The organism is Pontibacter sp. E15-1 (assembly GCF_022601975.1).
Lineage (GTDB): Bacteria > Bacteroidota > Bacteroidia > Cytophagales > Hymenobacteraceae > Pontibacter.
In genome coordinates, this window is the sequence record NZ_JAKVIR010000011.1 from 1 (window position 1) to 115,343 (window position 115,343).

General features: G+C 50.6%; 89 protein-coding genes, 1 tRNA gene, 1 other RNA gene and 3 pseudogenes (1 of these 94 running past the window's edge). 38 read left to right on the top strand and 56 right to left on the bottom strand.

Annotation, left to right across the window (positions count from 1 at the left end; all coding sequences use genetic code 11):
• Positions 1-74: 74 nt before the first annotated feature.
• The 6 genes from dnaN to MKJ04_RS09005 form a co-directional block, all read right to left on the bottom strand.
• Entirely contained in the window at positions 75-1,199 is a 1,125-nt protein-coding gene (dnaN, locus tag MKJ04_RS08980; protein ID WP_241641271.1) for a DNA polymerase III subunit beta, read from the bottom strand.
• 107 nt (positions 1,200-1,306) lie between these two features.
• Positions 1,307-3,007: a gliding motility-associated ABC transporter substrate-binding protein GldG gene (gene gldG, locus MKJ04_RS08985; RefSeq protein WP_241641273.1), complete on the bottom strand. Its 1,701-nt coding sequence runs from the start codon at positions 3,005-3,007 to the stop codon at positions 1,307-1,309.
• Complete coding sequence (gene gldF, locus MKJ04_RS08990; protein ID WP_241641274.1) at positions 3,001-3,729, bottom strand: gliding motility-associated ABC transporter permease subunit GldF; 729 nt, start codon at positions 3,727-3,729, stop codon at positions 3,001-3,003. The genes gldG and gldF overlap by 7 nt, the downstream gene beginning before the upstream one ends.
• 107 nt (positions 3,730-3,836) lie before the next feature.
• Positions 3,837-4,748, bottom strand: coding sequence for a gliding motility-associated ABC transporter ATP-binding subunit GldA (gldA, locus tag MKJ04_RS08995; protein ID WP_241641276.1), 912 nt, complete (start codon positions 4,746-4,748; stop codon positions 3,837-3,839).
• A 173-nt stretch (positions 4,749-4,921) separates the two neighbouring features.
• Positions 4,922-5,626 carry an SDR family oxidoreductase gene (locus tag MKJ04_RS09000; RefSeq protein ID WP_241641277.1) on the bottom strand — a complete coding sequence of 235 codons (705 nt, stop codon included), beginning with the start codon at positions 5,624-5,626 and terminating at the stop codon, positions 4,922-4,924.
• A 76-nt stretch (positions 5,627-5,702) separates the two neighbouring features.
• The gene (locus MKJ04_RS09005; protein WP_241641279.1) at positions 5,703-6,410 is read right to left on the bottom strand and encodes an SDR family oxidoreductase; all 708 of its coding nucleotides are present in this window, start codon (positions 6,408-6,410) and stop codon (positions 5,703-5,705) included.
• 112 nt (positions 6,411-6,522) lie between these two features.
• Here MKJ04_RS09005 and MKJ04_RS09010 point away from each other — a divergent pair, with 112 nt between their 5' ends.
• Positions 6,523-7,254: an MlaE family ABC transporter permease gene (locus MKJ04_RS09010; RefSeq protein ID WP_241641280.1), complete on the top strand. Its 732-nt coding sequence runs from the start codon at positions 6,523-6,525 to the stop codon at positions 7,252-7,254.
• 16 nt (positions 7,255-7,270) lie between these two features.
• Positions 7,271-8,071, top strand: a complete 801-nt coding sequence (locus tag MKJ04_RS09015; RefSeq protein WP_241641281.1) for an ABC transporter ATP-binding protein — start codon at positions 7,271-7,273, stop codon at positions 8,069-8,071.
• Between the two features lie 93 nt (positions 8,072-8,164).
• Here MKJ04_RS09015 and MKJ04_RS09020 read toward each other — a convergent pair whose 3' ends face one another.
• The 4 genes from MKJ04_RS09020 to MKJ04_RS09035 form a co-directional block, all read right to left on the bottom strand.
• Entirely contained in the window at positions 8,165-9,469 is a 1,305-nt protein-coding gene (locus tag MKJ04_RS09020; protein WP_241641283.1) for a NupC/NupG family nucleoside CNT transporter, read from the bottom strand.
• 104 nt (positions 9,470-9,573) lie between these two features.
• Complete coding sequence (locus MKJ04_RS09025; RefSeq protein WP_241641284.1) at positions 9,574-10,176, bottom strand: bifunctional nuclease family protein; 603 nt, start codon at positions 10,174-10,176, stop codon at positions 9,574-9,576.
• 13 nt (positions 10,177-10,189) lie between these two features.
• Positions 10,190-11,164 (bottom strand): electron transfer flavoprotein subunit alpha/FixB family protein, encoded by a 975-nt coding sequence (locus MKJ04_RS09030; protein ID WP_241641285.1) that lies wholly within the window; start codon positions 11,162-11,164, stop codon positions 10,190-10,192.
• 2 nt (positions 11,165-11,166) lie between these two features.
• Positions 11,167-11,907 carry an electron transfer flavoprotein subunit beta/FixA family protein gene (locus MKJ04_RS09035; RefSeq protein WP_241641286.1) on the bottom strand — a complete coding sequence of 247 codons (741 nt, stop codon included), beginning with the start codon at positions 11,905-11,907 and terminating at the stop codon, positions 11,167-11,169.
• 67 nt (positions 11,908-11,974) lie between these two features.
• Here MKJ04_RS09035 and MKJ04_RS09040 point away from each other — a divergent pair, with 67 nt between their 5' ends.
• Positions 11,975-12,307 carry a tetratricopeptide repeat protein gene (locus tag MKJ04_RS09040; RefSeq protein ID WP_241641287.1) on the top strand — a complete coding sequence of 111 codons (333 nt, stop codon included), beginning with the start codon at positions 11,975-11,977 and terminating at the stop codon, positions 12,305-12,307.
• Positions 12,308-12,649: 342 nt separating this feature from the next.
• Here MKJ04_RS09040 and MKJ04_RS09045 read toward each other — a convergent pair whose 3' ends face one another.
• Entirely contained in the window at positions 12,650-12,946 is a 297-nt protein-coding gene (locus tag MKJ04_RS09045) for an antibiotic biosynthesis monooxygenase family protein (protein ID WP_241641288.1), read from the bottom strand.
• A 335-nt stretch (positions 12,947-13,281) separates the two neighbouring features.
• On the opposite strand from MKJ04_RS09045, the gene MKJ04_RS09050 reads away from it, so the two are divergent.
• The 5 genes from MKJ04_RS09050 to rnpB all read left to right on the top strand — a co-directional run bounded on the left by MKJ04_RS09050 (position 13,282) and on the right by rnpB (position 18,204).
• The gene (locus tag MKJ04_RS09050) at positions 13,282-14,001 is read left to right on the top strand and encodes an SDR family NAD(P)-dependent oxidoreductase (protein ID WP_241641289.1); all 720 of its coding nucleotides are present in this window, start codon (positions 13,282-13,284) and stop codon (positions 13,999-14,001) included.
• A 176-nt stretch (positions 14,002-14,177) separates the two neighbouring features.
• Positions 14,178-15,476 (top strand): cryptochrome/photolyase family protein, encoded by a 1,299-nt coding sequence (locus MKJ04_RS09055; protein ID WP_241641290.1) that lies wholly within the window; start codon positions 14,178-14,180, stop codon positions 15,474-15,476.
• A gap of 141 nt (positions 15,477-15,617) precedes the next feature.
• Positions 15,618-16,529: a DUF2279 domain-containing protein gene (locus MKJ04_RS09060; protein ID WP_241641291.1), complete on the top strand. Its 912-nt coding sequence runs from the start codon at positions 15,618-15,620 to the stop codon at positions 16,527-16,529.
• A 165-nt stretch (positions 16,530-16,694) separates the two neighbouring features.
• Positions 16,695-17,648, top strand: coding sequence for a Smr/MutS family protein (locus tag MKJ04_RS09065; RefSeq protein ID WP_241641292.1), 954 nt, complete (start codon positions 16,695-16,697; stop codon positions 17,646-17,648).
• 110 nt (positions 17,649-17,758) lie between these two features.
• An RNA gene (rnpB, locus tag MKJ04_RS09070) (RNase P RNA component class A) lies at positions 17,759-18,204 on the top strand.
• 109 nt (positions 18,205-18,313) lie between these two features.
• Here the strand turns inward: rnpB and MKJ04_RS09075 are convergent.
• A complete protein-coding gene (locus tag MKJ04_RS09075) occupies positions 18,314-18,610 on the bottom strand; it encodes a hypothetical protein (protein WP_241641293.1) in 297 nt (98 codons plus the stop codon).
• A gap of 290 nt (positions 18,611-18,900) precedes the next feature.
• Between MKJ04_RS09075 and MKJ04_RS09080 the strand changes: the two genes are divergently transcribed.
• Positions 18,901-19,893: a hypothetical protein gene (locus tag MKJ04_RS09080; RefSeq protein ID WP_241641294.1), complete on the top strand. Its 993-nt coding sequence runs from the start codon at positions 18,901-18,903 to the stop codon at positions 19,891-19,893.
• A gap of 66 nt (positions 19,894-19,959) precedes the next feature.
• Here the strand turns inward: MKJ04_RS09080 and MKJ04_RS09085 are convergent, their stop codons facing one another.
• The 3 genes from MKJ04_RS09085 to MKJ04_RS09095 form a co-directional block, all read right to left on the bottom strand.
• Positions 19,960-20,670 carry an SIMPL domain-containing protein gene (locus MKJ04_RS09085; protein WP_241641295.1) on the bottom strand — a complete coding sequence of 237 codons (711 nt, stop codon included), beginning with the start codon at positions 20,668-20,670 and terminating at the stop codon, positions 19,960-19,962.
• A 162-nt stretch (positions 20,671-20,832) separates the two neighbouring features.
• The gene (locus tag MKJ04_RS09090; RefSeq protein WP_241641297.1) at positions 20,833-21,171 is read right to left on the bottom strand and encodes a hypothetical protein; all 339 of its coding nucleotides are present in this window, start codon (positions 21,169-21,171) and stop codon (positions 20,833-20,835) included.
• Positions 21,172-21,236: 65 nt separating this feature from the next.
• Positions 21,237-21,515 carry a hypothetical protein gene (locus tag MKJ04_RS09095; RefSeq protein WP_241641298.1) on the bottom strand — a complete coding sequence of 93 codons (279 nt, stop codon included), beginning with the start codon at positions 21,513-21,515 and terminating at the stop codon, positions 21,237-21,239.
• Positions 21,516-21,729: 214 nt separating this feature from the next.
• Here MKJ04_RS09095 and MKJ04_RS09100 point away from each other — a divergent pair.
• Together MKJ04_RS09100 and MKJ04_RS09105 are read left to right on the top strand one after the other, a co-directional pair.
• Positions 21,730-21,801: transfer RNA gene (locus MKJ04_RS09100), tRNA-Glu, on the top strand.
• 472 nt (positions 21,802-22,273) lie between these two features.
• Positions 22,274-24,703, top strand: coding sequence for a hypothetical protein (locus MKJ04_RS09105; protein ID WP_241641299.1), 2,430 nt, complete (start codon positions 22,274-22,276; stop codon positions 24,701-24,703).
• Between the two features lie 88 nt (positions 24,704-24,791).
• On the opposite strand, the gene MKJ04_RS09110 is transcribed toward MKJ04_RS09105, so the two are convergent.
• The 5 genes from MKJ04_RS09110 to MKJ04_RS09130 are packed head-to-tail and all read right to left on the bottom strand — an operon-like array spanning position 24,792 to position 33,714.
• Complete coding sequence (locus MKJ04_RS09110; RefSeq protein ID WP_241641301.1) at positions 24,792-25,961, bottom strand: hypothetical protein; 1,170 nt, start codon at positions 25,959-25,961, stop codon at positions 24,792-24,794.
• Between the two features lie 39 nt (positions 25,962-26,000).
• Positions 26,001-28,352 carry a sensor histidine kinase gene (locus MKJ04_RS09115; RefSeq protein ID WP_241641302.1) on the bottom strand — a complete coding sequence of 784 codons (2,352 nt, stop codon included), beginning with the start codon at positions 28,350-28,352 and terminating at the stop codon, positions 26,001-26,003.
• Positions 28,353-28,396: 44 nt separating this feature from the next.
• Positions 28,397-29,614, bottom strand: a complete 1,218-nt coding sequence (locus tag MKJ04_RS09120) for a phosphoadenosine phosphosulfate reductase family protein (protein WP_241641303.1) — start codon at positions 29,612-29,614, stop codon at positions 28,397-28,399.
• Positions 29,607-32,840, bottom strand: a complete 3,234-nt coding sequence (locus tag MKJ04_RS09125; protein ID WP_241641304.1) for a hypothetical protein — start codon at positions 32,838-32,840, stop codon at positions 29,607-29,609. The genes MKJ04_RS09120 and MKJ04_RS09125 overlap by 8 nt, the downstream gene beginning before the upstream one ends.
• The gene (locus tag MKJ04_RS09130; RefSeq protein ID WP_241641305.1) at positions 32,830-33,714 is read right to left on the bottom strand and encodes a DUF4007 family protein; all 885 of its coding nucleotides are present in this window, start codon (positions 33,712-33,714) and stop codon (positions 32,830-32,832) included. The genes MKJ04_RS09125 and MKJ04_RS09130 overlap by 11 nt, the downstream gene beginning before the upstream one ends.
• A 367-nt stretch (positions 33,715-34,081) precedes the next feature.
• Here MKJ04_RS09130 and MKJ04_RS09135 point away from each other — a divergent pair.
• Positions 34,082-34,656 (top strand): annotated as a pseudogene (locus MKJ04_RS09135) (transposase); the annotation flags it as partial.
• 269 nt (positions 34,657-34,925) lie between these two features.
• On the opposite strand, the gene MKJ04_RS09140 reads toward MKJ04_RS09135, so the two are convergent.
• On the bottom strand, positions 34,926-35,144 hold the full coding sequence (locus MKJ04_RS09140) for a hypothetical protein (RefSeq protein WP_241641306.1): 219 nt from the start codon (positions 35,142-35,144) through the stop codon (positions 34,926-34,928).
• A 413-nt stretch (positions 35,145-35,557) separates the two neighbouring features.
• Here MKJ04_RS09140 and MKJ04_RS09145 point away from each other — a divergent pair, with 413 nt between their 5' ends.
• Entirely contained in the window at positions 35,558-36,793 is a 1,236-nt protein-coding gene (locus MKJ04_RS09145; RefSeq protein WP_241641307.1) for a multidrug effflux MFS transporter, read from the top strand.
• 265 nt (positions 36,794-37,058) lie between these two features.
• Here the strand turns inward: MKJ04_RS09145 and MKJ04_RS22945 are convergent.
• Together MKJ04_RS22945 and MKJ04_RS09165 are read right to left on the bottom strand one after the other, a co-directional pair.
• Positions 37,059-38,244, bottom strand: a pseudogene (locus tag MKJ04_RS22945) (IS3 family transposase); the annotation flags it as partial.
• 266 nt (positions 38,245-38,510) lie between these two features.
• Positions 38,511-39,631, bottom strand: a protein-coding gene (locus MKJ04_RS09165) for an IS3 family transposase (protein ID WP_410896817.1) whose coding sequence is annotated in 2 segments (ribosomal slippage) — positions 38,511-39,379 and positions 39,379-39,631 — 1,122 coding nt in all. Because the reading frame shifts where the segments join, the coding sequence is not laid out codon by codon here.
• Between the two features lie 1,115 nt (positions 39,632-40,746).
• On the opposite strand from MKJ04_RS09165, the gene MKJ04_RS09170 reads away from it, so the two are divergent.
• A complete protein-coding gene (locus MKJ04_RS09170; RefSeq protein WP_241641309.1) occupies positions 40,747-42,813 on the top strand; it encodes a HAMP domain-containing sensor histidine kinase in 2,067 nt (688 codons plus the stop codon).
• A gap of 261 nt (positions 42,814-43,074) precedes the next feature.
• Here MKJ04_RS09170 and MKJ04_RS09175 read toward each other — a convergent pair whose 3' ends face one another.
• A complete protein-coding gene (locus tag MKJ04_RS09175; RefSeq protein WP_241641310.1) occupies positions 43,075-44,106 on the bottom strand; it encodes a LacI family DNA-binding transcriptional regulator in 1,032 nt (343 codons plus the stop codon).
• Between the two features lie 173 nt (positions 44,107-44,279).
• Between MKJ04_RS09175 and MKJ04_RS09180 the strand changes: the two genes are divergently transcribed.
• From MKJ04_RS09180 to MKJ04_RS09195, 4 genes are all read left to right on the top strand, one after another.
• A complete protein-coding gene (locus MKJ04_RS09180; RefSeq protein WP_241641311.1) occupies positions 44,280-45,740 on the top strand; it encodes a mannitol dehydrogenase family protein in 1,461 nt (486 codons plus the stop codon).
• Between the two features lie 13 nt (positions 45,741-45,753).
• Complete coding sequence (locus tag MKJ04_RS09185) at positions 45,754-47,130, top strand: hypothetical protein (RefSeq protein WP_241641312.1); 1,377 nt, start codon at positions 45,754-45,756, stop codon at positions 47,128-47,130.
• A 44-nt stretch (positions 47,131-47,174) separates the two neighbouring features.
• Complete coding sequence (locus MKJ04_RS09190) at positions 47,175-47,909, top strand: hypothetical protein (RefSeq protein WP_241641313.1); 735 nt, start codon at positions 47,175-47,177, stop codon at positions 47,907-47,909.
• 138 nt (positions 47,910-48,047) lie between these two features.
• Positions 48,048-48,944 (top strand): carbohydrate kinase family protein, encoded by an 897-nt coding sequence (locus tag MKJ04_RS09195; RefSeq protein ID WP_262918068.1) that lies wholly within the window; start codon positions 48,048-48,050, stop codon positions 48,942-48,944.
• A 465-nt stretch (positions 48,945-49,409) separates the two neighbouring features.
• Here the strand turns inward: MKJ04_RS09195 and MKJ04_RS09200 are convergent, their stop codons facing one another.
• The 7 genes from MKJ04_RS09200 to proC all read right to left on the bottom strand — a co-directional run bounded on the left by MKJ04_RS09200 (position 49,410) and on the right by proC (position 59,334).
• Positions 49,410-50,009: a hypothetical protein gene (locus tag MKJ04_RS09200; protein WP_241641315.1), complete on the bottom strand. Its 600-nt coding sequence runs from the start codon at positions 50,007-50,009 to the stop codon at positions 49,410-49,412.
• Between the two features lie 497 nt (positions 50,010-50,506).
• Positions 50,507-53,638 (bottom strand): transglycosylase domain-containing protein, encoded by a 3,132-nt coding sequence (locus MKJ04_RS09205; protein ID WP_241641316.1) that lies wholly within the window; start codon positions 53,636-53,638, stop codon positions 50,507-50,509.
• A gap of 869 nt (positions 53,639-54,507) precedes the next feature.
• Positions 54,508-54,963 (bottom strand): YybH family protein, encoded by a 456-nt coding sequence (locus MKJ04_RS09210; protein WP_241641317.1) that lies wholly within the window; start codon positions 54,961-54,963, stop codon positions 54,508-54,510.
• Between the two features lie 96 nt (positions 54,964-55,059).
• The gene (locus tag MKJ04_RS09215) at positions 55,060-55,593 is read right to left on the bottom strand and encodes a glycine zipper domain-containing protein (protein ID WP_241641318.1); all 534 of its coding nucleotides are present in this window, start codon (positions 55,591-55,593) and stop codon (positions 55,060-55,062) included.
• 238 nt (positions 55,594-55,831) lie between these two features.
• Positions 55,832-57,079: a glutamate-5-semialdehyde dehydrogenase gene (locus MKJ04_RS09220; RefSeq protein WP_241641319.1), complete on the bottom strand. Its 1,248-nt coding sequence runs from the start codon at positions 57,077-57,079 to the stop codon at positions 55,832-55,834.
• Positions 57,080-57,083: 4 nt separating this feature from the next.
• Positions 57,084-58,175 (bottom strand): glutamate 5-kinase, encoded by a 1,092-nt coding sequence (gene proB / locus MKJ04_RS09225; RefSeq protein WP_241641320.1) that lies wholly within the window; start codon positions 58,173-58,175, stop codon positions 57,084-57,086.
• A 298-nt stretch (positions 58,176-58,473) separates the two neighbouring features.
• Positions 58,474-59,334, bottom strand: a complete 861-nt coding sequence (gene proC / locus MKJ04_RS09230; RefSeq protein ID WP_241641321.1) for a pyrroline-5-carboxylate reductase — start codon at positions 59,332-59,334, stop codon at positions 58,474-58,476.
• Positions 59,335-60,040: 706 nt separating this feature from the next.
• Between proC and MKJ04_RS09235 the strand changes: the two genes are divergently transcribed.
• Positions 60,041-60,823 carry a hypothetical protein gene (locus MKJ04_RS09235; RefSeq protein ID WP_241641322.1) on the top strand — a complete coding sequence of 261 codons (783 nt, stop codon included), beginning with the start codon at positions 60,041-60,043 and terminating at the stop codon, positions 60,821-60,823.
• Positions 60,824-60,926: 103 nt separating this feature from the next.
• On the opposite strand, the gene MKJ04_RS09240 is transcribed toward MKJ04_RS09235, so the two are convergent.
• From MKJ04_RS09240 to MKJ04_RS09255, 4 genes are all read right to left on the bottom strand, one after another.
• Positions 60,927-61,406 carry a DUF1353 domain-containing protein gene (locus MKJ04_RS09240; RefSeq protein ID WP_241641323.1) on the bottom strand — a complete coding sequence of 160 codons (480 nt, stop codon included), beginning with the start codon at positions 61,404-61,406 and terminating at the stop codon, positions 60,927-60,929.
• A gap of 61 nt (positions 61,407-61,467) precedes the next feature.
• Positions 61,468-62,469, bottom strand: a complete 1,002-nt coding sequence (locus MKJ04_RS09245) for a C1 family peptidase (protein WP_241641324.1) — start codon at positions 62,467-62,469, stop codon at positions 61,468-61,470.
• Between the two features lie 634 nt (positions 62,470-63,103).
• Complete coding sequence (locus tag MKJ04_RS09250) at positions 63,104-64,747, bottom strand: ABC-F family ATP-binding cassette domain-containing protein (protein ID WP_241641325.1); 1,644 nt, start codon at positions 64,745-64,747, stop codon at positions 63,104-63,106.
• Positions 64,748-64,949: 202 nt separating this feature from the next.
• Positions 64,950-67,871, bottom strand: coding sequence for a malectin domain-containing carbohydrate-binding protein (locus MKJ04_RS09255; RefSeq protein WP_241641326.1), 2,922 nt, complete (start codon positions 67,869-67,871; stop codon positions 64,950-64,952).
• Positions 67,872-68,793: 922 nt separating this feature from the next.
• On the opposite strand from MKJ04_RS09255, the gene MKJ04_RS09260 reads away from it, so the two are divergent.
• The 3 genes from MKJ04_RS09260 (at position 68,794) to MKJ04_RS09270 (ending at position 71,911) form a co-directional block, all read left to right on the top strand.
• Positions 68,794-69,987, top strand: a complete 1,194-nt coding sequence (locus MKJ04_RS09260) for a Pycsar system effector family protein (protein WP_241641327.1) — start codon at positions 68,794-68,796, stop codon at positions 69,985-69,987.
• A gap of 67 nt (positions 69,988-70,054) precedes the next feature.
• Positions 70,055-70,573 carry a GreA/GreB family elongation factor gene (locus tag MKJ04_RS09265; RefSeq protein ID WP_241641328.1) on the top strand — a complete coding sequence of 173 codons (519 nt, stop codon included), beginning with the start codon at positions 70,055-70,057 and terminating at the stop codon, positions 70,571-70,573.
• 201 nt (positions 70,574-70,774) lie between these two features.
• Positions 70,775-71,911 (top strand): hypothetical protein, encoded by a 1,137-nt coding sequence (locus MKJ04_RS09270; RefSeq protein ID WP_241641329.1) that lies wholly within the window; start codon positions 70,775-70,777, stop codon positions 71,909-71,911.
• Positions 71,912-71,938: 27 nt separating this feature from the next.
• Here MKJ04_RS09270 and MKJ04_RS09275 read toward each other — a convergent pair whose 3' ends face one another.
• On the bottom strand, positions 71,939-72,541 hold the full coding sequence (locus MKJ04_RS09275) for a hypothetical protein (RefSeq protein ID WP_241641330.1): 603 nt from the start codon (positions 72,539-72,541) through the stop codon (positions 71,939-71,941).
• A gap of 617 nt (positions 72,542-73,158) precedes the next feature.
• Here MKJ04_RS09275 and MKJ04_RS09280 point away from each other — a divergent pair.
• On the top strand, positions 73,159-73,611 hold the full coding sequence (locus tag MKJ04_RS09280) for a phospholipase D-like domain-containing protein (protein WP_241641331.1): 453 nt from the start codon (positions 73,159-73,161) through the stop codon (positions 73,609-73,611).
• A 116-nt stretch (positions 73,612-73,727) separates the two neighbouring features.
• On the opposite strand, the gene MKJ04_RS09285 is transcribed toward MKJ04_RS09280, so the two are convergent.
• Positions 73,728-75,086, bottom strand: coding sequence for a glycoside hydrolase family 140 protein (locus tag MKJ04_RS09285; protein WP_241641332.1), 1,359 nt, complete (start codon positions 75,084-75,086; stop codon positions 73,728-73,730).
• A 320-nt stretch (positions 75,087-75,406) separates the two neighbouring features.
• Positions 75,407-77,644, bottom strand: a complete 2,238-nt coding sequence (locus tag MKJ04_RS09290; RefSeq protein ID WP_241641333.1) for a PQQ-binding-like beta-propeller repeat protein — start codon at positions 77,642-77,644, stop codon at positions 75,407-75,409.
• Positions 77,645-78,059: 415 nt separating this feature from the next.
• Between MKJ04_RS09290 and MKJ04_RS09295 the strand changes: the two genes are divergently transcribed.
• Complete coding sequence (locus MKJ04_RS09295; RefSeq protein WP_241641334.1) at positions 78,060-78,389, top strand: hypothetical protein; 330 nt, start codon at positions 78,060-78,062, stop codon at positions 78,387-78,389.
• A gap of 128 nt (positions 78,390-78,517) precedes the next feature.
• Here the strand turns inward: MKJ04_RS09295 and MKJ04_RS09300 are convergent, their stop codons facing one another.
• Both MKJ04_RS09300 and MKJ04_RS09305 read right to left on the bottom strand, forming a co-directional pair.
• Complete coding sequence (locus MKJ04_RS09300) at positions 78,518-82,660, bottom strand: chemotaxis protein CheB (protein ID WP_241641335.1); 4,143 nt, start codon at positions 82,658-82,660, stop codon at positions 78,518-78,520.
• A gap of 40 nt (positions 82,661-82,700) precedes the next feature.
• Entirely contained in the window at positions 82,701-84,257 is a 1,557-nt protein-coding gene (locus tag MKJ04_RS09305) for a GAF domain-containing protein (RefSeq protein WP_241641336.1), read from the bottom strand.
• A 540-nt stretch (positions 84,258-84,797) separates the two neighbouring features.
• Between MKJ04_RS09305 and MKJ04_RS09310 the strand changes: the two genes are divergently transcribed.
• The 3 genes from MKJ04_RS09310 (at position 84,798) to MKJ04_RS09320 (ending at position 86,487) form a co-directional block, all read left to right on the top strand.
• Positions 84,798-85,223 (top strand): hypothetical protein, encoded by a 426-nt coding sequence (locus MKJ04_RS09310; protein ID WP_241641337.1) that lies wholly within the window; start codon positions 84,798-84,800, stop codon positions 85,221-85,223.
• Between the two features lie 102 nt (positions 85,224-85,325).
• A complete protein-coding gene (locus MKJ04_RS09315; protein ID WP_241641338.1) occupies positions 85,326-86,126 on the top strand; it encodes a HipA family kinase in 801 nt (266 codons plus the stop codon).
• Positions 86,104-86,487, top strand: coding sequence for a DUF3037 domain-containing protein (locus MKJ04_RS09320; protein WP_241641339.1), 384 nt, complete (start codon positions 86,104-86,106; stop codon positions 86,485-86,487). Before MKJ04_RS09315 ends, MKJ04_RS09320 begins: the two co-directional genes overlap by 23 nt.
• 126 nt (positions 86,488-86,613) lie before the next feature.
• Here MKJ04_RS09320 and MKJ04_RS09325 read toward each other — a convergent pair whose 3' ends face one another.
• From MKJ04_RS09325 to MKJ04_RS09350, 6 genes are all read right to left on the bottom strand, one after another.
• Positions 86,614-87,786, bottom strand: a complete 1,173-nt coding sequence (locus tag MKJ04_RS09325) for an XdhC family protein (RefSeq protein WP_241641340.1) — start codon at positions 87,784-87,786, stop codon at positions 86,614-86,616.
• A 96-nt stretch (positions 87,787-87,882) separates the two neighbouring features.
• Positions 87,883-90,108, bottom strand: a complete 2,226-nt coding sequence (locus MKJ04_RS09330) for a xanthine dehydrogenase family protein molybdopterin-binding subunit (protein ID WP_241641341.1) — start codon at positions 90,106-90,108, stop codon at positions 87,883-87,885.
• Positions 90,105-91,094: an FAD binding domain-containing protein gene (locus tag MKJ04_RS09335; protein ID WP_241641342.1), complete on the bottom strand. Its 990-nt coding sequence runs from the start codon at positions 91,092-91,094 to the stop codon at positions 90,105-90,107. Before MKJ04_RS09335 ends, MKJ04_RS09330 begins: the two co-directional genes overlap by 4 nt.
• Positions 91,091-91,618: a (2Fe-2S)-binding protein gene (locus MKJ04_RS09340; protein ID WP_241641343.1), complete on the bottom strand. Its 528-nt coding sequence runs from the start codon at positions 91,616-91,618 to the stop codon at positions 91,091-91,093. Before MKJ04_RS09340 ends, MKJ04_RS09335 begins: the two co-directional genes overlap by 4 nt.
• A gap of 318 nt (positions 91,619-91,936) precedes the next feature.
• Positions 91,937-92,308, bottom strand: coding sequence for a histidine kinase (locus MKJ04_RS09345; protein WP_241641347.1), 372 nt, complete (start codon positions 92,306-92,308; stop codon positions 91,937-91,939).
• A gap of 45 nt (positions 92,309-92,353) precedes the next feature.
• Positions 92,354-93,625, bottom strand: coding sequence for a PAS domain-containing protein (locus MKJ04_RS09350; RefSeq protein WP_241641348.1), 1,272 nt, complete (start codon positions 93,623-93,625; stop codon positions 92,354-92,356).
• A gap of 296 nt (positions 93,626-93,921) precedes the next feature.
• Here MKJ04_RS09350 and msrA point away from each other — a divergent pair.
• The 7 genes and pseudogenes from msrA to MKJ04_RS09385 form a co-directional block, all read left to right on the top strand.
• Positions 93,922-94,458: pseudogene (gene msrA, locus MKJ04_RS09355) on the top strand (peptide-methionine (S)-S-oxide reductase MsrA); the annotation flags it as partial.
• Between the two features lie 212 nt (positions 94,459-94,670).
• The gene (locus MKJ04_RS09360) at positions 94,671-96,686 is read left to right on the top strand and encodes a glycoside hydrolase family 97 protein (protein WP_241641350.1); all 2,016 of its coding nucleotides are present in this window, start codon (positions 94,671-94,673) and stop codon (positions 96,684-96,686) included.
• A gap of 513 nt (positions 96,687-97,199) precedes the next feature.
• Positions 97,200-97,601 (top strand): c-type cytochrome, encoded by a 402-nt coding sequence (locus MKJ04_RS09365; protein WP_241641351.1) that lies wholly within the window; start codon positions 97,200-97,202, stop codon positions 97,599-97,601.
• A gap of 226 nt (positions 97,602-97,827) precedes the next feature.
• On the top strand, positions 97,828-98,583 hold the full coding sequence (locus MKJ04_RS09370) for a sulfite exporter TauE/SafE family protein (RefSeq protein WP_241641352.1): 756 nt from the start codon (positions 97,828-97,830) through the stop codon (positions 98,581-98,583).
• 16 nt (positions 98,584-98,599) lie between these two features.
• Positions 98,600-98,842, top strand: coding sequence for a molybdopterin converting factor subunit 1 (gene moaD, locus MKJ04_RS09375; RefSeq protein WP_241641353.1), 243 nt, complete (start codon positions 98,600-98,602; stop codon positions 98,840-98,842).
• Between the two features lie 12 nt (positions 98,843-98,854).
• Positions 98,855-99,271 carry a molybdenum cofactor biosynthesis protein MoaE gene (locus MKJ04_RS09380; protein ID WP_241641354.1) on the top strand — a complete coding sequence of 139 codons (417 nt, stop codon included), beginning with the start codon at positions 98,855-98,857 and terminating at the stop codon, positions 99,269-99,271.
• 163 nt (positions 99,272-99,434) lie between these two features.
• A complete protein-coding gene (locus MKJ04_RS09385; protein WP_241641355.1) occupies positions 99,435-99,860 on the top strand; it encodes a GNAT family N-acetyltransferase in 426 nt (141 codons plus the stop codon).
• A 37-nt stretch (positions 99,861-99,897) separates the two neighbouring features.
• Here MKJ04_RS09385 and MKJ04_RS09390 read toward each other — a convergent pair whose 3' ends face one another.
• From MKJ04_RS09390 to MKJ04_RS09420, 7 genes are all read right to left on the bottom strand, one after another.
• On the bottom strand, positions 99,898-101,055 hold the full coding sequence (locus tag MKJ04_RS09390) for an NTP transferase domain-containing protein (protein ID WP_241641356.1): 1,158 nt from the start codon (positions 101,053-101,055) through the stop codon (positions 99,898-99,900).
• Positions 101,036-101,512 carry a cyclic pyranopterin monophosphate synthase MoaC gene (gene moaC / locus MKJ04_RS09395; protein WP_241641357.1) on the bottom strand — a complete coding sequence of 159 codons (477 nt, stop codon included), beginning with the start codon at positions 101,510-101,512 and terminating at the stop codon, positions 101,036-101,038. Before moaC ends, MKJ04_RS09390 begins: the two co-directional genes overlap by 20 nt.
• Before the next feature lie 42 nt (positions 101,513-101,554).
• Entirely contained in the window at positions 101,555-102,748 is a 1,194-nt protein-coding gene (locus tag MKJ04_RS09400; protein ID WP_241641359.1) for a molybdopterin molybdotransferase MoeA, read from the bottom strand.
• Between the two features lie 208 nt (positions 102,749-102,956).
• Positions 102,957-103,946 (bottom strand): GTP 3',8-cyclase MoaA, encoded by a 990-nt coding sequence (gene moaA / locus MKJ04_RS09405; protein ID WP_241641361.1) that lies wholly within the window; start codon positions 103,944-103,946, stop codon positions 102,957-102,959.
• A 400-nt stretch (positions 103,947-104,346) separates the two neighbouring features.
• Positions 104,347-106,491 (bottom strand): xanthine dehydrogenase family protein molybdopterin-binding subunit, encoded by a 2,145-nt coding sequence (locus tag MKJ04_RS09410; protein WP_241641362.1) that lies wholly within the window; start codon positions 106,489-106,491, stop codon positions 104,347-104,349.
• A 2-nt stretch (positions 106,492-106,493) separates the two neighbouring features.
• Complete coding sequence (locus MKJ04_RS09415; protein WP_241641363.1) at positions 106,494-106,955, bottom strand: (2Fe-2S)-binding protein; 462 nt, start codon at positions 106,953-106,955, stop codon at positions 106,494-106,496.
• 73 nt (positions 106,956-107,028) lie between these two features.
• Positions 107,029-107,622, bottom strand: coding sequence for an NTP transferase domain-containing protein (locus MKJ04_RS09420; RefSeq protein WP_241641364.1), 594 nt, complete (start codon positions 107,620-107,622; stop codon positions 107,029-107,031).
• Between the two features lie 602 nt (positions 107,623-108,224).
• Here MKJ04_RS09420 and MKJ04_RS09425 point away from each other — a divergent pair.
• Entirely contained in the window at positions 108,225-108,692 is a 468-nt protein-coding gene (locus MKJ04_RS09425) for a MaoC family dehydratase (RefSeq protein ID WP_241641365.1), read from the top strand.
• A gap of 25 nt (positions 108,693-108,717) precedes the next feature.
• On the opposite strand, the gene MKJ04_RS09430 is transcribed toward MKJ04_RS09425, so the two are convergent.
• Both MKJ04_RS09430 and MKJ04_RS09435 read right to left on the bottom strand, forming a co-directional pair.
• Entirely contained in the window at positions 108,718-109,461 is a 744-nt protein-coding gene (locus tag MKJ04_RS09430) for a Mut7-C ubiquitin/RNAse domain-containing protein (RefSeq protein WP_241641366.1), read from the bottom strand.
• A gap of 105 nt (positions 109,462-109,566) precedes the next feature.
• Positions 109,567-109,869, bottom strand: coding sequence for a Dabb family protein (locus MKJ04_RS09435; RefSeq protein WP_241641367.1), 303 nt, complete (start codon positions 109,867-109,869; stop codon positions 109,567-109,569).
• A 286-nt stretch (positions 109,870-110,155) separates the two neighbouring features.
• On the opposite strand from MKJ04_RS09435, the gene MKJ04_RS09440 reads away from it, so the two are divergent.
• Entirely contained in the window at positions 110,156-111,469 is a 1,314-nt protein-coding gene (locus MKJ04_RS09440) for an NCS2 family permease (protein WP_241641368.1), read from the top strand.
• Between the two features lie 232 nt (positions 111,470-111,701).
• Positions 111,702-112,382: a hypothetical protein gene (locus tag MKJ04_RS09445; protein WP_241641369.1), complete on the top strand. Its 681-nt coding sequence runs from the start codon at positions 111,702-111,704 to the stop codon at positions 112,380-112,382.
• Between the two features lie 91 nt (positions 112,383-112,473).
• Here MKJ04_RS09445 and glgX read toward each other — a convergent pair whose 3' ends face one another.
• The gene (glgX, locus tag MKJ04_RS09450) at positions 112,474-114,606 is read right to left on the bottom strand and encodes a glycogen debranching protein GlgX (RefSeq protein WP_241641370.1); all 2,133 of its coding nucleotides are present in this window, start codon (positions 114,604-114,606) and stop codon (positions 112,474-112,476) included.
• A gap of 401 nt (positions 114,607-115,007) precedes the next feature.
• On the opposite strand from glgX, the gene MKJ04_RS09455 reads away from it, so the two are divergent.
• A protein-coding gene (locus MKJ04_RS09455; protein WP_241641371.1) for a mechanosensitive ion channel family protein crosses the window boundary here: on the top strand, positions 115,008-115,343 show its 5' end (the start). Its footprint extends 1,014 nt past the window's final position; only the first 336 of its 1,350 coding nucleotides appear in the window; its start codon is at positions 115,008-115,010; the stop codon falls past the right edge of the window.

Genomic DNA, 115,343 nt, shown 5'->3' on the forward strand with positions numbered 1-115,343 from the left:
CTGCTAAAGGTGCTTGGCTTCTTGTTAGCCAACCATTTTTCTTTTTACCTTTAGAGCCTACCACACAACTTGAGTTATACGTAGTTATTCAGCATTACTGGCATAACCAGCATGAGCACATTCTCGCTGTCCTCGCTCACAATCGGCATAAGTAAGCCTGCGCGGTTTGGTGTAGACAGCTCAAACGTGATCTCGTCTGAATCGATATTGTTTAGCATTTCCATCAGGAACTTGGCGTTAAACCCGATCTCCATGTCCTCGCCTTCATACTGGCAGGCAAGGCGCTCATTTGCCTCATTCGAGAAATCAAGGTCTTCGGCCGAAACCTGTAGCTCAGATCCGTTTAGCTTGAGGCGGATCTGGTGCGTGGTCTTGTTAGAATATATAGAGATGCGCTTTACGGAGCTCAATAGGTCCTGACGGTCAATCACCAGTTTGTTGGGGTTCTGCACCGGTATCACGTTCTCATAATCCGGGTATCTTTCGTCAATCAAGCGGCAGATCATTCGGATATTATCAAAAGTAAAGAAGGCGTTGGATTGGTTAAACTCCATGCGCACTTCGGTGGCCTCGGAAGGAAGCGTGGACTTAAGTAAGGTAAACGCCTTGCGAGGTATGATCAGAGAAGCCTCCTGCGCCGTGCCCACGTCGGTGCGGCGATAACGGAGCAAGCGGTGCCCGTCGGTGGCGACAAACGTCACATTATCTGAGCGTAGCTGCACGAAAATACCTGTCATGGCCGGACGAAGCTCGTCGGTGCTTACCGCGAAAATCGTCTTGTTGATTGCCCTGGCCAGAACGTTGGAGGGTATGGTTATGGCGTTTGCGCCCTGTACAACTGGTACCCGCGGAAAATCAGTGGCGTTCTCACCGGACAGTTTGTAACGGCCGTTCGAAGAACTGATTTCAATGGTATAGGTCTCCTCGTCGATGGTGAAGGTCACCGGCTGATCCGGCAGGTTCTTCAGCGTTTCGAGCAGAATCTTAGCGGGAGCGGCGATACGGCCATTCTCCTTCGCCTCCACGGCCAGCTCCGTGATCATGGATGTCTCCAGATCACTGGCTGTGATGGTGAGCGTTCCGTTGTTTATCTCAAACAGAAAATTCTCAAGGATTGGCACCACCGGATTATTAGTTACCACGCCGTTTATGCTGGAAAGCTGCTTCAGGAGAGCAGAAGAAGAGACGATGAATTTCATTATTTTACCTATAATGTTATTAGGACAAAGTTATAAATATTTCGCATTTCTCCTATCCCTTTCGCCACTCCTTTTTGCTGTCAGGTTGTAGCAGAGGCGTATAAAATTTAAAAGCGCTCGTATTTGCGTTTGCGCAGGTAAAAGCGCGCCACGCCAAACAGGCCGAGCACCAAAATGGGGGCCACCAGGTTGAGCAGTTGCCAGTAGGTCTTTTCCTCTTTTACCCTCACTTTATCCAGAGGGCGCAACTGGATTTCTTTGCTGCGCACGTTGATTAGCCCTTTCGCGTCGAGCAGGTAATGGATCGTGTTCAGGGCCAGCTCCCGGTTTGCAAACGTGATGTTGTTGTAGCGATCGAAGCCTAGCGCATAGGCTTGCCCCGTGCGGGGGTTGATTTCGTTACGGACCAGGTCACCATCTGAGAACACGGCAACTTTTGTCACTGCCCCCTCCCCTCTCACCTGTTGTTCCTGCGCTCCCTGCGGCGCCCTGCGGTTTTTAAAGAGAGACGTAAACTTACCCTCCAGCAGATAGCCTACAGGCTGCGGCCCCGCCCTGAAAAGCTCGGGGTTCACTTCCATCCGAGCCTCCTCCAGCGTAACCGGCACCGGAGGCTGCAGCACCCTGGAATAGGCAGAGGTATAAACCAGTGGGGTCTTGCGTATGCCATCGGCCTTCACGGTGTCTATCGTGCCCACGAACCTGGTATAAACAGCGTCCAGGTTGCGCGTTACGGGGTGCTTGCTGAAGTTATTGAGCAGCGGATAGAATCGCCAGTTGATCATCTCTGTTTGCGGTCTGTCACCCAGATAACCCGTCACCATGGGTATAAACCCAGAGTTCAGGTCCATTACCAACGTTGGGTTCAGGCGCACGCCATACCGGAACAGCAGGTCATCCAGATTCAGGTTATAAGGAATGGCAAACATACCCCCTGCCGCCGCACTGTCCATGTTCGCGTTCATGGCATCCACAAAAAAGACCGCCTTGCCGCCGTTCATGATAAACTGGTCGATTTTATACTTGTCCAGCTCGGTAAACTGGGAGGTCGGCTTGGCCACGATAATCAGGTCCAGCCCTTTCAAGGTCGGTATCTCCGAGAGTTCTCCTCGTGCCACACGGTAATACTCTTGCAGCGAGCCAAGCAGGTCGGTCACCTGCTGCATTTCCAGTTCGCCCTGCCCCGTGATGTAGCCGATGACCTTGTTCCCCTGAAAGGCTGTTTTCCGAATGGCTGAGGCCAGTTCATACTCTATACCCTCCACCGACTGGTTCAGGCGCTGATCAGGGGAGGCGGACAGGTTGCCCTTGAGCAGGTTCACAGCCGTCTCCTTGCCCTTGTAGCGCACCACCGCCCCCGGGAAAACCAGCCGCTCGACCTGCTTGCCCTCTTCAGTGGCCTTCACGTTGGTGGGGATGATTCCTTTTTTCGCCAGGGAGGCGATGTACTCATTGCGCTGGGTTTTGTCTGTTATCGCGTTGGGGTCGATAAAGTTATAGCGCAGGTTTCCGCCGGAGTAGATGCGGAACTCATCCAGGGTCTCGCGCACGGACTGCTGCAAGCGCTTGAAGCCCGCCGGAAAGTCGCCCTCTAGGTATACGTCCACCACCACTTCCTCCTGCAGGTTTCCGAGCATCTGTTTGGTTACGGGAGCAATGGTATAGCGCTTGTCGGCCGTCAGGTCTATCCGGAAGAAGGCTGCGCCTGCCAGCGCGTTCAGCAGGATAATTGCCGCTACCCACGACACGAACCGCAGTATGTCGCTTTTGCTTTTGGATTTTTGCTGCACTGTCGTTACCGTTACCATTTTCTACTTTTCAGGACAAGTTTGGTGGCCAATAGCATGACGGCAATCACACTCAGGAAATAAAGAATATCGCGGGAGTCGAGGAGGCCTTTGCTGATGGCGGCATAGTGGTATGAAATCCCCAATTGGCTTACCGTGTAGCTATACCTCCCCCAGAAGGGTATAGAGGCGATGAGGTCGAAGCCGGTATAGATGATGTAACTCAGGAAAACCGCCAGCACAAACGAGATGATCTGATTGTCTGAGACGGACGAGGCGAAAACCCCAATCGCGGCAAACACACCTGCCAGAAAAACGAGGCCGATGTAGGAACCGAACACCGCAGCCGAGTCGATGTTGCCGGGCGGGTTGCCCAACTGATAAATGGCCCAATAATACAGCAGCGTGGGCAGCAGCGCGAAGATGGCCAGCAAGAGAGCAGCGAAGTACTTTCCCAGTATAAGGTGCATGTCTGTCAGGGGCTTCGTCAGCAGCAGCTCAATAGTTCCTTCGCGTTTTTCCTCGGCAAACATGCGCATCGTGATGGCCGGTATGAGGAAAAGGAACAACCAGGGAGCCATGCTGAAAAGCGTTTGCATATCGGCGAAGCCATACTCCAGCACACTGCTTTCCGGGAACACCCACATGAACATTCCGATGGCCACCAGAAAAACCGTGATGACGATGTAGGCGATGAGCGAATTTAAAAAGCTGTTGAATTCCTTTCTTAAAATGGAGAGCATTGATTTCAACTTAAAAACTATGCATTAGAAGTTAAAATGGAAGTACTGAACTCCGTAAGTCCTTTGCCTCTACTCAACTTTTCTAATCTTTAATTTTGAATTTCTGATTACTTAGTCAATTGCTGGAATATCTTCTCCAGGGAGTTTTCCTCCTGGCGCAGCCCCACCAAGGGCCAGTTTTGCTCTGCCGCAATCCGGAAAACGCTGGAGCGGATGTCTGCCGCCTGCTCCGAGGTAATGCGGTAGGTATGGCCCTGCGCCTGATCGACGCGCAACACGCCGGGAATGCGTTGCAACAGCTCCGTTTCTACGGACTGCTCAAATTCCACCAATGTCACTTTCTCCTGCTTATTCCCTTCCTGCAGGCTGGCCACGTCGCTGTCGGCCACCAGTTTCCCCCGGTTGATGATCACGACCCGGTCGCAGATGGCGGCCACCTCCTGCATGATGTGGGTAGAGAAGATGACGGTTTTGTTCTGCCCGATTCGTTTGATGAGCGCGCGTATCTCCACGATCTGGTTTGGGTCCAGCCCGGTTGTGGGTTCATCCAGAATCAGTACCTGCGGATCATGCACCAGGGCCTGGGCCAACCCCACCCGCTGGCGGTAGCCTTTCGACAATGCCCCGATCTTTTTGCCCTGCTCCAGCGTGAGCCCACACAGGTCCACCATCTCCTGCACACGGTCTCTGCCGCGTCGTCCTTTCAGACCGTAGATGGACGCAACAAACTGCAGGTACTCGTGCACATACATGTCGAGGTACAGCGGGTTGTGTTCCGGCAGGTAGCCCACGATGCGGCGCACGGCCATCGGGTCCTGAACCACGTCGTGCCCATTCACCAGTATGGTGCCGGCACTCGGCGGCAGGTAGCAGGTGGCAATCTTCATGGTGGTGGATTTGCCGGCACCGTTAGGCCCCAGGAAACCCACGATTTGCCCTTGCTCCACCGTAAACGAAACATCGTCCACGGCATGCTGTGTCCCATATATCTTAGAAAGATGCTTTACTTCGACCGACAAATCAATACATTAAATGAGCCTCTATTCAAATTAAATCCTACAGGTGGGGTATGGCTGCGCAAAAACGGCAGTACAGTATACCATCCCGCTCTGCGCTGTAGCAACACCTCCGTGTGCACTTCGTAACGGCGCAATCGGACGTGCAAAGCTACAAAAGCCGTTCCACTCTTACGCTATTGCTGCCGCTTCCCTTTCGGCATGAGCGGCCTCACTTCAATGTCCACGTGGTGGTAATTGGGGTGCGACTGCAGCACATGCAGAATGGTGGAGGCGATGTCTTCGGGGCGCATCATGTTGTCGCTCACCGTCACGCTGTCGATGTTATCGAAGAAATTGGTTTTGACTGAGCCGGGGTAGATGCAGGTCACTTTTATACCGTACTCGCGCACTTCCTTATACAGTGAGTGGGATATGCCGCGTACCGCATGCTTGGTGCCGCAGTAGCCCGACATCTGCTCGATACCGGTAGTGCCGGCGATGGAGGAGATATTGATAATGTGCCCTTCCTCAGCCGCTTTCATACCCGGAATCACGAGGCGAGAACTATAAAAGACGCCGTGCACGTTGGTGTCGAACATAAGCTGCCAGTCCTCCACCGACATTTCGTCCAGTTTACCGGTCACGCCCAGCCCTGCGTTGTTCACCAGCACCGCCACCGATCCACCGAAATGGCTGACCGTACGCTCATATGCCTGTTGCACCTCCTGGTGGTTGCGCACATCGCAGGCAACAAAGTGAAAGTTGGCGTGCGCTACCTCGGGGGCTGTCCTCCCCCACCCGGCTACCTTCATGCCTTGCGCTAAAAGAAGCTCCACGGTGGCAAGGCCAATGCCTTTGCTCACGCCTGTCACCACGGCTATTTTATTTGCTATTTCCATCTGTCTTAAAATCTTTGGGTTGGATATAAATCAGAGCAAGTTTAGGTTTCGCTTTCGAAAATCTAAATGTGTGTGCTCACAGGTCACCTAACTGGGGCCGGATCAGGAGCTCTTCCACTACGCTGTTCTCAGACAAGGCATAGGCGTTAAACATGGCCATCGCCACGTCCTCAGGCTTGATGAACCGTTCCGGAGGTAGGTCCACCCCATCCCAGCTGGCCGTAAGTGTGGCCCCAGGCAAGATAGCCGTGACGCGCACGTTATGCTCCTTCAGCTCCTCGCGGAGCACCTTGGTCATGCCGTAGAGCGCAAACTTAGAGATACAGTATGAGCCGCCATTGATGTATGGGGTGATGCTGGCCGTAGAACACAGCGTAAAAATGTGGCCGGAGCGGCGCTTGATCATGTCTGGCACAAGGCCTTTGGTGAGAAAATAAGCGCTGTACAAGTTTGTCTGAATCATGTATGGCAGGGCCTCCTCATCTTCTTCGGTTATCTTGCCGGGTATAAAAAGGCCGCTGTTATTCACCAGCACGTCCACGCGCACGTTCAACTCCCGCACGTAACCCAGAAACAGCTTGAGCGACTTCCTGTCACTTAGATCCGTCTCCCGGTAAAATACTTTCGAGAAAGTGTAGGCTTGTTCTATCTCCAGCTTTAACTTTTGTAAGTCCTTTTCGTTTCGGGAACAGGTGATGATATGATACCCCTCTTTGGCAAACTGCTCGATTACGGCTCTGCCGATTCCTTTGGTACCGCCTGTCACCAAAATGTATTTTTGCATAGCTATGTAAGGCTTTATATGTTTTCCTATTTTAAACGTAATATAGGTATTAAACAGTATTTTTGCGCATCATCCTGCACAAACGCATGATTAAACAGCTTCTAAAACCCCTATGCTGCAACATTTCGGAAAGTATTTACTCTTTATGTCGAGCCTCTTCACGCGCAGTGAGTCGCCCCGCATTATTTTCAGAAGAACAATCGACGAGGCCATCCTGATTGGCATCAACTCCATTTTCATTGTAGCTATTGTCAGCACCTTTATTGGGGCCGTAACCTGTGTGCAGGTGGCTTATAACCTGAACAATGCCTTTATACCACGCTCCACCATTGGCTTTATGGTCCGTGAGATGACGATCCTGGAACTGGCGCCAACCATTACCTCTATCGTGCTTGCCGGTAAGGTAGGCTCCAGCATTGCGGGCGGGCTTGGCACAATGCAGATCACCGAGCAGGTGGATGCCCTCGAGGTAATGGGTATAAACTCTGCCTCCTATCTGGTGCTGCCGAAAGTGATCGCCGCCCTGCTCATGTTCCCGCTGCTGGTGATCCTGGCCATGTTCCTGTCCATTGCGGGCGGTTACCTGGCGGGCACCTTATCTGGCGCCCTGACCGCTCAGGAGTATATAACAGGTATCCGTGAGGATTTCATCTCGTACAACATCGTGTTCGCCCTGATCAAGTCTGTCGTGTTTGCGTTCCTCATCTCCTCCATTTCCTCTTTTAGGGGATATTTTACCTCGGGCGGAGCATTGGAAGTGGGTGCGGCCAGCACGACTGCGGTTACAAACGGCGTGATCGCAGTTCTGATCGCTGACTTTATCTTAGCGCAGTTGCTGCTCTGAGCCAGATTTTTCAATTATGATAGAAATACACAACATACATAAGAGTTTCAATGGCGTGAAGGTGCTGGATGGCATCAGCGGCGTGTTTGAAACCGGGAAAACAAACCTATTATTGGGGGCCAGCGGCACAGGCAAAAGCGTTTTGCTCAAGTGCATTGTTGGCCTGGTAAAGCCCGATATCGGGAGCGTAACCTTCGACGGCACTTACTTTACCAACAACAAGCTGGACATCCGGCAGGAAATCCGCCGTAAAATTGGCATGCTGTTCCAGGGCGCGGCCCTCTTCGACTCGATGACGGTAGAGGAGAACGTCGCGTTTCCGTTGAAAATGCTGACCCCAGACGTTTCCAGGAGCGATCGCATGGACCGGGTGAACTTTTGCCTGAACCGCGTTGGGCTAGAAAACGCCAACAAAAAAATGCCCTCCGAAATTAGCGGCGGTATGAAAAAGCGGGTGGGCATTGCGCGCGCTATCGCAACAGACTGTACCTACCTTTTCTGTGATGAGCCAAATTCCGGTCTCGACCCGCTTACCTCACTCAAAATAGATGAACTGATCAAGGAGATTACCCAGGAATTCAACATCACTACCATCATCGTAACCCACGACATGAACTCGGTAATGGAGATAGGCGACAACATCATGTTCCTCTACCAGGGCAAAAAGCTGTGGGAAGGCACCAGCGACACCATTATGGATTCAGACGTAAAGGAACTTCAGGAGTTCATTTTTGCAAACCGCCTGATGCGGGACGCCAAAAAAGTGGAGGAAAGCGAAGAAAGCCACGAGCCTGCTACATCGCCTGTAAAACCTTAGAACTTATTTCATACCCCCATCACACAGAAGGCCCGGCTATAGCAGCCGGGCCTTCTGTGTGATGGGGGTATGAAATGTATAAGCTAGCTTACCTTATACCGCGTACAGCATCCCCGCGAGTGTTGCGGTCATCATACAGGCCAGAGAGGCTCCCAGCAGCGCCAGGAAGCCAAGCTTAGAGAGATTGCCCTGCTGGCTTGGTGCCATACTGCCAATGCCCCCGATCTGGATAGCGATGGAACTGAAGTTGGAGAAACCGCAAAGCGCATACGTTGCCATTACGATAGACTTGGGCCCCAGGCTGCCAGCGGCTTTCATCTCAGCAAGGTCAAGGTAAGCCACAAACTCGTTGATGGCTGTTTTCTGGCCAAGCAAGCTTCCAACCTGCAGCGTGTCTACCCAGGGCACGCCCATGATAAAGGCAAACACCCGGAAAATCTGGCCCAGGATATACTGCAGCGAGAAGCCATGAAAGCTGCCGCCTGTGCTGGTTACCACCCACTCGTTAAGGCCAGTCCATACCCCGATCATATCGGTGAGCAGGTAGTTGACGAGGGCGATGACCGCGATGAAGGCCAGCAGCATCCCGCCCACATTGGCCGCCAGCTTTAAGCCATCTGCGGCACCTCTCGACAAAGCGTCAATCAGGTTTACCCCTAGCTGCTCTTCGTTCATCTCCAGCTTGGTGGTGATATGCTCGGGATTCGTTTCCGGCACAAGTATCTTGGCCAGCACAATCCCGGCAGGGGCGTTCATGATGGAAGCCGTCAGCAAGTGAGCCGCGAAAACCGCCTTTTGGGCCGGGTCATCACCCCCCAAAAAAGATACGTAGGCAGCCAATACCCCTCCTGCAAGCGTTGCCATGCCGCCAGTCATGAGGCACATCAGCTCGGAGCGCGTCATGCGCCCGATAAAAGGGCGCACCAAGAGAGGAGCCTCGGTTTGCCCCAGAAAAATGTTGCCCGCGGCAGACAAGCTTTCGGCACCTGATAGGCGCATGCCTTTAGACATTACCCAGGCAATGCCGAATACAATTTTCTGAAGGATGCCCAGGTAGTATAACCCCGATGATACGGTGGAAAAGAAGATGATGGTAGGTAGAACCGAGAAGGCGAAAATAAAGCCCAGGCCGGCGTTATCGGAAGGGTTAGCCAGGTTGCCAAATAGAAACTGCGCCCCTGCCTGCGAAAAATCAAGGAATGTCACGAACCCGCGGCTGACGGTGGCAAAGCCGTCTGCCACCAGCGGCACCTGCGTTACAAGCACGCCAAACAAAGCCTGAAGGAAAACACCGAAGCCGACAAGCTTCCAATCTATAAGTTTTTTATTTTTTGAAAACAGGAACGCAATAGCCAGCAGGACGAGCAGACCAATCACTCCTCTTAAAATTTCATACATGCTAAGGGGAAAAATTTGCCAAAAGTAGAGTTTATATCTTATTAAAACAAAAGTCCTGCGCCACCTTGGCGCAGGACTTTTGTTTTAATAAGATAGGGTATGGATCAGTTACGCTTGTTCAGCTCATCCCGGATTTTGGCGGCTCGCTCGTAGTCCTCTTTGTCCAGGGCATCGTTTAGCAGCTTGTTCAGCTCATCCACCGATGTCTGGCTCAACGACTCTTTGGCACTTGAGGAGGTAGTGGACGAAGTGCTTTTCACTGTCATTTCCTCGTTTTCCTCATCCCCGTCCTCCAGATCACTCAGGATGATGCCCGCCTCAGACAGCACACTCTCCACGGTATAAATCGGAACGCCGAAGCGCAGCCCGATCGCAATGGCATCGGAAGGGCGCGAGTCGAGCTCAAACTCCCTGGTCCCGTCGGTACACATGATTTTAGAGTAAAACACACCTTCCTTCAAATCAGAAATCAGGATTTCCGTTATCGCCACATCCATGTGTTCGGCAAACGTCTTAAACAAATCGTGCGTGAGGGGGCGGTTTGGATTAATCTTCTCTATCTGTATGGCGATAGATTGCGCCTCAAACATACCGATGATGATCGGCAACCTTCGGTTCCCTTCTCTTTCTCCGAGCACAAGTGCAAACGAGCCTGTCTGAGACTGGCTTGATGAGAGACCAAGAATCTCTAACTGAATTTTCTCCACAGTTTCTTTTAATCTATTTGTCTAAAGCTTTCGCAGCTTCAATCAGTTTCGGTACAACCTCGAAAGCGTCGCCCACAATGCCATAATCCGCGGCTTTGAAGAACGGTGCTTCCGGATCCTTATTTATAACGACAATCACTTTAGAAGAGTTAACTCCGGCAAGGTGCTGTATGGCGCCGGAGATGCCTATCGCGATGTATAAATTCGGGCTTACGGTGATACCAGTCTGTCCCACGTGCTCGTGGTGCGGCCGCCAGTCCATGTCAGACACGGGCTTGGAACAGGCAGTGGCCGCGCCAAGGGCACTGGCCAGGTCCTCGATCAGGTGCCAGTTCTCCGGCCCTTTCATCCCGCGCCCACCGGATACAACGATCTCGGCCTCAGGCAGTAACACCCCGTCAGACTCCTGCATCACCGTTTCCTTCGGTGCGCCCACAAAGTCGCTGTCAGCCAGATCGGCAGCCAGCGTCTCTACGGTGGCTGTTCCGCCGGAGTTTGTAATATCGATAGAGTTTTTCTTAATGGCAATTATTTTTAGGTCGCCGGTCAGGGCTACCTCGGCAAATGCCTTGCCCGAGAACACCCCGCGGGTTACGGTAAAGGAGCCGCCGTCTGTTTTAGGCAACTCCGTCACGTTGGTGGCCAGCGACCCATTCAGGCGCACTGCCAGCTTGGCGCCGATAGCCGCCCCGATGTTGGAGTTAGAGAAGATGAGCACTTTGGCGCTCTCCTGCCCTGCTGCCTTGGCAATCACTTTTACATAGGCATCCGCCACAAACTGGCTGAGGCGCGCGTCACCGTCGTACAGCACTTTGCTGATTCCCTGCTCTCCAAGTTTGGTCAAAGCCTCCTGGTGCACTTCGCCAATGGCCACTGCCGTGGCCGTGGTCCCCAACTGCTGCGCCACCTGACTTCCATAGGTGGCCGCCTCTAACGACGATTTCTTGATCTCTCCGTTCAGGCCTTCTACAAATACTAATACAGACATACCTATAGTACTTTAGCTTCGTTTCTCAATAATGTAATCAATTCACCGGCATTCTCAGGCTCGATCATCTTCACGCCGCCTTTTTTCTCGGGCTTGCTGTAGTTGATATAGTCTGCTTTCACGTCGGCGCTTACCGGCTCGGCTACTTTCAGCGGTTTGGTGCGGGCCGTCATGATGCCGCGCATGTTCGGGATGCGTGGCTCAGCCATGGGCTGCTGGGCACTTGCCACAAAAGGCAGCTTTACCTCCACCACTTCTTTTCCGCCCTCAATCTCGCGCTCCAGTCGGGCAGTGGCGTCATCCACCATGTCCAGTTTAAAGGCCGGCACTACCGATGGTATGCCCAGAAGCTCCCCCACCATGTTGTGTACCTGAGAACCGTTGTAGTCAATCGACTCTTTGCCCATCAGGATGATATCGTAGCTGTTTTCTTTGGCCACGGCGGCAATTTGCTGGGCCACAAAGAAAGAGTCCTTTGGGAAGGCGTTCACGCGGATGGCATCATCTGCCCCGATAGCCAGGGCTTTGCGGATATTGGGCTCGGTGTCGGCCTCGCCCACATTCAGCACCGTCACGGTGCCGCCTTTAGCTTCTTTCAGTTCGATGGCCCTGGTGAGGGCGTACTCATCCCAGGGGTTGATAACGAACTGTACGCCGTTTTTGTCAAACTCCCTGTTATCGGCCGTGAAGTTAATCTTGGCCGTCGTATCCGGAACGTTACTAATGCAAACTAATATTTTCATGAGTAGAAATGTTAGCTTTAAAAATTTTAGATTTGTGCGAAGTTAATTAAAATATAGCCAATTGGAAATGAACGAAAGCAGACTTGAGCAGCTCTTCAAATTTTTGGAAGACGACCCAAACGACCCCTTTACGTTGTATGCCATCGCCACGGAATATCGCAGTGCAGATCAGGAGAAGGCACGCTCCTATTATGAGAAGCTGCTTACTGAGCACGAGAATTATGTGGGTACTTACTACCACGCTGCTAAACTGTACGAAGAGATGGGCCAAAACGATATAGCCGAGCAGACGTACAAAAAAGGCATGAAAATCAGCCGTCAGGAAGGAAACCTCCATGCTTTCTCTGAACTGCAGCAAGCCTACAACAAAATGATGGGCCTGGATTATGAAGATGACTGATCGGCTACCTGTTCATCCGCAAATGGCTTTACCTCAAATATAGTATGCATGCAGCACATTTCCAAATGCTGCGTTTTCCCTGGAGGGCAGGGCTATTTAGGCGGGTATTCCCGTTACTCCCTATTTCCGCAACGCCCTAGATTTATAACAAGAGAAAACCCATACCACTAGCTATGGAAAGCGTTTGCGGTATGGGTTTTCTGATGAAAATCGCTAATGTAAGTGCCGGCTTAAGGGATGCACAAACAGATCAGCCTGAGCCCGGAAAGCCTCTCTTCTGTCTTAGTGCCTCCTGTCTATACCCTTCATCAGGACCATAACGGGGCTACAGACATGCTTCGCTTAAGCGCCCACATGCTCGAAGAAACGCACTTTGGTGCTTTTGGGCACGAGCTTCAGCCCTTTAGGCACATCCTGATGGGACTCCCGCATATGGTTTTTATACCAAACGGAATAGCTGTCCTCATCGGTCCAATAGGTCAGCAGCCATATCTCGGCCGGGTTGTCCTGAGGGCTGAGTACCTCCATCCGCACAAAGCCAGGTGCACTGTCTACGAGATGTGGCCTGTTGACGAAAGCTTCTTTCACCTGCGCTGCCATATCATTGGCGATGGTAAAGGTGCTTAATGCTATAAACATAAGTTAGGAGTTTGGATTACATCAGGTCTTTTCCAGAGAGGGCGCAAGCGCAACTGCAGATCAACACGTGATGCAAAGAGGTTAATATACTACAAAGACAGCTAAAACGAGGCGGAAAATCAAATTCCTGACCACTCAAGCATAAAATAAAATCTTTTCCGAAACGCTTTGCCTTTACGTGTTCTTTCATACATGCCTGAAAGCGAGCTCAAAATACGGGTGCTTTGCTTTTGAGGGATTGAGAGATGCAAACACGCCGTGTATGCCGGATTGCTGTATTTGTTGCACCAATAGTGGCCGAAACAAAAAGGAACATGTTGTGTTAACAAAGCAATATGAAGCTAGAAGGACAAACTATCCTGGTGGTAGGCGGCACCTCCGGCATCGGGCTGCAAACAGCCCGCCTGCTAAAAGAAAATGGCGTACAGGTGATCATCGCCTCACGGGAAAACTCTCCCGAAGGGACTGCGCTCGGCCTGCAGCATGTGCAGCTGGATGTGCTGCAGTTCGACAAGGGCTTCTCCGCACAACTCCCGTCGCCGCTACACGGCCTCGTATACTGCCCCGGCAGTATAAACCTGAAGCCTTTTGAAAGGCTCACTCCCGAGGATTTTCAGAAAGATTATGCGTTAAATGTGCTGGGCGCAGTGCAGGTGTTGCAGGCAGTTATACCCTCTCTCCGCAAAGCCAATGGTGCAAGCGTAGTTCTGTTTAGCAGCGTGGCGGCCACACTGGGTATGCCGTATCACGCTTCCATCGCCGCGGCCAAAGCTGCGCTGGAGGGATTGACTGTGGCTCTGGCCGCAGAGTATGCCGCTGCCGCTATCCGCTTTAATGCCATCGCCCCGTCTCTCACCGACACTCCCCTTGCCCAGTCCCTGCTTAACTCCCCGGATAAAGCTGCCGCTTCCGCCAAACGGCATCCCCTGGGGCGCGTAGGGCAGCCGCAAGACATGGCCGCTGCGGCTGCTTTCCTGCTTTCTGAGGATGCCAGCTGGATGACGGGGCAAATCCTGCACGTCGATGGCGGCATGGGTTCCGTCAAGTTGTTCTAATTGTTCTAAATGAAGCAAATGATATATAGCTATCCCCCCGTACATTCCACCGTAAGTAGACACAGTCGTTCATTCAAAAGCATTCTATAAATTGAAGCTGCCTACTTTCTCTGGCGCCACCCTAAAGCGCGTCCAATTTCAGTTTTATACCTCTCATACCCCTAGTAACACCTGTCATGGTACTTTTCTGGTTTAGGCGCGACCTGCGGCTGCACGATAATTCGGCACTTTCGCACGCTCTTGCGAGCGGCCAGCCTGTTTTGCCTTTGTTCATCTTCGATAGCGACATCCTGACAAAACTGAGCGACCCACACGATGCCAGAATCACGTTCATACATCAAACGCTCACCAGTTTACACCAGCAACTGGAGCAGCGTGGCAGCACGCTGTTAGTGCGTCATGGCAGGCCACTGGAGGTGATGGCGCAACTCCTGCAGGAATACCCCTTACAGGAGGTATACACAAACCGTGACTATGAGCCCTATGCGCGGCTGCGCGACAGCGAGGTGACTAAACAGCTGTTAGGCAAAGGCATTGCTTTCAGGGGGTATAAAGATCAGGTTATCTTTGAGCAAGACGAGATCCTGACGAAAGGCGGCACACCGTACAAAGTATATACTCCTTACAAAAATGCCTGGAAATCCGCTTTCACGGAGTCGATGGCCACGCCATACCCCTCGGAGGAGCAACTGCACGGGCTACAGCCGCACCCTGCCACCACGCTGCCAACGCTTGCCGATATCGGCTTTGCTGCCGCTGAAATCCCAACCCCATCGCCTAGCCTCTCGGAAACCGTGCTGCGCCAGTACGACAAAACCCGGAACCTGCCTGCCCTCGATGCCACCTCCCGCCTGAGTCCGCACCTGCGCTTTGGCACGGTAAGCGTTCGGCAAGCGGTGCAACTCGCGCTGCAGCACAACGACACATGGCTGCAGGAACTCATCTGGCGGGAATTTTTTATGCAGCTCCTGTTTCATTTCCCCGAGTCGGCGGAGGAGAGCTTCGCCCAGAAGTTCAGGCATATCGATTGGCGCAGCAATGAGAAGGAGTTTCAGCTGTGGTGCGATGGGAAGACGGGTTTCCCGCTGGTGGATGCCGGAATGCGGGAGTTGAATGCAACGGGCTTCATGCATAACCGCGTGCGCATGGTGGTGGCCAGCTTCCTGGTGAAAGACCTGCTGATCGACTGGCGCTGGGGCGAGGCGTACTTTGCCGGAAAGCTCCTGGACTACGAGCAAGCCAGCAACGTGGGAAACTGGCAATGGGCCGCTGGCACTGGGGCTGACGCGCAGCCTTACTTCCGCATCTTCAACCCAGACAGCCAGGTGAAAAAATTTGACAAGGACCATCGCTACATCAAGCGCTGGGTGCCCGAGTTTGGGACTTCCGCCTACCCTGCCCCCATGGTTGATCACGCCGAGGCCCGGGACAGGGCCCTAGCAGCCTATAAAAAATCAATCGCCTATACCCTATAAGTATTCCGCCAGGCAATATAAGGCAGTATCCATGAGATTTACGGAGAACTGACTGCCTGACTGCACCTTACAGGAGGCCTCAGCCATACACTCCAGGATACCTGTATTTTGGGATGCGCTTGAAGTTGTATAATATTGCAGATGCTCCAGCGCAAAATTGTGTTCTTCGGCTGGCTGGCGGCCCTCCTGTTGCTGCAGCCACTCAACGGGCTAGCCTCCCCCCTACTCGACACCACAGCCAATGCGGTGAACAAGCAGCGCTTGCTCGTGATGGGCACTGCCTTTACAGCCGGTTACACTGCCCTGCTCGTTTCTCTGAACAACTCCTGGTACACCGAAGAACGGACAAGTTTCCATTTTTTCAACGACAACCGCGAGTGGCGTAATATGGACAAGGCAGGCCATTTTTGGGGAGCCTTCCACGAGAGCCGGGCAGGTATAGACATGCTGCGTTGGGCCGGGGTGCCGGAAAAAAAAGCCATTCTCATCGGTGGCCTCACCGGCCTGCTGCTGCAAACCCCCATCGAGATCTTCGACGGCTACCAGCCGGCATACGGTGCCTCCGTCGGTGACGTGGTGGCCAACGCAGCAGGCTCCGCCGCCGTGGTGGCGCAGCAGTTGGCCTGGCATGAAGTCCGGATCATGCCCAAGTTCTCTTTCCATACCACCCGCTACGCCGCAGTCCGGCCCAATGTGTTGGGAAGCAGCCTTGGAGAGCGTGCGCTGAAGGACTACAACGGGCAGACGTACTGGCTCTCAGCGGATATTGGCGCTTTTGTGAAAGCGGAAAGCAAGTACCCGAAGTGGCTGAACATTGCGGTAGGGTATGGCGCTGAGGAGATGGTGTATAACCACGAACCGAGCAACCAGGCCGCTGGCTTTTCAGCGCATCGCCAATATTACCTGAGCCCCGACCTCAACCTGATGCATTTTAAGGGGCGAAGCAAGGTACTTAACACCGCCTTATACATCCTGAGCATCGTGAAAGTGCCTGCACCGGCGCTGGAGTATAACCGCAAAGACGGCCTGAGGCTGCACCCACTCTACTTCTAGAAGCGCTCTGTCTATATAAACCTCCCCGGCAACCACTGGCTTGCGGCTGTAACAGGCCAAATGACGCTTTAAATCCGTACCTTTGCATTAGAGTAAGGCATCGCCAAGATTGTTTATACATACTATAGAGCGATCCGCTGACAACGATTAACGAATAACGAAACCATGAACGTAGGAGACCGTGTGCGCCTGATGTCTGGCCGTGAGGAAGGCATCATTACCCGCATTTTAGATAATAATATAGTAGAGGTTGCCATCGACAACGATTTCACGATTCCGGTGGCGCGCCGCGAGATTGTGGTGATCGCGGCCGAGGAATCCGCTTTTGTCAGGAACAACGACGAGGGGATCAAACCGACCGTAAAAAAGGAGATCGCTGCCCCAGTGCTGGTCGCGCAGGGTATATACCTGGCCCTGGTGCACCAGTCTGATGAGCTGCTGGCCGTGACGGTGATCAACAACACCGATCACGACGTGCTTTTCACATCCGGCGAGGAGCGGGAAGGCAACTACCGTGGGCTCCAGAACGATAGGCTGACCCCAAAGACAACGCGCGTGATCACCCATTATCACTTAAAGGACTTTGAGAAATGGCCTGGCCTGGTTGTGCAGTTTGTGCAGCACCGCAACGGCAGCCCTACCCTATATGAGCCCACGACAAAAAAGGTGCAGTTTAAGGCCAGCTCGTTCTACAAAAGCAAAAAGACCGTGCCTGTCCTTAACAAGGAAGGCTACGTCTTCCAGCTCGACCAAAAGCCAGTGGTCGTGAACACCGACAAGATAACGGAGCAGCTGATAGACGCTACCACCCAGCACCCAAACTTTAAGCTGCAGGCCCCGGAACACGAGATTGACCTGCACATCGAAAAACTACTGGAAGACTACAGCGGCATGAGCAACAGCGCGATGCTGAAAACGCAACTGGAAAAATTTCAGGACAGCCTGGACCGCGCCCTGGCCGCCAACATGCACGAGATTGTGTTTATACACGGTGCCGGAAACGGCGTGCTGCGAAAGGAGATCCAGAAAATCCTGAGCCGCACCCCTGGCATTAAATTTTTCGAGGACGCCCACAAAGAGAAATTCGGCTATGGCGCCACGTTGGTAAAACTTAAGTAGTTCCGAGTTCCGAATTACAAGTTCCGAGTTAAAGGTCTGGTTGAAAAAAACTCGGAACCCATCATTCGGAACTCGGAACTCAAACCCCTATCTTTGCATTACAAAAAATAGCAGCAAGCCGTCTTATCGCCCCGAAAGCTTTCGGGGAGGAAAGTCCGGGCAACATAGAGCATCCTACTTCCTAACGGGAAGGGTCCTGCGCAAGCGGGATACAGCCAGTGCCACAGAAAATAACCGCCCTTCGCAGTAAGCAGGGAATAATAGACAGCGATCAGTTTTCTGGTAACTGTTTATGGATAACTGTTCACTGAAAAAGGGTAAGGGTGAAAAGGTGCGGTAAGAGCGCACCAGCGGCTGGGTGACCAGTCCGGCTGGGTAAACCTTAGGAGTTGAAAGACCAAATAGGCTGACAGCGTCTCGCTTCGGCGAGGCTAAGGGCTGCTCGTCCGATGTCAGTGGGTAGGTCGATGGAGCCTGTGCGCGAGTGCAGGCCTAGATAAATGATAAGATCCCGATCCGTCGGGAACAGGACCCGGCTTATAGGCTTGCTGTTACTTTTTTCCTCCTGGATTATGCGGCCATCGGTATGGCCGGGCGTGTTATACACGCATCCTATTCCTCAAATTCCGATTTTTGATCAGGTGAACACAGGTCAATGCGGGGAATTATCCCGGCAAATGACCGATTCTATACGGTGTGGCTTTTAAAGTAATACCGATATCAAATAGATTCTGCGCATATGGAAGTGCAAAATAACCCACCCCTACCCCTCCCAAGAGGGGAATTGCACTATTTGAAAGGCAAGGCTGTGTGCAATCATCAATTGATATTGGTATAAGTGGCGATATTGATGGGCACAAAATAACACCTCTATCATATTGATCCGCACAGATACTGCTTTCTTTTAAATTAATCAATTTCACTCCTGCCAGTAGGCTTAGGTTATTAGGCTTAAAGATCATACCGGCCAGATGAAATTTAAAGGCACTACTATAGGCGTCGTTTCTCAATCTCAAAGAGCAAGAGTACTGCTATATATAAACCATACCCACTAAGTAGGAAAGTCCTAGTATACTGAAAAATTCCCCTCTTGGGAGGGGCAGGGGTGGGTAAATCAGGAAGAAAGATTTATCCAGCTTTTGTAAATCGCAACTTGGATTAACATAATATTTCAACTCAATACAGGTATAGATTCAAATTCGGAAGTCTTTCCAAGGCTTTATATCTTTGCAGCCATACCTGAAACCCGCTTATGACCGACCTGACGCTGTACGACCCCTTCGAGAAGATGCAGTTTACTGACAAGCACTGCTTCCTGTGTGGCGCATCCATCACCCCCGAGCAACGCGCCCCGGTGTTTGCCGATTGGCTGCAACAGCGCTATTCCCTGCAACAGAAAGAGCTGTTGTTGCTTGACAAGAGCGTGACTACTTTTGGCGAGCTCACCATCCCCTGCTGCGACCATTGCCATACCCATTATCTGTTGCCGTTGGAGACAGAGATAGAAAGTGCCGCCGCCCAGGGCATAGAGGGCCTAAGGGCTCTCGACCAGCAGCGGCTTTTTCAGTGGATAGGAAAAATGTACTATGGCACACTGGTAACAGAGCTGATTAAGGAAATGAATCCGTTGATGCTGCCGCAGTACGCTGTGAGCGAGGACCCCAGAATGCTGGGCAGGTTCGGGTCCTTTTTTCAAGTGCTGCAGTCGTTGCGGGTCCCGATGATGTTCTCAGACTTTCTGCCGTGTTCCCTTTTTTTGCTGGATGTGCACCCGCTGGAAGACGAGCTGCCATTTGAGTATCAGGATGAGCTGACGACCATGGCCTTTAGTATCAAGCTGGGAAGCGTGGTGATCGTATGCTCGCTGCTCGACAACGGGATCATACAGCAGGCGATGGGCAAATTATACCGCCTGACGCAGGGGCAGCAACTCCACCCTATTCAGGTAGCTGAGTTCAAGGCGAGGGTATTTTATGCCGCCTATATCTTTAACGTGGTGCCTGAGTATTTTATCCGCCCGCCAAAGCCAGACGACGATCACCTCGTGCTGGACACGCTGATTGATGATATCCGGAACGAGATCTTCAACCCCTGGGACATGACAGCATATGCCCACATGCTAGAGGAAATGCTGAAGCCCTGGGGTATACGTGAGCAGGAAATCATGGCTACGCCGCAACAACCCCTGAGCTTTTTAACAACTGAAGCGCAAGGCTTCAGGCCTATCGTTCAGTTCAGAAAGTAAAGTATAAAAGCTGCAGGGGCACCGACAATCAATCGGTGCCCCTGCAGCTTCTCTGCTAAAGTCTGCCTATTCGATAATAAAACTAACGCTGACGTTGGTGGTGACCACCACCTCCCCTGCTGCTATGGTGGGTCCGCCGGAAGCATCGTATGCCGCCGACTCCATCATGGCCATTTTATACATCGGCCTCGGCCCGCCTCCTCCATCGCTTTCCTGGATTGAGTATACACGACCAAGTTTGGATCCCAGCTCTGAGGTGAGCGCTACGGCTTTCTGCTTGGCATCTGCAACGGCGCGTTTTCTGGCCTCCGCCTTAAATTTCTCTACGTCGGCCACCTGGAAGTTTATACCGTTAATCTGGTTCACGCCCACTTCGTAAATGCCTGCCAGCACCTCATCAAACTTGTTTAGCTTCCTGATTTTGATCGTCATGGTTTTCTGGGCCAGGTATGCGCTTGGGTTTATCCGACCATACTCCGGGCCGCTATAAATGGGCTGTAACGTGACGTAGGAGGTCTGGATGTCTCTGTCTTCAAGTCCTTGTTTTTTGAGGTAGCGGATAATGGCCGCTGCTTTCTTATCGGTTTGGGTGCGGGCAGCCTCAAGCGTGGGCTCTCTGGTTTCAACACCCAGGTTCACGATTACCTCAGTAGGCGGCACCCGTACCTCGCCGGTGCCTGTAACACTGACAAGCGGCGGCAGAGGCAGTTGCTGCGCCTGCGCCTGTACTGCCAAAAACATCAAAAAGAGGACAGTCAATAGTTTCGTTTTTTTCATATGTCATGCGGTTTTAAATGGTTTCGGCAAATTATAGGTTTGCGCTATATAGAACGACCAGAATCAAAACGTGTGCCAGGCCAAATATTGCCTGGCAAATAATAAAAAAAGCCCCGGACACACTGTGCGTCCGGGACTTTTTTATATGGTAGTGCTGTTTTCTTATGCCTCCTCATACTCATCGTGGGCGGCTCTATACCGCGACAGAAGAATAGCGCCAACGGTTAAGGCTCCGGCAGTCAGAATCAGTTGTGTGGTGGTGAAGCGGCGCGTGGCCTTCAAAATAATATGCCCCACATCCTGCATCAGTTCAGGCAGTTTATCATGATTTCCCTGAAACACATGCAACGCAGATTCTACGGTTCTGGACATATCGTGTGGCTGAAACATGGCCATCACGCTGCCAGCCTGCGCACCCTTATTTTGCTGTGTGCCCTGCGAAGAACTATTGGTATTTTTGGATTTATCGTTGCTCTGGTTCTGAGATGTATTATTTTCCATAGGTTGCTTATGTATGATGTTGCTGTTAAAATTCATTAGGGGTATACGGGAAGATGCGCAAAAGGCTACGCTTGCTGCGGTCGCCCCCCGAATTGCACGACGGCCTCCGTCATGCGCTGCTCCAGGCTGTCGAGATTCAGCATCATGCTTGCCGGAAACCCTACCTGTACGTCATCCAATATCAGGACTTCACTCTCCGGATTGTAATCGTATTTTCCGGACACGCCCTTTTCTTTGAAGCTGCCATTGTTCTGCTGTAGGTTTAGTCCAAGGCCCTGTAACTTGCCTTTCAACTGGTCGAAGGCCTCTGGATTGAGTCCTCCGTACTGTAATCTTCTTGCCATGTCTTGGTTGAGGTTTGGTTGAATGAATAGGTATATAGTAACGGCACCTATACCTATAGGTTAGTGTACGCCGCTTTTCATTTTCTTAAGACACGCAAGCCAAAAAATTTCAGCCTGAGTATCAAGCGCATGCCGTTTGGCAGCCAATTTTATTGTGCCAACCGCTTGCAGGTAATCGGGCATGCACTATATTTGCACCACAATTAGGCAGAACGGCCCGTTCGTCTAGGGGTTAGGACGCCAGATTTTCATTCTGGTAACAGGGGTTCGATTCCCCTACGGGCTACAGGAAAGGCCTCCAGTTAACGCTGGAGGCCTTTTTTATGCTCTTCGGACACTATTCGGACGCTAAATACTAGAAGTATCATCTGGCTTGCATCAATACTCTCAGCCAACTTCTGTATATTTTAAAAGTAATGGAAACAAAAGGAATGTTATCATAAAAGCTGTTTTAAAACTTATGCGGGAGAGAAAAGCAAATTCCGCAAAAATTGTTGAACGCTGTGGAAATAGTCTATATGGCTATAATCTTTATTCTTAAAATGGCTCTCAAATAGGTTTTGAAACAGCTTCCAAGACTAGCGAGGCATCTATTAAATCTTTAATAAGCTAGCCATGCCACTTTTTAGATAAGACTAAACTAAAGAGCTATAAGTTCAGCAATATCTATCTTTTAATATTTAGAATAATCTTAGTATTTTGTGAATGGTTATTAGCTAATATCTCTTACTAAGAAAACAACTTAATTCTCTGTTCTAATGCTCTTCAATTCTTCAATAAGTCCACAGGCACTTTTCTTTAAATTATATCAAGCTGAAACGGAGCAAGATGTAGACGATATTATCAAAAAAGAAGCAGATGTTTTCCGCAACGAAAACTGGAGGCCTTTAGGAGGCAATCAAAGTAACTATGGTGTTATTGAGAATCAACAGTCCTCTCCAATTGCTGCTTTAGTTGAAAAGATCACAAACTCAATTGATGCTACTCTAATGAAGACGTGCTATGAAGCAGGCATAGATCCAAAATCAGCGGAAGCACCTAAAACTGTTGAAGATGCTGTAAAACTATTTTTCCCTAATCAAAAGAGTTGGGACTTAAGTAAATTCCGAAGAGAGCAAGCAGAGAATATACAGATTTTAGCTGACGGTACGCCCAGGAACACCTCAGTTATTATTTATGACAATGGTGAAGGCCAGCATCCTGAGGATTTCGAATCTTCTTTTCTATCGCTACTTAGAGGTAATAAAAATGAGATTCATTTTGTACAGGGTAAATACAATATGGGTGGTAGTGGGGCTATTGTTTTCTCAGGTAAGCATGGCTACCAGCTTATTGCTTCTAAAAAATTTGATAAGAATGGAAAGTTTGGATTTACTCTAATTCGCGAACACCCACTAAGTGCACAAGAGGAAAAAGTTAAAAAGAATACTTGGTACGAATTCTTAGTAATTGACGGAAAGATTCCTTCATTTGAAATTGATGAGCTCGACCTTGGACTTAAAAACAGAAAGTTTAAAACAGGCACTGTTTTAAAGCTGTATTCTTACCAATTCCCTGCAGGTTATGCTGGTTTTGCTCAGGATCTTAATCAAAGTATAAATGAATACTTATTCGAACCAGCTTTACCTATTCTAACTGTTGACACCGAGAAGCGATACCCGAATAATAAGGTACTTGATTTAGATCTTTATGGTCTGAAGCGAAGGTTAGAGAGCGACAGTAATAATTACATTGATCAGTACTTCTCTGAAGAATACCAGGATGAGTTGTTTGAGTCAATGAAAGTTACTTGCTATGTTTTCAAACCCAAGGTTAAAGACAAAGATGTAAAAAAGAGTAAAGAAATCATCCGAAATAGGTATTTCAAGAACAACATGTCTGTCTTGTTTTCTGTGAATGGGCAGGTTCATGGTCATTATTCTTCTGAATTTATCACACGTGCTCTTAAGTTTAATCTTTTAAAAGACTACCTTCTCATACATGTAGATTGTACAAACATGAAGTATAGCTTCCGTAAGGAACTATTCATGGCTTCTCGCGACCGCTTGAAACAAGGAGAAGAAGTAAGAAAGCTTCGTGATTACTTAGCTGCTAAACTTAGAAAGAGTAAACTTGAAGAAATTAATAAATACCGCAAAAGTTCTATTGGGTTAGAAAGTGAGGACACTACAGAGTTAGTAAAATCATTTGCTAAAAATCTTCCAAAAAACAGCGACTTAATGAAGCTGCTAAGTCAAACATTAAAACTTGAAGAGCCAAAAAAGCCAGCTGAGAAAAAGCCAAAGAAGGAGAACAAACACCATCAAGAAGCCGAGCCTTTCTTACCACAACGATTCCCAAGCATGTTCAAATTAAAAGGCAAAAAAGGCGACGAAATTCCTACTGTTAAGGTCCCGCTGGACGGAGAAAAGACTATTCTCTTCGAAAGTGATGTAGAAGATCAATATTTTGACCGTACAGATGAGCCTGGTAACCTAAAGCTAGGACTGCAAAATATCAAGCGAGACACACGTACAGGCGGTGATAAACCTGGTTCAGAGCGTGAGATAACTGAAGTACTTAACATTGTTAAGAGCAGCCCCAATAAAGGTAATATTAAAATTACCCTCAATCCTACAAAGGAACTGAATGTTGGTGATGAACTGGAAGTAAAAGTTTCTTTAAATGGAGCAGGACCTGTCTTTGATGAGCATATACTTGTAAAAATTAGTGCCCCTGAAGCACCTAAAGAGCAAGCTCCACAGAAACAGGAAGAAGAGATGGACTCTATTGGCTTACCAGAATTGAAGAAGGTACACGAAAACCAATGGGATGAATTGGAGGCACAAGGTATATCGATGGACTACAAAACTGTAATGTACCCTAGCGGAGAAGGTGATAAGCTTGATGTTATTTATATAAACATGGATAGCCACGTTTTTCAATCCTATCTTTCTAAAATAAAAAATATATCTGAAGACCAATTAATGGTTGCTGAGAAGCGGTATTTGTCTTCAGTCTATTTTCATACATTGTTTCTTTACATGATTACAAAGAATAGGAACTACAAACTATCCTTAGAGCGTGAAGGTAGTGAGGAAGATATTACTGTCGCAGATTACTTGAAAGATATATTTGACAGCTACTATTCAGATTTCCTACTAAATTTTGGTATGGAAGAGTTATTGAGCAGCTTAGATGAAAGTTAGTACCAGCTGTTATTAACTATAAAGAAGGGTACAACCCTCCTAACCATTATCATTTCGTAGCCAACAAAAGTTGGCTACGAAATGATAATTAATTAGTCTCCTCAGTAAAGTAATAATGAGCTTCATCAAATTCAGTTTCAGAAATTCCTCCTCTTAATATGTAAGAACTAAGTTTTCGGACTACATCATTTGTCAACTCATCAATAAGTGAAATCTTATAGGTATAATTTTTTATGAAGTTTTCTGGCTTCATGCTGAATATCGTTTTATAATCGACAAAACCACCCTTGAACTGAGGTGTTTTTGTCAGAAATCTAAACCTCTCTCCAATAAACCCATTAGTAACATCATCAGTAATACTTGTACGCAAGGCTTTTCTACCCTTGTTTTCTCCACCATCATTTTTCTTACTTAAGAAAGATTCCAGATGGCGCTTCTCAATCAGGTTGATTTTACCCAACAAGACTTCTTCTAAATTACCATGACCAATATTACACCTCGGAGTCAATACTACTACTAATTCTGAAGTAGCTTTACTTTCAAATATATCTCCTGTCCAATAACTATATGCACTTGTTCTACGGTAATAATGCTCTATTGCATGCACCTTGACTTCTTCAAAAGTCTTTGCAGTACTGATTTTAGTGGCCTTTAAATTCTCAAATACAGCCCGAAGAGCAAGTCTTTGAAAAACTTCTCTTGTTCTTTCAACTAGGTTTTCAGGATTAGTTGCCTTTATCGATTTGATAATGTCATCAATCTCACTCCCCTTGAACTGCTCTACAAAAGCTGAATGAATTTCCTCCATTATTTTAGTCTCAAGCTCTCCACCATAACAGAAAATATTTAGAAAATTTGATTCAACCATAAGATGCAGTTGAGCGCAAATATTATTTGCAGACTCGTCGGACTTCTCCATTCTATACACAGTGCCTTTATCAGCTAAATCATCAAAATATTCTAAATTTCCACTATGAACGAAAATAGGAATTCTATTGGTTGTGAATTCATTATGAATAAACTCTGCAGCTTTGTAGGACTTTGCATCCGTTTCCTGCTTATTGTTGGACAAATCCATAATTATTGCTCTTACGGTTTTCCTATTTTCCCATTCATCCATGTATTCAGAATATTCTTTCGACTTTCTAAATACAACTAATTCATGTGAGTTGCCTAATCCCATATCCTCAAAAGCAAATTGAAAGCTTTTAATGATTTTTTCATCATCTTCTAAAAGGACGATAGAATATTTTGTCATGCCAATAATTTGAGTTAGCTACTTTGTTTCTATAATAAATTAGTTTTCAGTACTTCTTTTGATGTAGAATGCGGGACCGTATATCCTATTTTCTGCCCATATATTCCAACCTTTAGCAGTTAACATACTTCTTGTAAATGCTAACCCTAGCCCTGTAGCATTTCTTTCATTTTTCCCGGTAATCCCATATTCAAAAATAATTTCAATATCTTCCTCTGGAATTTTTGGACCAGTATTACTTATTATAAAAGTATCCGGACTTTCATATTCAAATATTATTATCTTTTTATTCTCTGCAAAATTTAACCAGTACACTGCATTGTTTATAATGTTAAGTATTGAAATCCAAAAAACGTATTCGAAGCTAGAAATTTTCACATCTTCGACATTAGCACTTATTGTTACATCTATATCAGCATCTTTGAAAGTAGATTCAAAAAGGAAGCAAACTCTATTGAATGTAGAAAGTGGTGAAAATGATTTTGGTAACGATCTTCCAATAGCAGGTTTTAGCGACTCTTTGAGAGAATTTAAAGTTTTTGTAGCAGCTCCTATGTTCGCAACTCTTGCAAGTAGCCTCTCCTGTAATTCTTTTTCCTGAATCTTTAGAAGATTAGTTTCCAAAGACTTAACCGTTGACCCTAAAGCAGCTATTGGCTGAGAAATTTCATGATATACAAGTTCTAATCCGGTACCTAAAGAAGCAAGTCTTTGTGAAAATGTCAAAGAATACTCCATACTATCTAAAGCACTATTTGTCTCTTCGATAAACTGTTTTGATACTTGATGTAATTCGGCATTATCAGAATTACTCAGTAAGTATTTTATAAATTTTTCTGTATCAGGTCTAGCATTTCTACTCTTTATTGCACGACCAATGTTATGAATTTCTCTATATTTAGCACGTCTTCGACCTGCCCCCTCTAGTATACCATTTATGATTTTCTTGAAGGTGATAAAGGCTTTATTTTCAAAAAAACCTTCTCTGTTAGTCTTTTCATTTAGAGCATCATTCTCAGGAGAGTATAAAAACAAGTAACCTAAAATTTGATTAGGGCCTATGGTCACCTTGTGCTGCTGAACTCTCTTTGCTCCAAGTCCAAGCCAATCTTGTTCTTCCTCACCATAGGGCTTGACACCAAAACCATTTTTTGAAATTTTGAGTCCTAAATACTTTTTTAGGATTCTAGTAGCTTCGTTTTTACCCTTCGCTCTTAAACGTAATGCTATTTTTTCTTTAGCATCCGTATCCAAATCATAAACTCTTATATCAAAATAGAATTCTCCTAAACCTGTTTCTTTTTCTTTATTTGATGCTTCACGATTCTCTTCTAACTCCTTTATCTTTCTAATCCTTAGGTCATCATCAGAAAGTATAAACGAGGCATTCAAAGTAAATTCTTCATCCCTTATATCTTCATCTAAACGTTTACATAAATATTTTCCTAAAACATTTCCTAGAATATCAACTTTACCGAATATCCTATAATCAAAGTATTCTATGATGGAAGATGGCTCAATCGGAATGAATTCTATGTTATTTTGCTCTTCATTTTTCAAAAGATTTATTCCATAAAATAATTCGAAAGTACTTTCTCCATTTGATACTCGAAGATGCTCATCTATTATTCCATTCGCTATCAGCTCATTTTGAATTGAATTATTTAACTGAAGAGGGGTAATCAAATCAACTAAGGATTTAAAGATTGCAGTATCCTCTATTTCCTTGGTTTGAAATTCATTTTCAATGATTGTTTTGATAGAATCATCGAGATGCTGGAGTATAATCATCGTTCCTTCTAAAAAATCATCGAAAGGAGATTGATGAAGGAACTCTTTAATTGTATCATTAACAGGTAATTTAAATTGATCTGTTAACTCATCATTATTAAATAAGCTGTTAAAATCTGAAGCTGCTCCACCAGGGAACTCAATCTTTTCAAGAAGTGTCTCTACTCTGAATTTTTCTCTATCAATTTTTAGCCAATTGTATTCTAAATCTTCTTTCTTTTTCGTAATTACTGTCAAATACCTTCCTAAGGCCATAGATGCTAAACGACCTATACCTTTCATACCTAAGTATCTTCTTTCATAGATTATACTTTTCCTCTTACTTTTATCTTCATCACGTTTGCTACTAATAGAGGGTCTCAGCCAACCACCGAACAACGTTTCTGCATTCATTCCTAATCCATTATCTTTTATTATTAGGAAAGTGTTCTCTACTGCAGAATCAAAGTGTGTATAAATCCAACATTTATCAGCATCAGCATCATATGCATTTTTAACAAGTTCATTTAGAGCTGTTGATGGGTGCCCTATTAACTCCTCACCCATCTGTATAATTGACATTGCTCCTGGTTGAAACTTGTACTCTTTAGTTGATATCATATAAAAACAATAATAAGAGTATAATCAGATTGATGTGAAATTTCTTATATAAAGCAAGCAGCACATCCTTCCCCTTCAGAATCATCAAGTATGTCGAGAAGATAAAGTGAAGTACTTTTATTACCCTTAGAAGCTTTCTTTATATAATCTTCTTTTATCTCATCAGTACGAACTGCATTGCGTTTAGCAAGAATTTCATGGTTAATCCATATGACTTTCTTAATCCCATGCTCTTCTTCTACTTCACACAGCAGAATTTCATTGCCATGCTCATCTTGATATGGTACGCCAATAAGTTCACGCAGCGTTTCTCCTTGCATCCAAGTATAATCTCCTTTTTCATAGAGCTCAGCCTTTAAGAAGTCTTCCAAGTGATTTTCAAACAGCCAGACCCACTCAATCTTTTGCTGAAAGAAACAAAAATAGCAACCAGATCGGGAACGGGCATACTCTCCCTTTTTGCCATTTACTTCAAAAGGAATCTTCTCATAATACTTTGGTACACCTACTGAAGAATCCCGCAAGATCCTGAATATATCGTCTCTAACTAGTACCTCGTCATTATCAACCAATGGAAATTCTTCAACTACAGCTAGTGGATAGCCTGTAGTTTTAAGAAAAGCAAATACAGCAGCATTAAACAGTTTAACATCTGCATCGAGTAAAGCATTTAATTTTTGTAACTGCCTAAAGCTAAAAGAAAGTGGTCTATTAATAGTTTCTAAAAGACGAGTAAGTTTTCTTTCTTCAGCATATTCATTATAGAATGCTGCCATAAAAGGTATAGCATCATTCTGTAACACTTTCTGTATTACGTCTTCACTCCATATGTTTTTTCGGAATGGAAAAATTGACTGAATATTAGACTTCTTGGAGATGTAACCTTCACGGTCTTCATCACCCCTTATGCCAACATAAGAAACAACAGGATCATCGCCTACAAACTTTTCAAAAGGCTCCAGCTTCAATTTTTTAGTACACCATCGTGCCTCTGAGGAAGGTAAGTACCCTCTAAAGTCCTCATACAATTTATCGAAAGGGCTTCTGTCGTTGTTCTCAAATGGGCTCAGGCGAATAATTTTCTTGCCCAGTATACCTTCAATATTGTTTAGTAAGTCGTAAGTTTCAGGAAGTTCCTCACCAGTATCACAGTAATAATACTCCATCTCTATTTCTGGATACTTATCCTTCAAGTATAAAGCTAGTGCTGCACTATCTTTACCACCTGAAATACCTAATACATGTCTTACTTTCTTACTCATCTTTCAACTGCTCCTTCAATAAATTAGTTAGGACTGCAATAGATTGCTGACGATCTAAACCATTTAATTTAAGCTGCATCTCAGCAACTACATTTTGTAATTGTTCGGTTTGATTTCTTGGATATCGAATTACCTGTTGCTGTAGCCCACCTTCAAATGAGTTTATCTCTATTTTAAAAGCCTCTTCCCGCTCTACGTCTACATTAGCATTAGCTAAATCTGTAAGGCGATCTAAAGAGTAGATCGTTTTCTGAAAATGCTGATAAAATAGCTCTTCGTCGGCATCATCAAAAGAACTTAGCGGTTTCTGGACAAGTGCAGTTGCAATGGAATTTAGCCAAGAATCACGATCATCCAACTTACTGTTAAGTCTTTGAACAAATGCTTTCTGCTTTGATTCAAGCTGATGTCCCTTCAAGTTTTCAAATCTCTTTTGTAAAGCTGCTTTATAAAGCCCTAACTCAGGTTCAGTACCAACAACTTTGCTTACAATGTATTCCTCTAATCTACTCACGAACTTCTTATAAGCATCTCGCAGCTCTGCCATGCTTGCACGAAGAGCTTCTATATACTCCTCCTGCATAGCAGCATTTTGCTGCATCAAAGGAAGTGAATATCCTAGAGCTTGCGGAAAATCATCGAAAAAAGCGGCTTCAGGATCCTTTATTTTAGCAATTGTTGACCTGAGGCTAAGAGTGTTTTTCTCAAGCTTTTTTGTCTTCTTTGTGTACTCCGGCAACGATTTATAGAAAACTAAGAACGGTTTAATTGTTTCTATAAATGTCTCCTTCGATGGACTTTCAGTAGGAGCCTTTTGAATTATGTCTCTATATTGATTAAAGAATGAGAGTCTTTCACCTTCTACATCAAAAGCCTTAATTGTATATAGATTTGGGTTCCTGGCAACCTGATTTAAAACCTCTGCGTCTAAATCAGCTATAAACCCACCAGGGCCAAAAAGAGCGAACTGATGACGATTTATAAACAGGAACGTAGGCAGCCAAAAATCTATAAATCCCTGTTTTACTTTTAGAGGTTTGCTTAAAAGTATATTAATGAGTTCAGAAAGATTCCTTTCACCTAAACGGGTATCTTTTAAGAACTGAACACATCTCTCCCAAATACCCTTGAAAGTAGCATCAGTTGGAGCAGAAAGAATAAATCCGTTCTCAGAAAATGTATGTATACCGGTGTTTTTAAGCAGTGAAAGATAAATAGTTTTCTCTGGAGGAAACTGTTTAGAGTTAAAATCTAAATCTTTTACACCCCAATTTTCGACTAGAGCCCTAACATAGTTCTTACGAGCACCCGATATCGCGCCAGTAAGTTTAGATTTATTAACTAATTCACTTTTGAAACTAGGTGTGTCTGGATATACTTCATTGCAAATATCAGACAAGGAGCGATTGAAAGAGCTTCTGTTATTGAAGTTGATATCAGCCTCACCATTAAAAAACCACTTTATTTTTCCTTCGTTGCTGTAAATGCTACCTAAAACATACCGGTTTAGTAAAGCAATCTGATCTGTAAGAAGCTCCTCTAAATCTCGTTGAGCAACTTTATCATTAGGATTAAGCTCTTTTACTTTCTTTATCTTCTCAATCTCCCTGATTAAGCTTTTGATTTCAGTGGTATTGCTATATAACCCATAGAGTATAGCCTCCTTGTTGTCACCTACAGCGGCTTTTACATCTTCTATACCTATTTTATCATTAAAAACTAGGTTTATAAATCCATCAATCTCTAGTTGAGGGTTTTCTAATATAGGTTCATTAGTAAGCTTAAATTCAAAAATTCTTGGCGTTCCTTTTTCATAAGAAACTTGTTTTGCTTGCACATATGGAAAAACAAAATACTGTTTCAGGTACTTAACTACATCCGTCACATGCTCAACTAGCTGGCCAGCCTCATCAACGGCAAGTTCAATATCAAGATCTGTACCTTCGAACAAGAAGAAGCGATTACGATGCTTAGCAAAACGAATAATCTTGTGTTCAACCAACTTATCAATAACCTGCTCTGGATTTTCAATTCCTAATGCTAGTTTACCATAAGTAGCCAAAAACGATTTATCAAATTGTGCTCCTTCGTTAGTGAAAATAGTTAAAAGGCCTAAAGCTTTCAGTATAGATCTAGCATCTTCAGTTCTTCCTTCGATAAAAGCATCTGCTCTTTCTAGGGCGCTCTTCAAAGAAGCCCATTGACCAAAGTGAGGGTTATGTTTAGATCTTAATAAATTATAGAAGTGATGACTCAGGTAATCATATACATTTCTTAATGAAAAGAAAGCATTAGAATTATTGCTAATGGTACCTAAACCAAATTGATCATCTGATTCAAGAAAGGTAAACAGTGACCGCTCGTTCTGTCCATACTTCTGCATTGCTAAGGTAAGCACAGCAGCAGCAAGTATATCTATTGGATATACATCCCTTGCGATTTCTTTACTGAAATAATCATTTAATGGAAATGCATTAGCCTTAGAAATTGCTTCCATCAGCTTTTCGAGTGCTGCAGCATTAATTTCTTTCTCTGATGAGGCTAACCTTTTAGAAGCTAGAAAAAGAAGTTGCTCGACGGGCTCATTAAAAGTTAACTCCTTTAAGCGCCCCTTTACTTTTGTCCATTCTTCTTTTTGAGATCGAGTAAGCTCGTGTGCGTATGCACTAAAATCTTGATGCATTACTGTAATTAGCAATACATCCTTAGCTTTATCATTTACATACTCTGCAAGCTGCTGAATAAAGTATAATTCTTGCTCAGGGTTATTTTTTGCAGCATACTCAAGAAACTTTCCAAATTCATCAATAACGAATAAAAGTCGCTTTCCCTGTTTCTGCAGATTTAATCGATGCTCATCAATCCCATGTATAACTTCAGAAACAGTATAGTCTAGGGAATTAGGTATAAATTGTACTGCTAGTGTCTCTATGAATGAAGAATAGTTACCTATCAAATAGACAAATTCATTCTCCCCTCTTTCTAAATCTGCATTCTCAGGAAATGAGAAGAAGCCGTGTGTTTTATTTAAAGTTTTTTCTAATGCCCAGATAAATGCTGACTTACCAGTTCCATAAGCTCCGATAATGTTGAATGAATGATGGCCAGCTTGGTAATTACTAACTATCTGATAAAAAACACCTTTTGAATTTGGTGTTGGTATATAATTTATCTCTTGATTAATATCTCGTAAGATATTAATCGATGGCGAGAACTTAACTGCCATAGTATTTGCTTAAAATATCGTACTTATTAATCCTTTCTCTCCTTAGCGTCAGCACTCTATTTCCTGCTGTAGAACTAAAAGTAATGTCACCGCCATAGTTAGCAACCATAGATTCAATTTTACTATATAACCCTTTCTCACTCATAGCGAAAACAACACCTGGAGAATTATCACCTACTTCTATCTCTTTAAAGCTAATAGTTTCACCATACACATCGTTGTCGAGAATATTGTAAAGTACTATCTCCCAAGGAAGATCATCACGCTCACTATTCTGAATAGTATAGTGATCTTCTAATTCACCTTTTTCATTCCTGATCCTAGTATGGGAGAGTAGGTTCAGATCGGGCAGAATACCTGAATAATCTTCTTCTACATCTACTTTTTTCCCCTCAACAACTATGTAGCTTCTTATAAAAGCACTTAAGTCTTTTTCTACGGTATTATTGTTGAAACTAGATTCTGTTTCGTCACACTTCCGTTCTAGGAACTGCGTTAGTTTATATTTAGTAAAATCGAAGCTTTCTTTTCTGTATTCATTAAATACTAGATTGTATATAGATGCTCTATTGTGCTTTACTAGGAGGTAATGCAAAAGCCAAGCTGTTCCTATATCCTCAATATAAGGATCTAGGCCATAGACACTATTGAAAACTCGATCTGCAATTTCTTGAAGCTCATCGGACTCATTTGTTAAAGCAAATGCTTTAAGCCAAAAACGGATCGAAGAAACCATGTTCTTACCTACACCTAAATCAATAACTGCTGATTCTTCAGAAAATTTATGTTCTTGAATTAGGAAGTCATATCCTTTTTTGAGCCAGAAATGCTTGCAAATGAAAGACTCATGCCCTGAAAAGGAAAGCTTTGCCATATGATGTAATTCAATAAAATATTATAGTAATTTTATATTCAAATTACGCATAACTATTGGTCTAATACAAACTAGAACGGGCTAATATGAGATAAAAAGTGTAAGTAATTAAGAGTAAAATATTTATAGCGGTTTAGATTTAGCTAGGAGTTACGCAACTACCTGGATTCTCGTAAAATTAGCTAAAAAGAGAAGGAACCAGGTAATTATATAGCTTATTTGCTTAGTGAGCCACACAGGCCGAGTTGCGTGAAGGCCAGTGAAGTGCTGGACACTTCGCATGATGTGTGACCTTCCCCCGACAAACCGGACCATTGTAAAGTAGATAAAACGGGCAATAATCGTATTGTTTTAAAAGTGAAATGCCATGAAGAAATTAAAATTCACCGAGGCGCAGATCAACTTCGCCATCAAGCAAGCAGAGACGGGTGTCAAGGTGGAGGAGGCATGCCTCAAGATGGGCATCTCGGAGGCCACCTTCTACAACTGGAAGAAAAAATACGGTGGTTTAGGGGTGAGTGAACTGCGCAAGATGCGGCAGTTGGAGGAGGAGAACCGCCAGTTGAAGCAGTTGATGGCGGACCTGAGCCGGGACAAGCAGATGCTGCAGGATGTGCTGCGAAAAAAGCTTTAAGGCCAGCCCAGTCAAAACGGCTGATCTCAATGCTAACAGAAAACTACCGGGTCTCTGTTAGAAGAGCATGTAAGGTGGTGCTGTGCCCCCGCTCGGGCTGGTGCTACCACTCCAGGGCCAGGGATAGCTCCGTGATCAGGAGGCGGATGCAGGAGATCGCCCAGGTGCGGGTCCGCTATGGGTTCTGGCGTATCTTTGTCCTGCTCAGGCGGGAAGGCTGGCGGGACAACCATAAGCGCGTGTACCGCCTCTACAAAGAGGAGGGGCTGAACCTAAGGAGCACGCGGCCCAGGAGAAGTAAGGCCGCTGAGATGCTTCACTAAATACGGACAGTGGATTTGCTTAACTTAGCAAATCAAGATGAGTGTTCTGAATGTTGTCAGAAACAAATTGATATACCTAATGGTAGCTGTTATCTATAGGGGAACGCCCTTTAAAGTGATATTGAAAATTATTTAAAGAAAAATCACTTGTTTTACTTAAAGATTCCTTTTACCGCCCATAGAACTGCAAAACCTACCTGGAAACAAAAAAAGCTACCTTTTACAGTAGCTCCAGATTTAAAAAGTCCCTCTCATTATTCAGATTTGGCCCTTTTCTTATAAGTTCTTTTCGGTTTACCATCCTCACCGGCACCGGCATTCAGGGAAATATCAGGCGCATCATCAAGCACGCCATTCATTCTTTCGAATGTGCCTATTACAGCCTTTATCTCGTCAATGTTGCTCAGTTGCTTGATGACATTCATCTGCAGTCTGTCAATTTCTGTTCTTAGGTATTGCTTTAAATCAGCCATAGTTTATAATATGTTAGATATGAAAATTGTTACAGGCAAATGTAAAGGTTTCCGCGCAGAGACACAGTTTACAGGTTCGTAAATCTTCATCTTTCTTTAAACATTTGTCTAGATCTGATACACAATTTAAATAAATTTATACCCATCGGTCACTTATTCAAATTTTAGTCAATCATTACATAGTTTGCTATACTAACTTTTGAAATTAAGATCACGAGCTTCTCTGCCGCCGGCGCCTTTGAAACGCGAGCCACCTTTTTACAGATAGAGAAAAAATTAGCCGCAAAATAACAGAAGAAGGTGTTTCTTAGTTAACGACCCAGTGCGCGCAGATTGCCGGGCAGCAGTAGTTGCTCTTCCTCCCCTACTCGCAAATGCTTTTGTTGTACCTTTGCTGCATAAATTGCCTTTTTATGACTCGCAAGAAATACGTTTCGCTCATCCTGATCCTGGGAACGCTTACGGCCCTGGGGCCTTTCTCCATTGACATGTACCTGCCCGGCTTCCCGGCCATTGCCAAAGACCTGGGAACTACGGTAGCAGAGGTTTCACTTTCCCTGTCCAGTTTCTTTATCGGTATATCTGCCGGTCAGTTGCTCTATGGCCCCCTCATGGACCGGTTTGGCAGAAAGAAACCGCTATACATTGGCCTCGCAGGCTATTTACTTGCCTCGGTGGCCTGTGCTTTTGCCACCTCTATCGAAGCGCTGATCGTATTGCGCTTCATCCAGGCTGTCTGCAGCTGCGCCGCTGCGGTGGCCTCTGTGGCCATGGTGCGTGATCTGTTTCCGGTGCAGGACAACGCGAAAGTATTCTCATTGTTAATGCTGGTAGTAGGGGTCTCGCCGATGATTGCACCTACTGTGGGTGGCTATGTGACGGCCGGATTCGGGTGGGAGACTGTGTTTCTTATCCTGGCAGGTATGGCGGCTGCTATACTCACTGCTGTTTATTTTGGCCTTCCCGAGAGCAGCAAACCAGACCCATCCTACTCCCTTAGGCCGAAGCCAATCATTTCGAAGTTTTACATGGTTCTAAAAGAACCTCATTTCTATACCTATGCCTTGTCCGGCGCAGTCTCCTTTGCAGGGCTGCTGGCGTACGTGTCCGGCTCGCCGCTGCTATTCATGGAGCTCTTTCAGGTGAACGAAAAAGAGTACGGCTGGATTTTCGCTTTCCTCTCCATCGGACTGATCGGTGCCAGCCAGGTGAACAGCATCATGCTGCGCAGGTACCGCAGCGAGCAGATTATTGTTACGGCGCTCGCTTGTCAGTTACTTATAGGGGCTGCGTTGTTGTTAGGCACCATAAACGGGTGGCTGGGTCTGTTCTCGACCATCGCCTGTATCTTCCTCTTCTTATGCTGCCTCGGCTTTACCTTCCCCAATGCCTCGGCGCTGTCTCTGGCGCCTTTCACCAAGAACGCTGGCAGCGCCTCTGCGCTTATGGGTGCCACCCAAATGGGAATAGGGGCTCTGGCAACCGTCATTCTGAGCTTCTTCAGCAATCATTCCGCCGTTCCCATGGCGGGCGTAATGGCCGCATCGTCCATGGTAGCGCTGCTTGTCTTGCTGCTGGGTCAGAAAGGCATCCAAGCAAGAGGGCTACAGTATCGGACAGGCAACCCTGCTGCAGGGGCTATGCATTAAGCCTGTTTCCGAACTGATACGGTTATTTATTGGGGTATAAAAATGTATCGCTCCTCTCCCACCTGTGGAAACTTTTTAACTTCCTTCAAATCCTCGTGGATATGGTTCGATAGTTCTTTCCTTCGGTCTACTTGTCTCATCCTGAAATAGGTTGACAGGTTTAATTTAACATTACCGTTTTCTTCTTAACCTCCAAAGCCTTTGCTTTGAAGGCTTTCTTTTTCCATGTTCTCATTTTGACTTCCTGCTGGCCCTGCATTTGGCTGGGCGTTAGGTAATGGCAGCTCTGGTGGGGCCTGAGGCTGTTGTAGATCTCGATGGACTCCCTTATCACCTTCTCTGCCTACTCCTGGCTGCCAAAGCCGTCCCGGATGTTGAACTCGTCCTTGAGGATGCCGTTGACGCGCTCAGCCACCGCGTTGTCATACTGCTCCGTCATGCTGGGGCTGATGCCCGCCTTTCTCAGTATCCTCTGATAGTCGGCGCAGCAGTACTGCAGCCCCCTGTCGGATTGGTGGATGAGCTCCTGGTCATACTGCCTGTTGCCGATGGCCATCCGTAGGGCCTGCACGGGCCCCTCGGCACGCAGGTCCCCTGCCAAGCAGTGGCCCATGATCCGCTTGGAGTAGGCGTCGGTCACCAGCGAGAGGTAGCCGAAACCCTCCCGGGTGGGCACATAGGTGTTGTCTGAGACAAAGACCTGCTCGGGGCGGGTGATCTCCAGCCCCTCCACCAGGTTGCGGTGCCTGCGGAGCCAGTGCTTCGAGTCTGTGGTTTTGGTGTAGCTCTTCCGGGGCCTGATGAGCAGGCGGTGGCTGCGCAAGAGCGCAAAGCGCCTGTCCCTGCCCACCTTCAGGCCTCTTTGCTCCAAGTACCCCTGCAGCAGGAAATGCAGCTTCCTGGTGCCTAGGCGGGGCATCTTCAGGCGCTTTTCCCGCACCAGGGCCAGCACCTGTCTGTCCTGTTGCCCGTTTTCTTCCCGCACCTTGCGGCGCTTGTAGTAGGCCTGCCTTGTATACCCAAACAGCTGGCAGGAGCGGTTGAGGCTCACTTTCTCTTCCTCGGCGAAGCGTTCGACTATTTGGGTAAAGGCTTTTTTCTGATCTGGAAGCCGAACTCCCCCTCGGCCACGTCGATGAGCGTGTAGAGGAACTTTGCCTTCAGCTCCGCCTGGCTGGCCCTTTCCTGGGCCTGGGCCAGGCGGGCCTCGGGTTCCTTGATCCTTTGGTTGGGGTTATGTCCATGGCCGTTTTGCTTGGTGTGCCCCAAGGTAGCCGCCCGTGCTTCCTGAGCCAAACCAGCACCGTGCTCCGGCCCTGGATGCCGTACTTCCCCTGGGCTTGTTTATACGTCAGATCGCCTAGCTCGACCTCAGCGATGACCTGCAATTTAAAGCCCAGCGTGTAATCCCGCTGTGTGCGCCTGCATTTTTTCTTTGTGTCTTTTTGCATCTGCTCCTCAGCTAGGTGTCAACCTATTTCAGGACGGGACATACCCCATAAAAAGCCGCTTCATCTTAAATGGTGCGGCTTTTTTGGTTCGATAATTCTTCACCTTCAACTAGGCTGTGTCTGATGAATCTAACTCAAAGTCACTGAGTATTGTTAACTTTTTATGAGACGTTATGAACTAAGTGATGAAGAGTGGGGAAAGATAGCTACCCTTTTTCCCGACAACACCAACAAGCGGGGCGGGTAATGGTGAGCTCCTCCCATCTTTAGGGCCGGTCAAAAGTGGAGAATTCGGGTTCTACTATATTATGTTTCAGCCACTCTTCCGGCGTCTTGTCGCCCAATGAGCTATGAGGCCGGAAGTGGTTATACTCCTCTTGCCAGGCTTCGATTTTCTGCTGAGCATCCTCCAGTGACAGGAACCAATTCACGTTCAGGCATTCATCCCGGAAGCTCCCGTTGAAGGACTCAATGAAGGCGTTATCCGTGGGTTTACCGGGCCTGGAGAAATCCAGCGTCACCTTGTTCTCATAAGCCCACCTGTCCAGGGCCCTGGAGATAAACTCGCTGCCGTTGTCCACCTGTATACGCTTGGGCAGCTTTTTGGTGTCCTGCCTGATGCACTCCAAAGCGGCTACAACATCTTCTCCCTTCAGTGACTGTCCCACCAGTATGCCGGGGCACTGGCAGCTATAATTATCGACTAAAGTCAGGCAGCGGAATTTGCGGCCATCGAAGAGCTGACCGGCCACAAAGTACATTAACCGGCACTCATGATTACTGGAGAGTTCCGGGCGCTCCAGTCGGTGGTCGGCGGCCTTGCTTCTCCTGGGCCGCTTGCTCCTCAGGTTCAGCCCCTCCTCTTTGTAGAGGCGGTACACGCGCTTATGGTTGTCCCGCCAGCCTTCCCGCCTGAGCAGGACTAAGATACGCCAGAACCCATAGCGGACCCGCACCTGGGCGATCTCCTGCATCCGCTTCCTGATCACGGAGCTATCCCTGGCCCTGGAGCGGTAGTACCAGCCCGAGAGGTGGCACAGCACCACCTTACATGCTCTTCTAACAGAGACCCGGTAGTTTTCTGTTAGCCCTAAGACCAGCCGTTTTGACTGGGCTGGCCTTAGGGCTTTTTTCGCAACATGTCCTGCAGCATCTGTTTGTCCAGGCTCAGGTCCGCCACCAGTTGCTTCAGCTGCCGGTTCTCCTCCTCCAACTGCCGCAGCTTGCGCAGTTCACTCACCCCTAAATCACCGTATTTTTTCTTCCAGTTGTAGAAGGTGGCCACCGAGATGCCCATCTTGCGGCATACCTCCTCCACCTTGACACCCGTCTCTGCTTGCTTGATGGCGAAGATGATCTGCGCCTCGGTGAATTTTGATTTCTTCATGGCAATTCGCTTTTAAGACTATACGATTATTGCCCGTTTTCTCTACTTTACATTGGTCTGGTTTTTCGGGGGGAGGTCAATTATCAAAAACAATTCACAAATAATAGTTATAATTTTCCTAAATTTAATTAATTTAGATACATATATAGTTGCTTTGTCTAGAGCAATAGAAAAACCTTAATGAAAAAAAGCCCCAGTTTATCTCTTAATATACAGGTAAGTCAGTGGGCTTAGCAGGTATCAATAATATTGGTAAAGACTCTCCCCTTAAGGCATAAGCCTTCGATTAACTAAATAACTCAAAAAAGGCCGCGAACCCAGTTCTTGTAGAACTAAAAAACTCAAAGGGGCTCAAGGTGCCACACCCTGCGCTTGTTATTTCGCCTATTAAATCACTTCAGGCATGAAATATCAAGATATGAAGTGCTTTCTTTTACCGTACATGCCTCATGTTTTTGTAAAAACATGAGGCATTATTCCTGTACCACCAGCTATATGCAACTCAAGAACATGAGCATTTAAACCCATGAGTAGTTAGGGCTCCCTTACTACGGCAAATGGAAAGGAAAATAGCTTTACCTCTTTTTATGATCCCAAGTTAGATAAGGTGGGGATCGCGCAGCAGGGGTTGGTAAGGGAATTGCTTAATCTTTAAAATAATGCCTTAAAGCCGTGCAACAGAAATAAAAACAGATGTTGGAGCAGGGCGTGGTTACGAAGGAGGAAGAAAGTTATCTGCTAATTTTGAAAATGGACACCTGCCGCAATGGGAATCCGTTGGAGATAAGATTGCGGGGCATTGGCATCGAAATTCACAATAGCGTGAAAAAAAAAGTCTTTACATACCATCTTTATTACCATGCCTTTCAGTCAAGAATTAGGATTATCCTTGAGCTAAAATATTGTTATGGAGCATTATGGGTAGATTACAATTGAAGGCGAGCATAACGAATTCACCATAATAATTCCGGTTAATGCTTCTATTCCTGTCTTGTAAAATAATTTGACAAATGAGCCTATTTTGGCCCCTTAGCCGAGTGAATTTTATAGTTTATAATCCATATAATTTCATTCATAAATATATGTCACAATTTCTACTTCATACTAACACAGTAATGTCATTGATCCTCGTCATTACAGCAGGGGGGGCACTTTTATATCTATTGCAATCTCAGGAAAAAACAGTAGAAAAGAAGTGGCTTATTGTTAATTTTTTTGCATTTATGATATGGCAATTGAGTGATATGTACCGTCTTAGCTTACACCCATCTTTTATAGGCACTAAAGAATATAAAATTATAATTATATATTTATTTGCTCCATCCCTCATACTATTAGAAATCGGCTTTATTCAATTTGCCTATTATTTTATACATCATGTGTTTGATAGGGAGAGAAAGATAGTATTATGGATGACAATCGGTGTTTCCCCAATTTTGATAGGCTTAATACATTTGAATGAATTTTATAGTGATTATAGTACAGATGTATCAATCCAGATCATTGGATCATACACTTTTCTAACTAATTTTTGGGCAATGCTAATTTATATTAGAAAGGCAAGATTAAGTCTGCCTAACAATCAATCATCTTCAACAGCCTATATTGGCTTAGCATTAGTATCAGCTGGCTTTATTATTACTAGTATAGTTGCAATAGTGTTTGGTTTGTACAGTTACATCGGGTTTTGGGCTTACTTTATTGGCGTTTGGGTTGGAAACATTACTCAATTTTTTATTTACATGAGTTTTGCTCCCGTGTCTACAAGTTATCAAATTAGGTTAGTAGGATTTACTCTTGTAACAATGCTTACAATATTATCAGCAGTGGCATTGGCATTTTTCCCGCCTGCTTTGTTTTATGATATTGACCTTCGGAACGAGCAGCAAGAGGGATTATATAAACTGTTTCTTATCATTATTTTTGCCACGCTATTCATATTATTAATTTTTCCGATTATTGTTCGGTTCAGTCTTATCCAACCCCTGAAAAGTCTTTTAAAAGCAGTTAAAAGGGTAGATGAAGGTAATCTGGCTACTCAGGTAATAATCAATAATCGGGACGAAATTGGAATTCTATCTACTAGTTTTAACCGAATGACCCAATCTCTAAAGAGGGCACATGAAGAATTGAAGAGCTATGCAGACACTCTCGAAGCCAAAGTGACTGAACGTACTGCCAAGGTAGAAGCTCAGAAAAAAGAGATTGAAGTTCAGCGAGACAGTTTAGAGGCAGCATTAATCAAGTTAAAAGAAGCACAGAGGCAACTTATTCAAAAAGAAAAAATGGCTTCCTTAGGAGAAGTCACCGCAGGTATAGCTCACGAAATCCAAAACCCGCTCAACTTCGTCAATAATTTTTCAGAGGTGTCGGAAGAGTTGGTGGAGGAACTTGAACAGGAGGCTTTTGCGAATCGAAAAGAGGGCGTGTTGGCCATTGCCGCCAACCTGAAGCAGAATTTGCAGAAAATCCACCTCCATGGCCAACGAGCTGACGGCATTGTGAGAGGTATGCTGCAGCATGCAAGAACTTTTACAGGAGAAAAGCAACTGACAGATATTAACGCCTTGATAGATGAATACCTGCGTCTAGCATACTATGGCATACAAACTCAAAACAAAAGCTTCTCTTGTACCCTCAAAACTTCCTTTGACCAAGACTTGGGAAAGGTAAAAGTCGTGCCGCAGGAGTTGGGGAAGGTCCTTCTCAACCTTTTTCACAACGCCTTCTATGCCGTGCAGCAGAGACAAAAGAATACATTAGTGCAATTCAGTGTTGATACAAAAGTCTATAATCCAACTGTCAGCGTAAGCACCCGGCAGTTTGAGAGTCAGGTGAAAATACGGGTGCGTGATAATGGAATAGGTATGCCTGAGAGCGTAAAGAGCAAGGTCTTCCAGCCATTTTTCTCCACAAAGCCTCCAGGACAAGGTACAGGATTAGGTCTCTCCCTCTCCTATGATATCATCACGAGAGGGCACAGCGGAGAAATGTGTGTAACTTCTGAGGAGAATGAATGGACGGAGTTTACTGTTTCGCTTCCGCATATGCCTGTTACAGAAGAACAACCTGCTGCTTCTACTGTTCATCAACCTGAAGACACTCTGCCACAGCCTTCAAATCCACGTGGATATGGTTCGATAATTCACTCCTTCGATATACAAGAAAAGCCTCTCAGTTAATTCTGAGGGGTTTTTTCATGAACTTAGGAGGCTAATTTCAGTTCCTCAACCTCTCGCTATTTTAAGATATGCCTGCTAGGTGTCTGTCAGCAGGGGCAAAATTATCTTTAATTGGCACTCTCCTTTGGTGCTCCTTCCCTGCCCGGCAGCATTTGCTTGTATTGGCTTCGAATGAAGTAAGCTTTGGGCCGACTAGCTCCTCATTATGATCAATTCGTTAGTAGAGGCTTGAGAAGCCGTAAATATTTATATACCCCCTGATTACTGTTTCTTTAGTTTGTCTTTAGCAAGAGTTGACGCCCGGTATACCAACTCAGCGTTGAGGACGATGCTTTTACTGACGGCGCCATCGTCTTTTATTTTCTCCAGCACCAGTTCTGCGGCTGTCTCTCCCATTTTTTCCAAAGGCTGTTCTACACTGGATAGCTGGGGAAAAACATTGGTGGATAGTTCAGTCCCTGAAAAACTTGCAACAGCAACTTCGTCAGGCACTTTTACACCTGCTTCTAAAAGATAATTCATAGCGCCTATGGCTTCGGTATCTGTGAAAGCAAAAATACCGTCAAATTCAATCTTCTTATCAAACAGCTTTTTTACAGCCATTTTGCCGTGTTCAAACATGGTACCGTCAGTTTTTATAATCAACTCCGGATCAAAAATGCCGTGCTTGGTTAAGATACGCTTGTATCCGCTGGCCCTTTCTGCCGAGTTGCGCACCGTTGCAGGGCCCATGATATGGGCTATTCTCCTACATCCAATCCTAACTAAGTGCTCCACCATGAGCGACGCCTTAATATGGTCATCAACCAAGACTTTCGACACATCCAGTGACGTGGCGGGAATCCTGTCAAAGAATACCAGCGGAGTACCCCGTTGCATTATCTCTATGTAAAGGTTCTGGTTGAAAGTTTCGTGGCACAGGTTGAGAATGATGCCATCTACATTAAAGGTCTCCAGCAGCAACAGATTTTCCCGCTCACGCGAGGGGTCCTCGTCTGACTGTAAAATAATAACCTTATACCCCAGGGGGTACAGGATATTCTGAACACCCTGCAGCACTTTTGCTGAAAAGGGGGTAATCATTTCCGGAACGACAAACCCGATACTGTTTGTCTTCCCATACTTCAGGCTCAATGCAGTTGCATTCGGCTTATAGTTGAATTTCTGGGCGGCCTCCAATACCCTTTTCTTGGTATCTGGATGTATGTGAACATCATTTAAAAGCGCCCTGGAAATGGTTGAGGTAGACAAGGACAGGTATTGGGACAGGTCTTTTATCGTGGTTCGTTTCATGGTGCTGCGTTTGATCAAAAATACATAAAGAAAGCAACATATCTCTTTGGGAACGTTCCCGGATTTTGGGAACGTTCCCATTTCTGTATTCGGCCTAAAAAATATGTAAGTACTCACTATTCTATTTAATTTGAATAAGCAATCAAATTTCAGGCAGTTATAAACATCTTACTATGAGTACATTAGAGAACAGAACCGAATCAGGAAGTATCAAGCCAGGCATTTTGCACATTGGCGTAGGCAATTTTCACAGAGCCCACCAGGCGTTTTATACCAACGCGCTTTTAGAGTTTGAAGACCAGGCCAATTGGGGAATTTGCGGGGTTAGTTTGTTGCCCTCCGACAAAAAAACGGTGGACGGCTTGAGACAGCAAAATCTTGCCTACACGGTAACGGTATGCGGAAGGGATGGCATAGACAAAGTCTATGAGAGTGGTGCGATAAAGGAGCTTATAGCTGGCTACGAGGATCCAAAGGCCGTAATTGCCAAGATTGCCGCGGAGTCCATCAAGATAATCACGCTTACCATAACAGAGGGTGGATACAACCTGGATAAGCAAACGGGGGATTTTGTGCTAAGCAATGAGGCGATACAACATGACCTGGAGAATCCGGGTAGTCCCAAAACGGTTTTTGGCTTTGTTGCGGAAGGATTGCGGGCACGGAAAAAACTAGGTAAGGGAGGACTCACCATTCTTTCCTGCGACAACCTGCAGCACAACGGAAACACGGCAAAGAAAGCTTTCACAGCGTTTATAGCGGCGCAAGATAGTGAATTGGCAGCCTGGGTCGGACAGAATGTTACGTTTCCCAACAGCATGGTTGACCGCATTACCCCCGCCACCACAGAGCAGGACAAGGAACGCCTGAACAGAAACAGTGGGATAAACGACCAAGCCCCTGTTTACTGCGAAGATTTTATCCAGTGGGTGATAGAGGACAACTTTATAGCCGGGAGGCCAGCCTGGGAACGGGTGGGGGTTGAATTTACAGACGATGTGAGCGCCTTTGAAAACATGAAACTAAGCCTCCTGAATGCCTCCCATACCTTACTCTCCTATCCTGCTTTTCTGAAAGGATACCGCGCTGTAGACCAAGCGATGCAAGACCCAGATATCGTGACGTTCGTGCGCAATTTCATGGATATAGATGTGACCCCTTATGTCCAGGTTCCTGAAGGCACAGACCTCGATGAATACAAGCAGATTCTGGTGGAACGGTTTTCCAATCGGGCCGTCAGCGACCAGGTGAGCAGGTTATGCTTCGACGGGATTTCCAAATTCCCGGTCTATATAATGCCAAACTTGCTACACATGATCCGGGATGGCAAGGACCTGACACGTGTAGCCTTCCTTATAGCAGCCTACAGGCACTATCTCAAATACCTGGTCGACGAAACAGGTCAGACCTATCAAATTGCTGAGCCCTGGCTCACCACAGAAGACAAACAAGTGATTGCAAGTGAGATACCAAACAGATTCCTGGAGTTGTCAGCATTCAAAAGCTTAGACTTAAAGAGCTCAGCGGAGTTTGCAAGGCTGTTCGCAAAGTTTGTAAAAGAAATCAAAGAAGAAGGAGTTTCCAGGGTACTGCAAACTGTCCTGATCAAAACTGAATCTTTCCAATTAAACTAAAACCACTACTGTCATGGGAATGATCGATATACAACCCGCCACTGTTTCTGCTAAAACTTCTACGGGAGTAAAACTCAAAAACAGGCTATTGCCTTTCGCGGTCGTCACGTTTATCTACTTTATCGTCGGGTTTCTGACCACCGTCAACGAACAGTTGCAAGCTCCTCTCAAATTCACCTTCCTGGATGATGCCGGGAGTTTGAAGAACACGTTTACCACGCTCATCACTTTCGCTTTCTTTCTGGGATACCTGATAAACGGGACCCTGGGAAGCAAATGGGTAAATGCCAAAGGGTATAAAAATACCCTGTTGCGCGGCCTTCTGCTGATGCTCTCGGGGTTAATCATGTATTTGTGTGCTGCGCTGCTGGGCGATAATTACCCCTATTTGGTTTTCCAGGTAGGTGATTCCATCATAGCATACGGATTTATTGTTTTCGTTATGGGATCGTATCTGATGGGAACCTCAGCGGCCGTGATTCAGGTGGTGGTGAATCCATACGTCGCTTCGTATGATTTGCCCGGCACCCAACCGGTTCAGCGCCTCAACATCACAACCGCAATCAACTCCATCGGTACAACCTCCGCACCCTTCTTTGTCACGGTTGTGATGTTCAGCGGAATCTCCATTGAGAACATCGAGATTCATCAGCTGCTATGGCCCCTGATGATGCTGATTGCCTGTGTGCTGGCAGTTACGGTAATGACGAGTAAACTCCACTTGCCGGATATAGCCCATACACGGTTTGCTTCGGGAGAGGTGCCCCAGAGAAGCATATGGTCTTTCAGGCATTTTGCCCTGGGTGTGCTGGCAATCTTCTGCTATGTCGGGACAGAGGTAGCCATTGGGGCAAACATCAACCTCTACGCTTTTGAGCTGATGGACTCCGGGCACGCCATTAGCTTCTTCGGCAGAACCGACCTCATCATCGGCGGCATGGACTTCGGCATACACGCCTTGTTGTCTACTTTGTACTGGGGCGGATTCCTTGTTGGGCGCTTTGTTGCCAGCTTCTTCAGTAACATATCTGCCAGGCTACAGTTAACGGTTGCCGCGTCACTGTCTACAGTTCTGGTAATTGTCGCGATGATCACTCAAAATCTGTGGTTCTTGGTGGCCATCGGCTTGCTGCATTCCACGATGTGGAGCTGTATTTTTTCGCTGTCAACCAAAGGGTTGAACAAGTACACGTCCAAGGCTTCGGGGGTATTTATCTCTGCTGTGTTTGGAGGCGCTGTCTTCACGATCATGCAGGGTGGGTTGGCCGATATTATCGGCTCCTGGAGGTGGACCTGGTCCCTGAACGTGATCTGCGAACTGGTGATTTTGTGCTATGCCCTGTTCTGGTTCCGCATCAGGGAAAAGGACAATCTCGATGAAGTGGTATAAAACTCATCTTCAAGTATCTATCTAAAATTTTAAATAGGGAAATCATGCGTAAGGTAAATTTGCTATCGATAATATTTTTTATTCTGGGAGCCGGCACGGCACTCGGTCAGGAACTGCACTCTTCGCTGCAGATCCGGAACAGCCACTTATGGAGGGGCCTGGAGGTGGCGACGGGCCTTGTATATACCGGAGACGTAAAGATCAGCTATAAAGAATTTTACGGTGGGTTCTGGAGTGGTGGAGACGCTAGCGGCTCCTACAAAGAGTTTAACAACTTTATAGGGTATAAGAATCAGGGTTTGGTTCTGGAATTGTGGGATATCTATAATTTCTCCCCGGAGGCCACCTATAACAATAAGGAGTTTTTTAACTACAACTCACAGGAGACAGGCCGTTTTTGGGACATGAGGTCAAACTACACGATCAGCACTGCCCTCCCCCTGACGTTGAGCTGGAACACCGTTGTTTTTGGCAGAGACAAAACCACTGAAAGCCGAGAAAGCAAATACTCCACTTTTGTTTCAGCGGAATACCCTTTGTATAAAAAACAGGGGTTAGAAGTGAGAGGCAGAGCCGGCTACAGCTTCGCGTTAAACCAAGGCAAAGGCGAAACGGCCAATTTCTTTGCCAACGACGCGGGTTTTAGTGAAATAAGCCTTATCGTCTCTAAAGACCTGGAAGTACAGGGCTATAAAATTCCGCTGGGAATCTGGGGTATGTGGAACCCTGTAAATGAAAATGCATTTCTTCAGTTTTCAGCGCAGGTCTATTCATTCTGATAACACTGCTACGCACTCCGGGTATGGTGCTTCCGAATGGCCGCTGGCTCTCGGGCGTCTGCCTCCGCTCAATCCCTGACATAGGTATAAGCTGTTTTACACCAGCAATTTTTAAACTATTTATAAGCTGATAATCTGATGAAGTGTCAATCAAGAATTTTTTGTTTCGGAGAAGTGCTTTGGGATATTCTGCCCAGCGGTAAGCTTCCCGGCGGGGCTCCCATGAACGTAGCCATCCACCTTCGGCGCAACGGGTTTGATCCTGCGGTGGTGAGCCGGGTAGGAAGCGATGACCTGGGCAAGGGGCTTATTGCTTTCCTGCAAGAACAGCACATCGACACAGCGTGGCTGCAAACGGGCCTAACGCACCTGACTGGGGTGGTGAAAGCTAATATCTCTGACCGCAACGAGGTGACCTATAAAATTGTGGAGCCAGTGGCCTGGGACTACATCCAGTATGAGGAAAGGACTGCAGAGCTGATTGCGCAGAGCGAAGTCTTCCTTTACGGCAGCCTGGTGGCGCGCAACGCCACTTCCCAGGAGACCCTGCTCCGATACCTGCCGCTGGCCAAACGCAAAGTTTTTGATGTGAACCTGCGGCCGCCGTATTATACCCCTGAACGGATTCTGACGCTGTTGGAATATGCCGACATCGTGAAAATGAATCATCAGGAACTGGCCGCGATTTGCGAATGGCTTGGGGCAGATGGAGATGAGGTGCAGCAGATGCGTTTCATCAAAGACCATTTTAGCCTGGAACTGGTGATTGTAACCCGCGGAGACAGGGGCGCTGCCGCCATGCATGAGGCGGGCTACTTTGAGCATGCCGGTTTTCAGGTGGAAGTAGAAGACACCATAGGCAGCGGTGATGCTTTTCTGGCGACGTTCCTGACCAACTATCTGCAGGAAAAACCTCTGGAGCACACCCTGGAGAGAGCCTGCCTGGTTGGTGCGTTTCTGGCAACGCAGCGCGGGGCTACCCCTGCCTATGTGCCGCAAGAGATCACAGAAGCTTCACTCAGTGCCTTGGTGTGAGTGGAGGGATGCTTTTATAAGAGTAAGGATAAGTTATGGCTGGTAAGCAAGAATCTGATAGCCAACAGGTGTTGTTCGAATCGGGAGTGTAGTATAACTTGAGTGCCTCGGTAAAGTTGAGATCGGTATATAACTGCTTTTTTCGCCGTTCACTCACTAACGATAGCACTTAATATTTGAGCAGCAGCACATAGCTTCTTCACGGCCACTATACTGGAGTGGAAACACCTGCACAAACCATATGAGTACGAAGATATTATCCTGAGTAGTCTCCGATTTCTGGACGACAACAAGCGGGTGTAAGTTCAGGGGTACGCGATCATGCCCGACCATATTCACCTGCTCTGAAAAAAGGAAGAGCCGTACAAGTGACGCAGCGCTAGTCTTGGGAATACAGTAGAGACGCAAAATTTTGCGTCTCTACTACACACCCTATGTTCTCTACACCACCTGATCATCGGTAAGCTACGGCTGAAAGTGGTTGGTATGCCGGAACAGACAATAATTGTAAAGCATCATCCAAAGAAAACAGCTGCTGTAGAAAAATTCCCCCAGTTCCTCTTCTTGTCCTGTGGGCTCGTCCAGCATCAGCAGCGAGGCGAACAGATAGCCAAGACTCAGGAATCTGGGTGGAAGTATGAGCTGCTTGTGCCGTGCGAAGAAGTCGCGCACCATTTGTATACCCGTAAGCCAGGGCAGCACTAACCCATACATAGCCAGAACCAGCAGTGCAACAAGCCTCGTCCTGATCCGAAACGCACCCTGCACCATGTTGTGGATATTCGTTTCGTTCTGGTCGCTATATGTGGAGAATACTCCCTTCGTTTCCCAGTCGAAGACGCGCTGCATCCAGCTGATTTCCTCAAAACCCGCAAGGAAATTGAAGGCCGAGAAAATGGCGAAAAACCAGTGCAGGTAGCCATACCGCTTTTTAATCTGAAGGGCAAGGTATACAGAAAGGCAACCGGTTAGCAGCAAAAGGGCAAACGTGAGCCACTCAAAGAGGTGATCCTCCTGGAGCACTAGCGTGTAGGCATCCATGCTCAACAGATAAAAGAGCAACATAACGCCCGTTATAACCGGAAACAGGAATTTGCTAGAGCGCTGCAGCAAATTGAAAGATAATTCCACTTGGCAAAATCTTTAGTAGTATTAAATCATATAAAAACAAGTTAAAACTGTCTTATTCTTATAACGCTACCTTAACCTGTAAGTTGTTAAAACTCTATTCTATACACACTATGCATCCGAGGCTAATCCCATATATGGAAGCGTTTTTACGAACATCCAAATCCGCCTTTAGATAGGATTGTAAGCGGAAACCTGGAAGTCGCCTGAAACATGCATTGGGTATAAAAAGAAAAGCTATGCAAAACTGCCGAGGGGATCCTGAAGCGCCTTGGCATCGACACAATCGACCTTTATTACCAGCATCGTATGGACCCGCAAGTGCTTATTTAAGACACGATTGGGGCCATAGCAATCTGGTGAAGGAAGGGATGATCCACTTTATCGGTATTTCTGAAGCGGAGCTAAACACCAATTTGCTCCCGCTTTTTTTATTACCTGACCGCAGCCGGCTTGTTCTGTGGCACTAGCGCTGCCGTCTGGGCCGGGGTTGCCAGCGGGTCTTTAGCACCAGCAGTTGCAAGCTGCGCGCCACCAGTATAATACTTGTTCAGGTATGGCTCCAGGATAGGCTCCATTCCGCGCAGCACTTGTACGGGCAGCGAGGAGGTAAACCCGAAATCTGCAGCTTCGCGGCCTGGCACAAAGGCCGTCAGCGTGCCAAAATGCCTGTCGCCGAGGAAAAAGACAAAGGTGGCTGTACGGTTAACCGCCCGCGAGGTGATGCGGTGCCCTCTGGAGCTCAGCGTGACCATGCGGTTATCGCCTGTGCCCGTTTTGCCGCCCATCCTCAGTATCGCCCCGTCTGCCCGCACGAAACCACCCTGCAGTCTGCGAGCTGTCCCGACTTCCACCACCTCCAGCAATGCCCTTTTAAGTGTGGCGGCCACTTCCGGCACCAACACCTGTTCTCCCGGTGCAGGCTGGCAGCCTAGCGCCGTCTCGTAGGGGGTATGGGCCGCAAAATGCAGCGATTCAATGTGCAGGGTTCGCTGCCGCACACCGTTGTTCAGGATGATCCCCATAAGCTCGGCCAGGGCTTCGGGCCGGTCGCCAGAAGACCCTAGGGCCGTTGCCAGCGAAGGCACCAACTGCTGAAACGGATAGCCCAGGCGCTGCCATCTTTGCTGTATAGACTCGAAAGCGTCCAGCTCCAGCATGGTGCGGATACGCGAATCGCGGGCACTCTTAAAGCGTGTCTTAAACAGCCAGGCGTATACTTCCCGGCGCTGGGGCTCACTTTCCTTCACAACTTCTGTCCAGGTAGCCTCCGGATGGAGCAGCATGTATTGCAACAGCCAAAGCTCGAGAGGATGGGCACGGGACAAATAGCCCTGATCGGCTAAATTATACGCCTTGGGGCCATAGCGCTCATAAAGCTCTTCCACTCTGTCGTTCTTCAGCTTCTCACCAGGCAGTTGCTCTCTCAAAAACCGGTCAAAGGTCTTCAGGTCTTTGTCGGGGTATAGAAACCGATGCACCACCGCCAGCCTTACCGGGTTTTTGCGCATGCTGTTGAGTAATGTGGCAAATCGCTGCTGCGCGTCCTGTCCTTCGTATTTCCGCCAGAAGCGCCTCAGGTATGTTTGTCCCTCCCTGTCAGCGAACTGTGAGAGATACGTGCGGCGGCGCGGGTCGAGGTCGTTGCTCAGGAGCGCGGCGGCGTTGTCCACGTTTTGGTAGGTCGCGTAGCGCACCACATCGCGCATAAGCCGGATAAACGGCAGGTTAATGGATTTCAGGAATGCCTCTTGCACGGAAGGGTTACGCCCGTTGTCACTGTTTTGGAAATTGTGGAATGTATGCATCCCTCCTCCGGTAAAGAAGCCCTCATAGGGGCTTGCCGAATAACGGCGTTGCAGGGCAGCGTCGAGGGTTGCCTGCAGGCTTTTGTCTTTTGCCTGCGAGAGGTATTGCAGCACCCAGCGCGACAGGTTATCCTGTGGGGTGGCCAGCGCCTGTTTCAAATCGGCCTGCGGCGCACCGGCATAGCGCGCATGCACTTCTGCGATGATCTGCAGATAGGTAGTCAGCACCCGTAGCTTTGCCGTAGACCCCAATTCAAGCTTGCTGCCTTCGTTCATATCAAAGGGCTGATCGGTATTGTCTGTCTGCACGCGCACCAGGTTGCCTGTGGGCGTCCGCTCCAGCAACGTGAAGCTATACCGCACTTCCTCAGTCCGGCCTGCCTTCAGCATGCGGTCGCCCAACACCCCTATCTTGCCGGCAAACTCAGGGTCACTCAACTGGTTGAGGTAGGCAGTGACTTGCGCCTGGAGGTCGTTCTGCAAAGTGGCGGTGGCATCCAGGTCCAGGCGGTCCAGGTCATAGAGTGATTTCCCCAAAAGGTTGGACAGGTGCGTGCGTGCAATGAGAGCGCCCTTGTCTGTATCCTTAATCCGTTGCGCCGGGGCTTCGTCAAAATCCCTGAAACTGACTTCCCGGGCCAGTCCGGCATCGCGCAAGCTGGGCTGTATATAGTTGTTGCTGGCCAACAGGCGCAGGTAGGCCGCTGTCAGCGAATTCAGTTCGGTATGTCCCTCCTGGCCCAGGTAATAGGATGGCCGACGCTGGGCGATCATCAAAGACAGCACCTGCCGCAATGCCTGGCCTTGTGCCTGCAGCGTGTCGCCGGTTGGGTGAGGCTGTCGCAGCAGCTGGTTCACCTGCTCCATGTCGGAGTTAAACCATACCCAAAGTCCGTCGGCAAGGCCATGCACCTCGCCATATCCCGGCGCCCCCGAGAGCGGCACCGTGTTCAGGTAGGAAAGCACAAGTCCCTTCCGCGCCGGCAAGGTCTCTTTACCCCCCTGGTATGCCCGAACGCTTGCCGACACCATCTGCTGTAGTTTCTCGCGAGGCCCCGCAGTGATACCTGACGGCGAGTGCCTGTACTTCTCAATCTGCGTGGCCAGCGTGCTGCCCCCAATGGTTTTGTAATCAAGTCCAACCCTTTTTGCAGCCTCGTGCAGAGAAGCTCTCGAAAAGCGTTTCCAGTCAACAGCGGGGTTCATGTATGGGTTGTCGGAGGAGAGCAACTCACGGTTCTCAATAAACAGCAGCGAGTTAACGATCAGGGGTGGTATAGAGTCGAACGCGGCATAAATGCGGCGTGGGTAACGGAACTGGTATAAGGGCTGGCCGCTGGCATCGGCGATGCGCAGGCCAGTCTGCATTTTCTCGGTGTAAGGTGTAAAATAACCGTCCTGGGTATAGGCGAGCAGTTCAGGAGAGAAACTTGCCTGCGAGGCGATGTACATTCCTTTGCGTTTTGCCCTGTCCAGGAAATTTGGAAGTTGCGCGTAGCCAAGCCTTGTGTCGAAGGGGCCGTTTTGAGGGAAAGCGATCGACTTGCTTGGCCCGCTTTCCAGGCGATAGGTCAGGGATGACGCGATGCGCGTGAACTCCTGCGACTGAAACCTGGAGGTGTTCATCTCATAAAGCACAAGCGAAACGGCGATAATGACAACAAGCAGCGCTATACCTGCAATCGCCCATTTCAGGACAGACCAGCGTTGCTTTTTTTTCCTTTCCTCAGGAGTGATAGGTGAGTAGTTGACGACCATCGCGTATGGGATTTAGAGTTATAGCATAGTATCTTATTAATATTTACGACGCGCCAGCGAAGTGGGTAGTTAAATACATAAAACAATACCTGAAACATCGGCGGCACCCCTTGGGTTAACTGCTCATTTGCACCTTTTTAAGCGGTTAAAGGACTTCCTTTGTTTGAACCGACGTTACGGCATACATCTATTGTTGTGATACTTAAACGGCAAAAAAAAGTAGTATCTTTTGATCTTTTTTTAGTAAGATATTTTAGTAAGACGCAGCCTTATAACTCATTCAGGAGATGGCCTATTCCAAACAGGTATAAATAGCATCTTTCGGACTCAAGTATGCTAAAAAAGCAAAGCCCGCTTATCGAAATAAGCGGGCTTTCAAAAGGAATTGATTCGTTAAATAACGGTTACTGCGTATTTATACCTTAGGGTATGAGCAGGAGAATTTAAACCTGAAATTTAATGCATTTGATAAACTCAGAAACTAAACAACTCAAGGTACGATTCTCTGCTCCATGTAAACCCACCCCTGCCCCTCCCAAGAAGTAGGGCTGTTAAGTTCTAAGAGTTGGTAGTGTGCCTTTACCTAAAGTTTCAAAACACCAAAATAATAATTCTCCCCTTGAGGGGAGTTAGAGGGGTGTTTACTCTTTGCGAAAAGTACTTTTTGCTGGCTTTACACCCCTGCGGTCCCCTCAAGGGGACAATTTTCGTTAGAACTTAACTGCCCTACTCCCAAGAAGAAAATCTCTACCAGAGTAATTTATACCCCTCCAGTAAAGAGCTGGATTGGGTAAAGCAGGATGACAATTAAGGCGACTTTCGGAAACCGCAACGTGGCTTGGATGGACAACCGAGAGTTTAGTTAGCCGCTAATTCTTGACCTGTACGGGCAGGTCTTCCAACTGGGCATACTGTAGTTTCCAGGCCCCGTCCGTGCCCTTCTTCCAGAGCAAAATGAAGTTACCCTCGCCATACCCGTGGGGCTGATCGGGGCTTCCTGGCAGCACATCCACCGAAAAAGTGCCTGCCTCATAAGCGAGCTGGCTGTCTTCGCCTGCACTTACCACGTTGGTTTTTAAATCGCTGATGGTGCCGATAGTTTCGCGCACCCACTTTTCTGCCACTTCATTCTTTCCCTTATAATGCATCTCGCCTTGTATAAACTGCACATCGTCGGCGAGTAGCGCGTCTACTTCCCCGGAAGCATTGTTATTCCAGGCCGAGATAAACCTGCTGTTCAGCTCTTTTACGCTTACGCTATCATCAGACTCTTTGCAGGAACTGAGCAGGGCTACAAAAGCAACTAAATATAGGATCGGTTTCATACGTATCGGTTTTTAGTGAAAACTAAAAAAGCTTACCTGACCTGCCGGGGCTTTCATCCAGCCTGGAAAAATGCGCTGGCAGATCAGGCAAATTGTTTACCAGCTTTTCCTTCTGTACTCTGAGGTATAATATGGAGTAGACGGGTCACCGTAGGATTCATTTGGCAACAGGGCCATGTTCACCAGTACAGGATCGTTTACGGCGGTGTAGCTCTGGTATGGCATTGCCGCCATCTGCGTTGGCGTCACTGCATTTCTGGTTGATTTAGGTTCGTGGGTATGGCTGCTGGTAGCCACGCTTCTCTGGCGCTGTGCCTGCGCGGCAGCGGCTCTGTTGGCAGCAGCCACCCGGTTGGCTTCGGCAATGCGGTCCGCCTCCCGCTGTTTGTTCTTGTTGTCGATGTGCTTGCCGATGGCGTAGCCTGTACCGCCGCCAACGGCCCCTCCTACCACGCCACCAACCACGCGGTTGCGCTTATGGATCACCGCACCTGCGGCAGCGCCAGTGGCCGCCCCGATAACGGTGCCTTTCGCCTGTGGGCTCCATTTCTTCTGTTGCGCCTGTGCGGCACTTCCCCATACAAACGCCAGCAGAAAGGCAATGCTCAAAATATACGGTAGCTTTTTCATGTTCATATTATTTTGTGAATAACACTTTGTTCAAGATTGAAAACTGAGTTTACAAATCACGTGCCATAATCATAACTATCTGATAATGTGAAAATTGATAAATCATCATACCCCCCTTCCTGCTGAAACCAAAAATTTTAGTCAATTTTAGCCAGCTTAAAGGCCGGTATAAAAAGAAAAAACCGTTTACGGGAATGCCCGCAAACGGTTTATAAAAAGGTTTATCACTCCTGTTGCACTAGGCCCTGGTCAGGCCATCGCTTTTCACAAGCCATTTGTAACTCGTCAGCTCATCGAGGCCCATGGGCCCGCGCGCATGCAGTTTCTGCGTGCTGATCCCGATTTCTGCACCAAGGCCAAACTGGGCGCCGTCGGTAAAGGCGGTGGACGTGTTGGCGTACACCGCGGCGGCATCCACGGCGCGCATAAACTGCTCCACGTGCTGGGCGTTCTCCGAGATGATTGCCTCGCTGTGCTGCGAGCTGTGGGTATTTATGTGCTCAATGGCCTCTTCCAGGCTGTCCACGGTTTTCACTGACATCTGGAGCGAGAGAAACTCCGTTCCGAAATGCTCGTCGGTGGCCGGTATCAGCTTGTCCTTGGGGTAAGTGGCTTTTAGCGCCTCGAAAGCCGGGGCATCGGCGTAAAGGGTTACGCCTTTGTCTGCAAGGCCTTCTGCTATGGCAGGCAGATCTGAGAGGCGGCTCCGATGGATTAACAGGCAGTCCAGCGCATTACAGACACTTACGCGACGGGTTTTGGCGTTCACCACAATCCGTTTCCCCTTTTCAAAGTCTGCGTCGGCATCGAAGTAGGTATGCACGATACCCGCCCCTGTTTCTATCACCGGCACTTTGGAGTTCTCGCGCACATAATTGATCAGCCCCTGGCTTCCGCGAGGGATGATGATGTCTACATAGCCCACGGCATGCAGCATCTCGTGCGTAGCCTCCCGGTCTGGCGGTAGCAGCTGCACGATGTTTTTATCGAGGCCATTTCGCTCCAGCACCTCATGTATCAGTTTTACGATGGCAGTGTTGGAGTCTTTGGCGTCGCTGCCGCCTTTCAACAGCAGGGCGTTGCCGGAGCGCAGGCAGAGGCTGAACACGTCGAAGGTCACGTTGGGGCGCGACTCATAGATGATGCCGATCACACCCAGGGGCACAGACACCTTTTGCATGTGCAGGCCGTTCTCCAACGACTTTTCTGACAGCACTTTGCCGAGCGGCGAGGGCAGGTTGGCCACGTTCCGCAGATCGCTGGCGATGTCGGCGATCCGCTCTGCCGACAGTTTAAGCCGGTCATACTTCGGGTCGTCCTCCGGCATTCGCGCCAGGTCCTTCTTATTTGCGGCCAGTATGGTGTCGGTGGCTTGGAGGGCGCTGTCTGCCAGATCCTCGAGCACCTGCACAACCTGCGCCTCGGGCACCATGTTCAACTTCCTGCTGGCCTGTTTTACACTGTTAAAAACTTCTTCTAAACTCATATGATCAGATACTGTGATATTCAAACAAATATAAATAATTGTAATGCACAATAGGCTTCTGATTGCTCATACCTATTTTTTCGGTGGCTTTCTTCGAGCCATACTCTGCTTTGCCCAGGCCGATCTTCTCACCGTGCTCATCCCAGATCTGGATGATGTCGCCCTTCGAGAAGTTACCCGACACCGACACCACCCCAACAGGCAACAGGCTGTTGGCTTCTGCAGCGTGTAGCGCCTCTTTCGCGCCTTCATTCACCACTACTTCGCCTTTGGTATAGTTGCCACTGTGCGCCACCCACTTTTTCAGGTTGGGCTTGGCCGATTGCGGCTCGAAATACGTGGCTGTCAGGTTGTTTTGGAAGAAGTCCACCAGCACGTTGTCGCGGTTTCCGTTGGCAATGTACACATGTATACCCAGATAAGCGGCTTTCTTCGCCATCTTCATCTTGCTTTGCATACCCCCGCGGCCAAACGAAGACTTGGTGGTAGACACGTAGCGGCCCATGCCTTTAGAGCTGCTCCCCACCCGCTCAATAAGCTTAGACTCCGGGTCGTTGGGGTGGCCCTTGTAAATACCGTCCACGTTGGTGAGCAGGATCAGGGTATCGGCGTCGATCATGGCCGCCGTCATACTGGCCAGCTCGTCGTTGTCGGTGAACATGAGCTCGGTAACTGCTACCGCGTCGTTCTCATTGATAATCGGGATGATGTCGTGCTGGAGCAGCCCTGACAGGCAATCTTTGATGTTGAGGAAGTGCCTCCTCGACAAGAAATCCTGTGGGGTAACCACAATCTGCGCAATCCGGTGCCCCTCCTCCTGAAAGAGGTCTTTGTAAGAATGGATGATGTCTATCTGCCCCACAGAGGCAAGGATCTGCTTGCGCACCACCGACTCGGTTTTCTCGTCGAAGGTGATGTGGTTGCGGGCAAAAGCTACCGCGCCCGAAGAGACGAGCACCACCTGAACGCCCTGCTCTTTGAGGAATGAAAGCTGCTTGACGAGTTTGGCCATCCGCTCTTTGTCCGGAGAGCCATCGTCTTTGGTTAATACATTAGAGCCTACTTTTACGACTACTCGCTGTGGCTGATAATTCATGTCTGTGTTCGCTATTTTATTCGAATGGGTGAGCGCCGCAAACAGTCGTTTGTGGCCTCTGGTGTACGCACATAAGTTGAACGGCCGCCTCGGTGCGGTATGGTGCAGCAAGTGGCTAAACAAAAATCACTGCGATTGCCTCTCAAAAGAAGACGGCAACCGCAGAGATCTCTATTGCAATGGTATGTGCATGTATAAATTTTGCCCCTTGCGCTGCAAAAGCAAAATTCATACATGCTTTATGGTGAAAAAGGCCTTTGGTGCAAAGCCTGAGATGGGTGTTAGACCTGGTTTATCGCTACTGGAGCAGATCGTGCAAGGCGCTGATCGTTAGCTTGCTGTTATCTCTTTCGCGTTGCTCTTTCAGGGCAAGGATGCGCTGGTGCGAGCCTACCAACCCTTTGATCACGGCAGAGCTCAGGCCCTGGTGCTCCATCTCGTTAAGGCCGGTAATAGTACAGCCCTCCGGAGTGGTTACTTTGTCGATCTCCTGCTCGGGGTGTGATTTGTTGATGGTCAGTAAGGTCGAAGCGCCTTTGCTTACCTGCACCGCTATCTTCTGGGCATCTTCGGCATCGAGGCCAAGCTGGATGCCGCCCTGGGTCACGGCCCGGATAAAGCGCATGTTGAAGGCGATGCCGCTGGAGCACAGCACGGTAGCCCCCGCCATGAGTTCTTCTTCAATCACCAGCGTCTCGCCAAGGCAGTTGAAGATTTCCTGCACGGCATTTTCCACGCCAGCCGCCTTGTCGTTGAAGGCGAGGCTCGTCATGGATTCCTGCACGGCAATGGCCGTATTGGGCATACACCGCACAATCGGGAAGTCGCCGACAATATCGTGGATATTGGCAATGGTCACGCCTGCAATCACGCTGAGCAGCACGTGCTTCTCCGGGTCAAGGATGGGTTTTATTTCTTTAAGCACATGCTCTAAGTGTGCGGGCTGCACACAAAGCAGAATGTAGCGGCAATTTTTTACGGCAAAGCTGTTGTCGTTGCTTACATGCAGGCCTTTGTCTTTTAGAGGCTGTAGTGACTTCGTGTTTCTCCGCGTGACATAGATATTCTCCGGTTCATACTTCCCATTGCTCAAAAGTCCTACGGCAATGGCGTTTCCGAGATTACCTGCGCCCAGGATAGCTACGTTATCTGTATACATTCTAAGTCTTTAAGATTGAAATTTATGGTTAATTCGTCGTGTGTTTTAATCCACTAGACTGCAAAAGTACAAAAAACATAGCTGGATTAAAAATCTAACGCCCCAGCAGCGGCCCTAAACAAGCAGAAACCAGACGACCTAGCCTTGTATAAATCCGCCGCATCTGCTGGCTCTTAAACTCGAACCAAACGTATGGCGGCTATACCTTTCATTCAACCCAAACAACAAAGTTATACTTACATAAAGTACTATAAAACAATATTTTATAATACTACACCTGCTTTTCAAGTAAACTAAAAAACTTAGCTTTACATCCAGCCTTCATCACTTACATGGCTTCTCAACTTAATGCCTCTGGCACGGTATAAAAACGCTTGGTTAAAATTTTATTAAATAAATGCACCGATCTATTCGAACTTTGTAATCCATACCCATATACTCCTGACGTATAAAGCATCCCGGCATACTGGAAAGTTGCAATTTTCTAGGATTGTTGTTCTTCTTCTTCTAGCGTTTGCCTGCACGTATACCTCCTTAAATTTTATATATACCCTCCCGCGAAAAATGAATGTGCGCTGCGGCATCAGGCTATCTCCTTGCGCCGCAAGTTGTTTAAACCCTGGATATTAAAGAATCTTGCGCGAAAGCCCGTATATTCCGTATACAGCATAGCTTACAGCCTTTTTAGCTTGATATCCAAACGATCGTGGACTCCAGGGAATTTATGTATGATCAGCCAAGCGTTCTGCTGGCGCTTGCCTTATTCGTCCTGATGTTACTGGCGAATGAGGTGGGGTATAGGATTGGGCATCACGTAAAGGACAGGCTGAATGAGGACATCAAGAAACAGGCGGGGTCGATACACACGGGCATCTTAGGGCTTTTGGGCCTGTTGCTGGCATTCACCTTCAACATGTCGATGCAGCGCTACGACAACAGAAGCTATGCTGTGATAAAGGAGGCCAACGCCATAGGCACGGCCCTGCTCCGCACCCAACTGCTGCCCTCCCCCTACGACTCTGTAACCTATTCGCTGCTTCAGCAGTACGTGGCCATACGCCTGAAAGCAAGCAACGTGGATCTCACCCGGTTTGATGAAAGGCACCGTCTGAACAAAGAAACGGATTCGCTTCAGCATGCCATCTGGCGCAATGCCATGCTGGCCAGCGACCTGGATGCCCGGCCCGTAACGACTGGCTATTTTATCGCGGCCATGAACGAGACCATTGATGCCCGCGGAGAGCGGAACGCCATTCTGGAGCGCCATGTGCCAGAGCCAATCCTGCTGCTGCTGTACTCTATTTTTATCGCCTCGGGCGTGCTGATGGGGTATTTGAGTGGTTTGGGCACTAAACGGAGCTACGTGCCAACCGTCATCATGACCCTTCTGATTGTATTGCTCGTCTTCATTATCATCGACCTGGACAGGCCCAGAAGAGGCCTCATCAAAATCAGGCAGGATAGTATGGTGGAACTGCTGGTACAATAAGCGCTTCGGAAACAGCCATGCCAACTAAATAAGCGAGGCCCTTCTACAGCGCATACATGCTGTAGAAGGGCCTCCTTACAAACTAAGCTAAACGCGTGAGTAACTATACCGGCATAAGTTGCAGATTATGTTCCTCACCCGGACTTAACCTGCCGCGCCAGACGTGTCCTCCGAACGTCCGGACGGCATTGTAAGCGACCCGGCATTTCCATTCTGCCACGCCCTCCCGCCGCATGATCTCCAAAAACATCCAGTCTGCCTCGCGCCTGGTATACTTTCTGTATGGCTGCACCGTATGTGCCGGCAAAAGCCCGCCGTTTTCATACAGGAAATCGTGGAGTAGCGGCGCTACGATAGACAACTCGAATGGGGCGATAGCCCACCATACCGCCCGTGGCACAGACGCCAGATCAAATTCGAACCCATGCGGCACCGTAATGTAGGTGCCTTCGTCGAAATAGGTATACTCCCGGTCCAGTATCCAGCGTTTAATCCGGGGGTTATAGGTAAGCACCGGCGGCGGCAGGTATGAATTGGGGATGCGAACCCGGTCCTGATGGAGGTAAAAGGCGTATTGATGCACGGCTGATTTCAGTTAAATTGTCTGCGTTTATTAAGTCTTAAGACTTGCTGCCTTGGATTCATCACGTGTTCTCGAAAGCGCCCGTATCCAGCCACTTGCTTGCAATCAGGCACCACCAGTCAATCGCGATGCCCGCGAGCACATAGTTGTATGGGAGCCAGCCATAGCCCTGCATCCCCCAACCGGTGCCCCAGGAATTCCGGATCATCAGGGCGCCGCGGGTCGAGAGCTGCGGGTTGTCCGGATGCCTGATCTCATAGTCGTCGTCGTAGCCGACAGCCACCACGGCATGCCCGCCTTTCACACTCTCGGTCTTCTGCGGAAAAGGAATCTCGCCTCCCCTACCCGACTGCCCAATAGAGTCGTACACCGTGAAGCCGAACATGGAAGGCTGCCCCTTGTTCAGGTTGGTCTTGATCTGGTCCAGCAGCATGGTGCGCGACAGGCTCGGCAAATCCAGGCGGTAGTAACTAATGGATTGGTAATTTGCGGCAAACGCATAGCAAAAAGCGTTGGGCTCTTTGTCGAAATCCTGGAGCACGTAAGGGCAGTACTCTTCCGGTGGCACCCCGAACAGTGCCATCGCTTTCATGGTAGACCGCAGGTAAGCCCCTGTGTCTCCCTGCCAATGCAGCAGGTTGCGGGTGGCTTTGTACAAAAACATGCGCGAGGCGTCTATATGCTTGCCAAAGGCGCGGCGCTCATAGTACTCCAGCAGCGCAACGCCCGCGTTGGCCGTGCACGAGCCGATGCTTCCCTGGTCTTCGACCGGAGAGAACCACTGCCGCAAGTCGGTGCGCGGAGGCAGTGCAGTGCGGGGGCCGTCGATGCCTAACCGCGAGAGCATGTGCTTTACGGTTTCATCTACCCCCATGGCCACTTTCTCAGGTTCGATTACATCCTGCACCGGGGTATAATCGCGCACGTCCGGCAAATCCGGAAGCCAGCCCAGATGCTTGGCCGGAACAGTCTGCCCGTTGTATGCGCCTGCTGCATCCATGGGCACTTTATCAGAGCGGGTTTTCAGGCCCCTCTCCGACGAGGCAATTTTCAATACGTCCATCGTTTGTTTTCATTTAAGGTTTAGGCTATATGTGTTCAACAGCGCACTCCGGATCTGCCAGCTAAAGGAAAATCGGAAACTGGGTGGGATTGCCCGCGTTGCCGCGACTGCACAAATTTGTTTGCGACAGGTATGGAATCGGCAGAAATGCGTAACTACCACGGGTGATGGGTATACGGGTGAGAGATGCAGACCTGGATTGGAGCAGAATGCAGTAGTATGGGCGAGCAAATAATACCTTGGGTAGTATTTTCATACTCCAATTTCAAGCGATTTGTTTAACTATACTTATATTATATTGACTTTATACCACTACAAAAACATAAGCTCGAATCACTCCTATATGTAGTGGATGGGGAGAGTTATTCGGTAGAAAGCCATACCGTCACAGCTCCAGGCATCCTTTCTTTGGGCGATGCGAGCAGGTTGGGTTGAAATGTGAGGCACAAGCGGACGCTTGCGCCATATAACGCATTTGTTGATTGATATTAAACCTGCAGATGTTGCGAATAAAGATACCAGCGATGTATAAAAAAAAGAATCCACCCAGGTATAAACTGAGTGGATTCCCTTTTTTATATCGGTCTTGTCTGGGGTAACACCCAAGGCGAGGATTCAGGTCGCTCTTGCTCGCTTACTTAGCCGTGTGTCGCTCGATTTCCCGCAGGTTCTCCATTTTTTTGTTACGCAGGAAACCGTTGATATCTTCGAAATGCTCACGGATGCGCTTGGTGCCAAACTCAAACACCTTGGTCGCGAGCCCATCCAGAAAATCCCGGTCATGCGACACGAGGATGAGGGTGCCGTCGAAGGCTTTTAGCGCGTCTTTCAGAATGTCTTTTGTTTTGATGTCGAGGTGGTTGGTGGGCTCATCCAGAATCAGGAGGTTTACCGGTTGCAACAGCAGCTTGATCATGGCCAGACGCGTCTTCTCGCCACCAGACAACACTTTCACTTTTTTCTCTACCGTGTCGCCGCCGAACATAAAGGCCCCCAGCAGGTCTTTCACCCGGGTGCGCACATCGCCAATGGCAATCTCATCGATGGTCTGGAAAACCGTCAGCTCGCCTTCCAGCAGCGAAGCCTGGTTCTGGGCGAAATACCCGATCATGCTGTTATGGCCCAGTTGCACCTTGCCCTCAAAGTCCAGCTCGCCCATGATGGCTTTCACCAGCGTGGATTTACCCTCGCCATTTTTCCCTACAAAGGCAATCTTCTCCCCCCGGTTTATCGTCAGGGACACGTCCTGAAACACGGTATGGTCGCCGTATTTTTTGGTCATCTCCTCCACAATCACCGGGTAGTTTCCGGAGCGGGGCGCAGGCGGGAACTTCAGGTTCAGGGCAGAGGTATCTACCTCGTCTACCTCGATAATCTCTATTTTCTCCAGCATCTTCACCCGCGACTGTACCTGCAAGGTTTTGGAGTAGGTGCCCTTAAAGCGGTCAATAAAGCCCTGGATGTCGGCGATCTCTTTCTGCTGATCCTCGAACTGCTTCTGCTGCTGCTCGCGTCTTTCCTGGCGCAACTGCAGGTATTGGCTGTAGTTCACCTTGTAATCGTAGATCCGGCCCATCGTCACCTCGATGGTGCGGTTGGTGATGCTGTCCACAAAGGTTTTGTCGTGCGAGATCACGATCACCGCCTTGGCGTTGTTCACCAGAAAATCCTCCAGCCACTGGATCGACTCGATGTCGAGGTGGTTGGTCGGTTCGTCCAGCAGGATCAGGTCGGGCTTTTGCAGCAGGATCTTGGCCAGCTCGATGCGCATGCGCCAGCCACCGCTAAACTCCGTGGTGGGCCGGGTAAAATCGGCGCGCGCAAAGCCAAGGCCTTTCAGCGTTTTCTCTACCTCGGCGTCAAAGTTAATCTCTTCGATGGAGTAGTACTTCTCCCCAACTTCCGACACCTGCTCAATCAGTTTGTAGTAGTCGTCGGAGTCATAGTCGGTGCGGGTTTTGAGCTGGGCGTTCAGTGCGTCCATCTGTGCCTTCATGTCCAGGATGCTTGCAAAGGCCTTCGAGGCTTCCTCAAAAACAGTGCAATTGTCATCGGCCAGCAAATGCTGTGGCAGATACGCGATGACAGCATCTTTCGGGGCCGAAATCTTGCCGCGCGTGGGCTTGCTCGCCCCTGCGATAACCTTTAACAGCGTGGACTTTCCCGCGCCGTTCTTGCCCATGAGGGCGATACGGTCGTTTTCGTTGATATTGAACGAAACATTGCTAAAAAGGGCCGCGCCGTTAAACTCAACCGCAACCGCGTCAACTGAAATCATAGGTATAGATCGTAAGGCTGCAAAGGTACTATTTTTTATGCCTCGGCCTTAACGTTTCAGGAATTGATGTATACAAGTTGTGCCTCGGCGTGCCGCCCCTTCAAAAAAATATGAATAAGCTCAAAAACAGGTATGGCTGCCCGCTTTGCCTGTAGCATACGGACAGCCATACCTCCTGAGTTTTGCTTATAAGGACACTACTTTACTCCACGAGGAGCTTTGCCTGGAGTTTCTGCCCGCCAGCCTCCGCCCGAACGATATACAGTCCCCGACTCAGGCGCTGCTGCATCGGCAGCTCAAAAGAGGTCATTTCCTGCCCGGTGCTTTTCAGGGTTGCGGTTGTCACTACGCGGCCCACCACGTCCTGCACCGTCAGGAGCACCGCCTCGCCGGGCTGCACATTTTTCAGGGAGAGATATACCCTGTCCCCGGCATTCGGGTTGGGGTATACCTGCAACTGCGCTGCATCAACAGCATTGGCACTTGCCAGTTTAGGCGAAGAGGCGATGGTTGGGGCTGTTGGCTGGGCCATTGCTATCACAAAATAATTGTTCTGCGCCCCGCTTGCCGGGCTGGCCAGGTTGCCTCCTAAACTCACGGTGCCAGCCGGGAAGGCCTTGCTGTATAAATTCATCTGGCTGATTTTCGAGTCGTTCACGCCGATCTTTCCGGTCTCTACTTTCCAGCTGCTTAACCAGGCGGGCAGCACGGTGGCCCGGGGGTCGTAGGCGACGTATACCGTGGCAGGCTGGTTCAGTTTAAACGTGAGCTGCGAGGAACTGGCGTCTTTCTTGTCATCGTTGGCCGTCCGGATCATGGGGGCTTTGTTTAGAGAGCCGGGCACCGCGGTCACCGCATAGGTACGGTCGGTATAAAAGGCATTAGAAACGACTAACTCAGACAGCACATAGCTTCTGCCGGAAGTGGCTTTGATTTCGGTGATCAGGCTGCTGGGCTGCTGCACCTGGGTGAATGTAGCCATGATCGTTTTATTGCTGCCCATGGTTACCGCCAGTGGGTTGGCTGTGCCCGAAGCGTCGCCACTCCACCCTGAGAACTGGTACCCGGAAGCTGCCGTTGCGGTCAGGCTCACCACCTCGCCGGCAGCGTAAGCCGACTTGTTTGGAGACTTGCTGACGGTGCCGCTGCCGGTCGTGCTGGTAGTGAGGGTATAACTTGCCACAGGGGGTATGATTTCGATGGCGGAGATGATCGCGTTGTTCACCACAGAGGTGAAGCTAATATCAAGCGTTGCCCCTGTTACAGCAACATTGCTGAATGTCTTGACGATGGCTTTGCTTGCCCCATCCTGTGTATAGATGTCGTAATTGCTCAACACCCGCGTCCCTTCCAGATCGACGTGAAACACCCGTGCTCCCGAAGCACCCGAGGTTTTACCGCCTGGCACGCCAAAGTAAGGCTCCAGGAAATGCAGTTTCACGGTATACTTTCCGGCTGCGCTCACCGGTATACGGTAGCTAAAAGGGGCTCCGTTTTCTGCCAGTCTGTAGTTCAGGTATAGCGGGTCATCGGTAGTGCCCTGCACATCAAAATTCTTGGAGGAGGTGGTTCCGCCAGTGTATCCGGCATCCGCAGCCCAGCCACGCGCCTGGCTATCGGTATACGAAGCGCCCCCGGCATTCAGCAAGTTGCCGTTTCCGGCTGTGCCAGACTCATTAAAGGTGGCCTGAATCGAATAGGCCCCAATCGAGCTATAATCGGAGTCGGCCCCCAGGCTACCTTTGGCTCCCTTGATATGGAGAAAATAGCTACCGGCAGGCAGCACACCGCTGTATGTGGCAGATATCGTCTGCCCATCCACCGTGGCAAGCGTGGCATTAGCCCCGTTTTTGAGGGTGAGCAGCACATCGAGATTGGCATATGAGGCCGAGGGGTCTACCTGAATATCCACCTGCCCCCCGGCCGTTTGGAAGGCGAACACGTCTACATCTGACCGGCTGTGGATATAGCCTTTGTTGGCTGACGCAGGCGTGCCTGCCTTGCTGGCCAACAGTGCAGTGGCGCTGCTATGGGTGTCGCCGTGGTCGTCGGGGCGGTAGCCAAAGCCGTTTTGCCCGGTAATAATCGCGAGGTCATCCTCCAGGTTGTTGGCAGCAAGATACTCCCCTTTGCTCCATTGTACCTGATCCTTGTAATAGCCAGCCCCCATGATCGGAGCCCAGTTTTCCTGCCCATAATAATAGGTTTCGGAGGGAGTGTTGCGCCCATCGTGCGAAAGGCCCAGGGTATGGCCAATCTCATGAGACCCGGCCTCGCCGGCATACTTGGCGCCAGCGTTAAACACCCAGCAGGGGGTCTCGTTTCCCCAGGTGAAGGAGTTGACATACGCCACGCCGCCCGCGCCGGGGTAGAAAAAATCTGTTGGTGTAAAGATGACGCGCATCCGACTGGCCGCGGGCGCGCTTAAGTATACTGACTCGTTTGTGGTGATGTTGATGGCGAAAGGTCCGAAATCCTCGCTAATCAGCTTCCAGGCATCAATTATCTCGGCAGCCGTAAGGTTGGCGGGTGCGGCGTTTATTTCTTCGCCATTGTTCCAGTAGGTTCCTTTCACGTACTGGCCGTTGAAGTCGAGCAGCACCACCGCTGCGGCTCCGGGCATGCTCTGCAGATCCGTCGCCGACAGGGGCTGCTCTACGCCCTGGGCGGCAGGTGTTCCTCTTTCGGCCACTGGCCCCTCGGCATACTCCACGCACACCACCTTGTCAATGTCCACCTCCTTCAGGAAGGCTTTGCCCTGCGGGGAGGTTACGTACTGAAAGGCTTTCTTCTCCGCTTTCAGGACAACATAGCCTGTAAGCTGCGTTCCTGCCACTTTCAGGAAAAACGTACTGTTCTTTTTTCCTGCCACACTCCCAATGTATACTTCGGCATCACCCTCTTTTTTGCTGGTCTTGATACGGAGCGCCAATGCATCCTGTCCGGGCACCTGCTGCTTTATAAGCGGGGCTATACCCCCTTGCCGCATTTTTAAAGACTCCACTTTAAAGGTACGCGCCACTTCGGAGGTAGTGCCCAGCGGCAGGGATGCCTGGGCCAGGGAACGTTGCTGGCATACAACCAGCAGCAGCAATAGGATAAGGGTAGTGTAAAGTTTATTCATAACGAGGGGGAGTTTGTGGGTAAAGGGAACGGTAAGGGACTTAAATGGTTTTGGAAGAAAAGAAGAAGCACCTGCGCTGTTTATATTATTTATCTGGCGCTAAAGAGGCTCTTAACGGAAGTGTCTGGGTTTCGGCACCCACAGGAGTATGGGCGGCAAGGGTATAAATTGCAGGCCTGCTTAAATCAGTTGAAAAACGAAGTTCCGGGAAACGTTGGTCTGAGGAGGTATGCATATGCCAATGGGTTAACGAATTCAGGCTTGGACTGGGGAGCGGGTATCTTTTCGGTCGCTCAATCCCCAAAACGTAAAACTCCGGGAAAAGCTGAGGTCCTATTTGCCCCTTTACGTGTACGTAGTCAGTCCCATAATATCCTAAAGTAAAAGTTCACCAACCACTTACAAATCAACAGAAAGAATAGAAATTCACCCGGAATTTGGCATATAAAATTTATACCTATCTGTTACGCAATGTTCTTTTTAATGTTTGCCTTCCGAATCAGACTGATACATGAAATAGCATTCCTTTTTTCATACCGGATGGTCAGGCGGAGGACACGATATTGAAAAGTCCTGAATACCAGCAGAATGACAGCTATTTTATTGGTTATCAAAGAGATAAATAGACTTATAAATAATATTTTATCACGAAATTTTTTTGTTATTTACAGAGAGATATTTATATACCTAATGCCTGCATACCGTATTTTAGCTAAGAGCATGTTTAAAATTCATCTTTTGGGCTGCAAATTGTTCATAAAGGAACCTGACTTCGCCTTTTTGTCACCCCATAGCGCTGCTATGCGGCTCAAAAAACGCTTCGCCAGAACCCTTCCTGAACAATTTTCGCTTCCAAAAACGAAATTTAAACATGCTCTAATGGGGGTATAAAACGCTGAAGGGAAATTTTAATGGAAGAGACATGATTACTGAAACAGCTATACTGGACCAGGCGCAGACATTCGCCATGCAGCAGTTTTCGCGCGATGCCTCCCCTGAAACAGCCCACTACAATCTCCCCCATACCCAGCAGCTTGTCAGCCGTACCCAGGAAATCGGCGAGGCCTGCGGGTTAGCGGAAGCGGAGTTGAAACGCGTGCTGCTTGCCGCCTGGCTACATGACCTGAGCTACCTGGAACCGCAGGAACCTAACGCGCCGAACACCTCCCGTGCCTTTCTGCAGGCAATAAGCCCGGACGGCACAACCGACCCGGAAATAGAGAAAGTACTGCACTGTCTCGCTGCCAGCCGCTATCCGCAGCAGCCCCAGGATGCTGCCGAAGAGGTTTTCTGTGATGCCGTTGCCAGCTTTCTGGCCTCCCAGGATTACCTGTTGCAGGCGGTAAAAGATACTAAGGCGACACCTGCCAAAAGCGCTGAGGTATACGCGGAGTTAAAAAGACTGCGTGTGCTGCTGCAAAAGCACGATTACTTTACACGGTATGCCAAACGCGTCTTTTCGGGAGGCAAGGAAGACACGCGCAAAAAACTAAAGAAGCTGAGCCAGGAATTCTCTGAAGACAATGCCGAGTTGCAGGCGCTCTGGGAAGAGAACAAGCAGCTGCGCAAAGACCTGGGCAAAGAAAGGGAGCAAAAGGTGAGCAAAGGCATCGAGACGATGTTCAGGACGACCATCACCAACCACATACAGCTTAGCGTGATGGCCGACAGCAAGGCCAACCTGATGATCTCCATCAACGCCATTATTACCTCTATCATGATTTCGTCGTTTGTCCGAAAGTTCGACGAAGTTCCGCATTTGATTGGCCCCTCCATCCTACTCACGCTGGTCTGCGTGCTCACCATCGTGTTTGCCGTGCTCTCCACGCGGCCCAACATCAAAACGAAAGTCGCGCCGAAAGGCAGGCTGGATTACCTCTTCTTCGGTGATTTTGTGCACCTGACCGCCGACGACTACAGAACCGAGCTGAGGGGCATTATGCACAACCACGAGCGCCTCTACGACAGCATGATCGACAACATCTTTGTGCAGGGCAAAGTACTGGCCCGGAAATACAAGCTGCTCAAGATAGCCTATACCATCTTTATGGTCGGATTTGCGGTCGTGCTCCTGAGCTATGCCATCGCCTGGCTCTTTTTTGCCCCGGAGGTATAACGCTACACGCCTATCTGACAAAACAATCGTGGGAAAACCCCCATCCCGGCGTTTCGTTAAGCAGGGAATGAGCCGAGCCTTTGTAAAAGAAGACGATGCGGGAGAACCGCCGATTATACCGTCCCGCCCCGCGCTTCCGCCGGGTGCCAGCAACTATGTAACCCCAAACGGCCTGGCCCAGCTCCGCGAAGAACTGACTGCCCTGGAACTGCAGCGGGCAAAGGCAGAGGCCAGCCACGACGATGAGGCAAACCGCACGCGCCAACTCACCATCCTGAACGCCCAACTCGCCGCGCTCACCCAGCGCATTTCCAGCGCCAAGGTAATTGAGCCGAGCGCGCAGCCGCCAGACGTGGTTAGGTTTGGCGCTACAGTCACGCTACTGACCCGCACCCCTGGGCAAGCCAGCACGGAGCGGCGGTTCACGATTGTGGGGGTAGACGAGGCCTCGGTGGCCGACGGGAAGGTAGCCTTTGTGGCCCCTATCGCCCGGGCCGTTTCTGGCGCGCGCGTAGGGCAAAAAGTAAGCCTCCGGATGGCAGGCAGGGAGGAAACCTTGGAAGTGATCGCCATCGCCTATACCTAGCCGCAGCTCGTTTCCCCGCGAATCTTATACCCCCACTTCACAGATGAGGCAGGGTTTCAGGCGTATTGCTAAATAAAAGCCCGAGATGTTAGTGCAATTTTTTTATTTACTAACTAATTTAGCATTTCAGTAGCATGTTGTCCTCTCCTAAAATGATATCAACAGAGGCCGCGCGTCAGAAATGAATTCCATTTTACCACTATGCCAGAGACAGGACCGAAGCATTACTTTCAGGAGGAGCGCAGCGTTGCAGAGGTAAAATGGGAACTGCTCGGGAAATGCCTGGGGGTATGGAGCAGCAGCCATCTTGCCTTATACCCTCCTGACGCAAACGTGCCGCTTCATTTTATCGATCTCAATGCGGCGGAAGGGTATCATACCGACGCGCTTAACGACCCTATACCATGCAACTGGCTGGCACTCTTTCGCAATACTGTGAAAACGCCGCGGCTGCAGCAGTCTGTCAGGTTCTATCTGGGCTACCCAATGAAACAACCGCTGGAAAACCTACAGGCGCAACTGGCAGAAACGAATGCGTACGAGCTACTTTCCGAGCCTCCTATCCTGTTGCACTCCAGGGAAAACCGGGATTTGCTGGAAGCGGCTTTGGCAGCACAAGAGGCGGCTTTCATCTACATGGATCCCTTCCGTTCAGGCTATGCGCAGAAGATGCTGCTGCAGTCAGGAGACACTGCGCGGCAAACGGAAATGTTGCTGCATTTTACCCCGGACGGAATACGGAAGGCACTTGGCGGTAAAAAAACGGGCAAGGCGCTTGCCGCTTTCTTCGGTGAGCGGATGCGACGCATCAAGGCGTACTGCGGCAGGGAGAAAGACAATGCCCGGCGTGCGCAGTTTATGGCGCAGCACCTCGAAAGCCTTCTCCTCGAAAAAGGACTCAATCCGCTTTTCTTTCCAATATATAAGCCCGGTACTGGTGTCGTGAGCCAATACCTGATTTTTGCCTCTCCCCAGTCGGCACGGTATACCTGTTTCAAGCATCTCATACTTCCCTACACTGATTATCAGCAGGATGGCGTGCCCTTGCTGGCCGCTAACCACGGGCATGACCCGCAACTAGCGCTGTTTTCACATCGCCCCGCCTTTTCTCTGGAGTTGTTGGCAAGCGACCTGGCCTGCGGGGCATCCCGCTTCAAGTTTAAGGCAGTGGAGAAAGTGTACGAGTTACACAGCCCCAACACGCCCTATACCCCAGACAATTACCTGGTGGCCTACGAGCGCCTCCGCGACGCAGGACGCGTGGAATTACTGAACGGCAAAACCATGCAGACTGTCCGGAAGGTCACGTATACCTCGGTCGTCAAGTACCTCTCTTAAAGAGAACGAATCAACCACCCTCCATACTCAGGGAGTGTCTTTCTTCATCGGGGGATTGATCATGATGTGCGCGCCGTGGGTGCCGGGAAACATGATCCAGGGCATGGCGGGTGCTTCGGGTTTTAGGGGCAGGCCGGTGCTTTCGGAAGTAGCGTAGGGGATGTATACCACATACCGCAGATACCCGTCTTTTGCCTCGCCTGTTGCCTGGTCTACAGCCTCATCCTGTGCCGTATACACAAACAGTGTAGAGGGTTGCACGGGCATCGTCAGTTTTCCGCTTTTCACTTCCTGCTCCCGCATGTCGAATATTTCCTTCGATGATTTTCCCGATTTCCTGAGCGCGCGGCCCCGGGCCATAAACGGCTCCAGGTCGCGGTGGTAGCAAGACACCGAAAAGCCTTTCTGCGCCGGATCGTCTGCCAGGCAAATCAGCTCATTCGTCCCTTTCCGCAGCTCCACCAGTTCGCCTTTGGCAGTATACCCATACACGGTTGCGGCCTCGCGCTTATCGGCGGGAGCCGCCAACACGGCACCCCGCACCTGAGCCTCGGCCGATGGAACGGTTGTTTGCGCCTGCGCGCTGAAGGCAAATATGGAAAGTGAGGCAATGGCAAGAATCTTTATCATGGAATAATGGCTGAAGTGTGTACAAATGTGTGTGCATGAGAATGTTGCTACCTTTTACGGCGAAAGTGTCTTTTTGATGAAGCCCTCTATTTCTTATGGTATCAAATGCCGGAAAGCATGGCGCAGGCGCATGATGCGATGCATCCCCTGAATTGCTCTTCCGTGTTTTCCGAAAAATTCTGCTACAAGCTGTGGTGTCTGAACATGAGCTCGGGGATATCGCGGTTATTTCAAAACTTGAACAGCCTTGCTTTCATAGCTTGCTTTGCGCTCCACGCCCGCTGGGGCGCGTTTTTCCGCTCGGCACTGTGTACATTTCCTGCCTAACGGCTGCCACTGACGTGGCACCAGAAATCTACAAGGTGCCTCTCGGAAAAACTGGGAATCATTTTGCCCTGATCTAACTGTACTTCTCCATAACAGAAAAACCTATTTGAAAACAGGTGAACCTACAGCTATTCCCGAGGTCACGTTATCTGAAAAGGCGGCTTCTATCCCTGAAACTTGCATACACTAATCTTATGGGCCATGCCTCCGTAGACTGTCCTAGACTGTTCGCGGCAAAGCATTGTCCGCGCTACACGCTTATTTACCAGTATTCTAAGAATCCACTTTACATGAATCAAGCTTACTTTAGCCCCGGAAACGACTGCCTGCAGGCCATACAGGATAACATTACGGCCACCATGCGCTCTATCAAGATTTGCGTGTTCACAATCAGCGATGACCGCATCACAGAGGCTTTGCTGCGCGCCTGCCACAAGGGGGTGCAGGTGCAACTGCTTACCGATAACAAAAAACTGTATGACCTGGGCTCTGACATCCGTAAACTGGCCGCCGAAGGCATTTCGGTGCGCATAGACCGGACCCACAACCACATGCACCACAAGTTCGCCATATTCGACCAGGAGGCGTTGCTGACTGGCAGCTACAACTGGACGCGCAGCGCCGCAAATTACAACCACGAGAACCTGCTGGTTACCAACCAACCCGATCTCGTAAGTGCTTACCTCCATACCTTCGAGAAGCTTTGGGCAGAGATGGCCGTGTATAAGGTTAAGCGCCCGTAAGTGCGCACGCTAAACTAACGGTTGCCGTGCGCCAGGATAGGGGGCGTATGTATAAATTTCGTAATTGGAAGTGAATTTATACATGCGCTGTGGAACGCCGGGAAGTGGAAATACCGTTAGTTTCCGCTTTTCTCGGGCAGCTTATACCCTTTGCCAGCGTCATCCAGTAGCAGCACCCAATCGTTTCCGGGCCCGTTGGAAGGAGGTATAAAAGTACGGCGCCCGCTGTTGCTGAATTCACCGACCACGGAGGCCTCCCCGGTACGCGGATCATACCAGGCGGCCCTGACGGTTTTACCTGAAATCAACCCCATCCGGACACGGATGGACTTGCCCTGCGTGGTATAAATAAAGGCATAGCTGCGGCCGCGGGTAGCCTGAATTCGCTCGAGCCCTGCGTAAGCGTCTTCCACCAGTCTTTGGTCCGGCACACGCTCCAGCATCGGCCTCGACTCCATTAGTGCCCGCACATAGGTCATTTGCGAAGCGCCGGGTAGGTCAAGCGCTCCCTGCCAGGTATGCACCGGTCCGTTTATACCCTCCCTGTTCTGGTCATACATCTGCCACACGCTGTGGCAGCCATAGGTATGGCCAAAGGCCCCGGCAAACAGATCCTGATAAGCGGCCCGCCGCACATCTGCCGCATCGGAATAGCCATTCTCCCGGGCATTGAAGCACACGGGGTGCGCCTCATAGATGGGCTCTCCGTCCATGGTCGGTTTTACAGGCGTCAGGGTATAATCGTGCGAAATTTTCTCATACACGTCCGCATTGCGGCAATGGCCAGTCTGAAACATATTAAAATCGAGCCAGCCATCCTGATGAAACCAGGTGGAGGAGCCGCCGCCGGATTTAGGCTGCGGGTGAAAAGTCATGAGCACCTTGTCCGGGTTTCCGTCGCCAGCGCCCGCCACAATGCCCGCTGCCATGGACCGCCACACGGCCACGTCCTGCTCGTTGCGGGGCGTGCGGTCGCCGCCCAGTATCCAGATGATCGGTTTGTCTTTATAGCGCCGCCCCACGTATTCGCCGTATACCCGGGCGTTGGCTATGTCAAAAATCTCCGGCCCCACGCCCCACGAATCCCGGTAAAGTTTGTCGCCCCAGGTGGGCAGCATGCCAATGGTCAGGCCAACTTCGGATGCCCTGTTCACAATATAGTCCACGTGCCGGAAATAGGCCTCGTTGGGCTGCGTAGGGTCGTCCTGAAAGAGCGGCACGTCGCCGTATGGGTTTGGGGTGTGCAGGCCATCAAGTTCAGCCAACACCACTGCCTGAATAACGGTGAATCCTTTGGCTGCGCGGTTCTCTAGGTATAGGTTAGCTTCTTCCCGATTCAGCCTATGGAAGAGTTCCCAGGCCGTGTCGGCGAGGTAAAAGAAAGGCGTGCCATCTGCTTTCACCAGAAAGCGCTGGTTGTCGCTCACGCGCAGGTGCTGCGCCGGGGCAGGCAAGGTCAGCAAAACTGAAACCATCAATAAACAGCGTTTAACATATTTAGGAATCATACTTACAGCTGATGATACAGGACAACAGGGCTCGCGAATTGCGTCTGATTTAATTGTTGATTGTTGATTGTTGGATGGTTAAATTGTTAAATAGTAGCATGGTTTATTGGTTGAGAACACAAGGCTTATCTACAATTTTCATCCTCTGTACAGCTACACTCTTTCTCTGTACAACTATTTACGAAACAACAATTTAACAATTCAGCCATATAACAATTCAACCATTTAACAATCAACAATTAATAATATAGCCATTCATAAGAAAAACACCCAAGGCTATACCCATCTCACTTAGCGGCTGGTAGCGCAAAAGCCACGTACTGGTCGCCGGAAGGGCTTCCGATCTTGCCGCCTCCACACGCGATCACCACATACTGCCTGCCGTTCAGCTGGTAGGTGGCTGGGGTGGCATAGCCCGCCGCCGGGAGCTTCGCCTCCCACAGCACCTTGCCGGTCTGCTTGTCGAAAGCCCTTATTTTCTGATCCTTGGTGGCTGCGATAAACACCAGTCCTCCTTGAGTGACCAAGGGACCACCGTAGTTTTCGGTGCCGGTGGGTGGGATGCCTTGCCTGGTCAGTTCCTCATACTCGCCAAGCGGCACCTTCCAGAGCAGTTTGCCGGAGTTCAGATCCACTGCGTTGAGCGTTCCCCAGGGCGGTTTGATGCCAGGGTAGCCGTCTTTGTCCAGGAAGCGGTTATAGCCCGTCATGCGGTAGGGCACCTCATCCATCACGTCCTGACGCGGGTTTTTGCCCCCGGTGGGCTCCTTCGCGCTGGCTGCCGAGGCAGCCAGTTCCGGCGCTTTGTCTTCCGGCTGTTGTAGCAGAAAGTTGACCAACGCCTGCTTCTCCCGCTCGGGTATATACCGGAAAGAGGGCATCATATTTCTTCCATTATCCAGGATGCCCCGTACTTCCTTCTCCCCGTACTTCTCCCCGAGGCTAACCAGGCTAGGATAGGCCGTTCCGTTGCCCTGCAATGCAGTGCCGTGGCAGGAAGCGCAGTGTTTGGCATAGACAACCGGCCCGTTCGGGTGCTGGGTAGCGGCTGCGGAATTCTCCTTCGGCACATCCACCATTGTCAGGGACCAGGGCAACTCAGAACTGTTGACGTACAGTATGCCCGTCGCCACGTCTACCGCGGCCCCACCCCACTCGCCTCCCCCGTCAAACCCCGGAAAGATCCAGGAGCCGTTCTTGCCAGGCGGTGTAAACATCGCGTGGTCCTGCACTTTGGTATACTGGGCCATCATCTCCGCGTGCTTTTCCGGGGTCAGGTCCGTCACCAGCTCGGGGCCAAAGTGCTGGCGGGCAAAAGGCTCCGGCAAGGTAGGGATTGGTTGCGTAGGCCAGGCTTTCTCCCCCGGCAGAGCCGCTGTGGGCACCGGTGTTTCTACGATCGGGAAAATGGGCTTGCCATTGGTCCGGTCGAACAGGAAGACATACCCGTGCTTTGTGATCTGCGCCACGGCATCCACGGCCTTGCCCGCACGCTGAATCGTCACCAGATTGGGATTGGCCGCCAGGTCCCGGTCCCAGAGGTCGTGGTGTACCGTCTGGAAGTGCCATTTATACCCCCCTGTGGCCGCATCCAGGGCAATCAGGCTGTTGGCATACAGGTTCTGTCCTTTGCGCACCCCCCCATAAAAATCCGGGGAGGCGGTGCCTGTGGGCACGTATACGATGCCGCGCCGCTCGTCCAGGGCCATACCCGCCCAGCTGTTGGCACCGCCAATCCTGCGCCAGCTCTCAGGGTTATCCCAGGTATCGTAGCCTGGTTCGCCTGGGTGCGGGATGGTATGGAAAATCCAGCGACGTGCCCCGGTGCGCACATCAAAGGCCCGGATATGGCCCGGCAACGCATCGGCCCCCTCCGAAAGTCGCATCCCCGTGATGTATAAATCTTTGAAAACTACGCCCGGTGTCGTCCCGACGGCATAGGCGTCTGAAGCGTCAAAGTCCAGGTCCAGGTGCTGGCGCAGGTCAATCCAGCCGTGCTGCCCAAAGCCCTTGGCAGGTATACCCGTGCCGGCATCAATTGCATAGAGCCTGGGGCCAACAGCGTACAAGATCCGCTGCTGTTGTCTGTCCTCGCTTTGCCAATAAGCAACGCCTCTGCTCACGTGCATGGCTGGGGTTTCGTCTTCATCTGTGCCAGACACCTTGTAAGGGTCGAAGAGCCACCGCTGCTTGCCGGTAGCCGCGTCCAGGGCGAAGAGCTTTAGCTTTGGCGAGGTGCCATAGAGCACGCCGTTCACCACAATGGGGTTGCACTGCAGCTGCGATCGGTTGTCGGGGTTTTTGTCGTGGGTGCTATAGGTCCAGGCCACTTGCAGTTGCGCCACATTTGCGGTGTTGATGCTGGTGTTGGAGGAGTAGCGGTTGCCGTCAACGCTGCCGGCATAGGTATGCCAGCCGCTGTACCGATCTTCCGCCTGCTGCTGACTTGTATTTGTGTTTCGTGTGCAACCGAAGGCCAGCACTCCGGCGACGGATACCGCCAGCATACCTAGTTTTCGTCTCATGGGCAAATCAAGGATTTATTCTTCCTTCGTATCTTCCCCAACTGCAACCAGGGATAGGCATTAACCCAGAAGGAATATACCTGAAATATAGGAAAATTATTTTATGAAATACGTCTATACCCTGAAGACCAGGCAGTAGTGATACAGCATTCTGCGTACAGCGGCGAGTGATGCGTAAAAGGGGGAATAAAATAATTGCACTTATTTTGAGATATTACTAAACTCTGAAACAAAAGGCCCGTACATATACATGGCTAAAAGTTGAAATTTATTTTTCAAATAAAAAACGAGAACTCTCTGAAATGAGGGGTCTCGTTTTTTATTTATAGCGATTTTTATGAATATGCAGTGCCCTGAACTGCTTTTGTTTAAGACAGTTTTTCTAATCTCCCTTTCCAGAATCAAAATTTAAAGTATGCAGCAAAACAACGACGAGAACACCTGGGATGACGAAAAATACCGGCTGCTGAACGCGCATTTCCGGCAACAGATCAATCAACTTTTGCAGTCGGACCCTTTTCTGGCAAATGCCGCAACAAGCGGGCACCAAATTCAGTTGCAGGATATTGTCTACCGCATGTCGGTGCGTGATCAGGAACTGTGGGCGGAGTTTTTGAAGCTCGACAGGATGAAGCTGGACATGGATATAAAGGCCCACCTGGAAGGTAGCGGCAAACCGTATCATCCCCGCACCCGTTTTGGCGACCATGCCGGGAAAGAAGGCGATGTAGACGAACCCTGGTAGCTTCCTAATTCATAAAGCCGACGCAGGTACACCTCATACATGGCGCGTCCCTGCAAGAAAAAAGCTCTCGCAGGGACGCGCCATATGTATAAATTATCTTTTCCTTTAAGTCAACCGTTTAGACAACCTCAATCAGTAGCCTTTGCTGCCACAGCCTTTTTACTGGAATGCTTCTCCGTGCTGAAATAGAGCCTGAAAGTGGTGCCTTGGTCCTGCTCGCTTTCCACCTCAATCCTGCCGCCAGCGTTATCCATCATGCGCTTGACAATGTAGAGCCCCATGCCCGTGCCATCCACATGGGTATGGAACCGCTTGAAAAGCGTGAAGATTTTGGTCAGGTTGTCTTCACTCATTCCCAGCCCATTGTCCTGCACCGATAGCACGGTATAGTCTCCCTCCTGCGCCGTTTTGATGTAAATCTGCGGTTGCCGGTCCGGAGAGCGGTAGTTGATGGCGTTGCTGATGAGGTTGAACAGGATGCTGTACAGGTTCTTGCGTGAGAACCGGATAGAGCGCACTTCGTCCAGGTCGACATGCAATTGTGCCTTGCTGAGGGTGATGTTCTCCTGAATATTCTGCTTTACGTCTTCCAGCACTTCCTCTAAATCCAGGGATTTTGCGTCGCCATCCACGTCGCGCTGTACTTTGGCGATGTCTGTCAGGTCTTTGATAACGTTCTTGAAGCGGGTGATGGCGTTCTTCACCATGCCAAAAACGGGTTCGGTGGGCATGCCCGGCAGCGGCCCTGCCGTTTTCAGCTGGTCCTCCAATAATAGCACCAACCCCTCTATATTCGCCACCGGGGCCTTCAGGTCGTGAGAAGCGGTATACACAAACGTGTCCAGGTCGGAGTTTACCCGGATCAGGTGCTCGTTGGTGTTCTGCAGTTTCTCCTGAGCCTCCCGCAGGTCCGATAGGTCGATGAACGAGCCCAGCATACGGTAAGGAATCTTATACTCATTGTGCATGATGTATGCCCTGTTGGCCACAAAAGCGTAAGAACCGTCGCGGCGGGCAATCCGGTATTCTCCAGACCACTGGTCTTTACCGTAGTTGATGGCCTGGTTTATACCTTTAACAATGGTTTCGCGGTCGTCGGGGTGTATGAGCGCGAACCATCCCTCTACGCCACCCCCCATGTCGTTTATTTCATACCCCAGAATAGTCGTCAGGCTGTCGCTCCACCATACGCTGTTGTCGGCAAGATTCCAGTCCCACACCACGTCATTGGTTGCCATCGACACCAGTCGGAAACGCTCCTCACTGCTGGTCAGCGCCTGTGTGCGTTCGGCCACCCGGCGCTCCAGTTCATTGTTCAGCCTGATCAGGTTTTCCTCTGCCTTCTTCAGCTCCTCGTAAGCGAGCAGGGTTTTTTCCTCGTTGTCCTTCTTTTCGTTGATGTTGGCCATCGTCACGGCCACGCCGTCGCCCATCTTCACTGCCGAAATCTCATACCAGGCACTTTCCCCGTTGATGTTCATGTGCTGCTCTTTGTGCATGGGTTGGCCCGTCTCCACCACCTGCACCAACTTTTTGAAGAGGCCGCTTCGCCTCAGGAAGCCTGTCTCCTGCTGCACGAGCGTTTCCACCAGCTGTTCCTGCGTCTTCCCGATCAGCTCCTCTGCCTGCTGGTTCAGCAGCATCCACCTAAAGTCAGTCACCTCATGTTCCTCGTTCCGGACAGCCATCAGCGCCATGATACTGTTCAGCGAGCTGTTGACAACCCCCTCCACCACATTGCTAAGCGACTTCAGGGTGGTGATGTTCACAAAAGACACCACAACGCCGTCCTTATTTCCGTCGTGCTTCAGGTAAGGGATTATGCGCATCAGGAAATACTGGCCCTCCATCGTCTCCACCTCCTGCTCTACCTCCTCAGAGGTATTGTTCACTTTCTGGATGGTGTCCTGCAGGTGCGCATACCTCAAGTTGTGCGACAGGTGATGGATAGGCCGCCCCAAATCGCCGTCTATGATGTTGATGATGCTCTTTACCGTCGGCGTGAACTTGCGGATAATCAGCTCATGATCCACAAACAGCTGCCCCACGTTCGAGCTGCGCATGTAATTGTCCAGATCTTCGTTCAGCTCCTGCAGTTCGCGTATTTTGAGTTGGTGCTCTGAGTTTACGGTGTGCAGCTCCTCGTTCAGCGACTGCATCTCCTCGTTGGAGCTTTGTAGTTCCTCGTTTGAAGACATGAGCTCCTCGTTGCTTGACTGGAGCTCCTCGTTGGCGGTACTGAGGTCCTGCACCGTCAGCTGCAGGCTTTCCCGCGCATCCTTCAACTCCGACTCAATAGTCGTCAGTTGTTGGTAATAGTCGGCGTCGGACACCGTATCCAGATCGACCGGCTTAGGGGGGATGTTGACCGGGGCCAGTTCCTGCAGCAGCACCAGCACAATGCGGGGATGCGTCACATCCTCGGAGATAGGCTTAAAAGTCACCTGCACAGCCTTAACCTTAGTCCCTACCCTAATCTGCGACTTGTGCACCACCACCTTTTTGTTTTGCTTCAGTGCCTTCCGGATGCCCACGCTCAATGTCACGGCCAAATCCTCGCTCACCATTTTGAGGAGGTTGAAGTGTAGCCGGTTGTCCGGGAATTTCAGGTAGCGGTTAATTTCGCCGATGCCATGCAGCAGCTGAAAGGTCTCATCCACATACAAACCCGTTACCTTGAAGTCTTCGGTAACAGTGTCCATAAACACTTCGTTGTACTGCGTCATCTGCGGGGCTTTGAATCCGCCGGTCTTTAGTATTGGTTCGATGGGGGGAGAATAATCAGTGATACCATACTGTTGCTTAACGCCGTAGCTTGCCTTGTCCTTACGGTATAGCTTCCATTTTCTGTCTTCCTCCGTAAAGTACACCTTCAATTCGCCGATGTGCTCGCTAGGCCCCAGCATCAGGTACCCCTTCATGTTCAGCGCATACGGGAACAGACCGAGCACCTTGTTCTGCAGGTTGGAGTTCAGGTAGATGAGCATGTTGCGGCACGTGATCAGGTCCATCTTGCTAAAGGGCGGGTCTTTCTGCAGATCGTGCTGCGCGAAGATCACCATCTTCCGGATCTCTTCGGTAAGGGCATAACTTGTGCCCTGCGGGCGAAAGAAACGCTCAAACCGTTCTTTCGTCATGTCGGCGGCAATCGTTGCCGGGAACACAGCCTTGGAGGCTTTCGTGATGGCGCGCTGGTCGATGTCGGTGGCAAAAAGCTTGACAAGCGGCTCGCGCCCCATTCTTTTATAGGCCTCCCAGAAAAGCATGGCAAGGGAATAGACTTCCTCGCCGGTGCTGCAGGCGGTTACCCATACCTTCACGGGCTCGTCTGGGGCTTTGTCTGCTATGATTTTCGGGATCACCTCGCGCTCAAACAGGTCAAAGGCCTCTTTGTCGCGGAAGAACTTGGTCACATTGATAAAAAACTCCTGGCAGAGCTGTTTTACCTCGGCAGGGTGCTGCTGCAAATACTCATAATACTTTGGCAGATCGTTTATCCGGAGTTGCCCCATCCGTTTCTGTATCCTGCGGTTGAGGGTGGCTTTTTTATAGTCGCTAAAATCGGTTTTGGTATGGATGCACACAAGGTCCAGAATCTCCTTTAGGGTTTCATCCTCATATTCCTCGCTTCCTGGCTCATGCACAGCCTGTACCAGTGGCACTTTCTTCGTATAGTTGATGATCTCCTCCGGCATCTTTTCCGGTGACAGGACATAGTCTGCATGGCCTGCTTCTATCGCGCTGCGCGGCATGCCGTCGAACTTGGCCGTGCCAGGATCCTGAACCACCACCATGCCTCCAGCCTCTTTTATCGCTTTTATACCTTTAGTCCCGTCCGTGCCAGTGCCAGAGAGCACGACTCCGATGGCACATTGGCCCCGGTCTTTGGCCAGAGAGGCAAAGAAAAGGTCGATGGCAAAGTTCGGCTCACGGTTGCGCTCCTTGTGGGCCAGCCGCAGCCGTCCGTGCTCAAGGGTAAGTTGCTTGCCGCTGGGCAGCACATACACACAGTTGGGCCTGGTGTGCATCTTGTCCTCCGCCTCCCGCACCTGCATGCGCGTGTGCTTGGTGAGCAGCTCCGCCATCAGGCTCTTATGGTCTGGCGACAGGTGCTGAATGATGACAAAGGAAAAACTGGAGTTGTTTGGAAAATGGTCGAATAGGGTATGGATGGCCTCCAGGCCGCCTGCAGAGGCACCTATACCCACCAGGTAATGGTCTGCGGGGCGTACAGGGCTCGTCTTTTTCTGCGTCTGCATCTTTTTTTCCATGCTGCGAAATGCTTTTTTCAGGCTCACACCTTTCCCAAAGCTAGTATTTTTCCTTGATTATCTTTTCCAGTACAGCGCTTCGAAGCACTTCAGCAGCGTCCAGCACTTCAGGCTCCCAGGGCAGGGAGGTAAATTTCACCGTTTCCTGGTAGGTGGCAAAAGAATTGCGCGGGTGGTAGCTTTTTCCGTCTGCTTCCATCTGGATCGCCTGGTTCGGGTTCCCTCCCCAACTCACTGTCTGAAGCACTTCCGGCCGGAACCCCAGGATATATTCTCCCTGGTCGGCGTTAATAGCAAGTGCAATCAGGCCACTGGCCAGTTCTTTATACTCCTGGCTCTGCGCGTATTGGTGCGGAAGCCTGTCGGTGGCGATGAGCTTGTCTGACTTGTTGCGGCGCAGCCAGCCCGCCAATTTCTTCAGTTCCTCCTTGTCAGGGGTTTCGCCACTCGTCCATACGTTGCCGTCGTACAGCACAGCGGCCCCCGTGAGGCCAAGCAACTGCAGGATGTTGGGAGAGCCGCTTAACAGCCCGTCCGTGAAGCTGGCTCCCCGGTAAAGCTGCTCGAGCAGTTGGGCATGGATGCTGTGCAACCCGGCCCTGAGCAGGATAGTCTTTTCGCGCTCCTTGCCAGCCAGTTGCGCCGAGATGATGCCCGAGAGCAGTTCGAGGGAAGAGCGCTGCTCGTAGTTCAGGCATATGGGCGTTTTATTGTGGCACGACACAAGCCCCCACAGTTTGTTCTCAATAATGAGCGGCAGCGACATAGAGGCCATCACGTTGAGGTTTGCCAGGTACTCCAGATGCACGGTGGCCACACTCCGCAGATTGCAGTCAGACAGGTCGGTGAAGCGCTGCGTCATCGGGTTAATGATCGGGATCAGGCGCACCGGTTCATACGATCGTGTCGGGATCAGGCGGTATGGGTTGCTGAAGTACAGGTCGCGGGCCTGCTTGGGCACGTCGGAGGCCGGGAAGCGCAAATCCATGTAATCGTCCATGTCCGGCTCCTTGGCCTGGGCAATCACGATGCCGTTCCACTGCGGGTCGAACTGGTAGAGCAGCACCCGGTCGAAACTCGTCAGCTTCTTGACTTCCGTCGCCGCGATGTCCGCCACTTCCTGGGTTGTGCCGGCTTGCTTGAGCAGCCCCGTCACGTACTTGATTTGCTGGTATAGCCCGATGAAGGACGCCTCGGTGGAATCGGGGTCGTTTTCCTCCAGTTCAACGAGCACATACGCTTCTTTAGGGTGCACCAGGGCCGTGAAGTGCTTTGGCTGCCCCTGCAGTAAAAACGTCAGGCTGAAGGGGATTTTGTCTTTAAAGCCCTGGCTCTCGACCTTTGCTTTCAGATCGCTGTACTGGTTTTCAGGCAAAAACTGCGACAGGGGCTTCTCAAGCAGAGAATCCATCTCCATAGAAAAGTGCTGCACCACATTCTCACTCGCTTGCATAATGCGCAGGTCCACCGTGTCAAGCACAAGCAGCACGCCATGCGGCTGAATAAGGTTTACGAGGTGCAATGGAATGCTTCCGCAAAACTCAGAATCGTAGTTCTTATCCATTGTTACGTTAACCGTAGCCGTAGTTTTCTCCATCTGAAATCAGTTTTAAACGCCCCATCGGCGCATGTTCTCGATATAGGGTGCTACTGACCAACAAATCCCCTTGCAAGAAGCTGGTCAATTAGCCCAAAGTGTCTGTATGTGCCTTTCATGGTGTTTCATGCAACAGCCTGTCATACAGCGGGATCAAATCCACGAAACATTGCTTTTGCTGCGTACAAATCACCAAACAATTCTGGCAGCCCAAGGTTTTACAAATTTTTGTGCTCCCAATTCAAATTTAAGGGATATTCATATGGTTTCAAGCATTTCATATTACAAACAGACGATAAAAAATTAACCCGGATGGCAGCTTCACGGCATTGCCTGTGCGAGGCATGGAAAGGAGTAACAGCGGCGGCGCACCCGCCTCAAGTATGCCTTTCGGGCAGACTGTGTTCTGAAAGCCCGGGGAAAGTAGTTTTTGATTTTTCAGGTTCCTGGAAGACTGTATATCGAATCGTATTATTTCTGCTGTTATACCCTCATTTTGCTTTATATTTGTGTAACGCATCATCCAAAAAAACGTGCGGTATGCACTTGAAAGAGCTTTATGCATCTGATTTTTATGTGATAAGGCTTGATGAAGCCCATGAAATCATCAAAGCCAGATGGCTTAGACCTGTGAGCTTTGAGGAGATGAAGACGGGTGGCACCCAACTGTATGTGGCTTTAATGCATACGCAGGCAGCGCGCGTGGTGGCAAACGCGCAACTGCTCGGTTCCCCTGACGCCGTGACGAAAGAGTGGATGTCTGCTGAGTTTTACAAACTGCTTTTCCAGACAAGCCTGAAGATGATCGCACGTGTGCTGCCGGACAATGTGTTCTCAAAAATTGCCTTAGAGTCTGTGGCAACCCGAGCGGAAGCGTTGGGCATTACGAGCTTCCGCGTACGGAATTTCCTGGAGCAGGAGGCGGCAGAAGCCTGGCTTGCTTCGGAAACCTGCCGGGGGGTATAAACCTGCCGGGTATAAACAGAAACACTAAATGAGCAGCATAGCCATCCCATTGCCCACGCTCACTAACGTTTAGTGAAAGATTTGCTTCATGGAAAAACAAGTATGAATGACACGACACCGGAGCTCCGAACCGTAGAGGTGACACGCTATGTAACCCCCTTGCGTGAGGGAGGTTCTTTGCCCGCTCTTGTGGAGGCTGACGATGAGTTCCTGTATGTGCTCAAGTTCAGGGGCGCGGGGCAGGGCATCAAAGCCCTGATTGCCGAGCTACTTGCCGGCGAGATTGCCCGCACGCTCGGGTTTAAGGTGCCAGAGCTGGTGTTTGCCACGCTGGATGAGGCGTTCGGCCGCACCGAGCCTGACGAGGAAATACAGGACCTGCTCCGGGCCAGCGAGGGCCTCAACCTGGCGCTGCACTATCTCTCCGGGGCGATCACGTACGATGCACTGGTGACGCGGGTGGATGCCAAGCTTGCGTCTCAAATAGTGTGGCTCGATTGCCTGGTCACCAACGTAGACCGCACGCCCCGCAACACAAACATGCTGATGTGGCACAAGGAATTGTGGCTGATCGACCATGGGGCTTCCCTTTATTTCCATCATGCAGGGTATAACTGGGAAGAGCAGGCCAAACGTCCCTTCGTGCAGGTGAAAGACCATGTCCTGCTCCCGTGGGCCTCCGCCCTGGACACTGTAGACAAGGAATTCCGAAGCCTCCTGCCCCCCGAGCGCATTCGCGCCATTGTCGCGCTCATACCGGAAGAGTGGCTGCAAACCATCGACTCCCCTTTTGAAACAGTAACGGAGCACCGTGAAGTCTACGCGAAGTTTCTGGACACGCGCATCGCGCATTCCGACGTATTCCTAAAAGAAGCCCAACATGCAAGAGAAGCACTTATTTGAGTACGCCGTTATACGGGTGGTGCCTTGCGTGGAGCGGGAAGAGTTTGTCAACGTCGGGGTGATTTTATACTGCGCAACAGGCCGATTTCTAAAAACCGTTTACCACTTGGATGAAACGCGCCTCACAGCCTTTTCGGCCGCTTTGGATGTAGCCGAACTGCAGGAAAGACTGCACGCCTTTGAGCAAATTTGCGCGGGCGGGAAAGTCGGGGGCACGATCGGGAACCTGCCCATTGCCTCACGCTTCCGGTGGCTGACTGCTACCCGCAGCACGGTGGTGCAAACGTCGCCGGTCCACCCGGGCCTTTGCACAGATGCGGAAGCCACGCTCCAGCACTTGTTCAAACAATTGGTGATGTAAAAGTGATTGGAGGCGAGTTACCTTGTTTAATTCAGGATAGATTGATCCTGTATAAATTTATCCTGTATAAACTCACCTTTTTTAAGCTGCAAATGAGTGCTTGAAGAAGCAAATTCGCAGGCACTTTTATACCGAAACCTGCCCCATACCATTTACGGCGCTGATGTTGTCCTGCACCCTGGAGTGAATCACGTCTTTCCTGTCGCGCAGTGGGCCTCCCTCCTTCCCCGTGAACACCGCCTTTATCTCCGCCAGTATCGAAAGTGCTATTTCCTCGGCGGTCTCAGCTCCGATGTCTAAGCCTGTGGGGCCGTGGATCGGCTCTTGCTGGGCATTCGTGACGTTCATACCCTCTTCTTTCAACTCCTCCAGCATGCGGTCCAGCTTTTTCTTGGGGCCAAGTGTGCCCACATACGGCAGCTGCAGCGGGAGTAGTTGCCGAAGCATGGCCAGGTCGTAGTTGTAATTGTGCGTCATCAGCACAAAAGCAGTTCGCTTATCGATGGAAACCTGTGTAAGCACCTGCTCAGGCTTTGAGACAAGCACCTGCGCGGCCTCCGGAAAACGCGCAGCTGTTGCGTAGTTTGCTCTCCCGTCAACTACCGTGCATTGCCAACCCAGCACCGTGGCCATTTGCACTAATGGGATTGCATCGTTTCCGGCCCCTACCACCACCAGCGAAACAGCCGGAAGCAATGCCTCTAAAAACCCCGTCAGTTGCTGCGCCCCGGTATACATGGCTATCCGCGACATGCCCGACTGAAGCACCTGGCGCGCCTCAGAAACGAGTGTCGTTTGCAGGCCACTGTCCGGGGCGGTCCTACCCATCACCTGGCCCTGTTCGTCCATCAAAAAACATGTTCCCACCTGAGTCGTTTTTTTGTGCTCCAACGAGAATAACGTAACCAGCACAGCAGACTGCCTGCGTTGCAGATAGGATTTCAGCAATTGTATGGGATGGCTGGGGGCGTCGCTATCGATGGGCTCAATCAGGATCTGAATCACACCGTTGCAGCCCAGGCCCACCCCTAGCTTCGCATCGTCCTCATCAGTGGTATCGTAGGTCACGAGCATGGCCCGTTGCTGCGCCATCACCAGGCGGGCTTTGCGCAGCGCGTCCCCCTCAAGGCAACCGCCGCTGATGGCCCCCGTCAGCTGTCCGTCTTCTGTTACGAGCATGCGGGCGCCAGGTCGCCGGTACGACGAGCCCTGCACGTGCACGACTGTTGCCAGGGCCGTCTGTTTCCCTTCCTGCTGCGCCACGTCAAAGGCGGATACGATGTCCTGTATTTCTTTCATCTTGGTTTTAAACAGAGCAGAAGAGACTGCCATAGGTATGAGCAGTCTCTTCTGATGCCAGTTTTCAATTAGTGCAAGTTTAACTCATGCAAGTATTTACATCACCTTGTCCAGAGTGATCGGGAGATTGCGCACGCGCTTTCCGGTGGCATGATACACCGCATTGGCGATAGCCCCAGCCACTCCCGCGATGCCAATTTCCCCGAGTCCCTTGGCTCCGATCGGGTTCACGATCTCGTCGTGCTCCTCCACAAAAATAACATCTATCGAATGAATATCCGCATTTACGGGCACATGGTATTCGGCCAGGTTGTGGTTCATGAAGCGGCCATACGTCGTATCCATCAGCGACTCCTCCTCAAGTGCCATGCCGATGCCCCAGACCACGCCACCAAGTATCTGGCTTTCCGCGGTTTTGGTGTTGATGATGCGGCCGCCGGCGATGGCGCTTACCACTCGCGTAACCTTGATCGTTCCGAAGTCCTCGTCTACCCGTACCTCCACAAACACGGCAGAATGGGCATATGGAGCATACTTTTTCTGCTTTTCGGCAGGCTTAGAGGTCACTTCCTCTTCCAGATAGTTTATTTCAGCGCTGCGCATGATCCTGGTAACAGCCAGCGCTTTGGAAGGATCGCTTCGAAGCCGCATATGCCCTTCCGAGAAAATGACTTCGTCATAACCTGCCGTGGCAAACGGCGTGTCTTTCACTTTTCGGGCAAGCTTCAGCAGGCGCTTGCCGATGGCGTCGCACACAAGCGTTACGGCAGACCCAACGGAGGAAACAGTCCAGGAGCCGCCTTCCAGCGGCGCGTCTGGCAAGGCAGAGTCCCCGAGCTTAAAGCTCACATCCTCCAGTTGCAAGCCGAGGGTTTCAGCGGCCAGCTGCGTCATCACGGTATAGGTGCCCGTGCCGATATCGGCGGTGGCGCTGCTCACGGTCAGTTTGCCGTCCACCGTCAGGAGGGCTTTGGCGCTGGCCTGCTGCTGTGATGCCTCCCAGGCACCTGACGCCATACCCCAGCCAATCAATTGATGCCCCTCCTTCATGGAACGTGGCTCCGGGTTTCGCTTTTCCCACCCAAACTTCTCTGCGCCCTGGCGGTAGCACTCCCGCAGTTCCTTGCTGGTGAACGGGGCGTCCTCGTTTTGGTCTTTTTCGGTATAATTTTTCAGGCGGAGCGCCACTGGGTTGATGCCCGATGCCGCTGCCAGCTCATCCATGGCGCTCTCCAGCGCAAACTGGCCTGTGGACCCTCCGGGCGCACGCATGTCCAAAGGGGTATACACGTCGAGCCCGATCAGCTTATAATCAAAAGCCACGTTGTCGCACTGATAGAGCACGTTCTGCCATACCACCACATTCTCGGCGTAATCCTCAAACCGGGATGTCTCCCCGAATGCCTCGTGCCGCACGGCCTCCAGCTTCCCCTCCTTCGATGCCCCCAGTTGGAGCTTCTGGATTGTGGCCGGACGATGCCCGAAGGAGAACATCTGTTGCCGCGTAAGCATGACCCGCACCGGGCGCTTTAGCTCCAGGGCAGCCATCACCGTCAGGAAAAGCTGGTACTGGGGGCGAAGGCCGGAGCCAAAGGCGCCCCCCACAAACGGAGAGCGCACGCGGGCATCCTTCGGCTTGAGCCCGAAAATCTGGTCGATATACTTCTGGCTGTTCTGCACGCTCTGCGTTTTGTCATATATGGTCAGTGTGCCGTCTTCTTCCCAAATGGCCGTCGAGGCGTGCATCTCCATCGGGTTGTGGTGCTCCGAGGTATGGGTATACTCCTCTGATATCTGCATGGCAGCGCTGGCGAAGGCGGCGGCCATATCGCCCCGCGCATCAGGTGGCGGCTGCGACTTATATTTCTCAGGGGTATAGGCTTTCTCGCGGTTTCCCTCAAAATCTGTTGAGAAAGGGGCATCTTCATACGTTACATTCACCAACGTGGCGCCGTAACGGGCCGCTTCAAAGGTGTCGGCGACGACCAGGGCGATAGGCTGTTGGCTGAACTGGATTTCATCGCTGTACAGTGGCCGGAACGGAGAGCCCGGCGGTGAGTCCTCATCCTGATAACTTTTGTCGAACCACGCCGTTTGGGGGCGGTTTTCGTGTGTGAATACCTGCAGCACGCCATCCAGTTGCAGGGCCTCTGTTGTATCGATGGATTTGATTTTCCCTTTTGCGATCCTGCTGGAAACCACGAAGCCATACGTAAGCCCCGGTGAATCGAATTCGGCCGCATACTTGGCCTGGCCCGTCACCTTCAGGCGTCCGTCCACACGGTTGGTGGGTTTCCCGATATAGTCTGTTTTCATAGTCATGCCTTATTTTCGGTTGCTTGCTGCAGCGCACGCACAATGGCCCGCTTTGCCAGCTCGATTTTAAATGTGTTATGGCCGTATCCTTTGGCCCCTTCCAGGTATGCCTCCGCCACTTTCCTGAAATTCTCTGCTGTGGCTGGCTGGCCGTGCAGCAATGCCTCGGCCTCGGGCTTGCGCCATGGCTTGTGGGCCACCCCACCCAGCGCGATGCGGGCTTCTTTCACCACGCCGTCTTCCAGTAGAAGGCCTGCGGCCACCGACACGAGCGCAAAAGCGTACGAGGCCCTGTCCCGCACCTTCACGTAGGCATAATGGTCTGCGAAGCCCTGGGCAGGCAGTTCGATGGAAGTGATGATCTCGTCCTGATTCAGGTTGGTGTCCTGCTCGGGCGTGTCGCCTGGCAGGCGATGGAACTCCGCAAACGGTATGCCTCTTTCGCCATTTGGCCCGGTTACGTGCACCACGGCACCTAAGGCTGCAAGCGCAACGCACATGTCACTGGGGTGCGTGGCGATACAGTGCTCGCTTTCACCGAGTATGGCGTGGATGCGGTTAAAACCGGTGATGGCGGCGCATCCGGAGCCCGGCTCCCGCTTGTTGCAGGGTGTGGCTTTGTCGTAGAAATAATAGCATCGGGTGCGCTGCAGCAGGTTGCCGCCGTCTGTGGCCTTGTTGCGCAGCTGCGCGGTGGCTCCGGCAAGTATGGCATGCGACAGCAGCGGGTAGCGCGTTTCAACCTGCTCGTGATAGGCCGTGTCGGCATTTGTGACCAGCGCTCCCAGCCGTAGCCCTCCTTCCGGGGTGTCTTCCACTGTGCTTAGCGCCAGCCTGGTGATATCCACGATGTGGCGCGGATGCATCACATCTATCTTCATGAGGTCCAGCAGGTTGGTGCCGCCAGCTATAAACCTGGCTTCCTCGTTTCCGGCAACCTCGTTCACGGCTTCGGCGACGTCGCCGGCGCGGGTATAGGTAAAACTCCTCATTGGGCCTTGCTCCTTTCCAGTGCTTCCTGCACCACTTTAAAAATATTGGTATAAGCCCCACAGCGGCAGATGTTTCCACTCATCAGGTCGCGGATATCATCCGGGGTTTTGGCTTTGCCCTCGTTGATCAGTCCAATCGCGGAGCAAATTTGCCCAGAGGTGCAGTAGCCGCACTGGAATGCATCGTGGTCGATGAAGGCCTGCTGCACTGGGTGCAATTCCTCGCCATTCGCCACGCCCTCGATGGTGGTGACGCTGGATCCGTCGTGCATCACGGCGAGCGTGAGGCAGGAGTTGATGCGCTTGCCATCCAGCAGGACGGTACAGGCTCCGCACTGGCCATGGTCGCAGCCTTTTTTGGTGCCGGTAAGCTGCAGGTGCTCCCGCAGCATGTCCAGCACCGAGATCCAGGGTTCCAGCTCCAGCTGGTGCTGGGTTCCGTTGATGGTGATGCGAACCGACTGCTTGGGAGGCAGCCATGGTGCTGCCTTCTCGATCGTTTCGGGTTGCTGTTTGTTGCTCATAGTACTTGGGTTGAGGTGAAAATAAAGCATGCATTGCAAGTTGCAATATCGCTGAGGACTCACTTTCTAGGGAAAGGCAAGACGGAAGTAGGGTATTGAATCAAAGCTGGTGCCGTACCGACTCCCCTAACGGCGCGCATGGTAACTGCTGCTTGCTAGTACGCGGAACGATTTGGGCAGGTTCAGGGGGTTTTGCTTATTACTGCTTTACAGAAGTATCGAATCAGAGCGCAAATTGTCCATCTGCCTCATACCCCCACAAACGCAAACAGGCCCGAGATCTTCGGGCCTGTTTGCGTTTGTGGGGGTATAATCTGGTTAAAAACTATCGCTCATCTCAAGGCTGGAAAGCCTTTTCTCGAACTGGCTAAGGGTGGTAAGAAACTGCTCAGAACCGAGCTCTATTTCTTTCAGTCCTTCGTGGGCCTGCTCGATACGGCCGCTGTCGTATACTCTGAAGAGTTGCAGGGCATGAGAGGTCAGGGTCTGATGCGTCCGGTGAAGCATGCGCAATTCTGGCTCCTGACTGTAATGCTCTCCCCCGGTCACCCGGAACCATTCCATAATCGGCCCACGCTGCGAAAAGAAATCGACATCCTGCTTGCCGCCATAAAGCACCGAGCGCACTTTAGACTTAAACAGGATATGCTTGATTCTTAACTGCTGAAAATCTATCTGGTATTGCTGCATGAATTGCTTCCTATACTATGGGCTAAGGTTTTTGCGTCATAAACGCTATAAAGATGCATGCCCTGATTCATGGAGCTTATGCTTGAGGTTCACCATTTCGCTCACGTCTAGTGCGAATACCAGAATACCGGAAACTGAATCATGCTCGTTGTAAAGAGGCTGGTAACTGAAGTTAATGTAGATCTCCTCCAGTTCTCCTGTATTCGAACGATCGATCTTGACACATCGTTCATTTGCCGTAAATATTTCGCCTGTTTGGTATACATTGTCCAGCAACTCTATAATTCCTTGCTCCACCACTTCCGGAAGTGCCTCCGCCACAGTCCTTCCGATCAACTCTTTGTCAGGGAAAAGTCCCTGGTAGAGTGGGTTGACCAACTCGAAGCGGTGGTCCGGCCCTTTCAGGATGCACATCATGGCGGGTGCCTGCATAATCACACGTGTCAGGCTTCTGCGTTCCGCTTCAGCCTTTCGGAAGGCGTCCTGCACCTGATCGGACAATACAGAGGCCTGCTCGTTGACTACAAGCAGCTCATGCACCATATGGCGGGTATCGTGAATATCGGTGGAGCTGCTTACCCACATCTCCACCTCCCCCTGGGCATTTTTCATGGGCGTGCTTCGGGTAGAATGCCAGCGGAAGGTTCCGTTCTTATCCAATATCCTGACTTCTGCCTGCAGGTTTGTCTGGTCCCTCATGGCGCTTTCCCATCGCTGGCGGAGCAGCGACACGTCATCGGGGTGCACAAAGTCGCTCCAGAGGCTGGCGAATAACTGCGCCATCGAGCGCCCTGTATAACTTATCCAGCTTTGGTTAAAGTAAATAGGCTCTCCGTTCGCTTTGCTGGTGCTGATCAGCATCGGGATTGCTTCGGCCATGAAGCGGTATTTGCGCTCACTTGCTATAAGCGCCTGCTTTGCCATTTCCCGCTCCGTCACATCGGTGGTGCGCTGCACAATATACATCACCTCTCCGTCATCGTCCAGCACAGGGGTATGGGTTGCTTCCCAGTAGCGAAAATCATAGCCGCCACCCAACTCCTCCGGGCGCGGGATATCATACCGGGTTACCGGGAAATAATCAATCTTTTTCGTTTTCAGGGCGTTGTCGAGTGAATCACGTAATGTTTTCACGTTTCGCGACCCCTCGTCATGCGGATTGTCCGGGAATTCCTCCAGCAGGTACTTCCCAATCAGGTCCTCCCGCTTGCGTATCGTCGCCTTCAGGTATGCCTCGGTAGCATCCAGTACCTTATACTCTGTAGATAGAATGACAATCGACTCGGGGATCGATAGAAAAAGCTTTTTATAATCCATTTTAATAAAGGCTTAATGTAGCTGCGGGGAAACATGTTTCTTCACACAGCAAGATAGTTAATTATGGCCAAAAGCTGTTACCACATCGTAAGACATATTGCCGTCAAACAAATTTGCCTTCCGCATGTTTTTGCAGGAAACCACCTCGTCCCAGCCTACCCAAATCAACATGCTGAGCGTCTGCAAAGTAACGTCCTGCATTTAAAAGGCATGGTTGTTTGCGGCATTTTTGCGCTGTGCGGCAACAAGTGGACTTAGGATAAGGTAGCAATAAAGGAAATCATAGTATATAGAACATGGATAACGAAGAAAAAAAAAATGAGCTGGCCACTTTCGCCGGAGGGTGCTTCTGGTGCATGGTCAAGCCTTTCGACCAATGGCCGGGTATAAAAAAAGTAATATCAGGTTATACAGGCGGCCATACCGAAAACCCTACTTACGAACAGGTATGCTCCGACACCACGGGACATTATGAGGCGGTGCAAATCACCTTCGACCCCAGCGTGATCTCCTACAAAGAGCTACTGGAGGTATTCTGGCAACAGGTTGACCCTACGGATGCCGGTGGACAATTTGGTGACCGCGGCTCGTCTTACCAAACGGCAATTTTCTACCACTCCGAGGAGCAAAAGATACAGGCCGAAGAGTCAAAAAAGCAGGTGGATGAACACGGCCCTTTTTCACGGCCCATTGTCACCCCAATCCTGCCAGCCAAAACCTTCTACCCTGCCGAGGAATACCACCAGGACTATTATAAAAAGAACCCCGCGCATTACCAGCGCTACAATGTAGGCTCGGGCAGAGCCGGACATAACCAACGGCACTGGAACAAGTAACAAATCAGAAAATCATATAGAGAATGAACTTATAAAGGGAGCCAGCGAATCAGCTGAGCTGCCTTCTTTGTATTATAGCAAGGATAAAAAACTGCTATATGCTGGAAGTTATACCCTGCGGAATGATAGATGGAGAAATAGCGAAATACCCTATATTGGCTTTGCAACCGCTACCTGTTTGTAGCACCCATCGATCCAAAAAGCACAAGATGAAACAAAAAATCCTCTTACTGGCGCTGCTGCTTACCTTCGGGTTTGCTGCCATGGCACAGCTGAAATCCAGTTCCACTCCCAGCTATTCCGTGCAATCGCCGGACGGCAAAATTACTGCCACGGTCGCGCTTCAAGACAAAATCATCTATACTGTGCAGCATGAGGGCGATGTGGTGATTGCCCCGTCGCCCATTTCCATGCAGCTGGACGACGGCGAAACGCTCGGGGCAAGCCCGCGCCTGAAGAGCCCGAAAAGCAACACGGTGAACCAGCGTATCGCGACGCCTTTTTACAAACGGGCACAGGTAGAGGACAAGTACAATGAACTGGTTTTAAACTTCCGGGGCGGTTACAGCGTCATCTTCCGGGCGTATAACGATGGCGTGGCATACCGCTTCTCCACATCCAGAAAAAAGGATTTTCGGGTGCTCAACGAGGAGGCCACCTTTAACTTTGCCGCCGATCATACTGCCATCGTGCCCTACGTGAAGCAGGAGAAGAAAACCACCATCGAAGAGCAGTTCAACACCTCCTTTGAGAACACCTATACCCACAGCCCGCTGTCCCGGCTGGACCCGGAACACCTCGCGTTTATGCCGTTGGTGGTAGATGTTGGGAAGGGGAAGAAAGTGGCCATCACGGAGGCGGACCTGGAGAGCTATCCGGGCATGTACCTGATCAACAAAACCGGTGGCTATACCCTGACGGGCGTGTTTGCCGCATACCCCAAGCGCGTGGAGCAAGCCGGACACAACATGCTGCAGATGTTTGTAAGAGAGCGTGAGGGGTATATCGCCAGGGCAAAAGGCACCCGTAGCTTCCCGTGGCGCGTCATGGTCATCTCCACCGACGACAAGCAGCTTGCCGACAGCGACATGGTGTATAAACTGGCGGCTCCCTCGCGCCTGAAGGACATATCCTGGATAAAGCCTGGCAAAGTGGCCTGGGATTGGTGGAACGACTGGAACATCTCCGGGGTGGATTTTGAGGCGGGCATCAACAACCCAACCTACAAATACTACATTGATTTTGCGGCGGCCAACAACATCGAGTATGTTATCCTCGATGAAGGCTGGGCCGTGAACATGAAGGCTGACCTGATGCAGGTAGTCTCGGAGATCGACCTGAAGGAACTCATCGCCTATGCCGGGCAGAAGCATGTGGGCATCATCCTTTGGGCTGGCTTCCATGCCTTCAACCGAGACATGGAAAACGTAGCAAAGCACTATGCCGACCTGGGCGTGAAGGGCTTTAAGGTAGATTTTATGGACCGAGACGACCAGGAAATGGTAGACTTCTTTTACCGCGCCGCCGCAGTGGGTGCCAAGAACAAGCTCCTCATGGACTTCCATGGAGCCTACAAGCCTACCGGTCTGCAGCGCACCTACCCCAACGTGATTAACTTTGAGGGCGTGCACGGGCTGGAGCAGATGAAATGGTCGGGCCCCGAGGTAGACCAGGTGACATATGACGTGACCATGCCCTTCATCCGGATGCTGGCTGGCCCGATTGACTATACGCAGGGCGCCATGCGCAACGCCACCCGCGACAGCTACCGCCCGGTTAACTCCGAGCCGATGAGCCAGGGCACCCGAAGCCGCCAACTGGCCGAGTACGTGGTCTTCGAGTCGCCGATAAACATGCTGGCTGACAGCCCTACCAACTATATGAAAGAGCAGGAAAGCACCACCTTTATGGCAGCCGTGCCCGAGGTATGGGACGAGACGGTGGCGCTGAGCGGGGCCATAGGCGAGCAGATTGCCATTGCCCGCCGCAAAGGCAACGTATGGTATGTGGGTGCCCTCACCAACTGGGACCCGCGGGAGATGGAACTGGATCTGTCTTTTCTGCCTGAGGGTAGCTACAAGGCTGAAATATTCCGCGATGGCTTGAACGCCAGCCGAAACGCCGCCGACTATATCCATGAAACTATCGCTGTGCCGCAAAATAAAAAACTCAGCGCGCGCATGGCACCCGGGGGCGGCTACGTGGCCCGGATCTATCCACATTAAAGAGCTACTGGCGCATTTATACCACAAAGGCCTGCTACACACCATACGTGCAGCAGGCCTTTTCGGTAAACGGTCGCCTCCTGATACCACTATCAATTATATTTTGCACAGTCAAATTTGACGTTACGCAAGTGAGCCGCGCAGTTCTTAAAAGTCCCCCTTGGGGGTAGGGGCCCTCGACGAAGAAGGGGGCAGGGGGATGAGAGGCGGCCGAAACAGCCTTTTCTGCTCTTGCTTGATAAAAAACAGCTTCTAAATATCTCTCAGGTGATTGCCCGCAGGGAGTGTCATCCCCCAACCCCCTTCAAAGGGGGACAAAAGTAGGTATTGCGTAACAGCAGGTACAAACACTTCACGAAAATACTTCAATACGCAAAATCCATTCGATAATGGTATCATACCTCTATTGCTGAAAAATCTGGGTATACACAGCTAAAAAGCGCAAAACAGCACCCGGATGACTGTACAAGTTTGAATAATAATGGCTATTTTAGCTGTCTAATTTGAAAAGCTATGTTCAAAGGAATTATTGCAGCGATGTTGATCACATCAGGGTATTTCTATACCTCCCAGACAGACACTGCCGAAGCCAGCATAAAGCGGGGCAAGGCCGTGTATACCGCCAATTGCCAGAGCTGCCACATGGCCGAGGGACAGGGTATCCCCGGGGCCTTCCCTCCCCTTGCCAAGTCAGATTTTCTGATGCAGGACCAGAAAAGAGCCATCGGCGTGGTGCTGAACGGATTGAACGATGAGATTAAGGTGAACGGACAGACCTACCACATGCAAATGCCCTCGCATGCTTTCCTGACGGACCAGCAGGTGGCGGATGTACTCACCTTTGTCCAGAACAATTGGGGTAACAAGGCAAAACCCGTAACTCCGGCGCAGGTAAAAGAATTGCGAAAGAAATAGGTAAGCCGTATCCCTTTGCTCCGTTCTGAAGCCATACCTCATGCCTTACATTCGTGCCTGGAGCATGTTTGCATTTCGTTTTTGAGAGCAAAAAATGTTCAGGAGGGGTTCTGGCGAAGCGTTTTTTGGGCCGTTTCGCAGCATTAAGGGACTATCGAAAGGCGATTCAGGTTTCTTTAAGGGCAGTGTCGGCCCGAAGGTTACGTTTTAACATGCCCTTATACCTATGCAACACTGGGAGCTTTTGCTTTTCTTTTTTGTGATTGCCTTTATATATGCCTCAGTGGGTTTTGGTGGCGGCTCCAGTTATCTCGCTATCCTCGCCCTGTACGCGCTGCCTTTCAAAGAGCTCCGGCTGATTGCCCTGCTCTGTAACATTGTGGTTGTGACCGGCGGCACCATCCTGTTTGTCCGGAACCACCACGTAAACTGGCGCAAAATCTTGCCCCTGGTGATTTTCAGTGTGCCCATGGCTTTTCTGGGAGCCACCCTGCGCATTGAGCAGCGCACGTTTTTCATACTGCTGGGCTGCAGTTTGCTGGTGGCCGCCGTGCTGCTCTGGTCGCGCAAGCGGCACACCGACATCCCGGCGGCTGGTGCCCCAGACCGTGCCACCTATGCCAAGGACGGCTTTTTGGGCGGAGGTATCGGCTTTCTGTCGGGAATGCTGGGTATTGGCGGCGGTATCTTTTTGTCGCCCCTGCTCAACCTGATCCGGTGGGATAACCCCAGGAAAATTGCGGCTACGGCCAGCGTGTTTATCCTGGTCAACTCCATCTCCGGCATCGCGGGGCAACTGCTGCAGCTGCCACCCGGCATTAATTTCACGCGTATCCTGTTATTGTGCGGGGCCGTGTTTGCAGGCGGCCAGTTGGGTTCCCGGCTTGCCATCCTCAAATTAGACCCCTATATGATCCGGCGCATGACGGCGGTGCTCATCTTTGTGGCAGGCATTGAGGTACTGTACAAACACTTAGTTTAAAAAAGGAGACCATACGATGAAAGTAAATGTGCTGGCATTCGGTATCGCCAAAGATATCTTCGGAAAACCCGCAGTGGCCGTGGAGGTAGAAGAGAACACAACGGTGGCCACCCTGAAAAGCGCACTGGAGGCACAGTTCCCGCGCCTGAAACAGCTCTCTTCGTTTATGATCGCGGTGAACAGTGAGTATGCGCAGGCCGACAACGTGTTGCAGGCGCGCGACGAAATAGCCATCATCCCGCCCGTAAGTGGCGGCTAAGCCAGCCAGTGTATGATCGATATAAAAGTTACCGAAGCCCCCCTAGACATCCCGGCATGCATCAACTGGGTGATGTCGCCGCAAAGCGGGGGGATTGATGTGTTCATCGGCACCGTGCGCGATGCTACCCAGGGCAAGCCGGTGCTGCGTCTGGAGTTTGAGGCATACGTGCCCATGGCCATGCGCGAAATGACCAAATTGGCCGAGCAGGCTTTGGAGAAATGGCCCCTACACAAAGTGCTCCTGCACCACCGCACGGGCGTACTCCCCATCGGCGACGTACCCGTGGTGATCGCCGTTTCCGCCGCGCACCGCGCCGCCGCCTTCGACGCCTGCCGCTTCCTCATCGACACCCTGAAGCAAACGGTTCCTATCTGGAAAAAAGAGATTTTTGAGGATGGCGAGGTATGGGTGGCCGCGCATCCGTAGGCAGCATCAAAACAATGGTATGCGTAACGCTCAATCGTAGATCGCATACTTCCCTTAATCTCCTACATATAAAACAATCAACCCGAATTAATCTTTTCCTTGCATGATATCGCTTTTCCGGACAGACTCCGCTCACGAAGATTTTGTGGCACTTGTACGTTAATTGGACATTGACCTCAGTATCAGAGACGGGGAAGACCATGCGTTTTACGCCCAGTTTAATAAAATCGACAGTATCCGGAATGCGGTGGTGGCGTATGTAGACGGAATCGCGGTGGGCTGCGGGGCATTTAAGCAGTATGCTGCCGACATCGCAGAGGTAAAACGCATGTATGTACGACCTGAGTTTCGGGGACAGGGTATAGCCGGAGACGTATTGCGGGAGTTGGAGGCCTGGGCGCAAGCATCGGGGTATAAAAAGCTAGTTCTTGAAACCGGACAGGCGCAGCCCGAAGCAATCAGGCTCTATACCAAAAGCGGCTACAACGTTATACCCAACTACGGCCAGTATGCCGGGGTAGAAAACAGCGTTTGTATGCAGAAAATATTCGCGCAACCGGATACACATTCCGATACAAGCGCTACGTAACACTCACCAAAACCTTTTCTCTTCAGGTATACCGAATTTATTTAACCAAAAGCCGTTTCACTTTCTCCAACTCCTGAGGCGTATTTACATTCAGCAGCGCGTCGGGGTGCTGCGGATTGATCAGGTTCGTTTCGCTGTTGATCAACACCTTGCGCGGACAGGTATAGCCCTGGGCCAGAAAGGACAGCAGCAAAGGATAGCTTTTTGGCTCCCAGATTGTGATGAGTGGCTCCGGAAAACCGTCGTGCGGACTCACGAACGTGGTTGCAGTGGCGGCGCTGTCTCGTTGTGAAGTTAACTGCTCCAGCGTTTGCTCGTCAAGCAAAGGCAGATCGCAGGCTACCACCAGCCAGGCAGCATCCGGCTGCTCCCGAAAGGCGGATAGGATAGCGCCATAAGGCCCCAGGCCAATAAAAGTGTCCGACAGTGTTTTATACCCATTGTTTACCTCAACTTGCTGCTCTGCCCGGCAGGATATGTATACTTCGTTGCAAAAGCCTTTCAGCAAATCTGCCATAAAATAGCGCTGCGCCTTACCGTGCCAGTCAATTGCCCCTTTGTCGCGGCCCATGCGGAGGCTCTGCCCCCCGGCCAGCACCAGTCCGTTTAACACGGGTTGCGCCCGCTGCATCTGCTCCTGAAAAAAGGAGACGATTTTAGCGGTGTCGCTTAGTTTATATATGGGCAACGCTTGCCACCCGGGTATGGCTTCCTGCACAAAATCAAAGACTTGCTCGGTTCCTTCAGCCAGCAGGATCAGCTGCACATTGGTGAGTTGCGCCACTCTTTTTTGCAGGGAGGCGCGCTTGCGTTCATCTATAACCACTACCTGCGCCTGCGCCTGTTGGTGATTGCCGTTTACCAAAACCAGATCCATTTCCGAGAATAGCTGCCTGAAGCGGAATGCGTTCATGGGCTGGGTAAAATCAACTTGATGGTAGGTGATCTGATCGGTGTATTCTGCTACGGCACCCTTCGCCAGTCGGCCTGGCAGCGTTGCTGCAGCGTCGGCATGCGCATGCGAGGCATCCACATATGAGCATTTATAGCTAGAAGACAGCGCAGCGATTACCTGGTCTGCCAGTGTTTTGATTTCGCCGCAGGGCGTGCCTACAAAGGCCCATTCGTTGCGGGCGAAATGGCCAAGTGCCGGTTTTGTGAGTACGCTGTGTTTTTTATGCTCTTTCAAAGTCACGCTTCCCTCCTGTCTTCGCTATCAGTTTCGTCTCCTTTATCACAATGTCGTGGCTAAGGGCCTTGCACATGTCGTACACCGTGAGCGCGGCCACAGAGGCTCCCACCAGCGCTTCCATCTCCACGCCGGTTTTGGCCGTGAGGCTGGCAGTGCAGTCTATCACCAGTTCCTGCGCTGCATTGAGTTGCAGTTCTATATGGCAGTTATCAAGCCCAAGCGGGTGGCACAGCGGGATCAGCTCGCTGGTCTTTTTCGCCCCCATGATGCCCGCGATGATCGCTATCTGGAACACCGAACCCTTCTTGGTCTGAATATCGCCTTCGTTTAGTTTTGCGAGTACCTCCGTGGGGAGCACAACAATGCTTCGGGCTGTAGCGGTGCGGTGCGTCACCTGCTTCCCGCCCACATCCACCATCGTGGCTTTCCCCTTTTCATCTAAATGCGAAAATTCGCTCATGCTTTTATGTATGTCAATTTAAAATTGGCTATTCGTATCATCTTAACGAAACGTCCATACCCTATACGCTTCACCTTCCTTGAAATCTGTCTTATGCTGCGGCAGTTCCAGAAAGGCTTCGGCCTCCACTAGATTGGCAAAGTCGCCGGAGCCATTCCCCTCTAACGGCGTGGCCAGCAACTGCCCGTGCTCATTTACGGTTAGGGTTACCTGCAAAAAGTATTGCAGCGGAGGCTTAAACGTAACCGCTTGTGTCAGTGCGGCGTGCCGTTGCGGTGATGCCATACCCAGGCACGCATCGAGCCAGGGCAGCATATAGCGGTGCAGGCACATAAAGGTGGATGCAGGGTTTCCCGGCAAGGCGAAAACCAACACACCATTCGCGTGTTTGCCGAACCAGAAGGGCTTGCCGGGCCGCTGCTGCACTTTATGAAACAGCCGCTCTACCGCCAGCGTTTCCAGCACCTGCGGCACATAGTCGAATTTGCCCATGGAGATGCCACCGCTCAGCAGGATCACATCATACTGTTGCAGGCATTCTCTCAAATGCTGCTCTGTTGCCGCAACCTCGTCGGGTATGTGCAGAAGATCGGCGTGGAGCTGGTATTTTTGCAGGGCCGCCTTCACCATGTAATTATTGGACCGCCTGATCTGGTAGGGCAGCGGAGACGCCTGCACCTCCACCAGTTCATCGCCGGTAGAGATCACCACCACGCGCGGCAGTTTTTTCACCTGCAGTTCCGTCGCGCCCACGGCGGCGGCCATACCGACCAGGGCCGGGGTTACGCGCTGGTTCGCCTTGGCGACCACATCGTGCCGCTTTCGGTCTTTGCCCTGCTGGTGTATGTTCTGACCTTGTGCCACTTCCGGCGCCAGCACAGTGGCTGTTCCGTTTGCTATGGTCAGGTCCTCGTAGCGTATCACGGTGTCTGCAGAGGCTGGCAAGGCCGCTCCGGTCATAATCTCGATGCAGCTAGCCGCGTCTTGCAACGCAATGGGCTCCTCCCCGGCTGCCTGCGTTGCGGCGATCGGAAACGCACGCACGCCTTGTGCATAGGCGGCATACCGGATCGCGATGCCGTCCATCGCCACCCGATTGAAGGGAGGCAGGTCCCGGTCGGTTCTGAGGTCTTCGGCCAGCACACGGCCAAGCGCCCGTTCAAAAGGCAACACCTCCACACCAAAGTCTTTAACCTCCGCCTGGATGATTGCTTCTGCTTCTGCTACTGTCACCATGTGTTTCTGTTTTTCAGGATTCTGATCCGCCTATACTGATGCAGGACTTTCGTGGGGATTTCGGTTTATGCTGTTTACTGTATAAAGCTTTCTAACCAGAACAGCGCATTCGTTCAAACTCATATGGCACCCTAAAATCACCCAGTAGGTATAGAACCATACCATACTAATTACCAGTAAACTAACCTATACCAGCTGCCAGCTTGGTTTAACCGCCAATGGTAGCCATTGAGGCGCTCAGCGAAGCCTGGCCTGCGTTGTTTTTCTCCGCTTCCCAACCAGTGGCGTCTTTCAGGCTGATGGCTTTTTCGAGTGCCGCCTGCAGTTCTGCCTCGCTTGCCCCTGCCCGAAGCAGGTCTTTAAAGTTGAGCACGCTGTGGCCGTAGAGGCATGTTTTCATGTCGCCGAGCGGCGTCAGCCTGATGCGGTTGCAGGAGCCACAGAACGAACGGGTATAGGCCGCGATGATGCCCACTGTGCCTTTATACCCCGGTATCTGGTAATTGAAGGATGTTGAAAAAGGCGGATCGACCAGTTTCGTGATGGCTGGATAGGCTGATTTGATGGTGTCGAGAATCTGCGCATGGTCCCAGCTCAGGCTTTTGACGTGTCCCTCTCCCCCGTTAAAGGGCATTTCTTCGATGAACCGCACGCTTACTGGCTTAGACTTGGTCAGGGCCACTAAGGGCAGGATATCGTCGGTGTTTTGTCCCTCCATCACCACCGCGTTCAGCTTCACCTCGATGTTATGTTTCAGCAGTTGCTCCAGCGTGTCGAGTACCTGGGGCAGTTCGTCGCGGCGGGTAATCGCAAAAAAGCGGTTGCGGTCCAGGGTGTCGAGGCTCAGGTTCACGGAGCGGATGCCTATTTTTTTCATCTGCGGCACGAAGGGGGCCGTCAGTACCCCATTGGTCGTGATCGTCAGCTCCTTCAACCCATCCAGTTGAGACAGCTTAGTCAGAAAAGGCATAAACCCCTTGCGCACGAACGGCTCGCCGCCCGTCACCCGGATCTTCTCGATTCCCATTTTCACGAACGCGGCACAGAGGCGCAGCATCTCCTCATACGTCATCAGCTCTTTGCGCGCGAGCCAATCAATCCCCTCCTCCGGCATGCAGTAAAAGCACCGCAGGTTACACCGGTCGGTTACGGCCAGGCGCAGGTAATTAACGGTTCTTCCGTGTCTGTCTTTTAACATGTTGCTAATCTTTGTGCGTACGTGACCAAAAGGCCTTCATTTTTATACTTCCAACTTCTTATGTTTACGCAAACCCGGTTTGTTTGCTCACAATGGTGCAATGCGCTGCACAAACCCTTCGTGCTGCAAAGGCGATCGGGTCTGGAACTCCCGAAACTACCTTTGGCTGTAAAGTTAAACATGCCGCCCGATGTAGACTATCATACATCCGGCGGCATGCTTTTCAGGATTTCAGTTGCGGAAAACCGAGGTGTAAAACAATGCAGCTTCCACTTCTTCGAACTGGATATGGCTAAAAGGCGTGCTAATGCCTGCTTCCTCAGTACGAATACATCTTAATGCGTCACGGCTTAAAACATTGTGGTTCTGCAGGTATGCACCGTCATCCAGCTTATCTCACTCAGACTGTTTTCAGGCCTTGCTGCTCCGCGAACGGCTGGTCATACAGGCGCTTTCCGGTGGCTTTGAAGATAGCGTTTGCCACTGCACCGCCTGTTGGTGGAAGCGCGGGCTCCCCTAGTCCGGTCGGGTCGATGCCGTTGTTCACGAAATGCACATCCACCTCGGGCACTTCTTTCATCCGGATCAGCCGGTATCCATTGAAATTATTCTGCTCGGGGGCTCCGTTTTTAAACGTCAGGTTGCTGTACATGGCATGGCCCAGGCCATCCACAATCCCGCCGCGCACCTGCTGGTAGGCACCGCTGAGGTTGATCACCATACCGCAATCGGCGGCGGCATATATCTTCTTGACGACAGGCTGATTGTCCTGCATCGCCACCTCTCCTACTTGGGCCACATACGAGCGGTGCGAGAAGTAAACGCTAAAGCCCTGGGCGATATCCTTTTTCCTGCCCCAGCCAGATTTCTCCACGGCCAGGTCAATCACGCCTTTCATGCGGTCGATGTCATACTTAACCTCGCCCACGGGTTCTTTTTTCGCTTTGGCAAGCAACTCCAGCCGGAAGGCCACCGGGTCTTTCCCGGCTGCGTGCGCCACCTCGTCCAGAAACGACTGCTCGGCAAAAGCCAGGAAGTTGGTGATCGGGGCTCGCCACGGGCCGGTGGTGATCGGCGACTTGTGGTCTACAGAATCAATCAGCAGGTTGTCGACTGCTCCGGAAGGGAAGTTGTCCTCGCGTGTGGGGTTGCCGGCATTCATACCCACCCCGCGCAGTTTATAGCCGATCATGTTGCCTTTGGCATCGAGCGCAGCCTCAAAACGGTAGCGCACCGCCGGTCGGTATGTTCCCCCGGTCATGTCATCTTCGCGGGTCCAGATCACTTTTACCGGTGCTTTGATCAGGCTGGAAAGCTCTGCGGCCTCCAGCACATAGTCTGCGCTTAGCCGACGGCCAAAGCCTCCACCCAGTCGGGTAAGCTCCACCGTAATTTTTTCGGGTGCTATATCCAGTAGTTTGGCCACCTGGCCGCGCGCCATCTCAGGCGTTTGGGTCGGGCCGACCAGCTCTACCCCGTCTGGGCGTACATGAGCGAAGAAGTTCATCGGTTCCATGGGGCTGTGCGACAGGAACGGGCACTGGTATTCGCTCTTCACCACTTTGGCCGCGCTTTTAAACGCAGCTTCCACGTCACCGTCTTTTCTGCGAACAGTCGCCTCCGGACTGTCGAGCAGCTCTTTGAAGATTCGGTCGTGGTCAGCGCTGCTTTCCAGGGCGGCATCGGGGGTATAGGAAATTTTGAGGGCTTTGCGGGCCTTGTTCACCTGCCAGGTCGACTTGCCCACCACGGCCACGTTGTTCTTGAACGTCACCACATCCACAATGCCGGGCATTGCCTTGGCTGCAGCGGCATCCACCGATTTCAGCTTCATGCCAAACGCCTCGGGGCGCTGGATGACGGCAAAGAGCATTCCCTCACGGTAAAAATCAAGTCCGTAGAGCGGCTTGCCGGTAAGAATCTCATGGTTGTCCACGTTCCGGACGGCCGTACCGATCAGCTTGAAGTCTTTCGGGTCTTTCAGCTTCACATCCGTGGGTACCGGCAGCTTGGCGGCGGCAGTGGCCAAATCCCCATAGCTCAGCTTCTTGCCATTCTTGGGATTCAGCACCATGCCATTCTCTGTTTTCAGGGAGCTGGCAGGTACTTTCCAGCGCTTGGCAGCGGCCTCAACCAGCATTTGCCGGGCGGTTGCCCCTGCCTTGCGCAGTCGCTCCCACGAGTGGGGCACGGCGCCGCTGCCGCCTGTCACCTGCCGCTCAAACTTGGTTGTGTCCAGCGGTGCCTGCACCACCTTCACCTTTGTCCAGTCGGCATCCAGCTCCTCCGCCACAATCATCGGGAAAGAGGTTTTGATGTTCTGACCAAGTTCAGGGTTAGGGGAGAGTATGGTCACGATTCCGTCAGGGGAAAGGGCCAGGTAGCTGTTAAAGTCTAACGTGCCGCTTGCCAGTGCTTTGTCGCTCACCACCTCAAGTGCCGATGCCACTGAACCGGTCCAGCTGAAGCCCAGAAATAGACCGCCACCCGCTGTGGCAGCCAGCTTCACAAAATTGCGTCTGCTTGGTTTAGATAAAGTTGACATGGCTATTTGGTTTTGGTGGCGGCTAAGGCAACTGCCTCGCGGATGCGGTGGTATGTGCCGCAACGGCAGATGTTGCCGTTCATGGCACTCACAATTTCTTCCTCGCTGGGGTTTGGGTTTTTGCTGAGCAATGCCGATGCGGTCATCATCTGGCCTGCCTGGCAGTAGCCGCACTGCGGCACGTCCACTTCTTCCCAGGCCTGCTGCACCGGATGGTCGCCCTTTTCAGACAGCCCTTCGATGGTGGTGATAGGGGCGGTGCCGATGGCGGAGACCGGAAACACGCACGAGCGGACGGCATTGCCATTCATGTGCACGGTGCAGGCCCCGCACTGGGCGATGCCGCAGCCATATTTCGTGCCCACAAGACCGAGATGGTCGCGCAGCACCCACAGTAAAGGGGTATCTGCCTCAACGTCGGCCTCGTAGCGTCGGCCGTTTATTTGCAGCGTATAGGTGGCCATAGAATCTAAAGTATTTAGGTTGAAGTAGTAATATAATATGAAACCGTGAAAAAATGTTCCAAATCCAAAAAAATCAATTCCGTGATTCCGAGGTATGTAGCCGTTTATAGTCTTCCGGTGTGTCAATATCAACTGCGCCTAAGCTAAAAGGCAACGTGGCTACATCCTCGGAGTGGCGGAACAACAGCTTCTTCGCCCCCTCTTTCCCGCGCAGGTACAGCAACTCCTCGAAGTATACCCTGTTGAAAAGCACGGGGGTGCCGAGGGTGCCTTGATAGTAGCAGGCGACAATGCCCTTGCCGCTGCCAGCGTTTGTCTGCACCAGGCTATTCAGCAGGGCGGTTTCGACAAAAGGCTGATCGCAGACCATGAAAATAGCGCCAGTAACTTCCGGTGCTGCCGCCATAAGCGCTGCGAGTCCACAATGGATAGATGCGCTCATCCCCTGTCGCCAGTTCGGATTGTGAACAGTGAGCACTGGTTTTTGAGTGTCGGGCAGGGCTAACGTTGCATCTGGCTGTAGCACCACCACCACCGGCTCACACACCGAATCCAGCGCGACGTCTATAGCGTGGCCCAACAATGTTTTGCCTTTGTACAGCAGTTCCTGCTTGGGTTTCCCCATGCGCACCGAAGCACCTGCCGCCAGCAAAACCAGTCCTGTCATGTATTTCGATTGTTATAACTTTTTCCCCTTGAAATCATTTCTGGGATACCCGAGAAGCAATATACAAAAAAATCCCCTCCCTGCGTGCGGTACAGGTCTGAGTGCTTGTCACATCCTGTTTATAACAAAAGTGGGCAGGAGCAATAGAGGCAAGGTAATTACAGGCGATATACCATACATATACATTTACAAATCAGTTATTTGTAATACACATACAAACTTTTAATTTAAGTAATTTTTGTAAAATGCAGGTTGGAAAAGCAAGCCATATAGACGATTTTGGCCAAACGGTAAATATCCTTTTCCATACCTATACCTCCGATTCTGTAGTCTGATGGTCTCGCGCGATGCTTGTTTCTCCGGCAAATCTCCACTTATATAGCAGAATAAATCTAGTTTAGAAACAATACTTAGCTATATTTAACCGGTAATTTTGAAAACTGCGGCACAGCATTACCCATAGGGGTATAAGGCGCTTCAGAAGCTTTCCATACCGTGAATTTCCGCCAAACGATGGACAGTTATACCCAGATGCTGAGGTATAACGCGTCCAACTTGCGGGAGGCATGCAGTATAAACATCAACATTTAGCATATAAACCAATGAGTAAGTTAGTTATCAGGAGCCTGCAGGAGCTTATGCAGCACGAAGGGGCTGAAATGGGCGTGTCCGAATACCACACGATCACGCAAGAGCAGATCAGTAAGTTCGCCGACGCCACCCTCGACCACCAGTGGATACACCTCGATGCGGATCGCGCGAAAGCCGAGACACCCTTCGGAAGCACTATCGCCCATGGCTACCTTACCGTTTCGCTCCTTCCCTACCTGTGGTCGCAGATCGCGACGATTGAAAACCTGAAGATGCAGGTAAACTACGAGATTGAGAGCCTGCGCTTTAATCAGGCCGTGACCGTGAACAGCGCTGTGCGGCTTCGGGCAAAGCTGCTTTCCGTGAAAGACCTGCGCGGCATCGCCAAGGCCCGCCTAGAGGTGACGATGGAAATCCAGGATAGCAAGAAGCCTGCCTTTACAGGAATTATCACCTTCCTGTATCACTTTAATGACTAACCACAAATCATTGATTAAAAACACACTAACAGCTTAAACTACGCTGCAAAAAAGCTTGCATCCGGTCGTAATGCGATCCTTTCCAGTATACCCGGCTACAGGATTGGCATTGGTAGAAAACAGTGAAGTATTGCCTGGTTTTGGGAGGAAGCTGCGCCAGCACTTGCTCTTTTGCCACCTCTCCAATCGGGCCGTTGCAAACGAGGCAGCGCGTGAAGGGTAGCGCCTTTGGCTTCAGGTCGAAATAGTCCAGTACTTCCTGCAACTGCGCTTCGAGATGCTGCGAGCGGAGCCAGTAGCCCCACTGTATGGCTTTCTGTTTTAGCAAGCCTATGTCGCGAGTGAGGGCAATGCGGTTCTCTGACACGGCGATGCAGGCGATTTCCTGATCGGTGTAATCGGTACGGTAGGCACTGTCGAAGCCCAGCATGCGCAACGACCGGGCGAGCCTGCCCAGATGCACATCGAGCACAAACCGGTCGGGCACCTCCAGCCCATACCTCACAGAACGGGAATCCGGGAACAGGCTGCACCACTTAGCCGGGTATACGGCAACATCATCGCTTGCCTGCAGGGCGTAGTATAACCCAACAGCTTTTCTGTTCACCAGCAGCACATCCACCTCCGGGTGCGGGACCCTAATTGCCTCAAGTGCATCTTTCACGGCCGGACTGCCGGCAAACGCATACCGCAGTGGCTGCCCGCGTTTGCTGGCTGGCAGAAAATCGTTCAAGCTTCCGTAAAATACTACTGTGGCTGACTTTTTCATACCTCTTCCCTTCCCTCATACCGTCCACTCGCTTGAAAGGAAGCGCCGCCACCGGTTGCACCAGTCAACGTGTTGGTGCAACCAGCGGCGGGACTCCCTCTTTGTTTAAGCGTCTACGGCATCATAAATAACGACTTTCGACCACAGCTCTTTGCACCGCTCCACAAAAGCCTTGTGCACCGGGTGTACCTGGTATGTTTCCTGATCCTCGGGGGTATCAAAAATCAAGAGCAGCGACAGGTCATACCCTCGTTCGATGACAGGTCTGTCGGTACTGGCAGGCACACCGATATGTATGGTGCGGATGACTTCGATGGGCTTCAGGCTTTGCAGCCCCTCAAGCAGCTTCGACTTGTCTTCTTCGGAAGCGGCGTTTTTCAGCCAAAAAAACACATTGTGAACAAACATAGTTGATGGTTTGGTATAAAAATGATTGCAATGGCACCGGGCGGCTGCGCGGCGCTTCTGAAAAATAAGGGATATCCGGGCAAATACCAATTCCTATTTTGCGCACGTGGCCGGTATAAACGGATACAGACCGGACCGCACTTCAAAATAGGTGCTTCGTAGCTGTTGGAAAAAGGCCTCGCGGCCATTTGCGATCCGGTTAAATTGTTTTCCTTATTTTCGTGCTGCCATACCCTGTGGTATGGATTTTATAGGGCACCATACAACCATACATACTACGCACCGCATGCAGGACTATTTTGAACTGAAGAAAAACAACACCACGTTGCAAACCGAGGTCGTTGCTGGGGTATCTTCATTTCTCGCTACGGCATACATCATCGTTGTCAACCCGAGTATCCTCAGCCAGGCGGGCCTGCCCTTTTCCGGCGTCCTGACCGCAACGATCATCGTCAGTTTTTTTAGCAGCCTGATGATGGGGCTATATGCCAAAAACCCCATCCTGGTGGCTCCCGGGATGGGCTTAAACGCCTTTTTTACCTATTCTGCCGTGCTGGGCCTTGGCGTTCCGTGGCCAGTGGCGCTGGGCGCCGTGTTTTGGTCGGGGGTAGTTTTTCTGCTGCTGTCTGCCTTCAACATCCGGACATTCATCCTGCTGGCCATACCCCGCACGCTGCGTTACGCCATCGCAGCGGGTATCGGCTTGTTCATCACCCTGATCGGTTTTGCCAACGCCAGGTTTATTGTGTCTAACCCGGCCACTATTGTGGGGCTGGGCGAACTCACCCCGGCGGTGCTCACTTTCCTGGCTGGCCTTCTGGTCACGGCAGTGCTGCTCACGCGCAGGGTAAAGGGCGCGATCCTGTTTGGTATACTGTTTACCACGTTGGCGGCATACCCGCTGGGGCGATGGTGGGGATTGGACGGCACCGCCGCCAGCACGCTGGTAAACTGGCAGGGCCTGTTTTCGTCCCCGGACTTTAGCCTGCTTTTGCGCCTTGATTTTGTGAACTCCCTGCAGTGGGCGATTGTGCCAGTAATCTTCGCGTTTGTGTTTACCGACATGTTCGACAGTATCTCCACTTTTGTGGGCCTGGCCGAGGCCGCCAACCTGCTGGACGAGCACGGCGAGCCCCGCTACGTGAAACGCTCCCTGCTGACGGACGCCGTGGCGACCACCCTGGCCGGACTGGCGGGCTCCAGCCCCGGCACGGCCTACATCGAGTCGGCGGTAGGGATTGAGGCGGGTGGCCGCACCGGGCTGACGGCGGTGGTAGGCGCCCTGCTGTTTCTGCCCTTCCTGTTTCTAGCTCCCCTCCTCTCTATGATCCCGGCCATTGCCACCGCCCCCGCCCTGGTGCTAGTGGGCGTTTTCATGGTGCGACCCGTCACTAAAATCAACTGGCTTCAGCTCGACGACGCTATACCGGCTTTTCTGGCCATGGTCCTGATCCCGTTTGCGTATTCCATCACGCAGGGCATTATCTGGGGATTTCTGAGCTGGACGCTGCTAAAGGTTTTGAGTGGAAAGCGCAAAGAGGTGAGCCTGGCGCTGCTCGTGATCGATGCCTTCTGTATCCTCGCGCTCCTGCTGGCTTGATCTCCCGCGCCGCGTGCTGAAATTCTGGCTTTTGGCCACCGCGATTTACTTGCAGATTAGCCTGCTGCACCCGTACTTTATGGGGTTCGGGCAATAAAAAGTAACGAATTGAAGTTTAAGTTAGTAGTTTTGCGACAACCCGTAACAGTTTACACTATGCAGAGCGCCTACAGAGCGTGTCATTAATTATTTACAACCCAGGCTACTGCGCCCGGAATTTACCCTCATACATATGAAGTCATTCTTTTTACTATCAATCTTTGCGTTATCCTTCACGCTGGCTAACGCACAGGGAACGGCAAAAGAAGGATCTCCTGCCACCAACACGCTTTCCAGGCAATTCAACAACCTGAAGGGCAACGCCAACTCCTATCAGGAAAATAACAAGACCTACAAGGTGGTCGCCGTCACGTCGCTGGACGCCTTTTGGAAGAGTGTCCAGGACACGATCAAGGCCAGGGAAGTTGCCCTGATCAAGGCGGGCAAGTCAACGGAGGAGGCGCTGACGCAAGCCAAGGACAGCATTCAGAAGCAGAACAACCAATTGCAGGAAATAAAGCAGCAATACGCTGTGAAAGAGCAGGAAGTGCAGCAAAGCGCCCACAACGTTGCCAACCTCTCGGTGCTGGGCCTCGACATGGAGAAACAGCATTATGTGTTCCTTAGCTTTGGCGTCATCATCACGCTACTCCTGGTGCTGGGCATTATCATGATGCAGTTCAGAAGCAGCAAACAGACGGCAGTGGTAAAGCAGCGGGCTTTTGATGAAATCGACCAGGAATACAGCGAGTTCAAGAAGAACGCCCGCGAAAAAGAACTGAAAGTGAAACGGGAGTTGCAAACGGAGATGAACCGCATCGAGGAGTTGAACCAGCAGATTATCGCGCTCAAGAAGCAGACACACAACTCATAGGCCTGCTGCCGCAAGCCATACTAATTCCCTGAAAACACAAAGAGCCCGACGCTAGCGTCGGGCTCTTTGTGTTTTCAGGGAATTGGGTCTTCTATTTTTCTACAGGGCTCTGCAGCAGCACCATAGAGCGGGCTTCCACTTTAATGGCTTTGAGCGCATCAAAGGTTTGTGCCTTATTCGGCAGTTTACTCATGGTCGTGTCCAGCACTTTGGTCCACTTTTTCCCATACTTTTTAGGTGGCAGCTTGTAGGAGATCGGCTCGTGGTGCGCATTAAAGATCAGGTAGAAACTATCGTCCTGGATTTTTTCCCCTAAAGGCCCCACGGAACGCAGGCCATGGCCATTCATGTAAACAGCCAGAGACTTCGCGAAATCATGCCCCCAGTTCTCATCTGTCATCTCTTTCCCTTGTGGCGAGAACCAGTGAATGTCCTCCACGCTTCCACCCTTGATGGAGCGCCCCTGGAACCAGCGACGGCGACAGAAGACGGGGTGGTTTTTGCGCAGGTCAATAACCGTTCTGGTAAACTCCAGCAAGTCCTGATCCGCATTTTCCCAATTGATCCAGGAAATCTCATTGTCCTGGCAGTAAGCGTTGTTGTTACCGAACTGCGTACGGCTTACCTCATCGCCGGCCACCAGCATCGGCACGCCCTGCGACAGGAACAGCGTTGCCAGGAAGTTTCGCTTCTGTTGCTCCCTCAGTTCCAGGATGGTCGGGTCGTCTGTTGGGCCCTCTACCCCGTGGTTCCAGGAGCGGTTGTGGCTTTCCCCGTCGTTGTTGTCCTCGCCATTGTCGATGTTATACTTCTCGTTATAGGACACCAGGTCGTTGAGGGTGAAGCCATCATGCGCTGTCACAAAGTTGATGCTTGCCGTAGGGCGACGGTAATCGTCCTGGTATAGGTCCGAGCTGCCGGTGAAGCGCTCGGCGAACTCGCCCAGCATACTGTCGGCCCCGCGCCAGTAGTCGCGTATACAATCGCGGTACTTGCCGTTCCACTCTGCCCATCCCGGAGGGAACTTGCCCACCTGATAGCCTCCCTCGCCAATGTCCCATGGCTCGGCGATCAGCTTCACTTGTGAGATGATCGGGTCCTGGTGAATTATGTCGAAGAATGAGCCAAGTCGGTCAACGGCGTGCAGCTCGCGCGCCAGGGCCGAGGCCAGGTCAAACCGAAACCCGTCTACGTGCATCTCCAGTATCCAGTAGCGCAGGCTGTCCATGATCAGGCGCAGCACGTTGGGCTGCATGGCGTTCAGGGTGTTGCCCGTGCCGGTGTAATCCATGTAATACCGCTTGTCATCGTCTGTCAGGCGATAGTACGCGGCATTGTCGATGCCCCGGAACGACAGCGTTGGGCCCATGTGATTTCCCTCCGCCGTATGGTTGTACACCACATCCAGGATCACCTCGATGCCGGCGCGGTGCATCTCTTTCACCATGTTCTTGAACTCTATCACCTGCTCCCCGAAAATCCCGCTGCTGGAGTAGCGCACGTCCGGCGCAAAGAAACCAATGGTGTTGTAACCCCAGAAATTCAACAGGCCTTTTTCTTCCAGGTAGCGGTCTGTCACGAAGTGATGCACCGGCATCAGCTCGATGGCCGTGATGCCCAGCTCCTGCAGGTATTTTATGGTAACGGGGTGCGCCAGGGCGGCATAGGATCCCCTGATCTCCTCGGGGATATCGGGGTTCATTTGTGTAAACCCTTTGACGTGCGTTTCATAAATGATCGACTTGTAATACGGCACCTTCGGGGGCTTGTCCTCTTCCCAGTCAAATTTCGGGTCCACTACAACCGACTTAGGCACGTAGGGCGCACTGTCGAGGGTGCTGAAGCTCAGGTCGGCATCAGGGCTTTTTACATCGTAGCCAAACAAGGAATCGTGCCAGTTGATCGTGCCGGCGATCGCCTTGGCATAAGGGTCGATAAGGAGCTTGTTGGGGTTGAAGCGATGTCCATTCTGCGGTTCGTAGGGGCCGTGCACGCGATAGCCATACAGCTGCCCGGCATGCACGTCGGGCAGGTATACGTGCCATACATAGTGGGTGCGCTCGGTGATCTCGATCCGGACATGCTCGGTTGTGTCGTCTTTGGAGTTGAAGAGGCAGAGCTCAACGCTTGTGGCATTGTCAGCAAAAAGGGCAAAATTCACGCCTTTTCCGTCGTAGCTCGCCCCTAAAGGAAAAGGGCTACCAGGGTATACAGTTATGTTCATGAATGGGGATATTGGTTGTCAATCTGTCCGCTTTAAAGCGATTACAGTGGTTTTGGTTGTGATATGATTTGTTCTGGCCGCTGCCCAAGATGTGTAGTTGCCTATACCCGACAGCGACTCCTATTATACTTCATACATCCCAAATAGTTGGTTTACCGTGCATACAATGCTCCCGAGAGCGCATGATTCCGGCAAACTAGCTGGGTGTTAGGGCCATATTTTAGCGTAATAGCCCGTTCGCTGTCTTCTTCCCAGAGAATGATTCTGAGCACAAGCAAGTTGCATCTTGAACCGTTACAAGTTTGCCCAGTCTCGGTTGCCCCGGCAGGAACGCGCTGCAACACTGGCCCCCTCCGCAGAGTAAACAGAAGTCTTGACTGTAATGCCATACCCCTTTCCCTATGCCTTTTTTTAGCAAAAGCACCCGAAGCGGCAACGCTCCGAAAACAACCCCAGACCGCTGGCGACGGCGTGCAAGCGGCGTGTCTCCCCAGCGGAAGTTCCGCGCCCGCAATACCCGGCGCCGTGCCACAGACCCCCGCAAAGTGAAGGGCGCGGCAGAGAACAGGCTGAAGAACTTCCGGCAGGCCTCTATCCTGGCTGTCGCGCTTACGGGGCTCATGCTCATGCTGGCCTCCCCGGACGAGGCCGGGCTGGCAGCCCAGGACATGGCCCAGCCAGACGCCACAGCCGACTCGTTGCTGGTGGCCGAAGAAGCGCTGTATATAACCGAGCCA

Excerpts from the sequence above, each read along its gene's own strand:
- dnaN (WP_241641271.1), bottom strand. The coding sequence starts at position 1,199 with ATGAAATTCATCGTCTCTTCTTCTGCTCTCCTGAAGCAGCTTTCCAGC.
- gldG (WP_241641273.1), bottom strand. The coding sequence starts at position 3,007 with ATGGTAACGGTAACGACAGTGCAGCAAAAATCCAAAAGCAAAAGCGAC.
- gldF (WP_241641274.1), bottom strand. The coding sequence starts at position 3,729 with ATGCTCTCCATTTTAAGAAAGGAATTCAACAGCTTTTTAAATTCGCTC.
- MKJ04_RS09000 (WP_241641277.1), bottom strand. The coding sequence starts at position 5,626 with ATGGAAATAGCAAATAAAATAGCCGTGGTGACAGGCGTGAGCAAAGGC.
- MKJ04_RS09005 (WP_241641279.1), bottom strand. The coding sequence starts at position 6,410 with ATGCAAAAATACATTTTGGTGACAGGCGGTACCAAAGGAATCGGCAGA.
- MKJ04_RS09010 (WP_241641280.1), top strand. The coding sequence starts at position 6,523 with ATGCTGCAACATTTCGGAAAGTATTTACTCTTTATGTCGAGCCTCTTC.
- MKJ04_RS09015 (WP_241641281.1), top strand. The coding sequence starts at position 7,271 with ATGATAGAAATACACAACATACATAAGAGTTTCAATGGCGTGAAGGTG.
- MKJ04_RS09020 (WP_241641283.1), bottom strand. The coding sequence starts at position 9,469 with ATGTATGAAATTTTAAGAGGAGTGATTGGTCTGCTCGTCCTGCTGGCT.
- MKJ04_RS09030 (WP_241641285.1), bottom strand. The coding sequence starts at position 11,164 with ATGTCTGTATTAGTATTTGTAGAAGGCCTGAACGGAGAGATCAAGAAA.
- MKJ04_RS09035 (WP_241641286.1), bottom strand. The coding sequence starts at position 11,907 with ATGAAAATATTAGTTTGCATTAGTAACGTTCCGGATACGACGGCCAAG.
- MKJ04_RS09040 (WP_241641287.1), top strand. The coding sequence starts at position 11,975 with ATGAACGAAAGCAGACTTGAGCAGCTCTTCAAATTTTTGGAAGACGAC.
- MKJ04_RS09045 (WP_241641288.1), bottom strand. The coding sequence starts at position 12,946 with ATGTTTATAGCATTAAGCACCTTTACCATCGCCAATGATATGGCAGCG.
- MKJ04_RS09050 (WP_241641289.1), top strand. The coding sequence starts at position 13,282 with ATGAAGCTAGAAGGACAAACTATCCTGGTGGTAGGCGGCACCTCCGGC.
- MKJ04_RS09055 (WP_241641290.1), top strand. The coding sequence starts at position 14,178 with ATGGTACTTTTCTGGTTTAGGCGCGACCTGCGGCTGCACGATAATTCG.
- MKJ04_RS09060 (WP_241641291.1), top strand. The coding sequence starts at position 15,618 with ATGCTCCAGCGCAAAATTGTGTTCTTCGGCTGGCTGGCGGCCCTCCTG.
- MKJ04_RS09065 (WP_241641292.1), top strand. The coding sequence starts at position 16,695 with ATGAACGTAGGAGACCGTGTGCGCCTGATGTCTGGCCGTGAGGAAGGC.
- MKJ04_RS09075 (WP_241641293.1), bottom strand. The coding sequence starts at position 18,610 with ATGATCTTTAAGCCTAATAACCTAAGCCTACTGGCAGGAGTGAAATTG.
- MKJ04_RS09080 (WP_241641294.1), top strand. The coding sequence starts at position 18,901 with ATGACCGACCTGACGCTGTACGACCCCTTCGAGAAGATGCAGTTTACT.
- MKJ04_RS09085 (WP_241641295.1), bottom strand. The coding sequence starts at position 20,670 with ATGAAAAAAACGAAACTATTGACTGTCCTCTTTTTGATGTTTTTGGCA.
- MKJ04_RS09090 (WP_241641297.1), bottom strand. The coding sequence starts at position 21,171 with ATGGAAAATAATACATCTCAGAACCAGAGCAACGATAAATCCAAAAAT.
- MKJ04_RS09095 (WP_241641298.1), bottom strand. The coding sequence starts at position 21,515 with ATGGCAAGAAGATTACAGTACGGAGGACTCAATCCAGAGGCCTTCGAC.
- MKJ04_RS09105 (WP_241641299.1), top strand. The coding sequence starts at position 22,274 with ATGCTCTTCAATTCTTCAATAAGTCCACAGGCACTTTTCTTTAAATTA.
- MKJ04_RS09110 (WP_241641301.1), bottom strand. The coding sequence starts at position 25,961 with ATGACAAAATATTCTATCGTCCTTTTAGAAGATGATGAAAAAATCATT.
- MKJ04_RS09115 (WP_241641302.1), bottom strand. The coding sequence starts at position 28,352 with ATGATATCAACTAAAGAGTACAAGTTTCAACCAGGAGCAATGTCAATT.
- MKJ04_RS09120 (WP_241641303.1), bottom strand. The coding sequence starts at position 29,614 with ATGAGTAAGAAAGTAAGACATGTATTAGGTATTTCAGGTGGTAAAGAT.
- MKJ04_RS09125 (WP_241641304.1), bottom strand. The coding sequence starts at position 32,840 with ATGGCAGTTAAGTTCTCGCCATCGATTAATATCTTACGAGATATTAAT.
- MKJ04_RS09130 (WP_241641305.1), bottom strand. The coding sequence starts at position 33,714 with ATGGCAAAGCTTTCCTTTTCAGGGCATGAGTCTTTCATTTGCAAGCAT.
- MKJ04_RS09140 (WP_241641306.1), bottom strand. The coding sequence starts at position 35,144 with ATGGCTGATTTAAAGCAATACCTAAGAACAGAAATTGACAGACTGCAG.
- MKJ04_RS09145 (WP_241641307.1), top strand. The coding sequence starts at position 35,558 with ATGACTCGCAAGAAATACGTTTCGCTCATCCTGATCCTGGGAACGCTT.
- MKJ04_RS09170 (WP_241641309.1), top strand. The coding sequence starts at position 40,747 with ATGTCATTGATCCTCGTCATTACAGCAGGGGGGGCACTTTTATATCTA.
- MKJ04_RS09175 (WP_241641310.1), bottom strand. The coding sequence starts at position 44,106 with ATGAAACGAACCACGATAAAAGACCTGTCCCAATACCTGTCCTTGTCT.
- MKJ04_RS09180 (WP_241641311.1), top strand. The coding sequence starts at position 44,280 with ATGAGTACATTAGAGAACAGAACCGAATCAGGAAGTATCAAGCCAGGC.
- MKJ04_RS09185 (WP_241641312.1), top strand. The coding sequence starts at position 45,754 with ATGGGAATGATCGATATACAACCCGCCACTGTTTCTGCTAAAACTTCT.
- MKJ04_RS09190 (WP_241641313.1), top strand. The coding sequence starts at position 47,175 with ATGCGTAAGGTAAATTTGCTATCGATAATATTTTTTATTCTGGGAGCC.
- MKJ04_RS09195 (WP_262918068.1), top strand. The coding sequence starts at position 48,048 with ATGAAGTGTCAATCAAGAATTTTTTGTTTCGGAGAAGTGCTTTGGGAT.
- MKJ04_RS09200 (WP_241641315.1), bottom strand. The coding sequence starts at position 50,009 with ATGTTGCTCTTTTATCTGTTGAGCATGGATGCCTACACGCTAGTGCTC.
- MKJ04_RS09205 (WP_241641316.1), bottom strand. The coding sequence starts at position 53,638 with ATGGTCGTCAACTACTCACCTATCACTCCTGAGGAAAGGAAAAAAAAG.
- MKJ04_RS09210 (WP_241641317.1), bottom strand. The coding sequence starts at position 54,963 with ATGAAACCGATCCTATATTTAGTTGCTTTTGTAGCCCTGCTCAGTTCC.
- MKJ04_RS09215 (WP_241641318.1), bottom strand. The coding sequence starts at position 55,593 with ATGAAAAAGCTACCGTATATTTTGAGCATTGCCTTTCTGCTGGCGTTT.
- MKJ04_RS09220 (WP_241641319.1), bottom strand. The coding sequence starts at position 57,079 with ATGAGTTTAGAAGAAGTTTTTAACAGTGTAAAACAGGCCAGCAGGAAG.
- proB (WP_241641320.1), bottom strand. The coding sequence starts at position 58,175 with ATGAATTATCAGCCACAGCGAGTAGTCGTAAAAGTAGGCTCTAATGTA.
- proC (WP_241641321.1), bottom strand. The coding sequence starts at position 59,334 with ATGTATACAGATAACGTAGCTATCCTGGGCGCAGGTAATCTCGGAAAC.
- MKJ04_RS09245 (WP_241641324.1), bottom strand. The coding sequence starts at position 62,469 with ATGGACGTATTGAAAATTGCCTCGTCGGAGAGGGGCCTGAAAACCCGC.
- MKJ04_RS09250 (WP_241641325.1), bottom strand. The coding sequence starts at position 64,747 with ATGATTTCAGTTGACGCGGTTGCGGTTGAGTTTAACGGCGCGGCCCTT.
- MKJ04_RS09255 (WP_241641326.1), bottom strand. The coding sequence starts at position 67,871 with ATGAATAAACTTTACACTACCCTTATCCTATTGCTGCTGCTGGTTGTA.
- MKJ04_RS09260 (WP_241641327.1), top strand. The coding sequence starts at position 68,794 with ATGATTACTGAAACAGCTATACTGGACCAGGCGCAGACATTCGCCATG.
- MKJ04_RS09265 (WP_241641328.1), top strand. The coding sequence starts at position 70,055 with ATGAGCCGAGCCTTTGTAAAAGAAGACGATGCGGGAGAACCGCCGATT.
- MKJ04_RS09270 (WP_241641329.1), top strand. The coding sequence starts at position 70,775 with ATGCCAGAGACAGGACCGAAGCATTACTTTCAGGAGGAGCGCAGCGTT.
- MKJ04_RS09275 (WP_241641330.1), bottom strand. The coding sequence starts at position 72,541 with ATGATAAAGATTCTTGCCATTGCCTCACTTTCCATATTTGCCTTCAGC.
- MKJ04_RS09280 (WP_241641331.1), top strand. The coding sequence starts at position 73,159 with ATGAATCAAGCTTACTTTAGCCCCGGAAACGACTGCCTGCAGGCCATA.
- MKJ04_RS09285 (WP_241641332.1), bottom strand. The coding sequence starts at position 75,086 with ATGGTTTCAGTTTTGCTGACCTTGCCTGCCCCGGCGCAGCACCTGCGC.
- MKJ04_RS09290 (WP_241641333.1), bottom strand. The coding sequence starts at position 77,644 with ATGAGACGAAAACTAGGTATGCTGGCGGTATCCGTCGCCGGAGTGCTG.
- MKJ04_RS09295 (WP_241641334.1), top strand. The coding sequence starts at position 78,060 with ATGCAGCAAAACAACGACGAGAACACCTGGGATGACGAAAAATACCGG.
- MKJ04_RS09300 (WP_241641335.1), bottom strand. The coding sequence starts at position 82,660 with ATGGAAAAAAAGATGCAGACGCAGAAAAAGACGAGCCCTGTACGCCCC.
- MKJ04_RS09305 (WP_241641336.1), bottom strand. The coding sequence starts at position 84,257 with ATGGAGAAAACTACGGCTACGGTTAACGTAACAATGGATAAGAACTAC.
- MKJ04_RS09310 (WP_241641337.1), top strand. The coding sequence starts at position 84,798 with ATGCACTTGAAAGAGCTTTATGCATCTGATTTTTATGTGATAAGGCTT.
- MKJ04_RS09315 (WP_241641338.1), top strand. The coding sequence starts at position 85,326 with ATGAATGACACGACACCGGAGCTCCGAACCGTAGAGGTGACACGCTAT.
- MKJ04_RS09320 (WP_241641339.1), top strand. The coding sequence starts at position 86,104 with ATGCAAGAGAAGCACTTATTTGAGTACGCCGTTATACGGGTGGTGCCT.
- MKJ04_RS09325 (WP_241641340.1), bottom strand. The coding sequence starts at position 87,786 with ATGAAAGAAATACAGGACATCGTATCCGCCTTTGACGTGGCGCAGCAG.
- MKJ04_RS09330 (WP_241641341.1), bottom strand. The coding sequence starts at position 90,108 with ATGACTATGAAAACAGACTATATCGGGAAACCCACCAACCGTGTGGAC.
- MKJ04_RS09335 (WP_241641342.1), bottom strand. The coding sequence starts at position 91,094 with ATGAGGAGTTTTACCTATACCCGCGCCGGCGACGTCGCCGAAGCCGTG.
- MKJ04_RS09340 (WP_241641343.1), bottom strand. The coding sequence starts at position 91,618 with ATGAGCAACAAACAGCAACCCGAAACGATCGAGAAGGCAGCACCATGG.
- MKJ04_RS09345 (WP_241641347.1), bottom strand. The coding sequence starts at position 92,308 with ATGCAGCAATACCAGATAGATTTTCAGCAGTTAAGAATCAAGCATATC.
- MKJ04_RS09350 (WP_241641348.1), bottom strand. The coding sequence starts at position 93,625 with ATGGATTATAAAAAGCTTTTTCTATCGATCCCCGAGTCGATTGTCATT.
- MKJ04_RS09360 (WP_241641350.1), top strand. The coding sequence starts at position 94,671 with ATGAAACAAAAAATCCTCTTACTGGCGCTGCTGCTTACCTTCGGGTTT.
- MKJ04_RS09365 (WP_241641351.1), top strand. The coding sequence starts at position 97,200 with ATGTTCAAAGGAATTATTGCAGCGATGTTGATCACATCAGGGTATTTC.
- MKJ04_RS09370 (WP_241641352.1), top strand. The coding sequence starts at position 97,828 with ATGCAACACTGGGAGCTTTTGCTTTTCTTTTTTGTGATTGCCTTTATA.
- moaD (WP_241641353.1), top strand. The coding sequence starts at position 98,600 with ATGAAAGTAAATGTGCTGGCATTCGGTATCGCCAAAGATATCTTCGGA.
- MKJ04_RS09380 (WP_241641354.1), top strand. The coding sequence starts at position 98,855 with ATGATCGATATAAAAGTTACCGAAGCCCCCCTAGACATCCCGGCATGC.
- moaC (WP_241641357.1), bottom strand. The coding sequence starts at position 101,512 with ATGAGCGAATTTTCGCATTTAGATGAAAAGGGGAAAGCCACGATGGTG.
- MKJ04_RS09400 (WP_241641359.1), bottom strand. The coding sequence starts at position 102,748 with ATGGTGACAGTAGCAGAAGCAGAAGCAATCATCCAGGCGGAGGTTAAA.
- moaA (WP_241641361.1), bottom strand. The coding sequence starts at position 103,946 with ATGTTAAAAGACAGACACGGAAGAACCGTTAATTACCTGCGCCTGGCC.
- MKJ04_RS09410 (WP_241641362.1), bottom strand. The coding sequence starts at position 106,491 with ATGTCAACTTTATCTAAACCAAGCAGACGCAATTTTGTGAAGCTGGCT.
- MKJ04_RS09415 (WP_241641363.1), bottom strand. The coding sequence starts at position 106,955 with ATGGCCACCTATACGCTGCAAATAAACGGCCGACGCTACGAGGCCGAC.
- MKJ04_RS09420 (WP_241641364.1), bottom strand. The coding sequence starts at position 107,622 with ATGACAGGACTGGTTTTGCTGGCGGCAGGTGCTTCGGTGCGCATGGGG.
- MKJ04_RS09425 (WP_241641365.1), top strand. The coding sequence starts at position 108,225 with ATGAGTAAGTTAGTTATCAGGAGCCTGCAGGAGCTTATGCAGCACGAA.
- MKJ04_RS09430 (WP_241641366.1), bottom strand. The coding sequence starts at position 109,461 with ATGAAAAAGTCAGCCACAGTAGTATTTTACGGAAGCTTGAACGATTTT.
- MKJ04_RS09435 (WP_241641367.1), bottom strand. The coding sequence starts at position 109,869 with ATGTTTGTTCACAATGTGTTTTTTTGGCTGAAAAACGCCGCTTCCGAA.
- MKJ04_RS09440 (WP_241641368.1), top strand. The coding sequence starts at position 110,156 with ATGCAGGACTATTTTGAACTGAAGAAAAACAACACCACGTTGCAAACC.
- MKJ04_RS09445 (WP_241641369.1), top strand. The coding sequence starts at position 111,702 with ATGAAGTCATTCTTTTTACTATCAATCTTTGCGTTATCCTTCACGCTG.
- glgX (WP_241641370.1), bottom strand. The coding sequence starts at position 114,606 with ATGAACATAACTGTATACCCTGGTAGCCCTTTTCCTTTAGGGGCGAGC.